Below are 113,592 nucleotides of genomic sequence, written 5' to 3'. Positions count from 1 at the left end.
GCGTCCCGCCTTCTTGCCACGAGGCAGCAACGGCGCCAACCGCGCCCATTGGGCATCGGTCAGATCCGCTCGCCCCGTCACCGCTACGCTGGCCACGAGGTCTCCGGCACTATTCAGGTTTGCTTGGTCGCTAACCCGAAATACCGGAGACCTCGCTCATATGCCAACGCGGGCAACAGCTTCCACCGAAAACGCTGGTGGTGGCGCCGCTACGCGCAGCCACCACCAGCGGACTTCGAAACACGCCCTAGCTGCAGCCCGTATCACGACCGCAGGCGTATCTATGGCCGGGCGCGAGCTAGACGCAGCCCGGACCGCGACCGCAGGCGTATCGCCTGTCGCGAGCTAGCCACAGGCCGTGACCGCCGAATGCGCTGAGACCCTTCGGAATAACTCTGACAGGACGAAACATTCGGTCCTGCAGCGCTGTTCGCCCGCTGATCCGGTCGCTATTCGTGACCCTCCAGCTCACCCGCGGGGATGTGCCGCAGCCGTACCGTCGCGATCACCGAAATGGCAACCGCTGCAACCGCGGTGATCCCGGCCGTCACATGCATGCCGTGCACGAATGCGGCGCGTGCCGCCGCCAACACCGCGTCACCGAGATGGGCGGGCAGCTCCGTACTGGTCTGGACCGCCGCACCCAGGGTGTCGCGCACCGACCGCCCTGCCTCCGCGGGCAGGTCCGCGGGCAGCGTGTCGGCCAAATCACCCCGGTACAGCGCGATGCTGATGCTGCCGAGGATCGAGATGCCCAGCGCACCACCGAGTTCCGCGCCGGTCTCGGACACCCCGGAGGCGGCCCCCGCCTGTTCCTCCGGCGCCGAGCCGACGATCAACTCCGTGGTGATGCCGAAAACCGGTGCCAGACCGAGCGAGAGGACCATCGAGGTGGCCAGCGCGAGCCAGAGGCTACCTGCGCCGACCTGCGTCATCATCAGCAGCCCGACGGCCGATGCCGCCATGCCCGCGCCGATCAGGTACGCGGGCCGGACAACTCGCACAATGCGCGGTGCCAGCTGGGAGCCGATGATGAAGCCGATGCCCGAGGGTGCCAGCGCCACGCCGGTCTCGAGCGGTGACAGCCCGAGCACCAGCTGGAAGTACTGCGCGATGAACAGGAAGTACCCGAAGACGACGAAGATCCCAACGATGTTGACCAGCAACGCGATCCGGAATGTGCCGAGCCGGAACAGCCGCAGGTCGAGCATCGGGTCCGGCCTGGTCAGTTGGCGATGGATGAACAGCGCGCCGAGCACGACACCGGCGACCAATGCCAGCAGCGCGGTGGCGCCGATACCGTCCTGCGCGATCTTCTTCATCCCGAACACCAGCGCGATCATCGTTGCCACGCAGAGCGCGGCGCTGACCGGATCGAGGGCGCCCGCGGCGGGATCACGGTACTCGGGCAGTACTTTCGGCCCGAGCACCAGCAGCAGCGCCATCACCGGCACCGCGAGCAGGAACACCGAGCCCCACCAGAAGTACTCCAGCAGCACCCCGCCGAACAACGGACCGACCGCACCGCCCGCGGAAAACGCGCCGACCCACACGCCGACGGCGATCGAACGCTGTCTGGCGTCGCGGAACATGGTGAAGAGCAAGGAAAGCGTGGCGGGCGCGAGCGTCGCCCCGGCGACGCCGAGCAGGGCCCGGCACAGGATGAGGATCTCCGCGGTGGGCGCGAAGGCCGCGATCACCGACACCACCGCGAATGCGGCGGCGCCACCGAGCAATACGCGTCGTCGCCCGATCCGATCGCCGAGCGTGCCCATGGTGATCAGCAGGCCAGCCACCATGAATCCGTACACGTCGATGATCCACAGCAGCTGTGCGCTGGTCGGATGGAGTTCCGCGCTGATCATCGGCACGGCGAGGTGCAGCACCGTGAGATCCATGGCGTAGACGAGGCAGGCGAGGGCGAGTACACCCAGCCCGATCCACTCACGGCGCCCGGCGTGCGCGGGCAGCGTGCTCTCGGTCGGATCGAGGGTGGTGTCCACGGGGCGGATTCCTTCGTCGGCGCGGTCCATGAGGGTCATACCAGTTCTGACGAACCGGACAACACCATCTCATCGGCCAACGACAAGAAATCGCAAACGATTTTCACTGGATTCGTGCGCGCCACCGCGGTTGGGCCGCGCACGGAGTTGACGCTCGGTCCGTGCGCGGCACCCCGGTGAAACGGCGTGCGTTGCGTGGAAAAGCGTGGAGCAGTGACTAGCGGAGCAGTGACTAGCGGGTCGTCATCGGCCAGGCGGGCCGATCGGCGCCGAAGTCGGGGGCGGGCGAGGTGTACGCGGGGTACTCGGCGATCGCGGGCGCGGCGGTGATGATGCCCGCATGCGAGATCACGTCGGCGGGGTCCGGCGCCGCGGCAGGCGGATGCCGTGGCGTGCGGTTCGGCGCGTAGAGCAACCAGGACGCGGTGCGCGCCAACGACACTCGCACGGTACGGCCGATCCCGTCGCGCGACCGGGCGGCGAGCGCGTCGATCACGCCAGCGGCAAGCAGGTAGCCGGACGCGTGGTCGAGCGCCTGCGCAGGCAGGTATCCGGGCACGGCGGGCGCGCCCTCAGCGGTCGAAATGCCCGTCGCCGCCTGCACGATGCTGTCGAAACCGCGACGCCCGCGCCACGGACCGCGCTCACCCCACGCACTGACCCGCCCGTGCACGATGCCGGGCCGGGTGGCCGCCCAGAGCCCCGCGTGTTCGAGCGAACCCGGCCGGTATCCGGTGACGAGCACATCGGCCGACCGCAGCAGGTCGTTGAGGATCGGCAGTTGCGTGCGCATGTCCAGCAGGGTGGAGCGCTTGCCCTGACTGGTGTCGGCGAACTGCCACGGGATCTCCGGCAACCACGGCGGATCCACCCGCAACACCTCCGCGCCGAGGAGTGCGAGCGATCTGGTGGCGACCGGTCCGGCGATCACCCTGGTCATGTCGAGGACCCGCAGCCCTCGCAGCGGCTGGAACGGCGCCGCACCCATCGGTAACCCTGGTTCGCCTCGGTCGGCCCGTTCGTCGATGGCGACGAGTGGCCCGCTCGCCGCGGCCCAGCCTTCGGGGCTCTCGACCCATTCCTGTTCGGTGCGCACGCGGACCGCGATCGCGCCGTTGGCGGCCGCGTGCTCTTCGATATCGGATGCGCGGCTCATCGCCATCTGTGCGACGGCCAGGTCGAGCGGCGCGTCGACCGGAAGGCCGAGCGCGGTGAGCAGACGATCGCGGTGGTGTGGGTAGTTGGCGTGGGTGCGGACCCAGCCGTCGTAGGTGGGGAAGAATCCGGAGAGTTCGGCGAACATGGTCGCGGGCCTGCCGTTGATGCGGAGCAGGCGCTCGCTACAGAAGGCCGCGGTGATGCGTCCCGGGTCGATGTGGTGCGCTACCGGGTCGAGGCCGCGGACGGATCTGATGCGGTTCGACGCAGCGGTGAGCGCCGCGACCGAGCCTGCGGCGAGCGCCCAGACCGGCAGTGTCGCAGCCAGATTGCTGCCCGGTTCGGGGGAAGGGGTAATGGCGGAGGCGGTTACACCGATTCCGGCTTCGTAGTCGTGTACCAGCCGTGTGTGCGCGTTCACGCGAACGAGCGTAATAGTTCCGTCTGAGAAGGAGATCGACATGGGCATAACCATCGGATCCAGTGCGTGGCTACGGATCCTGCGATCCGCCGCGACTCCCCGCCGCCACCTGCTGTGTTTCCCGCCGGGCGGTGGTGCGGCGACGGTGTATCGGGAGTTGGCGAAGCGGGTCGGCGGCGGCGTTGCCGTTGTCGCGGTGCAGTATCCGGGGCGCCAGGACCGGATGCGCGAGGCGCCGATCACAGAGCTCGGCTTGCTCGCCGATCGGATTGCCGAAGAGGTGCTGCGCGACGGAATCGTCGACGGGCTCGCGCTGTTCGGCCACAGCATGGGTGCGACGCTGGCCTTCGAGACGGCCTGCCGGCTCGAGCGGGCAGGCCAGCCGGTGACGACGTTGTTCGCGTCCGGCCGTCCCGCACCGTCTTTCGTGGAGACCCAGCGCATCCATCTCGGCACCGACGCGGATCTGATCGCGGACCTGGAGCGGTTGGCCGCCGACCCGGCGCCGATCCAAATGCTGCGTGACGAGCCGAGTCTCGCGGAACTGGTGCTGCCGCCCATGCGCGGCGACTATCAGGCGATCGAGACCTATCGGTACACCGAGGGCGACCCGCTCGCGGCCGATATCGTGGCCATGGTCAGCACCGCCGACCCGACCATGACGCCGGAGCAGGCCGACGAGTGGCGTGCCTTCACCAGCGGAAGCTTCGACCGTGCAACGTTTTCCGGCGGTCATTTCTTCATCGACGAACATCCTGCCGAGGTGGCGGCGACCGTCACGACACACCTCGCGTCGGATCGCTCGCGCGCGTGAGAGCTGTTTGCTATCCAGTGATCTCAGTCGCACTGAACTAGGCCGTCGCGTCCACACGGCTCGTGACGAGGTCTCCGGTCAGATCTCGGTCTGCCGGAGACCGCACGTCACCGGTTAACGGGTTACCTGCAGTCGCGGGCCGGAGCGGCGCGTGCGCAACCACCCATAGCCGATCCACGACACCGCAACAGCGACCGCGACGAGCACCCGCACGGTGCCGAGCGCACTCTCCGGATAGAGCACTCCCGTGATGTAGTGATCGATGAACCCGCTCGACGGCAACCCGGCTTCGCCCGCGCGATGCCGCGCCCAGTTCTCCACCTGCGTGAGCGGGCAGTCGATCCGGAACAAGACCGTCCCGAATCCCCAGCAGAACGCGAGCACGTGCAGCACGAAGGTACGTGGCCACCGCCACGCCAGGAATCCGCCGACCACCACGTACGCCACGAACGCGAAATGCACGGCGGCGGTGACATCGGCCAGCAGCCGATACAGCATGCCACCAGCCTAGCCGCGTCGAGTCAGCCCAGGTATTCCGATTCGAGCACAAGATCGGCGATCAGCGACTGGTACTCGACATACGTCTTGTGCTCGACGGTGCGCCAGGCGCGGCCTTCCTCTTCGCGCATGTAGCGGCGATAGTCGGGGGCGCCTGGAACTTTCACGTTGTCGGCGACCACGAGGGTGCCGGGATGCAACCAGCCCGCGGCCATGATCGACCGTAGATCCGGCAGATAGGCGGTCTTCAAGTGGTCGAGGAACACGAAATCGAGTGCGGCAGGGCCGAAGTCGTGTTCGATCGCCAGGTGCCGCATGGTGGCGCCGCCGTCGCCGATCATGCCGACCACCACGCTGACCCGATCGGCCAGACCCGCGTGTTCGATGACGGCGCGGGCAATTTCGGCATTGTTGGGGTTGGCCTCCACTGAGACCAGCCGTGCGCCGTCGGTCAACGCGCGCGCCGTCCGCACGGCGCTGTAGCCGCAGTAGGCGCCGAGTTCGAGCAGCAGCTTCGGCGCGGCCCGCCGGATGGCGGCGTCGAGGAGCAGCCCTTTGCGGTCGCCGACGTTCATCAAAACGCTGTGGTGGCGCGCGAAGTCGTCGATCGTGTCGACGACGCTGTTCGGATCATCGGCAGTGGCATGTGCGCGGACGTGGGCGAGCAGCGCCTGCTCGCGACCGTCGCCGACCTGTCCGGTGCGGACCATGGTGCGTACGCCGATCGCCATGCGCAGGATCGAGACAGGCCAGCGGATCATCGATATCGGCGAACGCATAAACGGCAGCGTACCTGGCATATTCGCCGTTGTCGCCGGTACGCCCGGCGACCCGATGACGGCGAATTACCAGGGTGACGGCTGGTAGTCCTTGAGGAAACAGCCGTAGAGGTCGGTGCCGTTCTCGCCCTGGACAATCGGGTCGTAGACGCGCGCGGCGCCGTCGACAAGGTCGAGGGGCGCGTGGAAACCTTCTTCGGCGAGACGGACTTTCGTGTAGTGCGGGCGCTCGTCGGTGATCCAGCCGGTGTCGACGGCGGTCATCAGGATGCCGTCGGCCTCGAGCATTTCGCGAGCGCTGGTGCGGGTCAACATGTTCAACGCGGCCTTGGCCATGTTGGTGTGCGGGTGGCCTGGCCCCTTGTAGGCGCGGGAGAACTGACCCTCCATCGCCGAGACGTTGACGATGTACTTGCGCCGCGCCGCCGCAGCGGCCAGCGCCGGCCGCAGCCGCGACACCAGGATGAACGGCGCGACCGAATTGCACAGCTGCACTTCGAGCAACTCGGTGGGATCGACCTCGGCAACGGTCTGCACCCAGCTGTTGGTGTGCGCGAGGTCCGGCACCAGGCCGCCTGCATCGATCGCGATGCCGCGCGAAATGCGTTCGGGGGTAGCCGATCCCGCGACCAGCGCGAGCTCGGCGACATCGGCAGCGGACAGCGTCGGGGTGAGCGAGGCGGTGAGCGCGGTGGGATGGGCCTGCATCGTCTTGCCGAACGTCACCACATCGGGCAGCGCGCCCGCGGGCAGCGGACCGGACTCGGCGTCGACCAACGCGCTGTAGGCGCCGGGGGAGCGGCGCACGGTCTGGGCGGCATTGTTGATCAGGATGTCGAGCGGGCCCTGCGCGGCCACATCGTCGGCGAGCGCGACCACTTGCGCGGGATCACGCAGGTCGATGCCGACAACGCGCAACCGGTGCAGCCACTGCGGGCTGTCGTCCATGGCGGTGAAGCGGCGGATGGCGTCGTTCGGGAACCGGGTGGTGATGGTGGTGTGCGCGCCGTCGCGCAGCAAACGCAGCGCAATGTACATGCCGATCTTGGCGCGCCCGCCGGTGAGCAGCGCGCGGCGGCCGGACAGATCGGTACGTGCGTCCCGCTTGCTGTGGCTGTCCGGGGCGCACTCCGGGCACAGCTGGTGGTAGAACGCGTCGACCTGGGTGTACTTCTGTTTGCAGATGTAGCAGGGCCGTGGCCGGATCAGGGTGCCCGCGCTGGCCCCTGAGGCGTTCGAGGCGAGCGGGATGCCCGCGGTCTCGTCGTCGATGCGCTGCGGCGAGCCGGTGGCCGTCGCCGCGACGACCTCGCGATCGGCCGCCGACACCGCGGCTCGTGCCTCGGTCCTGCGGCGCTGCTTGAGCTTCTTGAACATGTGGCCGACCGCGCGCTGCACCGCCACCGAGTCGGGATGCTCCTTCTCCAGCTGTCCGGCCTGGTCCAGCACCCGCAGACAGGTCGCGAGTTCGTCCGGATCAATCATGCTTTCGGCCATCGGAGGTACAGGCATCCTTCACTGAGCAGGGCAATCGACCCGCTCATTGTCGCAAACTCCCGGACCGGGTTGCCGCCCGGTTGCCCCTGTGCGGACGGGCACTCGTGACGCCGATGGGGCGGGTGAGCAACAGGTCGGCTGCTGAGGACGCGGGCGGGACGGGTCGGCTCAGGCCCGCAGCAGCGCCAAGGTGGTGGTCGCCGTGTGCTTCAACAGGTCGACGACCTCGGGGATCGTCGGCATCCGGACGGTGCTCGCCTCGCCCGCCGATCGGTGCAGCCAACTGATCTCGTAGGTGGTCCAGCCGTCCCGCACGCCGAGCGTGACACCGCTGATGTCGGCCTGCTCGGTGGCCCGCCGCACCAGATACGCCTCGTCGCCGAGTCCGATGACCGGCGTGACGCTGTCGTCCTTGGTGAGCTCGGACTGGGTCCATGCCTCGAAACGCGCGGCGAACTCGGGCCCGGGATCGGTCTGCTTGTGCACCTTGGCGTTCGCCGTGAGGGTGGTGAGGTCGGTCGAGCCGGTCGGCACCAGCTGGATGGTGCAGCGCATCGTGTCGACCGCGCGGTGCAGCATCGCCTCACGCAGTGGGTAGCGCGGATGTGCCGGACGAGAAGGGGCCAAGACGAATCCGGCGTGCATGTAGGGCATGGTGTCGGTGATCGCGCAGAGATTGTCGACGGCGTGATAGCCGCGCAGGTCAGCAGCGGGGTTGTCCCGCTCGCCATCGGAGGAGACGACGGCAACACCGGTGGCCCCGACCACCGCGACGCAGGCCGCGACCCCGAGCACCGTCCACCACCGACCACGACCCGGCTGCGGCCGCCGCACCAGCGTCCGCGGCGGCACCCGCCCATCCGGGTACGGCCGCATCGGGGTGGTCGGCGTCAACGGTTGATGCAGCCATCCGGCGTAGCTCAAACGCGGAGGCCGCTGATCCGACGACCCCATCATGGGCGGAAAAGTATCACCTCGGCGCCGAGATCGCTGGTCGATCGGGTCAGACCAGATCCGCACCCAACTGCGCAGCCGCGGCAGCACACCCGCACGCGTCCGCGCGTGCGGCGAGCCGACCGCGCAGCGCGACGGGGATTTCCGCGCGGACCTCGATCAGCCCGTCCCACACCACCTCCGGGGTTTCCGGCGTGAGCGCGGCGAGGAATTCGTCGAGATCGTCCATCCTGTCGATGATTTCGAGCACCCTGGCCCGGCCCGTGGCGTCCTGGGCGAGCGCGATATCGACGAGGGTGTCGATGTTGTCGCTGCGCGCGGCGGTGCGCAGCGCGGCGAGCAGCTGATCCCTGCTGAGCTCCCCGATGCACGAGGCCAGGATCGGGGTCGTGGTCTCGGGCAGCGCGTCGACCAAAGGCAGTGCCTGCGACCAGAGTTCGTGTGCGGCGGTGGTGGTGATCACCGTGCGCAGCACCGCGGGTTCCTGCAGGATCGGCAGGGCCGCCATCCGGCGGCGATCGGTGTCGGTCATGGCCAGCGCGATCGGCAACATGGCCTCCCACAGGTCGGCTTTGTCCGCCTGGGCGACCAGCTCGCCGAGCTCATCGTCGGATTTGTCGGCGAGCCGAGCGGCCAGGATCGACCGCTGGTCCTCGTTCAAATGCACGACCAGCGGCAGCAGTTCGAGCCAGAAACCCTTGTTCAACGCGGCATCCATGATCGAGGCGAGCACCGATTCCTCCTGTACCGCAGGCCGTTCGGCGAAGGCGCGCAAGCTGTCCGGGTTCATCGCGCTGGTCACCGGGAGCAGTGCCTCCCACGCGTCGAGCTCGCGCACCGCCGCCACCAGGCTGTCGAGCACCTCGCCGCCGAGTCCGGCGGCGAGATCGCCGAGCACGGCGCGGTTCTGCGGACCGACGCTGTCGAGCAGGTCGAGCCCCTCGACCCAGAGATCGTGTTCGTGCGCGGCCAGAATCACCCCGGCGAGCCGGTCGGTGACCAGGCCCATCAGCCGGTCGACCGCGGACTTGTCCTCCATGAGGAACCCGACGCGCAGCAGGTCCGCGTCGCCGAGCACCGGCACCGCGGCGCGCATCGACTCCTCGGGCACGACGCCGACGAACCGGCTCATCGTCACGTGGTCGCCGCGACCGCCCAACTCCTTCGCCACGGCCACAACGAGTTTCGCGGGCACGGCCGCGATGATGTCGGCGGTGCGGCGCGGGTCGAGCTGGATCGCGGTCTCGGCGAGAAAGCGGGCGGGCAGCGCCTTGGCGATATCGACCGCGCGGGACGGTTCGACCGACCCGGCGACCGCTGCGCACAGCACCGGCCCGAACGCGCGCTCCGCGGCCTTCGCGCTGATCACGGTCGGCACCAATTTCGCTGCGGCGGCAATGCGTTTCATCCGCGCCGCATCGCCGTCGAACAGCAGATCGGTGGCCCGCTCACGGAATTCCCTGATCGCATCCGGCGAGAGCCCGGTGAGGAAGTCCAGCGCCGCGGGATCCGAGAGTTCCAGCAGCCGAGCGAGTTTCGTGGCCTCGGCGCGAGCCATCAACTGGGTGCTCACAAGCCGAGCGCCTTCTTGACCGTCGGCCGCATCAGCCGGGGGATGAGCTGCAGCGAGGACTCGACCGCCGCGCCGAGGCGCTGGCCGCGCGCGGTCTGCGCGGCCCGAAGCAGTCGATCGAGTTGGGCGAGATCGGCGGCGCTGAGCCGGTCGAACTCGTCGGGTAATGGCGCGCCGAGGGTGCGGATCAGCGGAGCTGCTGCGTCCGGCATGGGATCTCCGTATCGGTGAGAGAGAGGATCGGGTCAGCTGCTGCGCGGGGTGATCGAGGCGAGGTCGGCGCGCATGTCGTCGACGAAGTTGGCGATCGCCTCGGCAACGAGCAGCGGCTCGGTGACCGGCAGCCAGTGATCGGCAGGAACGGCACACCGCCAGAGCCGGTCCACCCAGCGCGTCGAGGTGTCGTAGATGGCGGCGGGCACGAACGGATCGGTGCTGTCGACCAGCAACTGCACCGGCACCGCGGTGCGCCGCACCCGCGGCCGCCGCACGTGATGCAGGAGGTTGGCTTGCGCAATGCGCCCGCCCGCAACGAGATCCGTTGCCCAGGTGCGCGCGATCCTGGCAGGCACCGGCGAGACACCGCCGAGCCGTTCCACCAGCAGGGTGCGCACCCGCGGTGGATACAGCCTGCGCGCCACCGGCACTGGGTGCAGCGTCCAGCGCACGCTGCGCAGCCACCAGCCGACGTCGCCCGCGCGCAGCCGGACGTGCGGCGCGATGGCGCGTAGCCAGAGGCCGAAGTGATCGAGATTAGGTCCGGCGATGGCGGTGAACGACGCGATCGTGGTGTTCGCCCTCGGATCACACACCGCCTCCCACAGCTGCACCGCGCCCCAGCCGTGTCCGCAGGTGTGCACCGGACGATTCGGGCTCGCGGCCTCGATCACCGCGAAGAAGTCGTCGGCGAGCCGGTCGAGCCGGAAGCCCGACAGCAGTGCGGGACTGTCCGACCGTCCGTGGCCGCGCACGTCGTAGGTGATCACGCGAAAGCCGTCGGTCAGCAACGCGGCCACCGTTGCCCACACGCGGTGGGTGTCGGTGAGGCCGTGCACCAGGACCAGGGGTTCGGCGGCGGGGTCGCCCCATTCGAAGACGGCGAGATCGGTGCCGTCGGCGGTCACCGTCCACTGCCGGTCCGGGCGGGGCGTTTCGGTGTCGAGCTCGTTGGTCATGTCGTTGCCTCGTTCGGGGTGCGCTGCCTACCGGTGCCGCGATTGTCGGTCCGGCCGGAGGTCAGGTCGAGCCGTAACACCCAGGCGTACCGCCAGTACGTTTTCCGATACTGACAGTACGAAGTATTTGCTGGGAAGGGGAGGGGCAACGGCCACATTATGGCGTAGCTCACGCTGATAACCGTACCGGCGGTACGTGTATGCTGCGGACGTGGCCCGTCCAAGCACCCGTTCTTCGGCGACCTCCCGTGCGGAGATCGTCGATGCGGCGATCCGGGTGATCGACCGGGACGGCCCGCGGCCCAGCATGGACGACATCGCCCGCGAAGCGAACATCACCAAGCCGCGCCTGTACCGGCAGTTCGCCGACAAGGCCGATCTCTACACCGAGATCGGCCAGCGGATGGCCAAGTCCGCTGCGGCGGCGGCGGGCAACGACCTGACGCTCATGCTGCAACCGCCGCGCACCGCGTTGCGTCGTGTGCTCACCGGCTACGCCGACAGTATTCTGCAGCACCCCAACGTTTTTCGCTTCCTGGGTCAGGCGCAGGTGACGCAGCGCTCCGACGGAACGGTGCTGCAGTTCGACCTGGGCCGTGCCGCCTCGGATCGCTTCACCAGGCAGGCGCGCGAGATCGCCGAATCCATTCCGATCGACACCGCGGGCATCGACTATCTGTCCCGCGCGGTGGTCGGCGTCGTCGTCTCGATCACCGATCTGTGGCTTGCCGATTCGGCGGAATCTGCTGACCAGCCAACGCGCACCGCAGAATTCGTCGATCAGGCGACCGAGTTCGTCTGGGGTCTGATCGACGGATTCCTGCGCAGGCAGGGCATTTCCGCGGATCCGGAGACGCCGATCTTCACCTCGCTCGCCGCGGTCAACCAGACGCGCTGACCCGTACCGGCTTTCGTCGTCGTCGCCACGCCTGTGTCGCGCCGGCGCTCGCGTGCTTGCGCATGATGCGCAACTTCCTCTCCTGACCGCGCCGGTGCGCCTCGCCACGTGCCCGGGTTGTTGACACAGTGCCAATAGTGCGAGAATCTGGTGGCGAGCGGCCGTCTGCGACGCCGCCAGTAGCAACAGCGAGCAAAGGATCCGAAGATGGCACGCGCCGCATGGAGTGACGACGAGGTCGAGGCGGTACGCGATCTCGCGAAGGCGTTCTTCGAAAAGGACGTCGTCCCACACGAGGAGAAGTTCGTCGCCCAGGGACACCCCGACCGCGCGCTGTACAACCGGGCAGGCGAGCTCGGTCTGCTGTGCACCGCGATCCCCGCCGAATTCGGCGGTGGCGGCGGCACATTCGCGCACGAGGCGGCGATCATCGAGGAGCAGTCGCGCGCGGGCGACGGCTCGATGGGCATGCCCGTGCACAGCTCGATCATCGCGCCGTATCTCAAGGAATTCGGCTCCGCCGAGCTCAAGCAGCGGGTGCTGCCGAAGGCCGCCACCGGCGAGATCGTGCTCTCCATCGGCATGACCGAACCCGGCACCGGCTCCGACCTGCAGAACATCAAGACCCGCGCGGTGCGCGAAGGCGACGAGTACGTCATCACCGGCTCGAAGATCTTCATCACCAACGGCTGGCTCTGCGACGGCATCATCATCGCCGCCAAGACCGACCCGACCAAGGGCGCGTCCGGCGTCTCGCTGATCTACGCCGACGTCTCCGACGAGACGCCGGGCTTCAAGCGCGGCCGCATCCTGAACAAGATCGGCGGCAAGGCCCAGGACACCGCCGAGCTGTTCTTCGACGGACTGCGCGTGCCCGCGTCGAACCTGCTCGGCGAGGCCGAGGGCCTCGGCTTCTATCAGATGATGCAGATGCTGGCCCAGGAGCGGCTGGTCACCGGGATCATCGCGGTTGCCATGATGGAGAAGGCCGTTCAGCTGACCATCGACTACACCAAGGGTCGCGAGGCCTTCGGCAAGCCGTTGTTCGCGATGCAGAACACCAAATTCGAGCTCGCCGAATGCGCCACCCTCGCGAAGGTCAGCCGCACCTTCCTCGACGACTGCATCGTCAAGCATCTGCGCGGCGAGCTGGACATCCCCACGGCGGCGATGTCGAAGTACTGGCTCACCGACCAGCTGGGTATCGTGGTTGACCGCTGCCTGCAACTGTTCGGCGGCTACGGCTACATGACGGAGTATCCGATTTCGCAGCTCTACACCGGCGCCCGCGTCCTGCGCATCCTCGCGGGCAGCAACGAGGTAATGAAGGATCTCATTGCCCGGTCTCTCTGATACCTCGAGCGATCCCATCGCGCCTCGGGCCGACGCCGACGGTGCCGCGCCGCCGCGCCGCCGTCGGCTCGAACCCGATGAGCGGCGGGCCCAGATCCTGGCGTGCGCGATCGACATGTTCGGCGAACGGCCGTATGCGGCCGTGTCGACCGCCGAGCTGGCCCAGCGCGCCGGGGTGGCCCGCGGCCTGATCAACCACTACTTCGGCAACAAGCGTGACCTCTATCTGGCGGTCGTGCGCCGGATGGTGACGCTGCCCAAGCTCGACGACATGATCGTGCCGGTCGGCACCGAACGCGAACGCGTGGAAGCGAGCGTGCACTGGCTGCTCGACACCATCGCCGAGCACGGCAGCACCTGGGTGAAGGTGACCAGCCACGAGGGTGTCGGCGACGACCCCGAGGTGCAGCAGATCCTGGATCAGGCCGACGACGCGGCCGCCGAACGGCTGCTGCTCATGGTCGGGCTCGCCGATTCGGCGCGCAGTGCTGCATTGCGCGCGATGGTCCGCGCCTATGGCGGGCTCGTGAAAGTTGCGGGGCGGGAATGGATCACGCGCGGCACGCTGACCAGGCCACAGGTGCACGAGTTGCTCGCCGACATGCTGATGACGCTGGTCACCGAATCGCTGCCGAAGGTGGACCGCCGGCGCTGAGCGCGCCGACGGTCCCGGTTCTCAGGTGCGGGTTTCCGGCGCAAACTCGTTCGCGGGGACGCGGGCCGCGCTGTAGCGCACCGGACGCCGGTGCCCCGGCATATGTCCGTGCCTGCCGTGCGTCCGCTCGATCACTTCCTCGCGTCGATGTTCCACCACCAGTGCGCCGACGCCGAGGATCCACAGTGCGGCGGTCACGATCGCGCCGGTCTGTGTGTACTGGTCGAGGCCGTATCCGGCGGCGGTGAGCGTGCACGCCAATGCGACCATGCCCAATCCGCAGAGAATGAGGCCAGGAATATTGAAATTGTCGCCGAGCAGATCGCCGGCCTGCGCGTGCCACGGTCGATCGTCGCGGCCGTCGGGGGTGCTACCGAGCATGGATCCTCCTGGGAGTCATCTCGAGATCAGTCACACATTCCGATCAGCATGAACCGTGTACCAGCAAATATCCAGTAATTCGGAGAGGTCGAATGTCGCCGCCGGACGAACTGGGCGGTAATTAGACATTTGTGATGAGCACGCGCCGCGCTGCCCCTATTGTGGGTCGGGATATCGGGGCGGGTCCGGATAGTCCGAGGTTCCTGCACGGTGTGTGGTGTGGAGAGGGACCTGGCATGGCACGGGCAGAACGCCGTGAATCGGAACGCTGGCCTGCGGCGGCGCAGGACGATCGGTGGCCGGAAGCGGAGGAAGAGCAGCGCTGGGCCGAACCCGAGCCTGACGATCGCTGGCAGGAGGCGGCGCCGCGGCGCCGCACCGGACGACTACGGGTGGAGATTCCGCCCATCATCAACCCCTACGCGATCGTCGCGCTGGTGGCGGCGCTGCTCGGGTTGTTCCCGGTCGCCATCGTTTTCGGCTTCATCGCGTTCTCGCATCCGCGCGGCCGGGTGATGGCGATGTTCGCGCTGCTGATCGGTGTCGCGGAGGTGACGGCGCTGGCCGGGGTCGTTGTGCTGTCCGGCAAGATCGTGCCGGACGACCTGCTGCGCGCGAACAAGCCTGCGGCGACCGTGAATCTGTCGGCACAGTCGACCACCGAGCAAAAGGCGCCGCCCACAACGACAGTCGCGCTCAGTCCGGTCACGACGACGGTGGCGCCGACCGCGACGGCGGCGCCGAGCAACCTGAAGAAGGGCACGGCCTGCACCGAGGCGCAGGTCGGCCAGATCGGCAGTGCGGCTGACGGAAACACGCTGATCTGTTTGGGATCGGGGACCGCGTTCCAGTGGTCCGGTCCCTACAACGTGTCGACGGCGATTCAGCAGGCCGGTGCGAAATGTGATGGGAGCACGGGGAAGTCCGGGCGCACCGCGGACGGGCGCGCGCTGATCTGCGAGAACCCCGGCCGCAACGGCACATGGGCGCTGTGGACGTCTGAGTAGCGCCGTGCGCTACTCCTCTTTCTTGGCGCGGCTCGGCTGCACCCGGGGTGGTTCGTTGGGCATCTTCGGATACTGCGGCGGCCACGGCGCGTCCATCAGGCCGGACGCCATGTCCCGCTCCGACATCTCCAGCAGTGGCGCAATGGATTGCGGTGCGCGATCGGCCCACGGATCACCGAGCTCGGCCAAGCGCGCGGGCACGGTCGCGATGGTGAGCTCATCCGGCACGATGTCCGCCAACGCGGACCAGTCGATCGGCGTCGAGACCTGGGCGCCGACCTTCGGTCGCACACACCACGCGCCGAATACCGTTTTGTGCGGGGCGTTCTGGTTGAAATCGACGAACACGCGGTTGCCGCGCTCTTCCTTCCACCACTGCGCGGTGATCTCCTCGGGATGCCTGCGCTCCAGCTCCCTGGCGAGCGCGACGGCAGCCGCGCGAACCTGGTAGCCATCCCAATTCGGTTGCAGTGCAACGTAGATGTGCAACCCGCGCGATCCCGAGGTCTTGATCCGCGACTCGATCCCCAATTCGCTGAACAACTCTCGCGTGAGCACGGCGGCCCGCCGCAGGTCGTCGAATGTGATGCCCGGCGAGGGATCGAGGTCGATGCGCAGCTCGTCGGCGATCTTCAGATCGTCCGCGCGGTTGGGCCACACGTGAAAACCCAAGCAGCCCTGGTTGACTGCCCACAGGATGTGCGCGAGATCGTGCGCGACGAGCGCGTCGCTGGTGGTGCCGTTCGGCGTGGACACCTCGACGGTGTGCAGCCAGTCCGGCGCGGTCTTCGGCACCCGCTTCTGAAACCACGACTTGCCGGACGCGCCATCGGGATAACGCTCCAGCAGCAGCGGGCGGCCGCCCACCACATTCAGGAAGGGCTCGGCCACCGCCTGGTAGTAATGCACGAGATCGAGTTTCGTCTCGCCGCGCTTGGTGAAATACACCTTGCCCGGATTGCTGATGCTGACGGTCCGGCCGTCGACCTCGATATCGACGGACTCCGTTTTACTCATCGGGCCTCACTGAAGATCGCGCCGAGTTCGGCGGGCGGCGCCTCGTCGAGCTGGGCATAGGTGCAGGATTCGGGTGTCCGGTCGGCCCGGAAACGGACCAGCCTGCCGCCGTGCCGCAGCCTGCCGGATTGCACGTGTTCATAGCGCACCTCGGCCACCAGCTCGGGGCGCAGCGCCTCCCACGACAGGTCTTTGCCGCCGGTCCAGCGGCTCACTCCGCCGGGCATCTTGCCGTCGGCCTTGGCCTGCGCGACGGCGTCGGCCCACTTGGCCCACGGATGATTGTCCAGCGCGTGCTCGCGCAGCGGCGCGAGTTCCTCGACCAGTTCCTTGCGCCGGGCGGCGGTGAAGCTGCTCGCCACGCCGACGTGGTTGAGGTTTCCGTCCTCGTCGAACAGGCCGAGCAGCAGCGATCCGACGCCTTCGCCGTCCTTGTGCCACCGGAAGCCCGCCACCACGCAGTCGGCGGTGCGTTCGTGTTTGACCTTGAGCATCACCCGCTTGTCCTGCAGGTAGGTCAGGTCGTTGGCCTTGACCATGACGCCGTCGAAGCCCGCGCCCTCGAACCGGGTGAACCAGTCCTCGGCGACATCGGGATCCTGGGTGATCGGCGTCAGATGCACCCGGGAGAGTTCGGTGTCGAGAATCGTCTCGAGCAACCGCCTGCGTTCGGCGAACGGCTCCTCGGTGAGGTCCTTGTCACCGAGGGCGAGCAGATCGAACGCCACGAAACTGGCGGGCGTCTCGACCGCGAGCTTGTTGACGCGGGAGGCCGCCGGATGCAGGCGGTTCTGCAGGGTGTCGAAGTCGAGGCCCTGATCGGTGACCACGACGATCTCGCCGTCCACCACGCACTTGTCCGGCAGCGCCTGCTTCAGCAGTTCGGCAACCTCGGGAAAATACCTGGTCAGCGGGCGATCGTTGCGCGAACCGAGCTCGACCTCGTCGCCGTCACGGAACACGATGCAGCGGAAGCCGTCCCACTTGGGTTCATAGCTCAGTCCCGCCTCGCGCGGCACGCCGGGCGCGGTCTTGGCCAGCATCGGCCGGACGGGCGGCATGACGGGTAGATCCACGCGATCCTCCTCGGTGTCGTGTCCTCACCGATAGAGACGTCGCTGGCGACGGTGATTCATCGGTGCGGAAACACTCATCCCGATGATCGTATGCGCCGCGTCCGACAAGATCATGGACTTGCCGGACGCGACGGTCACGTCAGTTTTCCACCCAGCCGTGCTGTTCGGCGAAGACGGTGAGCCGGTCGCGGATGGTGATGATCTCACCCGCGGTGAGCGCCGGGCTCGCATCGAGGAGTAGCTCGGTGATGAGGCGCTTGTGTTCGGCGGCGGTCAGCTGGCCCGAGTTCGACCGATGCTTGGACTTGTGCGCGGCAGGTGGCGGGCTCGGCTGACCGCCGACCACCGTCAGATTGACCGCCTTCGGCCCTCGATCACCCTCTGTCATGTCGAATTCGAACACCCGCCCCTGGCGCAACTCGTCTTCATCCAGCCCTATGTCGTTGACATGGACGAACACGTCCGGCCCGCCGTCTTCCGGTCGAATGAATCCGAACCCCCGAGAGCTGTCGAACGACACCAATTTCCCGATGGACACCTACACCTGCTCCTCATCGCGCCGTCGCTTCCCGGTCACCTTAACCCGCGTTTTCTCCGTCGTTGGACGAAAGCGCCTTTTGTAATGAATTGAAAACAGTCAGTCCTTGACCGACCATTCCGTTCACCAGTTCGCTCACCCCGTCCGGACCGTTGAGTACGGTTAGATTCGCGTTCGCCAGCCCGTTGGACGCCTGCTTGACGATTTCCGGCAGTTGTTCGATCAACAACTGGTCCAACGCGATCCGGTTGTTCGACGCGGCCGCGGCGGCCTGGATCCTGGTCCGGTCGGCCTCCGCCTCGGCCAGGATGCGGACCCGATCCGCTTCGGCCTGAGCGGGTTTCACCACTTCGGTCTGCAGCTGCTGCTCGCGCAGCTCGGCTTCCTTGGTTGCCTGAATCGCCTGCGCGGTCAGCACCTCCTGCATCGCCTTGGCCTCGGCGAGCGGACCCGACTGTGCCGCTTCGGCATTCGCCTTGTCGATGTCGCGCTGATATTCCGCGCGCAGGATCGCGGTTTCCCGCTGATACTCGGCCTGCCTGCGCAGCGATTCCTGCTCGGCCTTGGCCGCGAGCTGCGCCGCCTCGGACTGGGCGATCTGCGCGTCGCGCTGCACGGAGGCATTGTGCGGCGCGGCCAGCGCTTGAATGTAGCCGAGGTTGCCGTCATCGATGGACTGGATCTGGAAGGAATCGACCCAGAGCCCGATATTGCCCATCTCCACTTTTGACGCGACAAGTACTTCGTCGGCCAGCTTCTGACGTTCCCTGATGATCTCCTCGACCGTCATCGAGCCGACGATCGAGCGCAGGTGACCGGAGAAAATGCGCCCGGTGAGGACCGACATCTCCTTTTCCTGTTCGGACAGGAAACGCTGCGCGGCATTGACAATCGACTGGGTGTCGTTGGCGACCTTGAACGCGATCACCGCGCGCACCTCGAGCTGGATCGCCTGCTTGGTGACGCAGCGCTCCTTGATCTCCGCCTCGAACATGGCCAGCGACAGGTAGCTGACCTTGCGGAACAGCGGAACCACCCAGCTACCGCGGCCGATCACCACCCTGAACGGCGCGTCGTCCTTGCTCTTGGCGCCGCTGATCAGCATCGCCTCATCCGGATTGGGTACGTGGTAGCCCAGCACCTCTGTCTCCCTTACTGTTTCAGATTCCTTCTGCGGGTTCCGGCGTCAGCGGAACCCACGGCACCACATCGACGATGCGGCCGGGGCTGACCGCGATGATCAAAACGGTCGCCCCCGCGGAAATGGCCTCGGCGGCACGGGCGATGTACAGCTCCGTTCCCCCTCGGATCGCCACCAGGACCTCGCCGAGCATCCCGGCACCCCGGATCGGCGAGGTGAGCGTACCCGTCATACCGACCACGGGGTCGCCCATCGCACCGATCTCCTCCCACTGGCACTCAGACCCGCCACACTACGTCTCGCGCAGCACCTTTCGGTATCAATATGGACACGGTGCGCGAATGCCCAGGTGGCGGGTGTGTCAGTGCGCGGCGAAGCGCGCGGGTATCTTGCTTGCATGGGAGGACGGCTCGCGCTGGTGGTCGGGTCCGAATGTGTGGCGCTGGGGGAACTGGGGTTCACCGGCGAACTTGCCTCGGGGTTGTACGGGAGTTTGACCGAGGTGGGCGGCTGGCGGTCCGCGATCGATGCCGACGGGCCGGTACTGGATCCGACGGCCGATCAGCTGGCCGAGGCGGTGGACGCGGCCTTCGCGGCGGCCAGCGCGCGGCAGGCGACGCTGCTGCTGGCGTTCATCGGGCACGGAGTGGCGACCAGCGCAGAGGACTTTTATCTGCTCGGCCATGATTCGCCCGCAGTACCCAACTCGCGCAACGCCTTTCATCTGACCCAGGAGATCAGGGAACGGTTGAACCAGTCCGCCGTCGACGGGCTGGTCGTGCTGGTCGACGCCTGCGAGACCGGGCAGGGCGTGCTCGGGGCCGCGCGCCGGTGGACCGACCTGCTTGCCCAGGGCGCAGGCCGGATGGAGATGCTCGTCGCCGCGGGGGAGGGGCCCGCGTTCTCCGGTTGCTTCACCCGAACCATGTTGGCCACCTTCACCGATGGGCTGCCGCTGCGCGGGGAGAACCTGCTGCCAGCTGATCTGGTCGATCCGATCGCAGGGCAGTGCACTCGTCAACAGCCCCAATATCTTTCGTTCACCTCGGGTTCGGTGTCGATGGCGCACACCGCGGATCCGGGACTGTGGCTGGTGCCCAACACGGCGCGGCACCGTGACGCCGTCAGCGGGCGCTCCGCCGCGGGCTTCGTCGACCAGCTCACCCGCGACCTGCTGGTCACCCCCGATGTGCGCGAGCACCTCGACGCGATCATCGATGCGGGCAGCAATCGCCTGCGCGTGGTGATCGGGCCGACCGGCGCGGGCAAATCCACCTTGCTCGCCATGCTGATTCGGCCGAGCCTGGTGGAAGGCTTGGCGATCACGCCCGAATACATCACTGCCGCAGTGTTTCTCACCGCCGCCAGTGCGATCGAGGCGGTCGCCGCCGAACTCGCCGCGCAGCTCAGCGTCCGGCTGCCCGGGTTCGCGGACGCGGCGCGCGCCGTGCGTACCCAGCGGGCCAGGAGCGAATACGACATCTTCGACATCATGGTGCGCCACCCACTGGCTAGGCTTTCCACCGCGGGCAGGCGGGTGACGCTGGTGTTCGACGGCCTCAACCAACCGCAGGAAGGCACGCGGAAGTTGCTGGTCGGCGCCATCGCCGATCTGTCGCGCCGCCACGACCTGCGGCATGTCCGGGTGATTCTCGGCATCAGGGACGGGACCGGTGTCGAGCATGATCCGGCGCTGGCGCACATGTATCGCATCGAGGTCGGCGAACCTGCCGCCGACGACATCGCCACGGTCGTCGGCTCCGCGCGTGGCGGCGTGCCCGCCTATCCGTCCCAGTGGATCGCCTGGATTCAGCGCTTGTTGTCCGAGGCGCCGACGGCGGAGGCAGACGGTGCGCACGTCGTCTCCGGCGGCTGGCTGCTGGCGCGCGTGCTGCAGGAGGTTGCGTCGAGCATCACCGACAATGCGGTCGCTGACGGTATCGGCCTCGACCGGATCGTCGTCATGCGGGTGGACAACGCGTTGAGCGGAATGGATCCCGAAACCACAAGCGCGACAGGGGCATTACTCAGCGTCCTGGTTGCTGCGGGCGTCGGTCCGGTGCTGCCGCTCGAACTGCTCGATGCCGCACTGACTTCGCTCGGAGTGGATCTGCACATCGCCAGGATCCGAGATATCACAGTGGCTTTAGGCGCGCTGGTGACGCGCAGCCACCCGGGAACGGCGCGCGAATCGCTCGGCGTGACGCACGGCGCGCTGCTGCCCAGTCTGCGGGCCGAAGGCAAACTGCTCGGCGTGGAACCCGAGGCCGCGCACCGTGCCATCGTCGCCGCCATCAAGGAAAGTCCCAGCGATCGGGCCGCCGACTACGCGCGCGGCTCGGCCGTGCGGCATTGCCTGGCGTACCGGGATTCCGCCAGCGCCATCCACTTCCTGGAGATGTTGCAGACACAGCGGGCCGCCGACAACCGTGACCTGTGGGCCGCCTGGATTCCCGCCTTCACCGAGGCGCTCGGCCCGGACAACCCCGACACACTGACCACCCGGAGCCGCGCGGCATACCATCGCGCCGAAAGCGGCGACTTGATCGGCGCCATCACCGAATTCGAGCTGCTGTTCATCGATCGCTTCCGGGTACTCGGCCCCGATCATCCGAAAACCCTTGGCACGCGCACCAATCTGGCCACCTATCGGGCCCGCTGCGGTGACTTCGCCGGTGCGCGCACCGACTACCAACGCCTCTACGCCGATCAGCTCCGGCTGCTCGGCCCCGACCATCCGGATACCCTCCGCACCCGAAACGATTTGGCGTCCAACCGCGCCGACCTCGGTGACCTCGGCGGCGCGATCGCCGACTTCGAGCAGCTCGCGCTCGACCGGGCCAGGATCATCGGCCCCGACGACCCGCAAACCCTGCGCACCCGAAACAGCCTCGCCTACTGGCGCGGGGCGAGCGGCGATATCGCAGGCGCCCGCACCGAATTCGAACAACTCCTCGCCGACTGCCTCCGCATCTACGGCCCCGACCACGTCGCAACCCTGAACGCGCGCAACAACCTCGCCGCCTTCCGCGACCGCAGCGGCGACCTGGTCGGCGCCCGCGCCGAATTCACCCGGCTGCTCGCCGACCGTCTCCGCGTCCTCGGCGCCGACCACCCCGACACCCTCACCACCCGAAGCGCCCTCGCCGGCTACCTAGCCGAGAGCGGCGACCTCGCCGCCGCCATCACCGATTTCGAAGACCTCCTAACCGACCGCCTCCGCGTCCTCGGCCCCGACCACCCCGGCACCTTCGCCACCCGCAACGACCTCGCCACCGCCCGCGCCGAATCCGGCGACATCCCTAGGGCCATAGCCGAATTAGAAGTCCTCCTCGTAGCCGAACTCCGCGCCCTAGGCCCCGCCCACCCCGCCACCATCCACACCCAATCCACCCTCGCCCACTGGCGAGCGGAGCTCGTCCAGTAATCCGCGGCGGCGCGGTAGACGTCATCGTTGGCTTACCCTCGGCGACGCGGTGCGCGCCGCTACCGCCGTGGTCGGAGACCTTCCGCCCGCCGCGTGAGGGGACTGCCTCTGCTGCGGGCGACTACCGAGACCGGAATATCGTTGCGGTGTCAGGACGTCCATTTTCCGCGCACACCGGCGAAGACTTGGGCGGCGGGGTCGGCGGTGATTTTGTCGGAGTCGGTGTCGTAGTCGTAGAGCTCGGCGTAGCGGCCCCAGTCGATGGCGATGTCTAGTTGGCGGCGGGCGTCGTCGGGGCCGAAACCGCGGCGGAGGAGGTCGAGGAAGAAGCCTGCGCGCAGGCTGCCGTCGGAGCTGCCGGTGAGGCCCTTGCAGATGGTGCGGACCAAGGGGGCGCGGTGGCGTGCCTGTTCGGCGAAGATGCGCTTGCTCTCTTGGATGTCGGCGGTGGTGAAGCGGGTGCCGATGTCGGTGAGCAGGACGTCACCGTCCTCGACGGTGCTGAAGCCGAGCATTTCGGCGGCGTCGACGAGGGGCAGCAGGTCGTCGATCTCGAAGTTGAGCTCGTCGGCGATATCGGGCAGATCGGCGCGGCCGCCGCCGGCGTAGACGAGCTCGACCAGACCTGCCAGGCCGCCGACCGAAGCGTCGGGCAGCGGCTGCGCAGTGGGCGTGGCCTTATCCGGTTCGGCGACAACGGGTTCGGTGTCGCGGCCGGTGAGCAGCCCGTAGATCTGATCGACCATGGCCTCGAACCACGGTGCGCGCCGGTCCCGCGGACGATGCTGCGCCACCGGGATTTCCGCGATGATCCGGCCGGGATTGGAGCCGAGCACGAGCACCCGGTCGGCCAGCTGCACCGCCTCCTCGATGTTGTGGGTGACCACGCAGATCGACTTGGTGGGGAAACCGTCGGTGGCCCACAGGTTCACCAGCTCGGTGCGCAGGTTCTCCGCGGTCAGCACGTCGAGCGCGGAGAACGGCTCGTCCATCAACAGCAGATCAGGTTCGAGCACCAGCGCGCGGGCGAAGCCGACGCGCTGGCGCATGCCGCCGGAAAGTTCTTTGGGATAGGCGGATTCGAAGCCGTCGAGGCCGATCATGTCGATAGCGGCGAGCGCACGCTGCTGCCGTTCGGCGGGCGGCACGTTGCGGGCGGCGAGGCCGAGCTCGACGTTGTCCTGCACGGTCAGCCACGGCATCAGCGCGAACGACTGGAACACCAGCGCCGCACCGGGATTGCTGCCGTTGAGCGGGGTGCCTCGGTAGCACACTTCGCCGTCCGACGGCGCGATGAGCCCGGCGATGATGCGCAGCAGGGTGGACTTGCCGGATCCTGAACGCCCGAGCAGCGCGACGATCTCGCCGCTGCGCAGTTGCAGATCGATACCGTCGAGCACCCGCAACTCGTCACCGGCGGCACCGGTGAATCGTTTGCCGACACCCGAGATGTCCAGCAGGACTTCGCTGGTGGTGTTGGTGGTCACGGTCATGATCGATCTCCTGTCGAACGGGTGGAGAAACAGCAGGCGGTCACAGCGAGTACCGCCGTTCGGCCAGTGCGTAGAGCCGCCGCCAGAACAGCCGGTTGATGCCGACCACGTAGACGCTCATGACCAGCACGCCGATCAGGATCCGTGGCGAGTCACCGACTTTGGTTGCCTCGTGGATGTAGGAGCCGAGTCCCGCGGCCACCAGCGTGGTCGAGCCGTAGTCGACCACCTCCGAGACGATGGACGCGTTCCACGCGCCGCCGGCCGCGGTGATCCCGCCGGTCACGTAGCTCGGGAAGATGGCGGGCAGAATCAGCCTGCGCCACCACAGTTTTCGCGGCAGTTGCAGGTTGGCGGCGGCTTCGCGCAAATCGGTCGGCACCGCGCTCGCGCCCGCGATGACGTTGAACAGGATGTACCACTGCGCACCGAGCGCCATCAGGATGGTGCCTGCCCAGTTCAGGCTGGCGCCGCTCCACACGAGCACGGCGGTGACGAACGGGAACAGGAAGTTCGCCGGGAAGCTGGCCAGCACCTGCACCACCGGCTGCGCGAGCCGGGACACCTTGGGGTTCAACCCGATCCACACCCCGATCGGCACCCATACCACGGTGGCGAACACGAGCAGCACCACCACCCGGAGCAGGGTGAGGAACCCGAGCCCGAACGCGTGCACCACCTCGCCGAACCCGGCGGTGGCGTCGATGTAGTCGACCACGCGATACCCGCCGTAGGCGACGGCGGCGGCCACCACCGCGGCGAACACGAGATCACCGGCGCGGCGGCGCAGCGGCGAGGCATGCAGCGGGTATTCGGCCAGCCCGAACACGCTCATCAGCCGATCCAGCGGCGCGATGAGCGGACCGAATATCTTGCCGAGCAGCAGCGGAATGTGCGAGCGCCGCAACAGATTCAGCATCACGCTGCGCGGCGCCTCGGCCGCGCCGGTGTCCTCCACCCGGAACCGCTCCGCCCAGGCGGTGAGCGGCCGCCAGAACAGGAAGTTCACCCCGACGACCATCACGATCATCACGCCGATCGCGATGAACACCTTGCCGAGGTCGCCGTCGCCGGTCGCGGTCGCGACATAGGATCCGATGCCGGGCAGCGCGTACTCGTGGTTGTTCACGCTGATCGCCTCGGACGCGACGAGGAAGAACCAGCCGCCGCCGAAGCTCATCATGCCGTTCCAGACCAGCGGGATCATCCCGCTGGGCACGTCGACGCGCCAAAACCGTTGCCACCGAGACAGTCTCAGGTTCCGTGCGGCCTCGTCCAGCTCGCGCGGCTGCGCGGCGAGGCTGTGGTAGAACGCGAACGCCATGTTCCACGCCTGCGAGGTGAAAATCGCGAAGATGGAGGCACTTTCGAGCCCGAGCTGGGAGCCGGGGAACAGCGCGATGAACCCGGCGACGGTGATCGACAGGAACCCGAGGATCGGCACCGACTGCAGGATGTCGAGCATCGGCAGCAGCACCGTGCGGGCCCGCCGCAGCCGGGCCGCCGCCGTCGCGTAGACGAAGGTGAACAGGATCGACAGCCCGAGCGCGGCGAACATCCGCAGCAGCGAGCGTGCCGCGTAGTAGGGCAGCTCGGCCGGATCGGTGGACACCGTCGCGGGCGCGGCGGCCTGGTCGAACGGCACGTTCGCACTGGCCGAGATCCGCACGACCAGCCAGATCAGCACCGCCGCTCCGACGAACACGATCACATCGGCGTACCGGTTGCGCGGACGGTCGATGGCGCTGCCCGCGGGGAAGGACCGCAAAAGAGTCATGCCTGTGGGCCTCTCACATCCGAGGTGGCGATGTGCCAGCCGACGCTGGTCACCGACGGTTCCAGGCTGAGCCTGCTGACCGCGGATTCCATCTGCCGGTCGTCGCGCTGGTCGCCGAACAGTTCCGCGCGCACCTCGACCCGGCCGGGCGTGCCGGTGTTGGCGCTGGAGATCGAGATGAGCTGAAAGTCGGTGCGCGTCAACGCTTGTACCAGCAGGGCGCGCACGTGCGCCTCGTTGTCGTCGTTGGTGACGGCGACGAACGCGTAGGACGTGGGCTGCTCGTGTCCGGCTTCTGGCTGCTTGTCGACGGCACGACCCGCGGCGCGCAGCGCGACGTTCACGCCGACCACCGCAACCGTGCCGGCGGCAGCCGTGCTGTACATACCCGCGCCGGCGAGCGCGCCGACCGCCGCCGCGCACCACAGCGTCGCGGCGGTGTTGAGGCCGCGCACGTTCAACCCGTCGCGGATGATCACGCCTGCGCCGAGGAAGCCGATGCCGGAGACGATCTGGGCCGCGACCCTGGTCGGGTCCGCGTCGTTGCCGGAGAAGCCGTTGGCCGACAACAGCACGAACAGTGTCGAGCCGGCAGCGACGAGCGCGTTGGTGCGCAGGCCCGCCATCCTGGCCCGGTATTGGCGCTCGAATCCGATGGCGGCGCCGAGGCCGACGCCGGCGAGCAGCCGGAGGATCATGTCGAGTGTTGTCATTGACCCGCACTTCCTGAGCTAGTCAGCGCACCGTCATAACTCAGCCGTCGGCTGGCTCGCTGACGCTCGCGCGCCGGATCCAGTCCAGATTACGGAGCGGTTGCCGTCCCGTACTTGGCTGAGGAGGTGTCGCCGGGTGAATTTTTGGCAAACGGGGAATTCGGACTATCGCCGCCGGGCATCCGGCTCACCTCCCTTTGTCTCTCCGCGCATGGCAAACCAAGCGTTGATCATCCTGATCGTTGCAGAGCGCAAGCTGAGGAACCCGACAAAACGCCGGTGGCACCCCATCCTCGTAAGACCTTTGGCACTTCACGGCGTGAACCCGGCGGGGCCGGGAGCCAATCGGGATCACCCCTTAATCCGGGGAGATCTGTCCTGACCCGGGGCGTCTCTCGACGTTCGGGGTCGCTGGCCTGTATCCGTGAAGGAGCCTCAGCGAACGATCGGCACCTTGCGGTTGGAAGTAAACACCCGAATGGAACAATTGGCAACCCGGGTGTGAGTGGGGTCGCAGTCGCGGCCGTGTTGCTGGGTCGCCAAACCCGTTGTGCCGCAGCCGGAGACCGTCAGGGCTGATACATCGAGCGGTACGCGGTGATCACCGCGACGCAATGCTCGACGATCTCCTCGCGGGTGGCGCGCAGCGACCCGTTGAGCCAGGCGGAGAACATGCCCGCGTTGCCGCTGGCCATGGTGAGCGCGGCGAGCCTGCGCTTGACCGGATCGTCGATGTGGGAGAAGAGGTGGTCCTGCATCAGCCGGGTGAAGACCGGCATCACCGAGATGGTGGTCTGGCCGAGGCCGGTGCTCGAGTACGGCTCGACAAGCAGCAGCCGCGACTTGCGCGGGTCGTCGAGGACCTTGTCGACCAGGATCTGCGCGAGTTCGCGATCGCGGGTCGGGTCGTCGGCCGCGGCGAAGGCCGTCATCGGCGGCAGGAATTCGTCGGCGACCTGGCGATAGAGCACGTCGAGCAGCTCGTCGCGGCTGGCGAAGCTCTCGTAGAAATACCGGTCGGTGAGGTTGGCTCTGCGGCACACGGCGCGCATGGTCACGCCGCTCGCGCCCGCCTCGCCGATCAGATCCAGCGCCGCCTCGAGCAGCGCGGTGCGGCGCGCCTCCCTGCGTTCGGTGAGGGTCGTGCCGCCCCAGATCCGCGGGCCTGCGTCGTCGTCTGATTCCTGGCCTGAGTGCACGCAACCACATTAGTGCCTGGTCGGCGGCGAGCCCGCCGACCGCACCAGGTTCGCAGGCTCAGGAGGTGACGAGGCAGACGACGCCGAGATTGAGTCCGGTGCCGACCGCTGCGCTGGTCTGGACGAATTCGCCGGAATTACGCACTGCGTAGATGGTGTGATTGCCGGGCAGTAGCGGCGTCCATTTCGCGGTGAGGGTGCCGGAGGCGGGCACGGTGATCCAGCCCCCCGGATCGAAAGTGCCGGTCAGATCGACGAAGGCGATGACGTCACCAGGGGTGGCGGTCACGGTCGCGATATAGGTGCAGCCGGTGCCATAGGCGGTGGAGCTGCCGAAGCTCAGGCCGGGTGCGACGCCGATGGCGTTGACGGTGGCAGGCGCGGCGGGCGCGGTGAGGACCAATGCGGCGGACATCGCCCCGAAGGAGGTCAGTGCGGCGGCGACGGATTTCTTCGACCGGAACATGATGGGTCATCTCTCTCGGGTGCGGATGTGCGGGCAGCGCCAGGTCGTGGCGCTTGGAGTAGTCTCGCCGCGAAGCCGGGGCGACACACGCGAAATGGCGTAGGTCGTCAGCCGCCCGATTCCAGTGGCAGGCCCGCGTCCCGCCATGCGACGACGCCGCCTGCGAGGCTGGCGGCGTCGAACCCGGCCTGCTCGGCGCGCAGGGCGAAGCGGCGCGACAGCTCGCCGACCGGGCAGACGAACACCAGCGGCCGGGATCGAGGGAACGGGATACCGCCGGCGAACATCTCGTCGAGCTGATCGTCGCGGATGTTGAGCGCGCCGGGCACATGCCCGATCCGGTAGGCCATCGCGCCGCGGGTGTCGACGATGAACGGTCTGCCGGTGCGGTCCAGCTCGGCCAGCTGGTCGGGCGTGATGGTGCGGGCGGTCGCCAATTCCGCTGCGGTGGGCACTGTTTGGCGATCCTGGCGGCCGAAGAGTTCCGGCTTGCGCTTCTTGATGTAGGACAGGTACGGCTCGAGCCGATCGCAGACGATGAACACCGCGACGATCGGGTCCGCCGATTCGTATCCCGCATCGTCCAGTGCCGCAAGGGTTTCCAGCGCCGCCGCATAGCTTGCCCCGCTGGTCGGCCCGGCGAGCACGCCGTACCCGGTGGCCAGGCTCAGGGTCGCGTCCACCGCGCGTGCCGCGTCGATGGTCACGATGCGGTCGTAGAAATCGGGCTGGAAGAGGCCGACCTCCCACATCTCGCTCTCCGAGCGGATACCGGGGATGAAGTCGGAGCGCTCGGAAACCACAGCAACGGTACGTAATTCGGGGTTGTGCTTGCGCAGATAGGTGGCCGCCCCTCTGGTCGACCCGGTGGTGCCGAGCCCGCCGATCAGATAGTCGACCCTGGTGATGCCGTCCGCGGCCAGGTCCTCGTGGATCTCCCGGCCGGTGCCGTGGTGATGCGCCTCGATGTTCTTCTCGTTGGTGTACTGGGACAGATGGCGGTAGGTGCCCGGCTGTTGCGCCATCGTCGCCTCGATCGCCGAGTACACGTTGTTCGGGGTGGTCGGATCGGGGCATTCGGACAGTCCAGGCAGCTCGACGATGTCGGTGTCGAAGAGCCGCAACAGGTCTCGCTGCTCGGTGACCCTGATGCGGTTGGTCACCGCACGCAGCCCGATCCCGTAGCGAATACCGAGGATGCGCAGCGCCTTGGCGGTATTGCCGCTCGATGCCTCGATGAGGGTCTGCCCGCCCGCGACGATGTCGTCGAGCTCGTCGCGGATCATGCCCCAGGCGACCCGGTCCTTGACCGAGCCGAAAGGGTTGTACGACTCCAGTTTCGCGTACAGCTCGACATTGCGCAGACCGTGCACGGCAGGGTCGAGGCGCAGCAGGGGAGTGTTGCCGATGAGTTCGGTGATGTGGTCGTAGCGCATCAGGGCGCCTCGGCGGTTCGGTGCGGCACCGGTTCACGCGGTGCGAGGTGGCGCTGCGGCGGGATCGCAGCCGGGACGGGTTCGTAGTCGCCATCGCGGCACACCTGGAAGCCGCCCGCACGGTGCGTGACGGCCAGCTTGATCGGCGGCGGCCGCATCGAGGCCGTGGCCGCGGACAGGTCCATGTGGTAGGCGCCGGTATTCGGGAACACCACCAGGTCGCCGGGGGACGGCCGCTGTGCGAGCCAGACCTTGTGATTGGTGATCAAGTCGCGCTCCAGGCACAGTCGGCCGGCGAAATACACACCGACCGGCGCACTTTCGGTACCCGGCGCCACTGCGTCATCCTCCGGTGCCGGGCGGCGCGCGGTGCCAGGCAGGATGAGCGGATCGACCATCACCTCCTGGTCGGCTGGTGTCACCGAATCCCGGCTCAGGTCGAGGTTGACCAGCACCGTGCCGTCGGCGATCTCCTTGACGAACTCCACCTTTGCCACCGTCACCCCCGCGTGATCGACGAGCCCCTTGCCCGGCTCGAGCCAGAAGTCGAGCAGATTGTCCGAGGCGACCTCGGCGACGGTACGACCCCCGTGCCGCTCGAGCGGTGCGGTGAGCACGTCGTCGAGCATCGTGGTCGCCGGAATCGTGTTGGCGTACTTGTGGAACACCGGGATGCCGTGCACCGCGCCGTCCGCGACGTGATAGCCGAAGGTGTTGCTGCCCCAGCTCATCGACGGACCGCGGCCGAGCAGCGACTCGCGCAGCGCGTGCACGTAGGCGTCGAACCGATCGGCATCGGCGGTGAACACCTGCCGGAACCCGCCGCCGATGTTCAGCACCGAAGGCGCCAGTCCGTGGCCATACGCCTGTTCGATCAGGGCGAGGCAGGCGTCGACGGCGCGGATCCGTTCCGCGGTGTCACCGGAGTCGAGATGAAAAGCGAACCCGAGGAACGTGATTCGGCGGCGATGTGCCGTCAGCACGTCGAAGGCCCGCTGAATGTGGTTCAGCGGCATGCCGAACCGGCTTACCTGTCCTGCCTCGAAACCGGAAACACGGAGCAGCACAGGAACTCCGGCATCGTCTCCGGCCAGTTCGGCGATGCGGTCCAACTCCCACAGGTTGTCCACGTTGATCGTGACGCCGCTGTCGATCAGCTCACGAACGAACGCTTCGCCTTTCGGCCCGGTGACCTCGATCCGCGTCGGCTCGAATCCCGCGCCCGTCGCGCACTCCAGTTCCTGCGGTGAGGCCACATCGATGGCGATCCCGGCGCGCTCGGCCGTTCTGACCAAGGCCCGCGACTGATTGGCCTTGTGCGCGTAGCAGATTCGATAGGACGACAGCCGACGATCGAGCACCTCGCGGAATGTGCCCAGGTTCTCCGCGTACACCTGCGGGAACACCAGGTGCGCCGGGGCGCCGAACCGCGTCAGCGCCTGCGCGACCGCGTCGGAGGAATCGAGAAACGTGCGAACCAGCGGATGGATCTTGGCTGGTAACGCCGGTGGCGGTGCGGTCATACCGCGGTTTCCGACGGAGCAGCCGCCACGGCGTCCTCGGCCACGCTCGCGGGCCGCTCGGCGACCGGGTTGTAGCCGCCATCGCGGATGGCCTCGAATGCCCTGGCCCGATTGCGCGGGCTGCGGAACTCGGCGACGACGCGCTTACTGATCAGATCGATCTCGATCACCCGGATGTCCATCGACTCCAGCACCCCGGTGATGGTCCGCACGCAGTGCTTGCAGGTCATGTCCGGCACGTAGAACACCTGGTCCTCGGCGGTGGCCGCGCGATCGGCGGTCGCCTCGTCGAGCGTGGCACTCACCTCGGCGAGCTCGCAGCGGCTCGCGACTTCGGTGAATACCGCGACGAACTGGTCGATCACCACCGGCAGAATGCTGTAGTGCCCGCCGCCGAGATGGTGTGGCATCGCGGCCAGGCACGCGGGCCTGGTCCCCGCGGGCAGCAGTGCGTACTGGCGCGAGATGAGGTCGAGATCGTCGTGGTACTTGGCGATTGCTTCCGCGATGCTCAGTCCCTCACTGTGCGTGGCGCGGCGCATCACCGTGTGCGCGTCGGAGATGGTGGCGTCCTTCATCGCACGCAGCGTGGCGACCGTCTCGGCCGAGTAGCGCACGGTGCCGTCGGGCTGCGCGATCAGGGTCACCGGGATCATGCCGCGCCGGTACGTGGAAGCCTGCAGCTCCCAATACCATCGGGTGGCGACCGCGGCGAAGAGCCCGGATTCGTGCATGCCGCGGGCGAATTCGGCCGCGCTGCGGTAGGGCGTCTGCCTGGCGAGCAGCGCGTGCTGGGCCAGTGCCCGCCCGGCCGCCTCGATGCCGACCCGGAAGATGTCCATCGGCTCGTGGTCGGTGGTGGTCCCGTCGAGCATGGCGTGCTCGCGCGGGCCGAGCGCCGAAATCCGTTCGGCGAAGGCGGTATTCGCCGCAAGCGCGTGCCACAGCGCCAGCACGGTCTCGCGCATGGCGATCGGCACGATCGGCCCGAGGCCGTCCGCGCGGTAGTGGCCGGTATTGGGGATGCCGTCACTGTCGGTCCAGGTGATCCGATGGGTGGCGCTGGTGACCTGATAGGCACGGCACGGCCGCATGAACCGCTCGAGATACAGCCGCTGCGAGTAGGTGAGATGACTGTTCGGCTCGGTGTGCAGTGTGGTGGAGGTGAATTCGAACCTGCGCCGGTCCGGGATCGCCACCGGCGCAGCGAAGAGGCCGGGCTGCGCCAGCCCGGCCAGCACCCGGGACGCGGCCCTTCGGTCATAGCGCGGGGTGTCCGTAGTCATGTGACCTCCTCGGCAATCGTCATGACGCACTGGGTGAATCGGTCGATCTCGTCGGCGGTGTTGTAGATGTGCGTGCTCACCCGGACCGAGTCGTCGTTGCCTGCGGCCGGGGTGCAATGCAAGCCCGTGCGAACCAAGAAGCCTAGTTCGCCGAGCACGAAACCGAGGTCGGTCGCGGTGATTCCGTCGAGCGTGAACGAGACGATGCCGTAGCCCGCCGCGCCGGGAACACGTGCCGGGCCGCGCAGGAATTCCAGGCCGTGGATCGGCCGCAGCCCGTCGATGAGGCGCTCGGTGAGCGCTCGGCTGTGCGCCGCGATGGCGGCGACATCGAAGGATTCGAGCACCTCCAGCGCGCTGCCCAGCGCGAGAATGCCGGGGATGTTGTGCGTGCCGCCCTCCAGCAACGCGGGCATCGCGTCCGGGACGAGCCCGGTGGCGTCGAGCCGCACCCCGGAATTCCCGCCGGGCAGGAACGGCACCAGTTGATCGTGAACACGTCTGCGGCAGTAGAGAATTCCGGTGCCAGGCGCACCGAACATCTTGTGCGCGGCGAAGATTGCGAAATCCGCGTTGAGCTCGGCCACGTCCACCGGCAGGTGCCCGCCGCTCTGGCTGCAGTCGAAGCACAGCAGGATTCGCGGATCCAGCTGGCCGCGCAGTTCTTCCAGCGTGGTCAGGCCGCCGTACACGTGGTGCAGATGGCTGGTGGTGAGCAACCGGGTACGCGGGCCGACCTTGGCCATGATGTCGGCGGTGTCGGCCTGGCCTGCCTCGGTCGTCCGGTAGGGGACCAGCGTGATCCGGCGGCCGAACCGGGCAAGCAGGCCGCGCAGATGATGCCACGGGTGCACATTCGACGCGTGATCGCTTGGGCTGTAGAGGATTTCGTCGCCGTCCTCCAGCACCGCCAGGCCCCAGGACAGTGCGACGGCATTGAGCGCCGCGGTGGCGCCGCCGGTGAAGACCACCTCGTCGGCATGCGCGGCGCCGATGAAGGTCGCGGTGCGCTCACGCACCCTGGCCAGTCGCGTGGTCAGGCTGGTCGCCCACGGGTAGGTGCCGCGTCCGGCGTTCGCGGTGCGTGAGCTGTGATAACGGTGGATGGTCTCGATGACCGGCAGCGGCTTCTGCGTGGTCGCGGCGCTGTCCAGGTACACATCGGTGGATTCCGCGAGTGCGGGGAAGAGCTTACGAATGGCGGCGGGCGGGGACAGCGCCGATAGTCGGGCGGCCGGTGGCCGCACGAAATGCGACCTCGGGGCGTGGGATCGCAACGTGACGCTCCCTCCATCGAAGCGCTCCGTCAGATGCGCTGGACGCCACCAACGATACGCACTTTCCATAAGCTGTTCGAAGGTTTCTCGCGGGCAACAGGTTTCAATATCGAACCGCCCGCTGCGGAGTGCGTCGTGCCATGTCGGAGCTGCGCGGTACCTTGGAGGTCATGGCATTGACCTTGGAAGAGCGTCAAGAGTTTCTCGCGCAGCCGCATATCGCGGCGTTGTCGGTGGCCGAGGGCACCGATCGAGCCCCGTTGACTCTGCCGATCTGGTACCAGTACAAGCCCGGCGCGGAGCCATGGGTGTTGACCGGTCCGGATTCTCGGAAGATGCGGCTGATCAACGAGACCGGTCGGTTCAGTCTGATGGTGCATCGAACAGAACCGACCGTTAGGTACGTGACAGTGGAGGGGCCGGTCACTCGCATCGAGCCGATGACCGAGGAATTGCACCTCGAGATGGTCACCCGCTACCTCAGCGGGGATAAGGTCGCGGCGTACTTGAAGGAGGCGGAGTCGTTCGGGCCGCAGGTGGCGGTGTACCTGAAGCCGGAGCACTGGGTGTCGGCCGACCTGGGCGCGGTGTAAGCGGAAACTCGGACAGCTCAGCGCACGGCACAAACCGGGACGGCGCCGTGTGCGGTGCAGCGCGGTGCGGGCACCGAATTCAGTACTTGCCCTGGAGGTACTCGACCAGGTGCTGGCGTTCGGTAGCCAGCTCTGAAATGGCGGTCTTCACAACGTCGCCGATGCTGACGATGCCGACCAGCCTGCCCTGATGGACCACGGGCAGGTGCCGAATTCGGTGCTCCGTCATGGTCTTTCGCAGCCCGTCGACAGGGTCGTCGGGCGCGCAGGTGCGCACGTTGGTGGTCATGATCTCGGCCACCGGGGCATCGAGCAGCTCCGCGCCGCGCGCGTGCAGGCTGCGCACCACGTCGCGCTCGGAGATGATGCCGACGATCCCGTCGCCGTCCGGCGAGACCACCACCGCGCCGATGTTGTGCTCGGCGAGGGTGCCTAGCAGGCTGCGTACCGTCGTGTCGGGCGCGATCGTCGCTACATCGCTGCCTTTTCTGCGCAAGATCTCGGCTATTCGCATATTCACCATCCAGACATTCGCGGCACTCTCAGGATCCCAAGTTCGTGTCCCGGTGACCAGCACGAATCCGTTACAAGGTCACGTGACGATCACAGCCAGCAGGGTGGGCGCTGTGCTTACCCACCCCGCAGGCTCCGCCTGCTGCAGTCCCCGAGTCCTAACCACTCCACCGGCTCCGTCGGCTGCCGTCACTCCTGCGGTCGAGATCCCGCGCGAGCAGGGCGATGGCCGCCTGCGAAATCCCCGCCGAGGTGGCCAGGTCGACGCCGGTGAGCTGCGCGATGCGGCGCAGCCGATAGTCGACGGTGTTCGGATGGACATAGAGCTGACGTGCGGTGAGCTGGCGGTTCATGTCGTTGCCGAGGTAGGCGCGCATGGTGTCGAACAGTTCGGGGTGGGCCTCGAGCGGGTCGAGGATAGTGGCGATGCGCCGGGTGGCCGGACCGCCGCGGGTCAGCTGGTATTCCACGGCTAGGTCCGTCATTTGATAAAGGCCGGGGGGCTTACCGCCGACCCGAACGAGATTGAGGAGTTCGTGCGCTTGGTCGGCGGATTCGGGTACCTCGTCGGTGTCGCTGGCGACCACCGTCGCGGTGAGCGGCACCTCGGCCGCCTCGGATAATCGGCAGAGCGTTTCGGTGTTCATGACGGTCTCGTCGCCGTCGCCGATCGGGACGAGCATGGTGCCGCCCTTGGTGCTGAGCAGTGCCAGCGCCCGTGATGCGAACACGGTGGCCAGCGCGGACTGCAGCCTGCGGAGTTTGCGGCGGGCGGCCACATTGCTGTCGACGCGCGGATCCCGCTCGTCGGCATGTTCCGAAAGAGATAGGGCGACAACCTGATACGAGTCGGCGATCGGTATGCCGGCCTGTCTGGCGAGCGCGGAGCTGCCCCGCCCGCTCAGCAGCGCGGACGCCAGCGTCTGCGTGGCGGTCTGATGTTCCTTGGCGACCAGGTGCTGTTCCTCGACATAGGAGTCGGCCACCGCGGCGGTGATCGCCTCCAGCAGTTCGAGCATGAGGTCGGTGGCGACGAGGAGTTCGCCGACGTCGTCGGCCCGCGCCGGCGCGGTGACGAGACCGAACGCGATGCGCACGCCCTCGTGGTAGCCGCGCAGAATGGTGCTGAGCGGCACGCCCTCTCGGGCCCATTGCGTGGCCGCTTCGCGTACCTCGCCGAACTGTTCGTCGCCGGGTACCGTTCTGCGGTCGAACATCTCGGCCACCAAACCGAGGCAGCTGCGGGTCAGTTTGGTGACGTCGCCGCGCAACTGCTCGCCGGGCAAGGAGCGGCACGGTGCCATAATGTTGGCGAAGTAGCCCACCATGCGTGAGGCGACTCGGTCGGTGTTCTGAAGTGGCATCGACGCTGGCTGCCCACCGATTTCGAGCGCCGTGTCGGACGAATTATCGGACAGATCCAGCGCGGAGAAGGTCATTCGGTTCGCTCCATTGCCACGTCGGGCCGTAATAGAACTGTGCCCGAATCGTTCGGCTCACTATACGAAAGGGTCGTGTGCGTGGGGAGTTATCGGCGAGATCTATTGGGAGCCTACGCCATTGTGTGATGACCCGGTTGTGACCTGGCAATCTGCGCTGAAGTCTGTTCGGTGTCGCGCTATGCTCGACGGAATCTTTGGGCACCATGAAGATCGATGTGTGCCAAAGGATTCGGGTGACTACTCGTCGTCGAGGCCGGCGGAGAGGTAGGCGGCGGCGGCGAGCCACTGCCTGCACTGCGGACCGTGGACCTCGTGGGCGGACAGGATGTCTCGCGCTTGCCGGTAGGTGAGGCCGGGGGGTTCGACACCGCAGTCGGACACCGCGTACTCCGGTGCGTGACATTGCCGCAAGGTCTCTACGCCGGTGCCGATGACGGCGACCCGGCGGGGAGTCCGGAATGGCTGGCTCATTCGACCGCCCCTCGCGTGTGGCGTGTGGGGAGGTTGCTGTGTAAGCGCCGCCGGCTCGAAGTGCCTGCGTACTTCCCCGATACGAGTCCGAGTCTATGCCGCTGTCGCTTACAGATGCAAGTACATCTGTAAGAGCGTCGTCGCGAAATTCGAGTCGAATTCGATCGTGGCGCCCGCTGTGATCGATGGCCGCTCAAAGCCCTTCGTCCAGACTACGGCTTCCGCGCCACCGCGCCATAGGCGGAGATCGGCCTGGTCAGGCTGGCCTCGGCGCCGTCGGATCGCCACTGGGTGATCGAAACGAAGCCGGGGTCGACGAGTTCCGTGCCGTCGAAATCGCCGCCAATCTGGTCCTTCGGCCGTGGAATGTACGGCGCGCCACCGGTTCCGGCGTACTTCGTGCAGGGCGTGCCGTACTCGCGGCTGTCGTCGGTGCCGTCCCGCAGGGCGAGATAGCTGCCCGATGGCGCGGCGTCCATGACGGTGCCGACGATGCGCATCGGCTCGGCCAAGGACTGGCATGGCCGAGTATGCCGAGGAAGAGAATGCCGAGCGGGTGCTCGAAGTCCAGCACGTCGCCCGCTTCAGTGACGATGCGCTCGGGGTCGTTGAAGTCGGCCTCTATATATGCAGACGCGCCTTGCGGTGCGGTGTTGCTGAGTAGGGCCCTTGACGGCATCGGCGCCATTGGGTCGTTATCGACGTAGACGACCTTCGATTCGGGTGCGACCGACTGGGCGACCTCGTGGGTGTTCTGCACTGTCGGCAGCCCGCTGCCGATGTCGAGAAACTGCCAGATCCCCGCTGCCCCAGTAAGATACCGAGCGGTCCGGATCAAATACTGTCGTGATTGCGCGGCCATGATAGCGATCTCCGGGTCGGCCTCGATGCCCGCGTCGTCGAGTGCGGGATATCGGTTCGGATGGCGGGTGAATTGTCCTTTTCGGGCATGCGGGGGGAGCCTCTCGGTGGCGCGGTGGCGACACTCTTGGTCGGCTGAACCCGGGACTGTCGCGAACGGTCGGTACCTCCGATCTGCAGTGTGACAGTAGAAGATTCGGGTCCGCGCAGCATCGGCGATCGGCCGTTGAACTGGGGGTTTCCTGGTCGAAACGTTGATGCGTCACATTGCGGACCGGGTGGTCCGAATTAGTAGGGGCGCAGGGGCGAACTTCGTGCTATCGTCCCAACTGTGGGTGCAAATGCAAGAACGTTTGAGCGTGCATCTGCACGAACCGATTCACCCAAACGGCGTAACCGAGGAGTGGGGAAACATGTCGGAGACATCCACCAACAAGGTCACTGGAGCATGGCGCAAGAGCACGTACAGCAACCCGAGTGGGAACTGCGTCGAAGTCGCGGAGGCGACCAACGGCCAGGTAGCGGTACGTAACTCGAGGTATCCGGAAGGCGGGGTGCTGTTCTACACCCGTCCCGAAATTGATGCATTCGTCCGCGGCGCGAAGGCCGGGGAGTTCGACTATCTGACGAGTTGAGCGGTAACATAAGCGATCGGTGCGGTGTGTTTCGCGACAGGTGGTTGTGACACACTGTGGGCAACCCCCGAGTATCGGAGACGAACTCAATGATCGCTGAACCGGATGACGAAGGTCAGGTGCATTCCGTTGTCGCGGAACGTGGCCCGACGGTGCTACGCATCGCGCTGGGCGGGCAGTTACGCCGACTTCGCGAAGGAACAGGTATCACCCGCGAGGCCGCGGGTGACGCCATCCGTGGTTCGCATGCCAAGATCAGTCGTCTCGAGTTGGGCCGCACCGGTTTCAAGGAACGTGACATCCGGGACCTGCTGACGCTGTACGGCGTCAACGACGTCGAAGAGCGTCAGCGTTTCCTGGAGCTGGCCAAGCAGGCGAACGAGCCAGGCTGGTGGCATCGCTACAGCGATCTGCTCCCGCAGTGGTTCGGCACCTACCTAGGCCTCGAACAAGCAGCGAGCAAGATCCGCACCTACGAGGCACATCTCGTGCCAGGCTTGCTGCAAACTCCCGAATATGCCAGGGCGGTCGTGTCCCTGGGATATGAGGACGCCGATACCGATCGACGGGTTCAGGTCCGGCAGCGCAGGCAAGAGATTCTGCACCGCTCCGACCCGCCGGTCGTGTGGGCAGTGATCGACGAGGCGGCGTTGCATCGCCCCGTCGGTGGGCCTCGGGTGCACCGCGCGCAGTTGGAGCACCTGATCGAGCTGGCCAAGCTGCCGAACGTGACTGTTCAGGTACTGCCGTACTCGGCGGGTGAGCATGCCGCCGCCGGAAGCTCGTTCAGCATTCTCCGTTTCACTGAGGCGGAGCTCCCGGACATCGTCTATCTCGAGCACCTGACGAGTGCGCTCTACTTGGATCGCAGGCAGGACCTGGCGCTGTATCTCTCGGTCATGGACCGACTCAGCGTGCAGGCCGAACGACCGGAGAAGTCGATGCAGATCCTCGCGGGATACGCTGCGGATCTCTGATCAGCACCCCCGTGAGGGGACATGTGGGCCCAGGTCTGTACCCATGAACACCTGAGAAGCCATGCGCCGCCCCGACATGCGCGGTGGTGGTACCTCGGCCCGAGGGATGTGCTCGTGGGTGCGATCGAAAGACGATGCGTGCCTCAGGCAAGCAATGTCACTGTGACGCAATGGGAACGTATCGCGCCGTGGAAGTTTGGCGCGGAACGACAAGGTGGTGCGCCGCCTGAGAGCGGTGCGCGATATGGGGTTGGTGCGCCGCACGATGGCGGTGCGTTATGTGAAGTCGATGCGCCACGCAACAAAGGCGCGCAATGTGCAGTCGATGCGCCGCATGGCTGCGGTGCGCGATACGAAGTTGGTGCGCCGCGCGACAGCGCCGCGCAGTGGAAAGTTGGTGCGCCGCTCGACAGCGGTGCGCAGTGGAAAGTTGGTGCGCCGCTCGACAGCGGTGCGCAATGGGTAGCTGATGCGCTGCATGACCGCGGTGCACGATACGAAGTCAGTACGCCGCGTGTTGGCGTGCAGCGTGCTGCGGCTGTGCCGCCCGAACCCTGGATCGTCCGGGCTGCAGAACGATCGATCACCGATATCGCACCGGGTCCACGAATCCGCACCCACGGTGGGCGCCCGGAACGGTGGTCGACGCTCAACGGCGGCGGTCCTGAACGCCAAACCGGCGCGTCCGCACCGGTTTTCGGAATCCGCACTCGTTCTGGGCGCCCAGAACGAGTGCGGTTCCACCGAAAGGGTGCGAATCTCGGTGTCGCACTGCGGGTGTGGCACCGGAGCCGGGGTGTGCGGGGCGCTGAGCGTCCCGTGGCCACGTTCGCACCCCTTGTGAGGATCCGCACCCTCTGCGGGCGGTCAGGGTGGGTGCGGATCCACACAAGGGGTGCGGATCGTGGTACTGCGCGCCGCGTATGGCGGGAAGCCGTTGGGCGGCGCGAGGTTTGGGATTTCCGGTGCGCAGCCGATGGATCCGTGGCAGTCCCTGGCGTTCGCACCTCAGGCATAGGTCTGAGGCAGGCGCGAACCCTCAGGGAGGGTACGGATTTCGGCGTGGCGCAGCCGGAGGAATTGGGAAGCGCCTGGGGCGCACGTCAATTCGGCAAGGGAGTGGCCGCTCGCCATCGGCATGGGCCGATGGCGGATCGTTGGCTGTTCGCCCGCGCCGAATCGCAACGGGGGACAGGCATCTCGATCCGGGCGGCTACGGGCAGCGCAATGTCGGCCATCGCCGCCGTGCCTTGTGCCGCAAACCCTGAGCCTGAGGGTAGATCATCGCCGGTGGAACAAGGTGGCTCAGAGCTTGCGGTACAAGGCAATTCGGCGCGAACGGGACACCGGGATGCCCGGTCCGGTCACTGCTTGATGAAGCTGGAGGCGATCCGCCAGAAAGTCGCCGGCTGCAGTGCCTGGATATCCCAGTCATCGACCACGTCGTGCGCGGTGGTGACGATCCGGTCGATATCGAAATCGTGCCGGGTGGCCGCACCGGTGGACTCGACGGCATCGATGACGAACGCGACGGCGGTTTCCCGCGAGTACGCGGTGTTCCTGTGGCCACTTCGGGCCGACTGTGTGCTCATTCTTGTACCGTTCGCTGGCTTCTCGACCAGTATGGCGTCGGCTATACCGAGCCGAGCGCCGGAGAGTGGTTGGTTCATCAGAACGCCCCTGACGTTTGGCGGCGGCGGACCCATGGTGACTGTGGCTTGCGGCCCGCCCATGTGGCCTCCCCTGGTTGTCCCCTGTAAAGCGTTGCGGGACTGAGTTTAGGACTCCGTCGCTTTCAGATGCAAGTGCATCTGCACGATCTATTTGCAAGCGCACGTGCGGGATTTGGCGTCTGCAGGTTTGCTGACGCCGACTTCTGCACCACGTTTCATTAGCCGCTGAAAAGGACGTCGGTGCTGTAATCGATGTGGGTGCCGGGCTCCACGTAACGCTCCGCGGCGGCACTCAGCGCGAGGAAGTGCTCGGTGAAGCGGTGCGCCTCGGCGGCCTCGTCGTCGATATACAGCTGGTAGAGGAAGAAACGGTACGGATCGACGCGGTCGGCGCAGATATCGAAACGCAGACAACCCGGCTCGTCGCGCAGCGAGGTGGCCGCGCTGCGGGCGACGGCGTCGAGGAAATCCGCGCGCGAACCCTCCCGGATCTTCATGGACACGATGCGGCTGAACACAGTTGCTCTCCCCTCGATGGCGGCTCGTCAATCCGTCTGGACAGCGCGCCCTTTCGCGACACCGAGCTGGGCTACCGCAGCGTCGATCGGCGTGTCGCCGGACACGAGGACGAGCGTGGCGCCGACGCTGGGTGTGGCGGGCAGCAGTTCGGCGACCACCGCGGCCACGTCGGCCCGGGGGATGTCGCCGCGAGCGACAGGCGGTGGCGCCAACGTGACGCGCCCGGTGCCCGCGCTGTCGAGCAGGCCGCCGGGCCGCACGATCGTCCAGTCCAGATCCCGTGCGCGCAGGTCGGTTTCGGCCTGGGTCTTGGCGTCGAGGTACGCGGCGAAGACGTCGTCGGCGCCCGGCGCGGGCGGCTCACCCGCGCCGATCGAGGAGATCTGGACGAAGCGCCGCACGCCTGTCCGTTCGGCGGCCTCGGCCAACCGGACCGAGCCGTCCCTGTCGACCGCGTACTTGCGGGCCGCGCCGCTGCCCGGACCCGCGCCCGCTGCGAAAACCGCTGCGTCCGAGCCCTTCACGACGGCAAGCAGCGCATCGTCGGCGGCGTGCTCGAGATCGAGCACGATCGGTTCGGCGCCTGCGGCGGTGACGTCGGCGGCGTGGTCCGGATTGCGGATCAGCGCCGCGACCTGCTCGCCGCGGCGGGTGAGCAGCTCGGCGAGCAGCAGGGCGATCTTCCCGTGTCCGCCTGCGATGACGGTGCGCATGATCGGTCCTCTCGGTTGGGGGCGGTGCCCGGCACTGTCGCTGTGGCACTCAGCGTTCGGGACCGCCCGGGTTGCAGCGTGCTTCGACGGTGGCCTGGTAGCCGACGGCGGGGCGCCACGGTTCCAGATTCCAGCTCGGTTTGTCCGGCTGAACCAGCCGCGCCCACGCCCAGTGACAGACGAACTGATCGCGCATCCCAGGGGTGTCCGCGTCGGCGGACTGTGCGATCACTTCTTGCCATGCCCGCTCATCGGCACCGGGAAACGTGGTCTGCCGCCCGGCCGGGGTGGGGTAGACGAGCAGCCGCGCCCCATCGATCGCCTCGACCCAGCTGACATGGTCGATGAGCGGCTGCCCGGCATAGGGATCGACGACGGGCACCGCGCTCGGGGCGGCTGGTGGGGTGGAAACGTTTGTGGTGGTTGGCGATACGGTGGTCGGCTCGGCCGCTGGGCTGCCGGATCCGCAGGCCGTGACGGCAGGCAGCACGAGGGCGCACAGCAACATCGTCGCTCGGACTCGGCGTCTCGTCTCGGTGGGCCGCCACCGGCGACTCGCCCGACCCGAGTACCCCACGCCAGCTCCCTCCGCGTCGTGCCACGGCGACGGTTCGCTGTGGCATCAGCGCTGTCCCACATGCCGTCTGCCAACTGTCCTTCGTCGAGCCTAGCGACCGCTCGGTACCTTCGACACCCGCCCCCGCCGCTTTTCACCGTAGTGGCGTGCTCGGTGAGCTTGCGTCATCGCAGTGCGGGCGGGCCTACTCGCGCCACGCTGCTGTTTGCCACCACTGGTTGTCGTGGCTTGCCGGGATGGCGCGCAGTGGGGATAGTCGGTCGATGATGTGTACACGATTCATCGCGGGGACGGCCGGGGTCGTGGTCTCGATGGCGCTCGCGCTGGCACCTCCGGCGTCGGCGCAGTCGGCAGACGGGCCGGGAACGGTGACGAATCTGGCCGAGCTGACCGGACGATTCCGGGTGGCGGGCGCGGCGACGGCGGAACGGATGACCTACTGGTCGCGGGGCCCGCGCGGACCGATGCTGAGCACCGGTGCGGTCTATCTGCCGCCGGGACCGCCGCCGCCGGGCGGCTGGCCGATGGTGGCATACGCGCACGGCACCACCGGGATCGCCGATCAATGCGCGTTCACCTCGGAACCTCGGACGTACTACCTGAATTCGCTGTACCCGCAGCTGCTCGAGGCCGGGTACGCGGTGGTGATCTCGGACTATGTCGGGCTCGGCACGCCGGGCACGCACCCGTATCTGGACGGACCTTCGCAGGCGCGCAGCCTGATCGACGGCGTGCGTGCGGCGAAGGCGATCGCGCCTGCGCTCGGCACCCGGTGGGCGGTGCTCGGCCAGTCGCAGGGCGCACACGCGGCGTTGTTCACGGCACATCTCGCGCCTGCCGATGCTCCTGAGCTCTCCTTGCGCGGTGCCGCGGCGACCGGCGCGCCGGCCAACCTCGATCTCGCCTTGCCGCTGGCCGGCCCGTGGATCCCACGACTTCCGCTGGACAGGACGACCGCCTATCTGGCGATGCTGCTTGCCGGATTGCGGGCCAGCGCACCGGAACTCGATGTCGACGGCTATCTCACACCGACCGGTCTGGATGCACTGCGGGTGGTCGAGTCGGAGTGCGTCGAGCAGGCCAACGCGCGGTTGGCCGACGTGTCGATCGGCGCCATGCTCGCCAAACCGCTCGACGACCCGGCACTGGTGGCGGCGGCCGCGGCGATGCTGCGGATCCCGACCGACGGATACACCGTTCCGCTCTTCATCGGTCAAGGGTTGGCGGACGCGCAGGTTCCTGCGCCGTTGACCGCCAAGCTGATCGCCGAGCTGCGCTTGTCGGGCACCGATCTCGAGGCGCACGTGTACCGCGGCGACCATATCGGCACCGTGGACGAGGCACAGCCGGACGTCATGACTTTTCTGCGTCGGGTGCTCGGTCCGGTGCAATAGCATTCACCGGAATGCACATGGTGCCGAATGGCATTCGATGCCACTGTGCAGAAAATGCTGAAAACAAGTGACTTTCGGTGTCCGGACGAAATCCATTCGGGCCGTAGCGCACTATCGCTCAGTGCCAGAGTGACCGGCACGGTAGCCTGCGCAAACCCGGGTGGATCTTGCCGTCGACCGTGACGGTGAGCCCCGCATGCACTGCCGCCGAGGTGAATTCCCACGCCTCGGTGCTGCTTGCGGCGTACTCGAGGACCATCGCGTCCTCCGGGGTCGGGCCGTCGAAGTAGACCGTGACCCGGCGCGTCGGCGGCTCCTCGACACGGTCGCGATCAGCGAGTTTGCGCGCAGTGCCAGCCATGCGACCGTCTCCCTTCCGCCCGGACACGCCGGTACCAGTGAAGGTAGAGCGCTTCGCATGGGGGCGAACATATTCCGTCCCATTGGCTGGACATCTCACAGCACATGACCGGTGCGGTGGGGGAGTGTCACGAGGCGGCGCGCTCATCGATCACAGACCGGACGCCCCAAACTTGTGAATTGTCAAAACGATTCCGGTCCGCCCTGCCGGTCCTCGGGAAAATTGTCAAAGATGATCACAACGTGGACCATTTTCGAGAGGTATCGATCGATGAGTGAGGCCCTACGTTCGATGGGCAGGGGTGTGTCCCGCAGGCGATCACTGCGCAGACTGGCCGCAATGGCCGCAGGCGTGCTGCTGGTAGCCACGATGGCCGGAGCCGCGCAAGGCGAGCCGTTGTATCCGACCCCCGATCCCGATCCCTTCTATTCGACGCCCGCGGACATCGCGGACCGGCAGCCGGGCGATGTCATCGCGACGCGGCCCATGCCGCCGTTGATGATCTTTCCCGACACTACGGTGACGGTCGTCCGATTCCGATCCACCAGTTCTGAGGGCAAGCCGATCGCGGCGACCACCACGGTGCTCACCCCCCGGGTGCACGCCAAGGACGGACCGCTGCTGTCGTTCCAGCACATCATCAACGGACTCGGCGCCGAATGCTCGGTGTCCCGCGTTCTCTACACCGGCGACCCGAACCTGATCGTCCGCGAGGCGCCCGGCTGGAACGTGCTGCTGCAGCGTGGCTGGAGCGTGGTGCTGCCCGATCATCTCGGACCGAACTTCGCCTACGGCGCGGCCAAACTCGGTGGGCAGATCACGCTGGACAGCATCCGCGCGGTCAAGCAGGTCGCCCAGTTCGACGTGCAGAAGAGTCCGGTCGCGATGGTCGGCTATTCCGGCGGCGGCATGGCCACCGCGTGGGCGGCCGCACTGCAGCCGACGTACGCGCCCGAACTGCAGATCGCCGGCGCGGCCATGGGCGGCGTGCCGATGAACCTGGTGAAGATGATGGAGGCGCTCGGTCTCAGCTCGCATCCGGTGTTCGGGCTCGCCTTGGCCGCAGGCCTCGGTCTGGAGCGGGAGTACCCGGACCGGTTCCCGCTCAGCGACCAGTTGAACGAGCGTGGCCTCGCGGCCAGGGCGCAGATGGCCAACAGCTGCACCAACGACATCCTGGCGGCGGGTGCGGGCCGTGGTGCGCTCGACTTCGCCAAGACCACCTCGATGATCAACGACGCGACCGCACGGCGCGTCGTCGAGGAGAACAGTCTCGAACTGTACGACGGTGTGCCGAAAATGCCGGTGTTCGAATGGCATTCGCCGATCGACGGGCTCATCCCCGTGGATGCGGTGGTGAACACCGACCGCCGCTGGTGTGCAGCGGGTGCAACGGTGCAGACCGAGCAAATTCCGGTGCCGGACCATCTCACCGCTGCGGTGCTCGGCATTCCGGCGGCGTTGACCTGGCTCGACGCCCGTTTCCGAGGGGAGAAGGCGCCGAGCAATTGCTGACCGTGTGACCGCAGCCGAGCCGAACTGATTCGCCACGAGCGACATTCGGCTCGGTTGTTGCGGTTCGGATACGTGTCATGCACGACTCGGCCGCTTCGGCGCGTCGCAGGGCATCGGCCGGTTAGCCTGACTGCCTGGCCTCGGTTCGGTAGGGGACATTTCGGGGGCCGAAGGCCGCATCTGCCCGGGGCCAGACGAACCTGACGTCCGCACCCAAAGGCGTGTGCCATGAGATGCTTGCCTGCCATTGCCGTGGCCTTACTGCTGCTGTGCCCGATTGCGACGGGACCGGCGGCCGCCGAGCCGCCGCCTGCGCCGCCCATTCCCGGGCTGCCGCCACTACCTCAATTGGCGGATCTACCAGGATTGTTGACGCCGCCACCGGCCGAGGCGCCGCCGCTGCCCACTCTGCAACAGTTCATCGATCAGGTGGTTCCGGCTCCGCCGCTCGCGCCGGTTCCACCCGAGTCGACGGTGATCCTCGACTCGAATCCGCAACCCTCCACGATCGCGCTGCACCGGGCTGTGCTGCCCGAGAACGTCGGCGACCCGATCTTCGACGCATGGCCCGCGAACCTGGCCGACCTCGCCGAGGGCCAGCTGATCGAGGTCAGGGACATCACCGCGACGACAGCCCCGCTGATGCTGCTGCCGATTCAGCGCGCGCAGCTCTTGAAATACCGGACCACCGACGCGAAGGGCGCGCCCTCGTACGCCACCGCGACGCTGGTGGTGCCCGCGGCCGCCTGGTCGGGACCCGGTCCGCGCCCGGTGGTGGTCAACAACCTGCCGATCGATGCGCTCGGACGGACCTGCACGCCCGGATACACGCTGGCGCACGGCTTCAACACCGACACGAGCGTCACCGACTTCATCCCGCCGACGACCTATATCGCCGCGTTGCGCGGCTACGCCGTGCTCATCCCCGACCACGAGGGTCCGTGGATGGCCTACGCCGAGCCGGTCACGGCAGGGCATGCGGTGCTCGACGGCATCCGCGCGGTCCGCGGGCAATTCCCGGTCGAGTTCGGCGCGAGCCGATTCGGCATGGCTGGTTACTCGGGCGGCGCCATCGCCACGCACGGTGCGGTGAAGCTGATCGAAGGCTACGCACCGGAATTGGCGGACGTCATCGTCGGCGCCGCGCTCGGCGGCGTCCCCGCGGACTATCAGATCCTCGCGCGCAGCATGAACGGCAACCTCGCGTCGGCGGTGTTCATGGCCGCGGTCTTCGGCATCGGCAGGGAGCGTCCGGAGATCCTGGCGCGGATGAACCATCTGGCGCAGTGGATCGCGACCTCGCCGGTGAAGAACTTCTGCGGCAGCACCTATGGGGCGATCGGTATCCTGATGCTGCCGATCGATGTCGCGGCCAACATCCCCGACCCGCTGAATTCCGAAGTGGCCGACCAGATTTACCGGGTCACCAGGATGGCGGACATGAAATCGGCGACGCCGCTGTACATCTACAACGGCGAGCAGGAGTTCTGGATCCCGGCCGAGGGCGCGCGCAACCTGTACCAGGAACAGTGCAGGCTCGGCGTGCCCGCGGTGTACCGCAGTGTGTTCGGTGAACACATCATCGCGGCCGGGCTCGGCTATCCCGAGGCGATGCTCTGGCTGGATCAGCGACTGCACGGGGTGCCTGCGCCGAACGAATGCTGAACGGTTGCCCAGCACCGGGTCGGCGTCAAGCCTCCTGAATTTTTGGTGTTGCACGCGGCGCCGATGCGGCGATCAATCACGGACGACGCTCCTTCGTTTCGGTGGAGCCCGGTCCGCACTTCCCGCCCACGGGAGGTGACCATGCCGCGTTTCGGTATTGTGTTGCGGTCCGGGCGAGCTCGACGCCGCGGATTCGCGAAAGAGGCACATGAACGACATCACGACGACTGCATCCGAACAGGCACAGGCCTTGGTGGGCCGCCACTACCGGATGACGGAGCACTACGAGGTAGGACGGGAGAAGATCCGCGAGTTCGCGCGCGCCCTGCAGGACAGGCATCCGGCGCACTGGCACGAATCGGCGGCCGCCGACCTCGGCTACGACGGCCTGATCGCGCCGCTCACCTTCACCTCGATCGTGCTGATGTTGATGCAGCGCAAGATGTTCGAGTCGGTGCTCACCGCCTACGACATCGGCCAGGTGCTGCAGACCGAGCAGTCGATCCAGGTGCACCGCCCGGTGCTCGCGGGCGATCAGCTGCACTGCGTCTCGTATGTCGAGTCGTTCCGCCAATTCGGCGACAAAGACTTCATGGTGACCAAGAACGTGCTCACCAACCAGCACAAGGAGCTGCTGCAGACCGCGACCTCCACCGCGGTCGCCCAGACCGGTGTCGAGATCGCCACCGAGCTGCGGACGGCGGTCGACGGCGTCATCATGTCCGGGCAATCGGGCGCCGACCGGCACGAGGCCGCGGTGCAGCGGGCCGCCCTCGGCGAAGAGGCCGGTGTGGTCGAATGTTTCGATGAACCGCCTGCCGCCGACCCGAAGGATCGGCAACGGACGCCGCGGACGGTGCCGAGCTTCGACGAGTTGTCGGTCGGCATGGAACTGCCGTCGCGTTCGTTCGTGCTCTCCCGCGGTGATCTGGTGAATTACGCAGGGGTGTCCGGTGATTCGAATCCGATCCACTTCAGCGACGTGGTCGCGCGCAGCGCGGGCCTTCCGGATGTCGTCTCGCACGGCCTGCTCACCATGGGCCTCGGCGCCGGTTACCTCACCGAGTGGCTCGGTGATCCCGCCGCCGTCACCGGGTACGGCGTGCGCTTCGCCGGGTTCGCGCCGGTGGCGGCGACCACGGCGAGCGTCATCGAATTCCGCGGCAAGATCAAGGATCTCGACCCGGAACAGCGGACGGCAACCCTCGCGCTTACCGCGACCTGTGACGGCAGAAAGCTGTTCGGACGGGCGATCGCGGACGTCGCGCTGGGCTGAAAGCACAGCGCCTTTGGGCAGCGGCACAGGGTCTTTGGATAGTAGAAACGGACAGCCGTCGCGTGGCAAACTCGGGGAATGCGTGCTTCGGAGGTGCGGCAGTCTGCTGAACCCCTCCGTGTCGGGATGAATCCGGCCGGTGGTGGCCCCACCGTGCTCCGGATGGTGCTCGGCGGCAGGCTGCGCAGGCTCCGGGAGGCGGCCGAGATCAGCAGGGAGGAGGCGGGCGACGCGATCCGCGGCTCGCACTCCAAGATCAGCCGACTCGAGCTGGGCCGCACCGGTTTCCGGGAACGTGACCTCGAGGATCTGCTGGATCTGTATCGCATCACCGACCCGACGGAGCGCGAGGAGTACCTGGAGCTGGCGCGGCAGGCCAACGCGTCGGGCTGGTGGCATCGCGACAGCGATTGGCTGCCCAAGTGGTACGACACCTACCTCGGCTTGGAGCAGGCGGCGACGCTGGTCCGTGCCTACGAGCCGAGGGCGGTGCCCGAGCTGCTGCAGACCCCCGAATACGCGCGGGTGCTGCTGTCGCTGGCCCATTCGAACGAGCCGCAGTCCGCGATCGAACGCCGGGTGGCGCTGCGCATGCGCCGGCAGAACATTCTCGACCGGCTCGACCCGCCGCAATTGTGGGTGATCGTCGAGGAGGCCGCGCTGCGTCGCCCGATCGGCGGATCCGCGGTGTGGCGCGCCCAGATCGAGCACCTGCTGCGTGCGGTGGCGAAGCCGAACGTCACCGTCCAGGTGCTCGCCGACCATGTCGGCGGGCCCGCCCTGGCCGACGGGGCCTTCACCATCCTGCGTTTCGCCGAGGCCGACCTGCCCGACATCGTCTACCTGCAGCAGCTGACCAGCGCGCTGTACCTGGACAAGCAGGCCGACCTGGACGCGTATCGCGCTGTGGCGAACCAGCTTTCGGTGCACGCCGCGCCGCCGGAATACACCGTCGGGCTGCTCGAAGCGCTGCGCAGGCGCCAGCCTGCGATCCTCGATGAGCCCGCGGGACCCACCAGCTGACCTTGCTCTCGCACGCCGGAACGGTACGGCGTGATTCGGTGCCGTCGAAATGGGCATCTGATAGTCGTGACGAATTGCCGACCCTCGACGGGGTGTGCCGTGCCGATGTGCGGCCCCCGAGGCGCGTCGACACGGGCGGCGAGGTATTGTCCCATTGGGACAATAAGGTGGTAGAGTGAAGCTATGAGCGACACCGGTGTCGATCTGGATGGCCGTCGGCTGCGGACCGTACGCAGCAGGGAGGCGCTGACGCGCGCGGCCTTCGATCTGCTCACCGAACGCGGTTTCGACGCCGTCGGCGTCGAGGACATCGCGGTGCGCGCGGGAGTCACCCGGCGCACCTTCAGTCGCCACTTCACGTCCATCGTCGATGCCGTCCTCGGTGATGTCGACCAAGACGTGCACGCGTTCAACGACGCGCTGTGCCGTCGGCCCGTGACCGAACCCCCACTGCTGGCCTATCGCAACGCCATTCACGACTGGTTCGAAGCGGCACACGGCGGCGAGCGCGCCGAGCTGCTGGCCAGGCGGTGGGCGCTGTTCCAACGATTCGACGACGAACCGCAGTTGTTCGCCGGATATCAGCGCATTCGCGTCGAAGGTCAGCGAGAATCGGTGCGGATCATCGCCGCTCGCCTCGGCGTCGACCCGGAGCGGGACGCGCGCCCGGCCGCCGCGGTGGCCGCGGGCGCCGGGCTGCTCATCGCAGCGCTGCAGGCCTGGGCCGCAGGCGACGATCCGAACGGCCTACCCGAACTCATCGAGGAATACTTCGACACTCTCGTCGCACTCACCAAAGAATTCCGGAACGAGGAGTCACCGTCATGACCACTGAGTCGGTGAGCATGTACCGCCGGACCTGCCGCCGCGTCGGGCTGGATCGTAATCCGATGCGCCGCAAGGAAGATCGGGTGCAAACCCTGGTCTCCGTCGTGCTGGCGCTGCTGTTCCTGATAATCCTGCCGGTGCTGATCATGTCGGTCGGCACCAGGGTCTACCGCACGGAATCGGCTGCGGTGCAGGCCGAAACGGCGCAGCTGCGGCAGATCGAGGCGACCGTGACCGCGACCGGGAAGGCGCCGCTGTACGCGCCGATCATGCCTGCCACCGTGCAGTGGAAGGACGCCGACGGCACGCTGCACACCGACGACTACCAGTCGCCCACCGTGGTGGAACCCGGTGCGACCGTGACTCTTTGGCTCAACGGCGCAGGAAGGATCGTCGAACCACCGTCGCAGTCTCAGGCCCTCAGCAAGGCCCTGCTGCTCACCACGGGCGCGGTGTTCGGGGCGACGGTTCTACTTGCCGGTTGCTACGTCGGGCTGCGGCACACCCTCGATCGGCGACGGCTGCGGATGTGGGAAATGGAGTGGGCCACCGCGGATCTGCGCTGGGGCAGCCACAGCTGAGCAGGTGTGCGACGTGCCCGCCGGCGAGGGTAGGGAACAGGCGGCGGGCACGTCGCGTGCCCGGCCCCATCGCGGCGAACGACGGCCGGGCACACTGTCGAAGCTAGGTCATCGGCGCGTTGCGCGTCCGGTCGGTGGCACGGCACCGGACAACCCATGATCATTCGCCCGGTTATGTTGTGACACAACACAACCGGGCAGCACCGTCTATACGGGCATCAGGCTGTGCTTGCGCGGGTTCGGCTTCGTCGCCGACTTGTCGCGCAGCAGTCGCAGCGCCTTGCGGATCTCCAGCCGAGTCTGCGCAGGCTCGATGACGGCGTCGACGTACCCGCGTTCCGCGGCGATCCACGGCGTAGCCATGGTGGCGTTGTAGAAGTCGATCATCTGCTGGCGCACCGCGGCGCGCTGCTCGACCGGGGTGGCCTCCAGCTGCTTGCGGCCGATGATGCCGACCATGCTCTCGGCGCCCATCACCGCGATCCGCGCGGTCGGCCAGGCCAGGCTGATGTCGGCGCCGAGCTGCTTGCAGCCCATCACCGCGTAGCCGCCGCCGTAGGCCTTGCGGGTCACGATCGTCACGATCGGCACGGTCGCCTCGATGACCGCGCGAAAGAAGCGCCCGCCGCGCTTGATCACGCCGTTGCGCTCCTCCTCGACGCCGGGCAGCACGCCGGGGGTGTCGACGACGAAGACGAGCGGCAGCCCGAAGGCGTTGCAGAGCCGGATGAAATGCGTTGCCTTGTCCGAGCATTGCGCGTCGAGCGCGCCGCCGAGCACCTGCGGTTGGTTGGCGACCACGCCGACGCTGCGGCCGTCGACCCTGGCGAAACCGGTGATCAGGTTCTGCGCGGTGTCGGCGCCCATCTCGTGGAAGTCGCCGTCGTCGAAGATCCGCAGCAGGATCTCGTGCATGTCGTAGCCGACCTTGTCGGCGTCCGGAATGATCGAATTGAGTTCCAGGTCATGGCTGGTCAACTCGGGCTCGAGCCCAGGATTGACCACCGGCGGCTGCTCCAGGCAGCTGGTCGGCAGGTAGCTGAGGTAGTTGCGCACCCAGTCGAACGCGGCCTGCTCGTCCGGGGCGACATGGTGGATGGTGCCGTTGCGGGCCTGGACGGCGGCGCCGCCGAGTTCCTCCGCGGTGACCTGCTCGCCGGTTACCGCCTTGATGACCTCGGGGCCGGTGACGAACATGTACGACTTGTCCGTCGCGACCAGCACATCCATGTTGACCGGGCCGTACACCGAGCCCGCCGCGCACTTGCCGAGCATGACCGCCACCTGCGGCACGTACCCGGAGAGGTCCTCTTGGCGGCGGCACATCAGCGCATACCAGGCCAGCGAGGTCACCGCGTCCTGGATGCGGGCGCCGCCGGAGTCGTTGATCGCCACGACCGGGCAGGCCTTCTCGTAGGCGAATTCCATGGCGGCGGCGACCTTGCGGCCGAACATCTCGCCGACCGAACCGCCGTGCACGGTCTGGTCGTGCGCGATCACGACGATCGGCCTGCCGTCGATGCGGCCGCGACCGGTGACAACGCCGTCGCCGTACATGGCGTTCTTGCCGCCGCCGGGCGCGCGCATCAGCGCGCCCATCTCGACAAAGCTGCCTGGATCGAGCAGTGCGCGTACCCGTTCCCGTGCGCTGGGTATGCCTTTGGCCTTGCGCTTCGCGATGCCGGTTTCTCCGGCGGGCTCTTCGGCTAGCTCCAGGATCCCTCGGAGCTCTTCAAGCTTCTCTCGCGTACCGCTCATCTGTGGTAGTGCCTGCCCTTCGAACTCTGCTCTGTCGCCGTAGGTGCGCGCAGCGCTCGATGCTATCGGGGGTCCGAGCGGCTGCACAGTTGTTCTTCGTATCCCATGGGACAGCTCACAGGTTCGCCCAGCGCTCCGTTGATCCATGCAACACTCCGCGCTGCCAGCGTAAGGGCGCGGTGTTTGTGCAAGGTACCAGTCATCGGGCGTCGCGGCGATGAGAGTTCCCGACAGCCGGGCGTAGGTCTGGGCACGGGTGCCTGACCGGGCTTAATGTTGAAATGAGCGACGCAGCGCCGGTTTGCGCGGTCGGCGCTGCGTCGCTCATTTCTTTCGGCGACCTCATGGCCTGGCCGCAGATTTTATGCGGGCGGCACACTTTCAGCGATCGAAAAGCGCGTTCAGCCAGCGCGTGCGGGGTCGTGAAAATGTTTCTGATTCTTGTGAATTCGCCCAACAAGCCGGGTTGGCACTGATGACTTCCCCGATTCCGGCGGCGTATCCCGTTGGCGGCCGAAAATCGTGGCTAGCCTTCATTAGTCATGACGGCACAGCGAGTGAGATCGAATTCCGATAATCTGGCATCGAAGCTGCTCGATTACTTGGCAAGACCGCCGGGTGACCCCTCGTCCGGTGAAGTCGCCGCCGCCACCAGAAACTGTGTGGCGGCGGCGGTCGAGCGGCTCGGTCCGCGCCGGGCCTCGATCGCTGAACCGCCCGAAATCGCAGGCAGCGCAACACGATGGGCGCGTGAGGGCGTGGCGCTGGAGACCGTGCTCGGCGCCTATCACGACGAGCTTCGTTCGGGTCTGGCGTTCATTGCGGCCGAGACCGAGGACGACAAAGTGGTCGCGGGCGCGCAGCTGATGCTGCGGGTGCTGGAGATGGTCACGGTCACCACCTCGACGGCCTACGTGGACGAACATCGCGTGGTAGCAAGAGAACATCAGACCGCGGCGCAAACTCTGGTGTCCGCGCTGCTCGGCGGGCACGGCGTCGCCGAGCTGGCCAAACAGACCGGTATCGCGGTGGCGCCCGCCTATCAGGTTGTGGCGCTGAGCATTCCGGCGCATCCGGAGGAGCGAAGACCCGGTGTGAGCGCCGCGGCGGCCCGGCACCGACTACGCAGGGTGCAGGCCGCGCTTGCCGATCCGCTCGGCTCACGTGCGTTGTCGCTGTTGTCGGTCGCGGGTGGCACGGTGCTCGTGCCGATCGAGGACCGGTCGGCGCGCGTCGGCGTTCCCGCGGTGACCGCGGACGTGCTCGGCGTGCTGAGCGAAGCCGCGGAGGTGCCATTGACCGCGACCACGGCCAGCGGCCCGACCGCCCGCATCCCCGAACTGGCCGCTCGCACACACGATGTGCTGGACAGCGTGCGCGCCGCCGCGCGGCCGCCCGGCCTGTATCGGGTTGCTGAGCCCGAAACGGACAACGATTGTGATACTGCCCAGTCCGATCAGCCGCCATCCGTCAATGCGACTAATGAACACGAATTCGGCTGGTCGGCTTGATATTTCACACTATCGTCGATCGTGCCGTGCCGGGTCGCGCCGAGAACAGAGGAGTGTGGGTGACCACCGCGCCGACCGATCGCGATGTGCTCCGCACACCGGAATTCGTCGCCGGAAGTTCACTCGTTCGCCCGGCGTCCGCCACCGGGAATTGTCATAAGAACTCCGGAACAGTGTGCGCCGCGCCCATCGCCGGGCGTAGGCTCCGACCCGAAGCCACCGACGAAAACCTGTGCATGACCGATGACCGCACCACCTGCTCTCGCGCACTGCGCCGCGCCATCGTGGCCGCGGCCGCGCGTGGCCGAATGCCTGGATCGCCCGCCGACCAGGCCGCGCGAGGTGTCGTAGCGCGATGAGTCTGCGAGGGCCGATCAGCACGGCGGCGATGGCCATCGTTCTCGCGGCAGTCGCCGCGCCCGCAGTCGCCGACGACGTCCCCGGGGTGCCGAGCGGCCCACCGCCCGCCATCGATCCGTCGATGACCAGGACCGGACTGCTCGCCGTCGACAACGTCGGACCGCAGCACGATCGTCTGAAAATCGCCTCCGCCGCCATGCGGCGCGTCATCGAGGTCGACGTGCTGCGCGGTGCGGGCGCCGCGCCACGGCCGACCCTGTACCTGCTCGACGGCGTCGACGGCGACGCCACCTCGGGCTGGCTGAGCAAGGGCGGCGCCGCGAAATACTTCGCGGACAAGCCGGTAGACGTGGTGGTGCCCGGCGGCGGCACCGGCAGCATGTACAGCGACTGGGAGCGCCACGACACCGCGCTCGGCCTGAATCGCTGGGAAACGTTCCTCACCGGCGAGCTGCCGCCGATCGTCGAGTCGCTGCTGAAGTCCGACGGGCGTCGCGCGATCGCCGGGGTCTCCATGGGTGCGCAGGCCGCGATGATGCTGGCCCAGCGCCACCCCGGCCGCTACCGCGCCGTTGCCGGCATGAGCGGATGTTATTCCACCGCAGACCCTTTGGGTCACGCCGTCACCACCATCACGGTCGCATCGCGCGGCGGCAACGTGGAAAACCTGTGGGGCCCACCGTCTTCGCCGGAATGGGCCGCCCACGACAGTGTGCTCGGCGCGGAGGCGTTGCGCGGCACCGCGATCTACCTCTCCGCCGCGACCGGTGCACCGACCGACGCCGACTTGGTCGCGATCGCGCAGTCGCCGTCGGTCGCCGACGCCCTGCGGTTGGCAGGCGGCGGTACCGCATTGGAGGCAGGCGCCCGCTCGTGCACGGAGCGCTTCGCCGCCAGACTCGGCGAACTGAACATCCCAGCCACCATCGACTACAGCCCGACAGGCATGCATTCCTGGCCGGACTTCGAGGCAGGCCTGCCGCGCGCCTGGCAGGCGCTGGCACCGGCGTTGGGCCTGCCGATCCCGCAATGAAGTGCTAGTTCCCTTGGCGGTGACTTGGCTCCGGTTGCGCCGAAAGTGGACAACGGTCCACCGCTAACTCGTATCTTTGCCGTAGGCGTGCAGATCGGAGTGGGACAGTGCAACCAGATGGGCTTACTGCGGACTACGTGATTGTCGGCTCCGGATCGGCGGGGGCGGTGCTGGCGAATCGGCTCAGCGCGGACCCGGGGACCACGGTGGTGCTGCTGGAAGCGGGGCCGCCGGACAAGAACAAGTTTGCCCATATTCCCGCAGGGTTCGCGAAACTGTTTCGCTCCGAAGTCGATTGGGACTATCTCACCGAACCGCAGCCGGAGCTGAAGAATCGGCAGATCTACTGGCCGCGCGGCAAGATGTTCGGCGGCTCGTCGTCGATGAACGCGATGATGTGGGTCCGCGGATTCCGCGCCGACTACGACGAGTGGGCGCTGCTCGCGGGGCCGGAGTGGGGGTTCGCGGCCGCGGTCGACCAGTTCCGGCGGATCGAAAATGTCGAGGACGCGCAGTATCCGGACGAGGGCGCCACCGGTCCGCTGCACATCTCGCGGCAGCGCAGTCCCCGCGCCTCGACCGCCGCATACCTGCGTGCGGTGCAGGAGGCGGGTTTCGAGCTGGAGCCACCGAATCGGCCGGAGCCGGAGGGGTTCTGCCAGACGATGGTGACCCAGCAGGGCGGCAGGCGCTGGAGCACCGCGGACGGTTACCTGAAACCCGCTATGCGCCGCCCGAACCTGACGGTCCGTACCGAGGCGCTGGCCACCAGGGTGCTCTTCGAGGGAACCCGCGCCGCCGGTGTCGAATACCACCAGGGTGGCGGGCCGCATCGGGTCGCGGCGCGGCGCGAGGTCATCCTCTGCGGTGGCGCGATCAACAGTCCGCAGCTGCTGATGCTTTCGGGCATCGGCGATCGGGACGAGTTGGCACGCCAGGGCATTCGGGCGCTGCGCCACGCGCCCGAAGTGGGGGCGAACCTGCAGGACCATCTCGTCGCCGGCATCGGCTACACCGTCGCCGATTCGCTGTTCGCCGCCGAGAAGCCGCGCCAGCTGCTCGATTACCTGATCCGGCACCGCGGCATGCTGACCTCCAATGTCGGCGAGGCGTACGGATTCGTGCGCAGCACACCGGAACTCGATCTGCCTGATCTCGAGCTCATCTATGCCCCCGCCCCGTTCTACTACGAGGGTCTGCTCGATCCGACCGAGCACGGCAACATCCTCGCCGCGGTCCTGCTGCGCCCGCACAGCCGCGGCCGGATCACCCTCACCTCGCCCGATCCCGCCGCCAAGCCGATGATCGACCCGCGCTACCTGTCCGACAGTGCGGGCGCGGATCGCGCCGCGTTGATGGCGGGCCTGCGGATCTGCGCCGACATCGCCGACGCGCCCGCGATGAAGGCCGTGCTCGGCCCGATGATCTACCCGCCGCAGGCGCCGCAGCATCGGGAAGCCGCGCTCGAGCTCGCGCTGAACGGCTACTCGCACACCCTGTATCACCCGGTCGGCACCTGCCGGATGGGCACCGACGTGGCCAGCGTCGTCAACCCGCGCCTGGAAGTCCGTGGCGTCCAAGGCCTTCGGGTCGCCGACGCGTCGGTCATGCCGATGCTGATCCGTGGCCACACGCATGCCCCCGCGGTGTTCATCGGTGAGCAGGCGGCGCAGTTCATCCTGAAGGGCTGACTCAGGAGGCGACGAACAAGCCGAGCGAGCCGGCCGCCAGCGCCAGATAGGGCATCGGGTAGGCGAGGTCGCCGTAGCCGCGGGCGCGCAGGATGGTGAGAATCGCGCCGAGGAAATAGAGGACAAGGCAAATCGCGGCGGCCAGGCCGAGCGCCGGGATGGCAAGGCCGACAAGGAGTCCGAACGCGCCTGCGGCCTTGATGACGGCCAATGGATAGAGCGTCCATTCGGGGAGCCCGTAGCTCTTCATGTTGTCGCGCACCCATTGAGCGCGGAAGACGTCGATGCCCGTCGCGATCAGCATGGCGATCGCGGCGACGACGGTGACGATGACGTAGGCAGTGGACATTGGGGGAGACCCTCCTGTTTCGTGGTGCGATCGGTCTGCGATCGTTGCGCTGTCTTCCGTGTGACGGACGGCGGAACGGAAAGGTGACCGATGCCCGCGCAGGACCTGCTCGCACAGCGTTTCGAGACGCAGCGCGGCCAGTTGCGCGCGGTGGCGTACCGGATGCTCGGATCGCTGAGCGAGGCCGAGGACGCGGTGCAGGAGACCTGGCTGCGACTGGCGACGCACGACACCAGCGAGGTGGCGAACCTGCCGGGCTGGCTGACCACGGTGGTGTCCCGGATCTGCCTGGACATGCTGCGGGCACGGGCGACGCGGCGGGAGGATCCACTCGACCTGCTCGCCGAACTCGGCGACACCGCCTACGACAGCGATCCGGAACAGGAAGCGGTGCTGATCGATTCGGTCGGTCGCGCGCTGCTCGTGGTGCTCGACCGACTCGGACCCGACGAGCGAGTGGCGTTCGTGCTGCACGACCTGTTCGCGCTGCCGTTCGATCAGATCGCGCCGATCGTCGGGCGTACTTCGGCGACCACGAAGAAGCTGGCGAGCCGCGCGCGGCAGCGCGTGCGCGGGGAAACCGCGCCGGGACTCGCCGCACAGCGGCCGGTGGTCGAGGCGTTCTTGACCGCGGCCCGCGGCGGCGATCTGGCGGCACTGCTGGCGGTGCTCGCGCCCGATGTGGTGCGGATCGCCGATCCTGCCGCGCTGCCCGCCGGAATGGCCGCGGTGGTCGCCGGCGCGACCGAGGTGGCGAAGGAAACCGTGCTGCTGCAACGCCGTTCGCGGGTGGCCGCGCTCGCCGTCGTCGACGGCGCGATCGGCATCCTCGTCGCGCCGCGCGGGCGACTGCTGCTCGCGCTCGTTGTCACCGTGCGCGACAACCGGATCGCGGCCTATGAGGTGATCGCCGAGCCTGCCCGTCTGCGCACGCTTGATATCGCGGTACCCGCGTGATCGCCAGGGCAGCAACGTAATCGTGCCCGCAGGGCGGGCGGGCACGGAGAGCGACGGTCTACAGCGCGGGTACCCTGGCGAAGCCGATCGGCGGGGTCCGGTTCGGTCCGGACGGCAGCGCGGGCCGGAAGTCCGGCAGCACCGGAAGCACGTCGACATTGCGGGCGGCATAGCAGCGCACCTTGGGCAGCGCGCGGGTCACTTCGGCGCGTTCGACCGGCTCGTCATCGATGAAGCCGATGGTGTCCAAGGTGAGCCCGAGCGTGGCGCCGATCCGGATGATCGCCGAAGACTTCGGGCCCCAGCCGATTTCGACGGCCGAGAACATTTCGTAGACGCCGCGCCGGTACAGGGTGGCCATGGTCAGGTCGTGATCACCCCGGCTGGCCACCGCGTGCCAGATTCCTCGCTCGCTGAGCAGCCGCAGCGTGCGCAGCGCCGCCGGACGTAGTGCGCCACTGGACGCCTCGCTGACCGCGCCGTCCCACAATGTGTTGTCCAGTTCCCAGACAAGACATCTCAGAGCCGGTCTCACCGCAAGCCCCTATCGGTTCGTCTTCCCTGCCATCCTGCCGCGCACCCTTGCCGGTACTGCACACCCTCTCCGGCACGGCATATCTCCGGCAAGCCCCTGGTTCGGTGGGGTTTGGCCCAGCGCGAGCGATACTACCGCCAGGGCGGTCCGCGCTCGGGGCAACCGACAGAACCGCTGGTACCGGATTTCGCCGCCGAAGGATCCGCTGGTCGCGGCCCCCCGCCGCCGTTGTGACAGACCACCAACACCAACCGACCAGTCTGCACCTAGACCACAGAACCCGGCGAATCGGTCCGCGCCGAAGACCGAACGATTAGTGTGAATGCGCCGCACAGCTACATCCCCGGGGGCGGGTTACATCGAGATCCGGGGGCGGAAGGAGTGGTCAATGTCGATCGACAACTCGGCGAGGCAGATTCTGACCCTTGCAGGTAAGCCGATGTCGCAGCCACTCAAGGACGTTCGTGCTTTATCGCGTCAGATGGTCGGGCACTTCGTCGAGAACGTCATCCCCTGCGGCACGTTGCCGTCCGACGCGATCTCCGGTGACGTCACCACCATCACCAGGGTCTGCCTCGAATTCGCGGTCAGCATGCTCGACGGCCAGGACATCCCGGGGAAGCTGCAGCGCCTGCAGGAGGCTGCCGCGGGCTGGGCGCGCGAGGGCGTGCCGATCGACACCATCCACCACTCGATCCACGAGGGCTTCAAGATCGGCCTGGACCTGGTGGTGTCCGACGCGTCCATCAAGGACTACGACAGCCTGGTCGACGGCGCCAAGATGGTGCTGGAAATGCTGGACATGATCAGCTCGGCGATCTCGGTCGCCTACATCAGGGAACTGCGCTCCGTGGTCAGCGAACACCACACCGCGGTGCACACACTCACCTCGGCGCTGCTCGGCGGCCACAGCACCTCCACCATGGCCCGCGAATGCGGCATTGCCATCGCCACCTCGTATGCCGTTCTCGCCGTGGCGATTCCGCCGCACCGCGAGGAGAACAACCCGATGATCGACAGCCAGGTCGTCGCGCGCCGCAAGCTGCGCCGGGTGCAGGCCGAGCTCGCGACGCGCTGCGGCGACAGCGCGTTGTCGCTGCTCAGCGTCGACGGTGGCACCGTGCTGATTCCGTCGCACGGGTTCGACAACGAGGGCTTCGACGGACTGGTGACGCAGTTGTCGACCGCCGCTCAGGTCGGCATCACCGCGACCATGATCGAGGCCACCCCGGAACAGATTCCCAACGCCGCCGACCAGGCCCACGAACTGCTCGACATGGTGCAGCGCCTGGAAGCGGTGGCCGGGCTGTACCGGTTCGACGAGCTCGCGCTCGAATACCAGCTGACCAGGCCGGGTCCTGGCCGGGAGTACCTCGGCCAGTTGCTCGACCCGCTGGACGAGCATCCCGAACTGCTGGAAACCCTGCAGCGCCACATCGGCAACAACCTCAACCGCCAGCGGACCGCGCGAGTCCTGCACGTGCACACCAACACCGTCGACTATCGCCTCAAGCGGATCGGCCAGCTCACCGGTTTCGATCCGTCGCAGCCGTCGGGCCTGTGGTACTTGCGCTCGGCATTGGTCGCGCGGTCCTACCGCACCGCCTGAGCGGTGCCGCGGGGCTAGAGCTTGCCGCCACCGCCGAGCAACCACGGGTTGGCCGTGCAAACCAGGTCGGGGTGGCCTGCCTGGTCGAGCGCGCGCAGCGCGATGGACAGCGCGCGTGGCGAGTACATGATCGTCAGGTGGTCGGAAACGTCCTGCTCGCAACCGTCTTGGAGGGTGATGTTCTGCACCGTCGCACCGGCGACGGGCCGCAGGAAGGTCAGCTCGTATGGCGTGGTCACTTCGTCGTAGCGGGAGCCGACGACGGTGTAGTCGACGCCTGCGACGGTGTCACCGTTCGCGTTGAGCCGGTTGACGAAATCCGAGCCGACGGTCTGCTGGATGCCGGCGTGGCCGACGAAGAGCTCGACGAAACCGAGGATGTCGATGCCGAAGTTGTTGATCGCGCGGCCGAGCGCGCCGATGCCGATCAGGGTGGTGCCGTGGTGGGTCGCGCCGAAGGTGACGAGGTGGCGCACCTTGTCCGCGCCGCCGTGGAACTTGGTGTACCAGTTGGCCATCGCGCCGCCCTGCGAGTGCGCGACGATGTCGACCTCGGCGGCGCCGGTGGCGGCGAGCACCCGGTCGACGAACGTGGCCAGCTGCGCGGCGGAGTCCTGGATGTAGCCGGTGCCCATCACGCCGGGCAGCACCGCACCGAGCCCGCCGCCCTGGATCGGGGTGGACCGGCCGTAGTTGACGGTGAACGTGCACAACCCCGCGTCCTTGATCGGCTGCCCCATGAACGCGAAGCCGTTGTAGGCGTTCATCCAGGTGCCGTGCAGCAGGATCACCGGGCGCGGATGCTCGGCGGTCGGCTTGCATGCCCAGTCGTTGGCGCCCGGCGGCGCGACATCCGGATTGAGCAGGCCGTAGCCGAAGGCGGCCAGCCAGGAGGTCATCGGCGGGCCGTATCCGACTGTGTCGCTGGCATATCCACCGGACAGTCCTGCGCTGCTGCCCGAGCCGCCGTAGCAGTTGCCTGAGCCGTTGCCCGAGCCTGCCCCGCTGCCGGAGGTACAGGCCGAGCCGGAGCCGCTGCCGGATTCGGCGACCGGCGCGGCCTTCCGGCCCGCGGCGATGTAGTCGGCGAGCGTCTGGTCCGTCGGTTCGGCGGGTGGCGCGGCGCCGGCGCCGACCCCGGAGATGCCGAACACGAGCGCCGAGACCCCGACGAACACCGCTGCCGTGAGCGTGGACGAATTCCGTTTCATTGCATGCCTTCCCGTTTTGCGCAAAATGCGAGCCGCAGTGCCCGATAATTCGTTCGACGGCACTGAAACTGCGCCAACGCTAGAGCCGGTTGTGCGAGTGACCCAGCGGGCGAATCGGGATCTGGACAGTTCACCAAAGGTGTTGCCATGGTTAGGTAATCGGCACAGCCCCCCGCATTTCACATTAGACGTGGCTCGACGTCACGCAGGTGTTCGTCACCAAACATGCCCCCGGAGAACCGTGAGATGTACAGGGAAGCAGCCGACTACCGAGCAGCTGGCCTCCGATGTTCGACGATGGTTGCCATGACACCGTCCGAGCAGGCCAGGGTCCTGATCGAGCATCGAGACGGCGCGACGGCGCCGTATGTCGTTCGCCGGTCCCGGATTCGTGAATTCGCCCGCGCCATCCAGGATTTTCACCCGGCGCACTGGAGCGCGGACGCGGCTGTCGAGCTCGGTTTCGACGGGCTGCTCGCGCCGTCGACATTCGCTTCCGCGGTTCTTGTCGGGTTGCAGCGCGATATTCTCGGTGCGCTGGTCGACAACTATGGCCCGTCTCGAATTCTGCACGTGGATCACATATTCGACTTCGGCAGACCGCTGGTCGCGGGCGATCAATTGACCTGTGCCGTCCGAGTGGAGTCCGGCCACCATTTCGCCGACTATCACGTGCTGACGGTCAAAGGCGCGCTCCTCGATCAGCACGGCATGGTGGTGCACACCGGGACGACCGCATTGCTGACCAGAACCGCCGACGACTGTGTACCCGGCCGACTTGGTCGCGCACGGTCATGCGACGAACTCACCGTCGTCGCGGACGACGAACCTGCCCGGACAGCCTGTCCCGCCCTAGCTTTCGCCGACCTGACGGTCGGCGCCGAGCTACCTGCGCGCACCATGCGCTTGTCCCACGACGACCTGCGGGACTTCGCCAGGGTGGTCGGCGAGCACGACGCGACCGATCCCGCGGTCGCCGCCGAGTCGTTGAAACTCGGCCTGGCCACGACGTTCTTGAGTTCCTGGCTGGGTGATCCCGTGGCGGTCACCCGGTTTCGTGCGCAGTTCGCGCCCTACACGCACTACGTGCGCATCCCGGCGTTCACCGCGAAGGCGATCGAGTTCCGCGGTCGCGTCACCGGGGTGGATCGACGCCGTCGACGAGCCACGATAGCGATCGACGCGACATCGGGCAGGCGCGCACTGTTCGGCTATGCCGCCGCGGAAGTGTGCTTCCCACAGGCCGATTGACCGCGGCTACACCGCCGCCCCGCTCCTGTCCGCGTCGGACGCGAGCAGTCCGGTCAGCCGCGCCAGCCTGCGATGCGACTCCAGGCGCGCGGCACGATCGTAAGTGCTTGTGTGCACCAGGATTTCGTCGGCGCCGGTGCGGGTGACGAGGTGCTCGAGCTGATCGGCGACCTCGTCCTCGGTGCCGTGGATGTGCCCGAGCAGCGATTCCTCGAAGATCCGGCGCTCCCGATCGGTCATGTCCAACGCCTCGATCTCCGCGGGCGGGATCAAGGTCGGGAACTCACCGCGGGTCCGCGAGTACGCGTTCGACCATGCCTCCGGCAGCAGCAGTCGGTGCGCCTGCTCGGTCGTGTCGGCGATGACGACCGAACCCGAAACGACCACATACGGTTCTGCGCCCCACACCGTCGCCTGGAACCCGGCGCGGTAGCGCTCGATCGCCTCGACCATCCGGTCTTCGCCACCCACCGCGGCGATCACCAGCGGCAGCCCGAACGCGGCGGCCCGGTCGGCGCCCGATCCGGTCGCCAGCAGAAACGCGGGCACCCGCAGACCCTCGGCGGGCCAGCCGTGCACCCCGTTGCGCCCGTGCTCGAAGTAGTCGAGCAGCTCGGCGAGCTGGGCATCGAAGTCCTCGGCATCGCGTTTGTCGTGGCCGAGCGCGCGGCGGACACCGTCGGTGAAGCCGACCGACCGGCCGAGACCCATGTCGATCCGTCCCGGATACAGCGACTCCAGCACGCCGAACTGCTCAGCGACGATCAGCGGCTGATGGTTGGGCAGCATCACCCCGCCGGTGCCGATCCGGATGCGGGTGGTCGCCGCCGCGGCGGCCGCCGCGAGTACTGTCGGCGCCGAGCCGGCCACGCCGGGCACGCTGTGGTGTTCGGACACCCAAAACCGGTGGTAGCCCCACTCTTCGGCGAGCCTGGCGAATTCGACGGTGTCGCGCAGCGCCGCGGAATGGGTCTGCTCGCGGCGGACGCGAGAGCGGTCCAGGATCGAGAACCGGACGGTGGGAAGTGCCGAGGTCATATTCCTGTCAACACGGCGCTCGGCTGGTGATTCCGCACTGCGTCCGAAGCCACACAGAAGGAGTAGTCAGGAGTGGATGTGGGAACAGTGATCGTCACCGGCGGCAGTCGCGGCATCGGCGCGGCGACCGCGCGCCTGCTCGGCACGGCGGGGCATCGCGTCTGCCTGACCTATCGCGCGGATGCCGCTGCGGCCGAGCGGGTGGTCGGCGACATCGTCGCGGCAGGCGGAGCCGCTGTCGCGGTGCGGGTCGACATGAGCGACCCCGCCGATATCGAGGCGCTCTTCGGCACCGCCGAACTCGGCACCGTCACCGGTCTGGTCAATAATGCCGCGACGCTCGAAACCCAGTGCCGGGTAGACGAACTCGCCGCCGATCGGCTGCACCGGATCATGACCGTCAACGTCGTCGCCCCGATGCTGTGCGCCAAGCACGCGATTCGGCGCATGTCGACCGCGCACGGCGGCGCGGGTGGCGCGATCGTCAATGTCTCGTCGGCGGCGGCCCGGCTCGGTGCGCCGGGGGAGTACGTCGACTATGCGGCCAGTAAGGGCGCGCTCGACACGTTCACCCGCGGTCTCGCGGTCGAAGTCGCGGCGGAGGGCATCCGGGTCAACGCGGTGCGGCCGGGTTTCATTCACACCGACATGCACGCCGACGGCGGCGAGCCGGGCCGCGTCGATCGTCTCGCGCCGAGTCTGCCGATGCGTCGCGGTGGGCGGCCGGAGGAGGTGGCCGAAGCTATTGTTTGGCTACTATCGGAACGGGCCTCGTACGTCACCGGCACCTTCGTCGATCTGGCGGGCGGAAGGTGAGGCCAGTCACTAAACGAACGATCGGTCGTAAATTCTGGCTAGCCTGACAGCAGACCCATACGGTTCCACTTCTTGGAAAGGCGTGATGGCGATGGCAGACGACGACCGTGAGCAGAAGATGGCGACGATCGAGAAGTTCTACCAGCTCAGCTCGGTGAAGGATTTCGAAGGCTTCCTGGCGCTGTGCACCGACGACGTGCACATGTCGATCCCGTACCAGCTGCCCGGCTTCCCGAGCAGCGCCGACGGCAAGGATCAGATTCGCCAGACCAGTTCGGCAGTCGACCGGTACCAGCCCTATGCGATGTGGGCGACCAAGATCGAGCCGATGCTCGACCCCGACAGCTTCCTGGTCGAATCGAAGGGCGACATGGTGGTCGAGGCTACCGGAAGGCCCTACCGCAACGACTACCTCAACATCTTCCGGTTCCGCGACGGCAAGATCTGCGAGTGGGTCAGCTACCACGACCCGGTCAGGCAGCTCGTCGCGTTCGGCTACACCGAAGTTCCGGTGCCTGCCGAATCCTGATCGGCTGCGGGATCGCTGTCCGCGTAGGCGGCTCGGAACCGCGACGGCGAGGTGCCGTACCGGTCGATGAACGCCTGGCGCAGGGTTTCGGCCGAACCGAATCCGCACCGGGTGGCGATCCCGGCGACCGGCAGGCGGGTGCCTGCCAGGAGTTGTGCGGCGGCCTCGGTCCGGGAGCGGCGCACGAAACGGCCGGGCGCCCGGCCCAGCTCGGCGACGAACAATCGAGTGAGATGTCGTTCGCTGACACCGATTTCGGCCGCAACGCGCTTCGCGGAGAGGTCTTCGTCGAGGTGGCTGTTGATATAGCCGACGGCTCGGCGCACCAGGTCGTGATCGGCAGGTGGTGCGGCGACGAACATGCTCATCTGTGCCTGATTGCCCGGTCGGTGCAGGTAGGTCACCTGCGCCCGGGCCACCTCGCGGGCGACCGCTGCGCCGTGATCGTCCTCGATGAAGGCCAACGCCAGATCGAAGGCACTGGTGACACCGGCGGCCGTGGTCACGTTGTGCTCGCGGATGTAGATCGGGCCTGCGTCCATGGTGACATTCGGATACTGTGCGGCGATCCGATCGGCGAAGAGCCAGTGCGTGGTGATCCGCTTCCCGTCGAGTAACCCTGCGGCGGCGAGGATTTCGGCGCCGGTGCACACCGAGGCGACCCGCCTGCTCTCGGCGGCGAGCCTGCGCACGTGGCCCGTCACGCGCGCGTTGTCCGCAGCGGCGCGACTGCCGAAGCCGCCGCTGACGATCAGGGTGTCGAGCGGTCCGGTGAGCCGTTCGAGGCTGTGCTCGCCGCGCAGCACCAGGCCGGACTGGCAGGCGATGTCGTTGCCGCCCGGCGTCGCGAGCCGCACCCGGTACTGCGGCGCGACACCGATCCGGTTCGCCACATACAGGCTGCTGGAGACGCCGGAAATCTCGACGAGCTCGCTGTCGTGGTATCCGACGATGACGACTTCACGCACCCATCGAGGGTACGTCGAATGACAGGGATCCCAAGTTTTCGGACATCCCTGATGGCAGTGATTGTGCGGTCGCGGGCGTGGCGGGCACGGTGACGTCATGGTCTCTGAAACAACGCGGGTGGTCCCGCCGCCGGACAACGCTCTGGTCGCTGTCGTGAAACGCCGATGGCCGACGCTGCTCGGCATCGGCGTGGTGCTCGCCGCCGCGGCGGTGCGGCCCGAGGGCTCGCGGTTCGCCATCGTTGCGCTCATCGCCGCGGCCGTCGCCTACCCGCTCTTCGGCATCTACCGGCGTCATCTGCACGGCCGAAATGTGTTGCTGGCGCAGGCGGTAGCGCTGCTCGCCTTCGTCGGTCTCGCCGCGGTCGTGCTGTTCGTCGACGACCCGCTCGGCCGCGTTCTGCTCGCCGTCGGATTCCTCGCGCACGGTGCGTGGGATGTCTGGCACCATCGCGCGGACCGGATGGTGCCGCGCTGGTACGCGGAGCTCTGCGCCGTCGTCGATGTCCTCGCCGCCGTCGCGCTGGTGCTCGTCCCGCTGGTGTGAGCTAGCGGAGCAGGAGCAACGCGGACTTTTCGATGCGGTCGGCGATCTCCGAGTACGACGCGTACCCCATCCCGGCCCGCACGAGCGCGCCCGCGTACAGCAGCTCCAGCGATTCGACGATATCGAGGTCCGGATCGGGCCCGAGCGCCTGGATGATCCGCTTCCGGATCTCTGTCCCGATACGGCCGCGCAGGTGCACCACATCGGGATCGCGGCCGAGCAGTGCGCTGTTGACCGCGCCGGACAGCTCCTGCTCGTCGGCCACCAGCAGCGCGATGGTGCGCAGCTCGGCGACGACGCGGACGGTCGGATCCGCGTCCTCGCTCGCCGGCGACGGCGCGGAAATCAAACGCCGCCAGAAGATCTCGGCGACCAGATGCTCCTTCGAGGAGAAGTAGGTGTACGCGGTCGCCGTGCCGACCCCCGCCGCCGCAGCGACCATGCGGATGGTCATCCCCGCGAATCCTTCGCGGGCAAGCACTTCCACCGCCGCCCTGGTGAGCTTGTCGACGGTGTCGGCCTGCTTGCCGGACAGCCTGCGGCGGGTCGCCTCGACGATGACGGACTCGGGTTCGGACATGTGTCTGGATGCTACTCGGGCCGGTCAGTTCTTCGCCGCGGCGATACCGGCCCGACGGCCGTAGAAACTGCCGTCGCCCAGCGACGCTCCGCTCACGTAGCCGCCCGCGCACAACCCGGAGGTACAGCGCCCCGCGGCGAACAAGCCGGCGATCGGCGCGCCGGAGACGTGCAGCACCCGGGAATCGAGATCGGTGCGCAGCCCGCCGAGCGTGAAACCCGCAGTGAACCCGCGCATGTCGAACGCGGCGAGCGGACCACGCAGTGGCCGAACCCATTCCGGCTTCTTGCCGAGCAGCGGATCGATGCCGTCGCCCGCGTGCAGGTTGTAGCAGTCGACGGTCGCTTGCAGCGCGAGCGTCGGCAGGCCCATGTCGTGTTCCAGTTCCGCCACCGTCTCGGCCGCCCAGGTCGGCGGCTGCCGGAAGAACGGCGTTGCCGTTTCGGTGGCGAGCCCCGCCTCGTAGGAGGCCTCATCGATGACCAGGAATGCCTGGTTTTCCTGCTGGATCAGCGCCGCCTGCCCGATCCGGCCCGGATAGGTGTCCTCGGCGATGAACCGCTGGCCGCGGCCGTTGACCAGGATGCCGCGGGCCATCAGCTGCGGGTCGCCGAAGAACGCCACCTCGGTCGCGTCCATGTGCGCGAGATCGGCGCCGAGCGCCTGGGCGACCCGGATGCCGATGCCGTCGTGTTCCTCGATGGCCGCGGCAGGACGACCGATCAGCCGTGGTGCGTAACCCTCGATCATCTGCTGGTGGTAGGCGAAACTGCCGGTGGCCAAGACGATGCCGCGTTCGGCCCGGATCGCGACCTCGGTGCCGTAGCGGCGGGCGAGCACGCCGACGACGCGCTCGTCGTCGTCGACGACCAGCCGGGTGATCCGCAGGTCGTATTCGACACGGACGCCCAGCGATTCGGCGGTCTCGGCCAGCGGCTTCATCAGCATGTAGCCGCCGCTCTTGCGCCCGATCTTCTTGTCGGCGAACTGCGGAACATGCCCGCGCGGCGCCGGTTTCGCGATCGCGTTGAACGGCGCGGCGTTCTCGCCGCCGGAATACATCAGCCCCTCGTCGTGCGGCGGCTCCCAGCCGGGCTCGCCCCAAAAGGCCTCGCGGAACGGCACACCGCAGGCGACCAACCAGTTGTAGTGCTCGACGCTGCCCCGGCAGTAGTCGGCGATCTTGGCCTTGTCCACGCCGGGGCCGAGGGCGGCCAGCAGGAACGTCTCCATGTTCTCCGGGGTGTCCTCGAAGCCGAGCGCCCGCTGCAGCGGCGTCCCGCCGCCCAGATAGATGAAGCCGCCCGCCATCGCGGCGGCGCCGCCCCAGCCGCCGGTGCGTTCGAGGATCAGCACCTCGGCGCCCGTGCGCGCCGCTTCGATCGCGGCGCACACTCCGGCGATACCGTAGCCGGCAACAACGACATCGGCCTGGTGGTCCCACTGTGCGATGGTGCTCGCGCGTACCGGGCGAAGGGTGCTGGCATCAGACATGTTTCGGGTCCTTCACTCGGTCGGTGCGGTCTGCTGGCGGGCTTGCTTCTTCTGCTGCGCGACAATCGTGCCGACGAGCAGGTCGAGTTTGGTGCCGTTCGGCCACCCGACGTAGTGGCAGAGGAACACCGCGATCTCGTGCAATTGCTCCTCGGTGAGTTCTTCGTTGCGCAGCGCGGCGCCGATCTGGATGCCCGCGGTGTCGATGGCGCCCTGCGCGGTGAGCGCCCCGAGCAGTAGCAGCCGTCGATCGCGGATGGACAGCGCGGTTCGTGACCAGATGTCAGCGAAGAGATGATCGGCGGTGACGGCGAAGTGGCTGCCGGGGTAGTCCTGGAACTCGGTGCCGTACACCTCGGCCATCTTGGCCAGTCCGCGTTCGCGCACGGAATCGCCGGAACCGTTGTCACTCATGGGGATTGCCTTTCCGAGAGCGGTACGCCGAGGCCGGGCCCGAGGTGGTGCAATGCGAGTTCGGCGAGGGGGAGGGGGACGTCGAGGCGGGCGCCGAGTTCGAGCGCGAGGGCGAGGTCTTTCTCACCGAGGTCGCGGACGTGGCGCAGGATCGGCAGCCAGAAGTCGCCCTGCTCGATGGGCGCGGTGCGGTCGCGCAGCATGATCGCGCCAGGCCCGCCGGTGACGGCATCGGAGTGCCGCACCACCTTGCCCAGCGTGGTGATGTCGAGTCCGGCTGCCTCGGCCAGCCGCTGTGCCTCGGTGGCCGCGGTGAAGGCGATGAAGTGGAGGAGGTTGCGCGCCAACTTCATTCGGGTGCCCGCGCCGACCGGCCCCGCGTGCACGATCAGGTCGGCGAAGCAGCCGAACGGCGGTCGCACCCGCTCGAACGCCGCGTCGCTGCCGCCGACCAGCACGGCGAGCGCACCCCGTTGCGCGCCCGGCGCGCCGCCGCTGACCGGAGCGTCGACGAATTCGACGCCGTGCGTGGCACATTCGGCGCCGAGCTGCTCGGCGGTGCGGTCGCTGATGGTGGAGTGCACCGCGACAACGGTTTCCGGTGCGGCACTGCGCAAGACGCCGTCCGGGCCGGTGAGCACGTCGCGCACCTGGGCGTCGTCCACCACCGCCACCGAGACGACCGCGGCCTGCGCGGCCACCTCGGCAGGCGATCGGACGGCGGTGGCGCCTGCCTCGGTGTAGGGCTGCACCGCTTCGGGCCGGACGTCGCAGACCGTCAGGCCACCGGGCCATGTCAACAAGCGGGTGGCCATGGGCGCGCCCATGGCGCCGAGCCCGATGAAGCCGATTCGTGCGTCGCCCGTCACCGGAACACCTGTCCGCCATCGACATTGACGATCTGCCCGGTGACCCAGCTCGCCTCGTCGGACAGCAGATACAGGCATGCGCCGACCAGATCCTCCGGTGTCCCCATGCGTTTGAGCGGCAGCCGTTTGATCATGTCGTCCACGATGACGTCGGGGGTGACCGTCTTGGTGGCGTCGGTATCGATCGGACCCGGCGCGATGGCGTTGATCCGGATGTTCGAGCCGCCGAGCTCGAACGCCAGCTGCTGGGTCAGGCCGTTGATGCCGACCTTCGCGAGGCCGTAGAAACTGGCGTACATCCATGCTGCGGTGGAGGATTGGTTGACGATGGAGCCGCCGTTCTTACGCATGTGCGGCCATACGGCGCGGGTCATGTTCAGAGCGCCGTCCATGTTCACGCTCATGAACTTCTTGTAGTAATCCCACGGCACGGTGAGCAGCAGGTTGACTTTCATCTCGCCGTAGATCGCGGCGTTGTTGACCAGGTGGTCGATGCCGCCGAACTCGGCGACCGTGAATGCGGCGAGGGCGGCGGCCGATTCGGGATCGGCGACGTCGACAGCGCCGAACACCGCGGTGCCGCCGTCGGCGCCGATCTTCGCGACGACCTCCTGTCCGCGCTCGGCATTCTTGTCCGCGACAACGACATTCGCGCCCTCGGCGGCAAGGGCCGCGGCGTAGACGGCGCCGATGCCCTGTGCCGCGCCGGTGACGATGACGGATCTTCCTGCGAATCGGGCCATGTCAGTGCTCCTCTTGTCCCGCGGTCGCGATCAGCTTGGTTTCCAGGTATTCCTCGAACCCGGCCACGCCCATCTCCCTGCCGATGCCGGACTGCTTGTAGCCGCCGAACGGGGCGTCGGCGGAGTACCAGACGCCGCCGTTCACGCTGAGCGTCCCGGTGCGGACACCGTTGGTGACCCGGCGGATCCGTTCAGGGTCGGTGCCCCACACCGAGCCGGACAGGCCGTAGGGGGAGTCGTTGGCCAGCCGGATCGCGTCCTCGTCGCCGTCGTACGGAATAACGACCAGCACCGGTCCGAAGATCTCTTCCCTGGCGACGGTCGCGCTGTTCGAAACGCCCGCAATGAGTGTCGGCTCGACGAAGAAGCCGCGCTCGAGGTGCGCGGGCCTGCCGCCGCCGACCACGATGCGGCCGCCTTCGGATCGCGCGATCTCGAGATAACGCTCCACCCTGGCGCGCTGCCGTGCGGAGATGAGCGGCCCGCACACCGTGCGCGGGTCGGTGGGATCGCCGGGCCGGATGCCCGCGAGGGTGGCCGCGGCCGCCTGCACCGCCTCGTCGTACCCGCTGCGGGACACCAGGAGCCGAGTGGTGATCGCGCAACCCTGTCCGGCGTGCACGCACACCGAGAACGCCGCCACCCCGCAGGCTGCGGCGATATTCGCGTCGTCGAGCACGATGAACGCCGACTTGCCGCCGAGCTCGAGGAAGGCCTTCTTGAGTGTTGTTGCCGCGCTGCGCATCACGGCACGACCGGTCTGGGTCGAGCCGGTGAAGCTGATCAGGTCGACCCGCGGATCCTCGGTGAGCTGAGCGCCGAGCCCGTGGTCGGAGGAGGTCACGATGTTCACCACGCCTGCCGGAATATCGGTTTCCTCGGCGATGATCGCGCCGACCGCCGCCGCGCAGCCCGGGGTATCGGGAGCGGGCTTGAGCACCACGGTATTTCCGGCGGCGAGCGCGGGACCGAGCTTGGCGAAGGTGATTTGATGCGGGAAGTTCCACGGCGTGATCGCGCCGACAACGCCGACGGGTTCGCGACGAAGCACCCGTCGAGTCTTGATGCCCATCGGCTGCGCCACACCGAGATCGGTTTCCCAGCAGTAGGTTTGGGCAAGCTCGGCCGAGTAGGCGAGGTCGGCCACCGGGCCGTCCAGCTGCGGTCCGCGGGTGAGCATCGCCGGTGCGCCCGCTTCGGCGATGGTGAGCGCGCGCAGGTCTTCGAGGTGCGCGCCGAGCGCGGTGCGCAGTTGTTCGAGGCAGTGGGCGCGGAAGGCGTGCTCGCGCGACCAGTCCGTGTCGTCGAAGGCGGCGCGGGCTGCGGTGATCGCCGCGTCCATATCGGCCGCGTCGGCGTTCGCCGCGTGTCCGATGACCGCTTCGGTCGCCGGGTTCACCGTGGCGAAGACGCCGTCCGCCCCCTCGACCAGCTTGCCGCCGATCAACAGCCGGGTGCTGGGCAGCAGGCTGGTCATGCGTTGCTCCGATGCTGTCTGGACACGTGTACGGAATATAGTCTCGGCCCGTGATCTGGCGCAAGAACGCGTTCTAACACAGCCATTCTCGACGACGCGGGTGCTCGCTGGGTGGAAAATCTCGGCGGTTTCCGTGCGAGCTGGCCGCGTAGTGCGCAATGGTGTTGGTAATCCAGCGGAACCATTGTCGGAGGTGTGGGCCGATGGTACCGTCCAGACACATGTCCAGTTATGTGTCTCCCATGGTGATCGCCCCCGGTCGTTGCCTGGAGAACGTGTTCTCGATTGTGGGGTGTGAGTGGTGACAGCCGCAGTGGAACCCTTGGTGTTCGATCCCTACGACTACCGGTGCCACGAGGACCCGTACCCGATCTATCGCCGGTTGCGCACCGAGGCGCCGCTCTACTACAACGCCGATCGGGATTTCTGGGCCCTGTCCCGGCACGCCGACGTCACCGCGGGATTCCGGGACAGCGCCCGGCTGTCCAGCGCCAACGGCGTCTCGCTCGATCCGGCCGCCTGGGGCCCGCACGCGCACCGGGTGATGTCGTTTCTGGCCATGGACGATCCGCGGCACCTGCGGCTGCGGCGGCTGGTCTACAAGGGCTTCACGCCTAAGCGCGTGGCCGAAATGCAGGACCGGATCAAGGAATTGACCATGTCCTACCTCGAACCGGCACTGGCCGAAGGGACTTTCGACTGGATCGAGACGGTCGCGGGCAAGCTGCCGATGGACGTCATCTCCGAGCTGATGGGCGTGCCCGCTGCCGATCGCGTCGAAATCCGTAGGCTGGCCGATCTGGTGGTGCATCGCGAGGACGGCGCGCTCGATATTCCTGCTGCCGCCGTCGAAGCCTCGATCACACTGCTCGGCTACTACACGGAGATGCTGGCCGAGCGCAGGCGGCGACCGACCGCCGACCTCACCTCGGCGCTGCTCGACGCCGAAATCTCCGGTGACACACTGACCGACGAGGAGATCATCGGCTTCCTGTTCCTGATGGTCGTGGCGGGCAACGAGACCACGACCAAGCTGCTCGGCAACGCGCTGTACTGGGCGGCGAAGAACCCGGGGGAGTACGCCAAGGTCGCGGCGGAACCGACCGCTGTGCCGGACTGGGTCGAGGAGACCCTGCGCTACGACACCTCGACGCAGGTGCTCGCGCGCTCGGCAACCGTCGACCTGGACTATCACGGCGGCACCATCCCCGCGGGGGCGAGGGTGCTGCTGCTGATCGGCTCGGCCAACCGTGACCCCGCCGTGTTCGCCGACGGCGACACCTATCGGATCGACCGCGCCGACACCGCCGGGCTCGCGAGTTTCGGTGCGGGCGTGCACTACTGCCTCGGCGCGCATCTCGCCCGGCTGGAAGCCGGTGTCGCGCTGCGTGAGTTCGCGGCGCGGGTGCGCGGGTACGACGTCGTCGACGCGGGGATCGTGCGCGTGCATTCCTCGAATGTGCGTGGCTTCGCGAAACTTCCGGTCACGGTGGAGGTGCGCTGATGCCCCGGTTCCCCGCCCACCCGCCGCGCAGGCCGGTACTGGTGTCGGGCGCTTCGTCCGGCATCGGTGCCGCCACCGCCGTTGCGCTCGCCGAGCTCGGGCATCCGGTCGCGCTCGGCGCGCGCCGCGTCGAGCAGTGCGAGGAGCTCGCCGAGAAGATTCGGGCCGACGGCGGCGAAGCCTTCGCGCAGCGACTGGACGTCACCGACGCCGGATCGATCGAGGCATTCGTCGTTGCCGCCGAAAACACGCTCGGCCCCCTCGAGATTCTCGTCTCGAGCGCGGGGGACATCGAGTTCGCGCCGGTGCACGAGATGGACCCGGAGCAATTCGCGCAGCAGGTCCAGGTGCACCTGCTCGGTGCGCACCGGCTGGTACACCGCCTGCTCCCCGGGATGCTCGAGCGGCGTCGCGGCGATGTCGTGCTGATCAGCTCCGACTGCGCGGTCGAGCCGCGGCCGCGCACGGGTGCCTACAGCGCGGCTAAAGCAGGCCTGGAGGCGATGGCGATGCAAATGCGAATGGAACTGGAGGGCACCGGTATTCGCGCCTCGCTGGTGCGTCCCGGACCGACACTCACCGGCATGGGCATGAACTCGACCCCCGAGGTCGTCGGGCCACTGCTCGGTGCCTGGCGGGACTGGGGATTCGTGCGGCACTCCAACATGCTGCGCGCCCGCGACCTAGCGGCGGCGGTGGTCGCGGTGGTGTCCACGCCACGTGGCGCCCATCTGGTGCTCGTCGAGGTGCAACCGGAGGCACCGCTGCGGGAGCCGGAGGAGCCGAAAGACGAAGGCGGGAGCGCACAGTGAGAATCGTCGCCGATCTGGACCTGTGTCAGGGCCACGCCGTGTGCCAGGACGAGGCGCCGGGCGCGTTCCACGTGCCCAAGCGGGGAAAGGTCGAAATCCTCGTGACGGCACCGGATCCGGCCGCCCGCGCGGACATCGAGCGCGCCGTCGAATACTGCCCGACCAGGGCGCTGTCGATCGAGCCGACGGAAGGGGCACGGTGATGGCCGGATTCGACCGCGCGGAGCTGGACGAGATGATCCGGCGCTGGGTGCTGGAGAACCAGCGCTGCGAGGCACAGGGCGACTGGAAGCCGCTGGCCGAGATGTACACCGAGGACGCCAGCTACGGCTGGAACTACGGGCCGACCCAGGAATTCATGGCGCTCGGCCGCGACGAGATCCGCGAACTCGCGCTCGGGCAGGAGATGCAGGGCCTCGACGGGTGGACCTACCCGTACCAGGAGTTCGTCATCGACGACCGCAGCGGCACCGTCATCGGCTTCTGGAAGCAGGTGTCGGAGGTCAAACGCCCGGACGGGCAACCCTATTCGCCCGAGGGTATCGGTGGCAGCTGGTTCCGGTACGGCGGCGAGTTCCAATGGTCTTGGCAGCGTGACTTTTTCGACTTCGGCAACGTTTCGCACATGTTCATGGCGATGATCAGCGCGCAGGCGCTGTCCGAGGGCATGCGGCGGCGGATGGAACGCGCGGTCGCGGGCCCGCTGCCCGGGTGGTATCCGATCGGCCAGGCACCGGCCACGCTGTGGTGACACCGATGGCGGACAGCGGTTTCGGGCAGTTGTCGCGGGCCGAGCTCGCGGTCTTGCTGCCCGAGCTGCTGTTGTGCGGCCACCTGATCGACAGGTCTGGCATGGCACACACCATCGCGGCCTTCGGCAGGGCGGGCATGACCGCCGTCGCGATCGAGGAATGGCAGCTGGCGAGTCCGGTCTACACCCGGCGCATGCAGCGCGCGTTCGGCTTCACCGGTGACGACGTGGTCACCATTTTCAAGGGGTTGCAGCTCGACATCGGCGCACCGCCGCAGTTCATGGACTTCCGGTTCCGGGTGGACGACCGCGCGCACGGCGAGTTCTGGCTCGCGCACTGTGGCGCGCTGCTCGATGTGGAGCCGCTCGGCGACGATTTCGTGGTCGCCATGTGCCACGACATCGAGGACCCGACCTTCGACGCCACCGCGCTGGCCACCAACCCGCACGCGCAGGTCCGGCCGATCCATCGACCGCCGCGCCGACCGGCCGATCGGAAACCGATGTGCGCGTGGACCGTCACCATCGATCCCGCCCATGTCCCGCCGCCGCTGCCGCCGCATGCGGACCTGGTGGCGAATTCCGCCGCCGCCCGGCTCACGTTGTCCGCCATCGACATTCACGAGGAAGGGCAGTCGGACTACGCGGGCCCACTGCTGAGCGATCTGCGCTTCGCGGACTTCTCCAGGTCCGCCCTCGTGCGCATGGCCGAGGAGGTGTGCCTGCAACATCACCTGCTGACGCTCGGCTTTCGGGTCGCGGTGCGGACCCGGCTCGACTCGACCGGTGCCCGTGAGCTGGTGCGTAAGCAGTTCACCGGCATCGCCGGCCTCACCGCCGAACGGTTGCGCCAAGCGCTCGGCCTCGGCGACGACCTCGCCGCCCTCGCGACCGTGCTTCGCCTGCATCCGGCCTGGAACCCACTGCCGTACACGAGGGTTCGGCTGGAGGAAGCCGACGACGTAGTGCGGTTGACGGTGCCACAGAACAGCGCCGCAGTGGCCGACGGCGCGTGGCCCGCACTGGTCGACGCCGACCACCTCGCCCCGATCGCGGCGATGGCTCGCGCGGTGAATCCCCGATGTGCCGTGTCCGCCACCGTGTCCGGTGACGAGCTGCGCGTCGACCTCACTCTCGGAGACGAATCGCGGCCCGAATCTACCGAAGTGGCGCTCACTCGGTTCAGCACCGGCGCAGACTTCACGTTCAGTGACCGCGGCGTCCCGTTGCCGCTCACGGTGGTGCGACAAGGATCGAGAGAGTGAATTCCCATGGCCCGCAATTTCGCCGACCTGTTCGAGCATGCCGTCGACGCGATGCCCGACCGGGTCGCGCTGCGCGAAGGTGACCGCAGCCTGACCTTCGCCGAGGTCGACGCGCGGGCTAATCAGCTGGCCGCACATCTGAGCGATGTCGGCATCCGCGCGGGTGCGCACATCGGATTCCAGATGCACAACGGCATCGAAACCGTCGAAACGCTGCTGGCCTGCTTCAAGACTCGCGCCGTGCCGATCAACATCAACTATCGCTACGGCGTCGAAGAGTTGCGCTATGTCTACGGCAACGCCGACCTCGCCGCTCTTGTCTACCACGCGTCCTATGCGGCGGCCGTGCACGAAGCCGCCGCGTCCGTGCCCTCGGTGCACCACAGGATCGTGGTGGACGACGACACGGCCCGCACCGAACCGCCGGTCGACGCCGTGCATTACGAGGACGCCGTCGCCGCGGGCGCGCCCGAACGCCGCAGCACCGAACGCAGCGCCGACGACCTGTTCATGATGTACACCGGCGGCACCACCGGCATGCCGAAGGGCGTCATGTGGCGCCAGGAGGACATGTGGCGGGTGCTCGGCGGCGGCATCGACTTCTACACCGGTGAACCGGTCGCCGACGAATATCAGCAGTCCAGGGTCGGCGCGCAAGGGGACCAGGTCACCTGGTTCGTGCTGCCGCCGCTGATTCACGCGGCCGCCATGATGCCGACCTTCGCCGCGCTGTGGGCGGGCAATGCGGTGCTGTTCGAGCCGCGCTTCGATCCGGATCGGGTGTGGCAGGCCGTGGCACGGCATCGACCGCAGGTCATGGTCATCACCGGCGACGCGATGGCGCGCCCGCTGCTCGAGTCCTATCGCGCGACGCCGGTCGACGCGTCGGGACTGTTCGCCATCGGCTCCGGCGCGGCGCTGCTGTCGCAGTCGGTGAAGAACGAACTGCTGGAACTGTTTCCGTCGCTGGTGATCACCGATTCGATCGGTTCGTCCGAAACCGGCTTCGGCGGCATGGGTTTCGCGCAGAAGGACGACCATCCCGGCCGCGGGCCCCGGGTGCAGACCGGGCGCGGCTCGCTCGTTGTCGACGACGAGGGGCGTCGCGTCGAACCGGGCGAGGAGGGCTGGCTGGCGAAGACCGGCTCGGTGCCGATCGGCTATTACAAGGACCCGGCCAAGACCGAACGGCTGTTCAAGACGGTCGACGGCGTGCGGATGGTGGTCACCGACGATCGGGCCAAGGTCGAGGCGGACGGGTCGGTCACCCTGCTCGGCCGCGGCAACATGGTGATCAACACCGGCGGCGAGAAGGTCTTCGTCGAAGAGGTGGAGGGCGTGCTGAAGGCGCACGACGGGATCTACGACGCGGTGGTGATCGGCGTGCCGCACGAGCGGTGGGGATCGCAGGTGGCGGCCGTGGTCTCGGTCTCCGCACCGCTCGACGGCACCGCGCTCGACCGCCATGTGCGCGCGCATCTGGCCGGTTACAAAGCGCCGAAACAGATCTGGTTGACCGACGCGGTCAGCAGGGCGCCCAGCGGCAAGCCGGACTACCGCTGGGCCAAGGAGTATGCGGCGAACCGGCCGCCGGACTATCAGGCGGAGTGACCGTGGACCTTCGCGAATCGCCACGCCAATCAATGAGAACGTGTTCTAATTCGAAGGCAATGTCCGGCCCGATACCTGCGGTGATTCCGCACGTGATGGAGAAGTCTCGATGAGTACCGACACCACGCAGAGCCCGACCGTGCCCGGCCGGATCACCGGCGCCGTGATCGAGCGGCTGACCGGTCTGGTCGCCGCCGACGGCACCGCGGCGCCGTACGCGATGACGGAGGTCTACACCGGCTCGGTTGTCGGCGAGCTGCCCCAGTCGACGCCGGACGACGTGCGCGCCGCCGCCGTGACCGCCCGTGCGGCGCAACGGGAATGGGCCGCGCAGCCGCTGCGGAGCAGGCTGCGGGTGTTCGAGCGGATGCACGAGTCGATCCTCGCCGAGATCGACACCATCGCCGATCTCATCCAGATCGGCTGCGGCAAGACCCGCCGGATGGCCGTCGAGGAATCCTGCGACGTGCCGATGGTCATCAGTCACTACCTGAAAACCGCACGCCGCGTGCTGCGTCCGACGCGGCGCGGCGGCCCACTGCCGATCCTGACCACCTCGACCGAGGAGCACCGGCCGAAGGGTCTGGTCGCGGTCATCGCGCCGTGGAACTTCCCGTTCGCCATCGCGCTCTCCGACGCCATGCCCGCGTTGATGGCGGGCAACGGCGTAATCCTGAAGCCGGACAACAAGACCGCGCTGTGCGTGCTCTACGGCGTCGAGCTGCTGCACCGGGCGGGGCTGCCGCGCGGGCTGGTCCAGGTGGTCTGCGGCGAGGGGCCCGACATCGGTCCGAGCCTGATCGATGCGGTGGACTTCGTGATGTTCACCGGCTCGACCGCCACCGGCCGGGTGGTCGGCGCACAGGCCGGGCGCAACCTGATCGGCTGCAGCCTCGAGCTCGGCGGCAAGAACCCGATGATCGTGCTCGACGACGCGAACCTCGACGAGGTGATCCCCGGCGCGGCGTTCTCGGTGTTCGCCAACTCGGGCCAGGCGTGCATGCACATCGAGCGGATCTACGTGCACCGCAGCCGATATGACGAGTTCGTTCGCCGATTGGTCGACGCCGCAGCCGCATTGAACGCAGGCATCGGCGCGGCCTACGACTACCGTCCCGAATTCGGTTCGCTGGTCTCGGTGCAGCACCGGGACCGGGTGGCGGCACATGTCGACGATGCCCGCGCCAAAGGGGCGACGGTGTTGACCGGCGGCAAGGCACGCCCCGACATCGGCCCGGCGTTCTACGAGGCGACCGTGCTCACCGGCGTCACTCCGGAGATGACGCACGCGAAGCTGGAAACCTTCGGCCCGGTGGTGAGCGTGTACCCGTTCGACGACGACGCCGAGGCCATCCGGCTCGCCAACGACACCGACTACGGCTTGAACGCGAGCGTGTGGAGCCGAGACCTGGCCCGCGCCGGACGGATCGGCGCGCAACTGCAAGCGGGCAACATCAACATCAACGACGGTTTCGTGGCGACCTACGCCGCCAAGGGCACGCCGTCCGGCGGGGTGAAGCAGTCGGGGGTCGGGACGCGGCACGGCGATCAGGGCCTGCTCAAGTACACCGACACGGTGAACGTCGGTGTCCTCAAGCGGCAGGTGCTCGCCGCCCGCGCAGGCCAGCCGTACGAGAAACAACTGAAGACGACGCTGATGTCCTTGCGGCTGATGCGTCGCACCAGGCTGCGCTGACGCGCAAAGGCTGCGCCGGACGGCGCGGTTCGCAGTACCCGAGGAGGTTGCCGTGGTGGCACCGTCGTTGCCTGCCGGATTCGATTTCACCGATCCTGCGCTGTGGGAATCGCGAAGGCCGGTCGAGGAATTCGCGATGCTCCGCAGAACCGCACCGGTCTGGTGGAATCCGCAGCAGGACGAATACTCGGGTGGTTACCGGGACGGCGGCTACTGGGTGGTGAGCACCCTCGCCGACGTCAAGGAGATCTCCCGCAATGCGGAACTGTTCTCCTCCGAACAAAAGGGCAGCATCATCCGGCCCGCCGATGCGACAACGCCGGAACAGCGGGCGGCCTCCAGCGTGCTGCTTGTCAATATGGATCCACCGAAACACACGAAGTTCCGGCGCATCATCACCAAGGGATTCACGCCGCGTGCCGTCGAAGGATTGCGCGCCGCATTGACCGAGCGGGCGCATGCCATTGTGCACGAGGCGAAGAAAACAGGCGGCGGCGACTTCGTCGAACAGGTGGCCTGCGAACTCCCGCTGCAGGCGATCGCGGAACTGATCGGCATCCCACAGCAGGACCGACGTAAGCTGTTCGACTGGTCGAATCAGATGCTCAGTTACGACGACCCGGATTACGGTGATCCCGCGGTCGCGTCGGCCGAAATCCTCAGCTATGCCTGGAACCTGGCCGAACAGCGGCGCGGTCAACCCGCGGGCGATATCGTCTCCGAGCTGGTGCACGCCGATGTCGACGGCGAATCCCTCGGCTCCGACGAATTCGGCTTCTTCGTGATCCTGCTTTCGGTGGCGGGCAACGAAACCACACGCAATGCCATTACGCACGGGATGAAGGCATTCGTGGACAATCCGGAACAGTGGGAGCTCTACCAGCAGCGGCGCCCGCGCACCGCGCCCGACGAAATCGTCAGGTGGGCAACGCCGGTGACCGCCTTTCAGCGCACGGCGACCCGCGACACCGAGCTCGGCGGACAACAGATCCGGCGTGGCGATCGGCTCGGGCTGTTCTACGGTTCGGCCAACTTCGACGAGTCGGCGTTCACCGATCCGTTCACCTTCGACGTGCTCCGCGATCCCAATCCGCATGTCGGTTTCGGCGGCACCGGCGCGCACTTCTGTGTGGGCGCCAACCTGGCCAGACTGGAAATCGACCTCATGTTCAACGCCATCGCCGACGCCATGCCCAAGATCACCCAGGTCGCCGATCCGGTACGGTTGCGGTCGGGGTGGATCAACGGAATCAAGAATTGGCAGGTCCGATACGAATGAATCTTCGAGACGTACCGCTAGAGACGCTGAGCGGCGAACCCGCGACGCTGTCCGAGCTGGTTGGCGACAAGGTGGTGCTGCTGGTCAACGTGGCATCGAAATGCGGGCTGACGCCCCAGTACACCGGTCTGGTCGAACTGCAGAAGTCGCTCGGGCCGCGCGGATTCAGCGTGGTCGGGGTGCCGTGTAACCAGTTCATGGGTCAGGAACCGGGCACGGCCGAGGAGATCCAGGAATTCTGCTCGACCACCTACGGGGTCGACTTTCCGCTGCTGGCAAAGGCCGACGTCAAGGGCGACGATCAGCATCCGCTGTACGCGGAGCTGGTCGACACCGCCGATGCCGACGGCACGGCGGGCGAGGTGCAGTGGAACTTCGAGAAGTTCCTGATCGACCGGGACGGCAAGGTGGCGGGGCGGTTCCGGCCGACCGTGACGCCGGACGCGCCGGCGCTCGTCACCGCGGTGGAATCGCTGCTCTGAGTGCAACAGTCGAGGCCCGTCCGCGTCGTCAGCGCGGACGGGCCTCGAATCATGTTCGGGGGAGCGGTTCTTCAGCGACGCCTGCGATAGCGCACCGCGCAAGGTTGCAGCAACTGCACCACCATCTTGCTGTGGTCGTTGCGGTAGCTCGGTGCAGGCTGTGCCATCTCGAACTCCCAATCCCGCAGCAGTATCGAGAAGATCGCCTTCAGCTGCATCAGCGCGAACGCCGCGCCGACACAGCGATGCCTGCCCGCGCCGAACGGAATCCAGGTCCATCGATTGACGATGTCCTCCTGCTTCGGATCCAAATAGCGGCCAGGATCGAACCTCTCGGGATCCGGGAAGTCCTCGGCGATCCGGTTGGAGACGGCGGGCGTTGCGGCGACGAGATCGCCGGACGCGATGCGGTGCCCGCACACCTGGTAGTCGCCGCGCGCCACCCGCATCAGCACGATCAGCGGCGGATGCAGTCGCAGGGTCTCCTTGACCACCGCCTCCAGCTGCGGGATCTGGCGTAGCGCAGCGAAACTGATGTCGGCGCCGTCGGCGTACAGCGCATCGAGTTCCGTGACCACCTGCCGCATCCGGTCCGGGTGGCGCAGCAGTTCGATCACCGTCCATGCCGCAGTGCCCGAAGTGGTGTGGTGCCCAGCGAACATCATCGAGATGAACATCCCGGTGATCTCACTGGCGCCGAATCGCGGCGCACCGTGCTCGTCCTTGATCGAGATCAGGACATCGAGCATGTCCCGATCATCCTTGCCTGCGGGCGGATTCGCGGCTCGCCGATCCATGATCCCCTGCACGAGGTCGACCAGTTCCGCTCGTGCGGCATCTCGGCGTCGGAAGCTCTCGATCGGCGCGTACGGATCGACGTAAGCCAGCGCATCGGTGCCACGCTCCAGATCGTGGTAGAGCCTGGCGAATCGTTCATCGAGTTCGTCGCGGAACTTCGCCCCGATCAAGCAGGCCGACGACGTGTAAATCGTCAGCTCCGCAAAGAAATCCAGCAGATCGATCTCACCGGCGTCGCCCCATCGCGCCAGCATCCGCGCCACCTCGCGGCCGATCGTCTCCGCATGCCCGCGCATGTGCTCGCCGCGCAACGCCTGGTTGTGCAGCATCTCCTTCCGGCGCTCGGGTGGTGCGTCGAAAACAACACCTTCCCCGAAAATCGGCTTCATGAACGGATATGCCGCCGCCTGATCGAGCTCGTCATCACCTGCGCGGAAGAAGAACTCGTTGGCCTCGGCTCCCGACAGCAGAATCACCTGCCGCCCCGCCAGTTCGAAGGCCCCCACCTCCCCGCACTCCGCCCGCACTCGCTGCATCAATCCGATGGGGTCGCTGCGGAACTCTTCGAGATGCCCGTGCTCCTGGTGCCCACCCGAAACCCGTTGCGGAGTAACCAGAGTCATCGAGAGACCTCCCGGGATCACGGTCCAGAACAGACATGGACACCTGTCTGGACAGTACTACGGGGCCAGGGCTCGAACAACCCTTCAGTTCGTCTTCGACTGCATCGCGCTGCCCGCACTGCGCGGTCCGGGCGCGCTACTCGGCCCCGCTACACCACCTGCCGCACTGGCCACCAGCATGCACCGGGGCATGGGTGCGTTTCGCGCAGACCGGCGACCCCGGCTGGAACCCGTCGCAGACACACCGCTTCGGTCATGAATCGTCATGACATTGCGAGTCATGCCTCGATTCCCTTCTTGGTGACACGAACAACGAGCAGGGACAGCGCGGCAACGAGGCCGGCAACGAGAAAGCCGGTGGCGAAGGCGGATTCGGTCGGTTGGTGCGTCGTCGGGTCGGCCCCCGCGGCCAGGATCGCACCGCCGACCTGGACGCCGATGGCGATACCGATCACCCGGGTCACCACGAGCAGGCTGGTGGCGATGCCGGTGTCCTCGGCCGCGACGGCGGTGGCGGTGCCTGCGAGCAACGCCGTGGTGCCGACGCCTGCGGCGAACGCGGTGAGCACCTTCGCGAGGGCGAGTTGCCATGCGGCGGTGTGCATCGCGGCAAGGGCGAGCATCGTGGCCGCCGTGACGACCGCACCGACGAGGACGACGGCACGCGGACCGAACCGCCGCGCCGCGATCCCGCCGACCGAATCGCTCAGCGCCCCAACGATAGCGCCGGGCAGCAGAAGCAGCCCGATGTCGGTGGTGTCCGCACCGAAGCCGTGCCCGTCGGCCGACGCCGCGAACAGCTGCGGGAGGAGAAAGACGACCATCCCGAAACTGGCGGTGATGACGAAGGTGAGCATGAACGCATTCCGCATGGCAGGCAGTGCCAGCATTCGTAGATCGACCATCGGCGCGGCCGCCTGGCGCTCGACGGCGACCCATCCGGTGGCGAGGGCTGCCACGAGCATCGCGATGGCACCGATCGCGAGTGGCGGCACGCTGCCGCCGGTCACCGAGACCAGCCCGATCATCAACGCGAGCAATGTGGCGCTGAGCAGAATCACGCCGGGCCAGTCGATACTGCTGTCCGATCGGATCGGCGGATCCTGCGGCAACAACTGAGCGACGACCACCGTCGTCACGATGATCGCGATCGTCGGCAGCGCGAACATCCACTGCCACGACAGCGCATCCGCGATCGGCCCGGCACTCGCCGTTCCCACCATGCCGCCGCCGGTGAACAACGCGACGACGATGCCGATCGCCACCTGTGACTCCCCGGCGGAGAGGTGCTTGCGCACCAGGATGAAGGACAGGGGTAGCACGCCAACCATGGCGCCCTGTAGCACCTGGCCGAGCAACAACACCGGAAAGTTCGGGGCCGTGCCTGCCAACAGGCCGCCGACCGAGACCACCGCCATCAGCCAGATCAAGACCCGCTTTCCGCCATAGCGGTCGCCGAGTTTTCCGACGACGGGTGTGAGAACCGCGCCGGTGATGAGCACGGTGTTGCCGACCAATGCGCCTTCAGCAGGACTGACCCCCAACGCGCGTTGTAGTAGGGGGAGCGCAGGCTCCACCACCGACTGCAGACTGCCGAGCGCAAGTGCCAGGACGCCGAGCGCACCTATCGCGAGCTTGCTGATGGGGACGGGAGAAGCCAGTGTTCCGGACATGGGTGTGGTGGACATAGGCGTCCTCTTCATTGTGAGCGGGGTGCCGGCCAGTCTTGATGTGCGCCAGGCTCTTTGGGGAGCCGCATGACGTCTCTATCGCCTTCGCTACACTACACCGTGCAGTGTAGTTCTGCTACGATCCGTGCATGCCAGACGCGAAGACGCTGCGTGCGGGGTCCACCCAGAAGCGGGCAGCCATCCTGTCGGCGGCCCGAGAGTTGTTCGTAGCCGACGGTTTCGACCGAACAAGCGTCGACGCGGTCGCCGCCCGTGCCGGGGTGTCCAAGCGGACGGTCTACGACTACTTCGGCGACAAGCAGACCCTGTTGCACGCAGTGTTCGACGGAGTCGGCCAGTCCCTGCTCGACACGATTCGGCGCACACTCGACGACACGCTCGACGGTCTGACCGACGCCGCCGAGCTGGAGCAGGCCCTGGTCACGTTCTCGATGCAGATCGCTGCCGACATGCTCGACTCGGCGGAATACGCCACGCTGCAGCGACTTGTCCGGACCGGATCCGATCACCTGCCACACCGCGACGACCACGCACTGACCGACGCGCCCGAGGAGGCGATGGGCGAACGGTTCGCCGCCCTCGCCCGCGCCGGACTGCTCGATGTCCCTGATCCGCGACTCGCTGCCGACCACTTCATCGCGCTGACCTTCGGGGTCGCGCTGGGCAGATTCGGTTCCGCCAACGCCGTGCAGGACGCCAGGATCAGGCCGCTCATCGTCGAAGGCGTGCGGGCGTTTCTCCGGGCATACCGGGTGGGATGAGGGCGCTCAGCGCCAGCTGGGGAGCCAGAGTTCGTGATGCCAGGTGGACATCGTGATCGGAATGGCGGTGAGGATCGGGTAGATCCAGGCGAAGTTGGCGATGACCATCCCGAGGTAGAGGCACACGAGGAGTAGTCCGGTCCCACGCCGTTCATGGGAATCGACTGTGCGGCCGAGGAACTGGCCCAGAATCAGGGCGAGCAGCATGGCGAGGAAGGGAGCCATTGCGGTCGCGTAGAAGAAGTACATCTGCCGGTCCAACGAGGCGAACCAGGGTAGCCAGGCCGCGCCGTATCCGGTGAGGACCGCGGCGTAGCGCCAATCCCTGGCCGTGACGCTGCGCCACAGTCCCCAGGCGAGCGCGGGGACGGCGAGCCACCAGATCGCGGGGGTGCCGAGCAGCATGATCGCGCGCACACAGGTCGATTGCCCGCAGCCGGTGGTGTGTTCGGGGTCGGTGAGGTGATAGAGCATGGGACGCAAGCCCATTGGCCAGGTCCACGGCTTGGATTCCCACGGGTGGTGGTTTCCCGCGGAATTGGTCAGGTGGGTATGGAAATTCAGGATCCTGCTGTGGTTGAACCACAGCGAGCGCAAGGCATCGGGCAGGAACGAGAAGGGTCCGTCCGACCCGACCTGGACACCGACGGCGTAGCGGTTGATGCCGGTTTCGCTCGCGTACCAGTTTGCGTAGGACGCCAGATATACGACCGTCGGAATCAGCACCAGCGCGTACGCCGCGGGGAGCACGTCACGCACCAGGGTGCCGAGGAACGGCCGCGGCACCCCGTATCGGCGGCGGGCGGCGGCATCGAAGGCGACCGACAGCACGCCGAAGAAGACGACGAAATAGATCCCCGACCACTTTGTCGCACAGGCGAGCCCGACCAGCACGCCCGCGCCGAATCGCCACCACCGCACGCCCAATCGGGGTCCGAACCAGGTCGTCGCGATGCGTCCCGCACGCGCGGCGTTCGCCATTCGCGCCCGCACGTCGTCACGGTCGACGATCAGACATCCGAAGGCCGCGGTGACGAACACCGCCAGGAAGATGTCGAGCATGCCGATGCGCGCGGACACGAAGCTCACGCCGTCGGCGATCACCAGGATCCCCGCGATGGCACCGATCAACGTCGAGCGGGCCATCCTGCGCACGATCCGGACGACGAGCAGCACCAGCACCGTGCCCGCGACGGCCGCCGAGAACCGCCACCCCAGCGGCGTGAAGCCGAACATCGCCTCGCCGACCGCGATCAGCAGTTTGCCGAGCGGAGGATGCACGACCACCGGATACGCAGCGTTGTCCTCGATGCCGATCCCGTTGGACAGCATCTCCCACGCTTGCAGGGCGTAGTACTTCTCGTCGAAGACGGGCGTGCCCCCGTCGGTCACCGCCCCCAACCCGCCGAACCGCGTCAGCGCGGCGATCAGAGTCAGGAAGATCGATACCCACCAGCCGCGGGCGGTATCGGTCGGCCCGGCGTTGTGATCGGGCCACAGCACCGCCACGCTGACCGACGGTTTCGACTCCGACCGCACACCCCCCAACCCGACCACGCCACCACTTTATGCAAGGTTGCACCGCGCGCAAGTCGCGTGACGGTGTTTACTGCGGCCGCAGCCGATGAACCTCGAATCAGCTTCGGCGCGTGAGCGGCTCGCGGAGCCCGAGGTGCGCGCGGAGCGTGGTGCCGGTGTATTCGGTGCGGTAGACGCCCCGTTCCTGGAGTTCGGGGACGAGCCAATCGACGATCTCGTCGAGGCCGCTCGGGACGAGGTAGGGCGAGATGTTGAACCCGTCCACGGCGCCGTGCCGCACCCAGCGCGCCAGTTCGTCGGCCACCTGGGCGGGAGTGCCCGCGAACCCGGACCGCTCGGTGGTGGCGATGACGACCTCGCGCAGCGAGAGATTCTCGGCCTCCGCGCGGGCTCGCCACGCGCGGGCGATGCTTTGCGGATCCTGACCGTGGCGCGGTGAACCACGCGTCTCGGAGATCGGCTTGGCTACCGGATCCTCTTTCGGCAGTGGGCCGTCCGGGTCGAGATGGGACAGGTCGCGGCCCCACACCTGACCGGCCAGCGACAGCGCGGTCTGGCCGGTGTACTGGCCGTCCTTGACCCAGCGCACCTTCTCCTCGACCTCGGATTCCTTCTCCGCCAACACGATCTGGGTGCCGGGCAGGATCTTGATGTCGTCGTCGGGTCGGCCCGCGGCACGCAGGCGGGCGCGGATGTCGTCGGCGAAGGCGAGCGCGTCGTCGAAATGTGTTCCGTGCCTGGAGAAGATGACGTCGGCGTGCGCGGCGGCGAAGTCGCGGCCGGTGGGGGAGTCGCCCGCCTGGAAGATCACGGGGTGGCCCTGCGGGCTGCGCGGCAGCGTGGGCGTGATGGCCACGTCGAAGTGCGCGTTCGACCGTTCGACCGGGCGCACCGCGTCCTCGGCCGCCCACGACGGACTCTGCTGCGAGGTGGCGATGGCGCCGTCGCGCCACGAATCCCAGATCGCTCGCGCGGTGGCCAGGAACTCCCCTGCCCGCTCGTAGCGCAGCGCATGATCGAGATAGCCGCCGCGCCGGAAGTTTTCACCGGTCCACGCGTTGTCGGTGGTGACGGCGTTCCAGCCGGCGCGACCGCCGGAGAGCAGGTCGAGCCCGCTGAGTCGGCGGGCCAGATCGGCGGGTTCGTTGTAGGTGGTGTTCTGGGTGGCGACCAGGCCGATGTGTCTGGTGATGCCCGCCAGCGCGGCGAGTTGGGCGATCGCGTCGGGCCTGCCCGCGATGTCCTGTTCGAGGATCTTGCCGTCCTGTTCGCGCAGCCGCAGTCCCTCGCCGAGGAAGAACGCGTCGAACAGCCCGCGCTCGGCGGTCTGCACAAGGCGGCGGAAGGTCTCGAAGTCGATCTGCGAGCCGCTGGCCGGGTCGGACCAGACGGTGGTGTGGTTGACGCCCTGGAAAAACACGCCGAAATGCACGTGGGCATCCGGCCGCTCGGGGACTGTCATCGTGGTGCTCCTGTCAGTGCGTCGCGGCGTAACGGTTGGCGGGGCGAGCGAGGCCGAGGTTCGCGCGCAGTGTCGAGCCGGGCACCGGGCGATGGGCAACGCCCGAGCGCAGCAATGCGGGCAGCACCTCGCGGGCGAGCACGGGCAGGTCCTCGTCGATGACCGCTGGGTGCAGCCGGACGCCGTCCAGATGCGCGCTGAGGTGGGTCAAGAGGTCGACCAGTGCCGCCGCGGAACCGGAAAAGGCAAGCCGGGCCGGGGAATTGGAGGGCGCGGCGCCGAGACGCTCGGCGGCGGTTGCGCCGGGCGTGTCGAGCGTGACATCGATTTCGGCGAAAGCCAGCGGAGCCCCGACGGAGCGGGCTCGCTCCGCCTGTTCGATGGCCGCGGCGACCGAATCGGCCGCGACGAGCCGGACGTCGACACCGCCGTCCACGCCGAACACCACCGGCTGGCCCTGCGGCGGACGCGGCACGATGGCAGGACCCTTCACAGAGAAGCTCTCGCCACGAAAGTCGATGTAGTGCAGCTTGTTCCGATCCAGGAAACGCCCGTTGGGGTAGTCGCGGATCACCGCGTCGTCCTCCCACGAGTCCCAGAGGCGGCGAGCCACCTCGAGCGAATCACGCTGTTCCCTGGTGAGTTCGACCGCGCCGGTGACGGGTTCGCGCCCCCAGGCGGCCGCCGCGCGCGGGTCATCGATGCGTTCGGCGATCCACCCGGCCCTGCCGCGTGACGTGTAGTCCAACGTCGCGATCTGTGACGAGGTGTGGAACGGTTCGGCGTAGGTGGTGGCGACCGTCGGGACCAGGCCGATGGTGCTTGTCGTCGCGGCGACGAACGAGGCCCTGGTCACCGCGTCGATCCGGCCGGCAACCTGCTCCGGCGGCAGGATCGAGTCGGCGAAGGTGACCAGCGTGAACCCCGCGTTCTCCGCGGCCGCGACCCTGGTGCGCAGCGTGTCGCCGGTGAGCAGCCGGTCCGGCGCGTGCGCGGCGCGCCGCCAGGCCTCGGGGTGGAAGCCTTCGCCGTCGAGTTCGATACCGAGCGCGAAAACGCCCATCCGACACCTTCTTCCGTGCTGCGATCGAGACCTGTTCGCCCGACTGACTTTTGGGCACCTCGCTGTGCGAACTGTCGAAGCAGTCCTCCTCGAGCATGCTGCGCGGCGCGGCGCAGCGCGATGGTTTGCGTCGGCGTGATTCGAAGCCCGGAATGCACGAATCCCGGGTCGGCGCAGTGCGCGAACCCGGGATCGACGTCCGAACCGCTAGCGTGCGGCGCGGACCGAGAGCGCCGCGGCGACCAGGAGGGTCACGCCTTCCGCGATGCCGGTGACGCCGAGCGCGTTGGCCGCCGACAGCGTCGTCGCGCCTGCCAGCCCGAGGAACAGCGCCCCGAACGCGGCGATGCCGACCACGATGCCGAGCTGCACGTTGGTCACCATGATGCCGCTGGCATCCGCGGCAAGCTGGGACGGCACCTTCGCCAATGTCCGGGTCATCAACGGACTGAACGCGAGTCCGTTGCCGACACCGCAGACGCCGAGGAGCACCAGCACCACCGGTCCGACATCGGCGCCATCGCGCAGCAGCGCGCCTGCCGAAGCCATGCCCGCGGCGCCGAGCACCAACCCGAGCGGAATCATGCTGGGGTGCCACCGATTCGGGATGCGCTCCCAGTTGAGGCTGGCGAGCGCGAACATCGTGCCCATCGGGAGGAAGACCAGTCCCGCACGGATGGCGCTGTAGCCGAGCGTGCTCTGCAGGTGGATGGCCATCACGAACATCCAGCCGCCGAACGTCGACATGGTCACGAACAGCGTCGCCGCCGCGAGCAGCAGCCCCGGCGCCGCGAGCACCCGGTGCGAGAACAGGGGTTCGCCCTCGCGTGCTGCCACCGCCCGCTCGATCACCACGAACGCCGCGAACGCAACCACGCAGGCGCCCAACGAGATCCAGGACCACAGCGGCCAGCTCATCTCGCGGCCGAGCACCAGCGGCAGGACCAGCGTCAGCACCGCCACGGTCAGTACGGCGAGCCCGGCCAGGTCGAGCTTGCGATCGAAACGCTGGGTCGCCGTCGGCAGGATGCGTGGCGCAAGCACAAGCAGCACCAGTCCGATCGGCACGTTCACCAGGAACACCCCGCGCCAGCTGCTGCCCCACAGGTCGGCGTTGACGATGAGCCCGCCGAGCACCTGGCCCGCGACTATGCCGCCGGACAGGATCGCGGAGTACACGCTGAGCGCCTTGGCGCGCGCGTTGCCGGTGAAGTTCCGCTGGATCAGCGTCATGACCTGCGGCACCATCGCCGCGGCTCCGACACCCTGGGCAAACCGAAACACGATGAGCGACACTTCATTCCACGCCAGCCCGCAGGCCAGCGAGGCGATGGTGAACAGCGCGAGCCCGGCGATGAACATCCGCCGCTGGGTGAATCGATCGCCCAGCCGGGCGCCGGTGACCAGCAGGACGGCGTAGGCGATGACATAGCCGGCGACGATCAGCTGCAAGCCTGCGCCGGAGGTATGCAAGGACTGGCGAATGGACGGAATCGCGACATTGACAATGGAGGCATCCAGCACCGACATGAATTGTCCGGTCAGGATGACCGCGAGGATGGCCAGCGTGCGCCGCGCACCGTACGCGGCGGGTGGAGCTGCCGGTGGCGCGGCAACCGTCGGGGCGGCGGCCGAATCCGGCGACAAGATCTGCGTCATGGAGTTGATCGTGCGCGCACGGCGACACCGGTAACAGGAGCCCAATAAAACTGGTACCGACAGCACCCGGATAGGCGCAATTGTCCGCATTATTGCCTGAGAATGTGGCGGAGACCACTGATTTTGCCGCTCGTCCAGCATCTTTCCGGAAATGTTTAGGTAGGCTAATCTGTTTTACGAGCTGCAGGGCTTTTCTACTTTGCAGACCAAAGGGAGTTTTGCGATGGCGCTCGAATCGAGGGACGAACGGCAAAGGCTGCGCCTCACGCGCCTGCTGACGGACGACGGGCAAATCAGAGCAGCGAAGCCGCTCGACTCCGTCGCCGCGGCGATGCGGGAGCCGGGCCTGCGACTGGCGCAGGTCGTGTCCACCGTGCTGGAGGGCTACGCCGATCGCCCGGCTGTGGGACAGCGCGCCTTCGACGTGGTCGCCGACGATACGACGGGACGCAAGTCCGTGCGCCTGTTGCCCGAGTACGAGACCGTGAGCTACGGCGAACTGTGGCAGCGGGTCGGCGCGCTCGCCTCGGCATGGCATTATGATGCCGAAAAGCCTTTGCGCGCAGGCGAGTTCGTCGCCATTCTCGGGTTCACCAGCGTCGACTACGCCACAGTTGACCTGGCCGACATGGTGCTCGGCCTGGTCACCGTGCCGCTGCAGGCCAGTGCGTCGGTGCCGCAGCTGAGCGCGATCGTCGCCGAGACGGCGCCACGCGTGCTCGCCACGACACCGGAGCATCTGACGACCGCCGTCGACATGCTGCTGGCGGGAGCCTCGCCCGACCGCCTGGTGGTGTTCGACTACCACCCCGAGGACGACGATCAGCGCGAAACCTTCGAAGCTGCGGGGCGACGCCTTGCCGACGAGGGTAGTTCGGTGACCATCGAAACCCTCGACGCGGTGCGCGAGCGGGGTAGCACGCTGGCCCCCGCGCCGCTGTTCGTTCCCGAACCCGACGATGACCCGCTCGCGCTGCTTATCTACACCTCGGGCAGTACGGGCACGCCCAAGGGCGCCATGTACACCGAGCGCCTGGTGGTTTCGATGTGGCTCAACGCGCCGCTGCAGACCGTCGCCATCAATGTCAACTACATGCCGATGAGCCACATCGCCGGACGCGTCTCGCTGTTGGGCGTGCTCGCTCGCGGCGGCACGTCGTATTTCGCGGCCAAGAGCGACATGTCGACGCTGTTCCAAGACATCGCCCTCGTGCGGCCGACCGAACTGTTCTTCGTTCCGCGCGTGTGCGACATGATCTTTCAGCGCTACCAGAGTGAGATGACCCGGCGCTCCGGTGCCGGCGTAGACCGGGACGCACTCGACGAAGAAGTGAAAGCCGAACTGCGGGAACACCTCTTGGGTGGCCGCTTCCTCGGCGTGCTCGTCGGCAGCGCGCCGATTGCCGCCGAGATGAAGACCTTCATCGAGTCCGTCGTCGACATGACGCTGCACGACGGCTACGGCTCGACCGAGGCGGGACCCGGCATCGTGCTCGACAACCGGATGCAGCGGCCGCCGGTCATCGACTACAAGCTGGTCGATGTCCCTGAGCTCGGCTACTTCCGCACCGACAAGCCGTACCCGCGCGGTGAGCTGCTGGTGAAGTCGTCCACCATGATTCCCGGGTATTACCGGCGCCCGGAGGTGACCGCCGAGGTATTCGACGCGGACGGCTTCTACAAGACTGGCGATATCGTCGCCGAGCTCGGGCCCGATGAGGTGCAGTACGTCGACCGGCGCAACAACGTCGTGAAACTGTCGCAAGGTGAGTTCGTCACCGTCGCGCATCTGGAGGCGGTGTTCGCCAGTAGCCCGCTGGTCCGGCAGATCTACCTCTATGGCAACAGCGCGCGTTCCTACCTGCTCGCGGTGATCGTGCCGACCGAGGACGCACTACGCGGCGGCAACCTGGTTGCGTTGAAAACGGCGCTGTCGGAATCCATTCAGCAAATTGCCAAGGATGCCGAGCTGCATCCGTACGAGATTCCGCGCGACTTCGTGATCGAGACCGAGCCGTTCACCGTCGAGAACGGGCTGCTGTCCGGTATCGCGAAGCTGTTGCGGCCCAAGCTGAAGGAACGCTACGGCGACCGCCTGGAACTGATGTACGCCGAGCACGCCAGCAGTCAAGCCGACGGCATGCTGGCTTTGTACAAGGAAGCTGCCGAGCGGCCGGTCCTCGAAACGGTCTGTCGCGCAGCACGAGCGATGCTCGGGCTCGCGGCGGACGAGCTGCGCCCCGATATGCAGTTCACCGACCTCGGCGGCGACTCCTTGTCCGCGCTGGCATATTCGAATCTGCTGCACGAGCTCTTCGGCGTCGAGGTGCCGGTCGGTGTGGTCATCAGCCCGGCAAACGACCTGCGCGATCTCGCGAATTACATCGAGGCGGAACGGAATTCGGGCTCGAAACGGCCGAGCTTCACCTCGGTACACGGCACGGGAGCCGAGGTGAGGGCGGCAGACCTCACGCTTGACAAGTTCATCGATGCGCAGACGCTTGCGGCTGCGCCCGGCATTCCGCACGCGCCTGCTCGCGCACAGACGGTGCTGCTGACCGGCGCCAACGGCTACCTCGGACGCTTCCTGTGCCTGGAATGGCTGGAACGCCTTGCCGATTCGGGTGGCACAGTGATCTGTCTCGTGCGCGGCAGCGACGCGGCCGCGGCCCGTAAACGGCTCGATGCCGCGTTCGACAGTGGCGATCCGGCACTGGTCGAGCACTATCAGGAGCTGGCGGCCGATCACCTCGAGGTGCTGGCAGGCGATATCGGTGACCCGGATCTCGGGCTGGACGAGCGCACATGGCGGCGGCTCGCCGACACCGTCGACCTGATCGTGCATCCTGCGGCGTTGGTCAATCACCTGCTGCCGTACAGCCAGCTGTTCGGCCCGAATGTCGTTGGTACCGCGGAAATCATCCGCCTGGCCATCACCGGGCAGCGTAAGCCGGTCACCTACCTGTCCACGGTTGCCGTCGCGGCGCAGATCGACCCGGCGCGCTTCGAAGAGAACGCCGATGTCCGAGTGATGAGCGCGGTGCGCGTCGTCGGAGACAGCTATGCGAACGGCTACGGCAACAGCAAGTGGGCGGGGGAGGTGCTGCTCCGCGAGGCCAACGACCTGTGCGGCCTGCCGGTGGCGGTGTTCCGTTCGGACATGATCCTGGCGCACAGCAGGTACGCGGGTCAGCTCAATGTCCCCGACGTGTTCACCCGCCTGGTGCTGAGCCTGGTCGCCACCGGCATCGCGCCGTACTCCTTCTACCAAACCGACCCGGACGGAACTCGTCAGCGGGCCCATTACGACGGGCTCCCCGTGGATTTCGTCGCCGAATCGATCGCCACCCTCGGCGCGCAAGCCACGGAGGGCTTCCGGACCTACGACGTGCTGAACCCGCACGACGACGACATCTCGCTCGACACCTTCGTCGACTGGCTCATCGAGTCCGGGCATCCGATCCAGCGGATCGCCGACTACGCCGAGTGGTTCCGTCGTTTCGAGACTGCGATCCGCGCGCTTCCGGAAAAGCAACGCCAGGCCTCGGTGCTGCCGTTGCTGGATGCCTACCGCTACGTGCGCCCGGCCGTCGCGGGCGCACTGATGCCTGCCGAAAAGTACGCGGCGGCGGTGCGGGACGCGAATATCGGCCCCGAGCACGACATTCCGCACCTGACTGCGGCGCTGATCGACAAGTACGTGAGTGATCTGCAACTGCTGCAACTGCTCTGAGTAATCGTCAGGGAGTGGCCACGGTCTTCGCGCCGTGGCCACTCTGTCACGCCGCCGCTGGCACGTCCTCGGGGACCTCGCGACAGTCGCTGCGGAGCCGCATCAGCAGCGCGCTCGCCACGGCGAGCACCACGGCATAGATAATGACGAAGCTGTTGATCAGCACCTGGGCGAACGGCCACCACGGTGGAAACAGGAACAGCCCGACGACAACGTAATTCGGGTCGTACTCCCACGTCCACGCGCCGATGGCGGCCCAGAGCACTGCGGCGACGAGCCACCACTGCCACCGCGTCTGCGCGTGATGTACCAGGTAGACGAGCAGCGGGACGAACCACACCCAGTGGTGATCCCAGGAGAACGGCGACACCGCGCAGGCGGTGAGACCGGCGAGCGTCACGGCAAGCAGCCGTTCGCCCCGCTGGTACAGCCCCGAGGCGACCCACAGGCCTGCGACGGCGACCAGGCCCGCGATGAGCAGCCACAGCCACACGGGCGCGGGTTTGTGCGTCAGGTGCGCGATCGCGCCCCGCAGCGACTGGTTCGACGGATGCGTATCGTCGCCGATCCGAGTGGACTGGAAGAACGTCGAAGTCCAGTACTTGCGCGAGTCCACGGGCAGCACGAGCCAGGCGAGGACGACGGACGCGACGAAGACCACCGCGGCCGTGCACGCCGCCCGCCATTGCCGCAGGAAGACGAACTGCGCGATGAAGAAGGCGGGAACGAGCTTGATGCCTGCGCCGAGGCCGACGCCGATGCCGCGGAGCGTGCTCCGGTCGGCGCGGGCGAAGTCCCACAGCACGAGCAGCATCAGCACCAGGTTGATCTGCCCGTAGAAGAGCGTGGTGCGGACCGGCTCGATGAACGCGCAGGTGCTCGCCAGCAGCGCGCTGACGACGGCGAGTCTGACGTTGACCCGGTAGCCGAGCAGTCGAAAGCTCAACAGGACGCACGCGAACAGCACCGTCAGGTTGAACACCATCCAGGTGTTGGTGACGTATGCCCATGGGATCAGGACGATCGGCAGGAACGCGATCGTCGAGAACGGTGTGTAGGTGTATAGCAGGCCCAATACGGTCGGTTCGTTGTAGAGCGGTTCACCGTGCAGGATGCGCCAGGCGCCATCGCGATACACGTGCACGTCGAGCCCGCCTGCCAGGAACCCGGCGCGGTCCAACCACGGGTCGACCGTGGTGAACAGCAGGATCACTGCCAGTACAGCGCTTGCGGTCAAGATGAAAAGCGTTGGGCCCGTGCGTGGAAAGTCCAGCTGCCGGGATTTGCGCACAAGTGATCAACATACCGAATAACTGGTTCGGAGCATGCCCCGAGGGTTGGGGGCACCAGGCGCGGTCCCTGAATCATGGCCGCTATCAGGCGTTTTTCAGTCCGAGCGCACTGTCGCGACCCGGCGCGTCGGCCCAGGGCCAGTCGAGTCGGTGCGCCGGGTACAGACCTAAAACGGGTAGTGGCAGTACCTGGATACCGCTAGCGGTATCGGGCACGATCATGAGATGACCGATGTGCTGGATGTGCGGGCGGTGCGCAAGGCGCGCCGCGCGGAGTTGGGGGCCTTCCTGAAATCGCGGCGGGCGAAGATCTCGCCGGACGATGTCGGGCTGCCGCCGGGCCCACGGCGGCGTACGCCCGGCTTGCGGCGCGAGGAAGTCGCACAGCTGTCCGGTATCGGGATCACCTGGTACACCTGGCTCGAGCAGGGCCGCCCGATCAATGTCAGCGTCCAGGTGCTCGACGCGGTGGCACGGACGCTCGCGTTGGACGAGGCCGAGCGTGGGCATCTCTACCGGCTCGCCGAGGTGCCGACAGTGCCTGCGCCGCACGCGAACAGCGCGCTGCCCGAAGAGTTGCAGATCATCCTCGATCACCTGGAACCGCTGCCCGCGGCGGTGCTGAGCGCGCGATACGACGTGCTGGCGTACAACGTGCCGTATCAGTCGCTGTGCCCGGCGTTCCTGGCCGACGAGCGCAATGTGGCGCGACGGGTGTTCCTCATGCCGGAGTGCTGCAACACCTACAAGCACAGCTGGGACGACCTGCGCCGGATGGTCGCCTACCTGCGCGGGGCGTACGCGAAGAACCTCGACGATCCGAGCTGGCAGCAGTTCATCGACGAATTGTGTTCCGAGAGTGCGGACTTCGCCGCGCTGTGGGCGCGCAACGATGTCGCGGTGCCTGCCAGCCGGGTGAAGACCCTGCGCCATCTCGCCATCGGTGACTTGGAAATGTACGTCACCAGCATGTCGCTGCCCGTCGTCGCGGGTGCGTGGGTGCAGATCTACACGCCGACCGACGAAACCCAATGGGCCAAGCTCAGGGAACTCCTCTCCATGAGCCGCGAACAACGGCAGGCGGCCTGGATCGATCACCGGGAAACGCACCACCCGGAGGCCGCGGCGGTGTGACGGTGCTCAGCCCGCAGCGGGCGTCTCCCTGATCTCCACGATCGGAAGCACGAGCGCCGCAGGCGAACTCGCGGGCACCATCGGCTCGGCCGGTGCCACCGGCGCGATCCGCTGATAGCTCGCGCCGAGCTCGGGCCTGGTATCCACCTCGCCTTTGTTCGGCCAGAACGCGGCGGCGCGCTCGGCCTGGGCGGTGATGGTCAGCGACGGGTTCACGCCGAGGTTCGCCGACACCGCCGCACCGTCGACGACGCTGAGTGTGGGATAGCCGAAAACGCGGTGGTAGCCATCGATTACGCCGTGCTCTGGGTCGGCGCCGATCACTGCGCCACCGAGGAAGTGCGCGGTGAGCGGGATATTGAAGATCTCACCCCAGCTGCCGCCCGCGATACCGCCGATCTTGGTGGCCACCCGCCGCGTCACGTCGTTGCCGACCGGGATCCAGGTCGGATTCGGTTCGCCGTGGCCCTGTTTGGAGGTCAGCTTGCGGCCGAAGACCCCACGCTTGGTGTAGGTGGTGATCGAATTGTCGAGGTGCTGCATGACCAGCGAGATGATGGTGCGCTCGCTCCAGTCCTTGGTGCTCATGAAGCGGAACAGATCCATCGGGCGGCGCAGCACGAGGCCGAGGAACCGCAGCCAGCGCGGAATCCGTCCGCCGCCGTCCACCATCAGCGTCTGCAGCAGGCCCATGGCGTTGGAGCCCTTGCCGTAGCGGACCGGCTCGATGTGGGTGTCCGGGGTGGGGTGGATGGACGAGGTGATCGCGACGCCCTTGGTGAAATCGACACCGGGCGTGACCTTTTGGGTTGCCGCGCCGACGATCGATTCGGAGTTGGTTCGGGTCAGCTGGCCGAGCTTGGGCGAAAGGTTCGGCAGTGCGCCCTTGTCGCGCATGGCGAACAACAGCTGCTGGGTGCCCCGGGTGCCTGCGGCGAGCACGACATGCGCGGCGGTGTACGTCTGCGGACGCTTGCGCACCCACGCACCGGTGCGCGCGGTGGACACGTCCCATGTGCCGTCCGGGTGTGGCCGGAAGTCGGTCACCGTCGTCATCGGAATGACCTGTGCGCCTGCCTTTTCCGCGAGGTAGAGGTAGTTCTTCACCAGCGTGTTCTTGGCGCCGAACTTGCAGCCGACCATGCAGTCGCCGCATTCGAGGCAGCCGGTGCGCTCGGGACCGACACCGCCGAAGTAGGGGTCTGGCACGGTCTTTCCCGGTTCGCCGAAGAACACGCCGACCGGTGTCTGGACGAACGTGTCGCCGACGCCGAGGTCGTCGGCGACCTGCTTGAACACCTCGTCGGCGGGCGTCATGTGCGGGTTGCGCACCACGCCCAGCATCCGTTGCGCGCGTTCGTAATACGGCGCGAGCTCGGCCTGCCAGTCGGTGATGTCGCGCCACTGCGCGTCGCGGAAGAACGGCTCCGGCGGCACGTACAGCGTGTTGGCGTAGTTCAGCGAGCCGCCGCCGACTCCGGCGCCGCCGAGGATGAGGACGTCGCGCAGCAAGTGGATGCGTTGGATGCCGTAGCAACCGAGCTTGGGCGCCCAGAGGAACTTCTTCAATTCCCAGCTGGTCTTGGGCAGCTCGTCGTCGGCGAATCGTTGACCGGCCTCGAGCACGCCGACCTTGTAGCCCTTCTCCACCAGCCGGAGGGCGCTCACGCTGCCGCCGAAGCCGGAGCCGACGATGAGTACGTCGAAATCGGTCGCCCGCTGGTCCATAGGGAACTCCTCGATTGCGTCGCCAGTGACTCCGCCAACACTACTACCGAGTAGGTTGTGCGCTGAACGAGGGCAACGCGGCGTGGTTTGTGCCCGCCGCCAACGTCGCCGTCAAGCCTGCGTGCGCCACCAAGCGGCAGTCGTCGCGACCGCTTCGTCGATCGGTGTCGGGTGCAGGCCGAGCTTGCGCTCGCTGTCGGTGGAGTCGAGCACGAGCGGCTGCGCGAGCTGGTGGCCGAGTTCGGCAAGCTCGCCGACGAGCTCGCTGGTCAGGCCGATGAGGCGCATCATCCAGATCGGAATCGCCGTGACCTTGGGCGTGGGCGCGCCTGCGGCCTGCGCGATGGCCGTCATCAGCCGGCGCTGGGTGAGCGCGGGCGCGGTCGGTGCGTGCAGCACGCTGTTCCATACGGACTTGTCGGCGGCCGCGCGGATCATCGCGGCGGCGAGGTCGGGGACGTAGGTGAACGCATGCGGGAGGTCGATCTTGCCGAAGGCGGTGACCCGCTTACCCGCGAGGATCGGCCTGATCGTCTGTTCACCCACGAGCGACGATCGGACGTAGGGCCCGAAGAAGTCGGCGGCGACCACGCTGACCGTCGGGGTTGCGTGTGCGGCACGGGCCTGCAGCAGTTGTTCGCGTACCGCGCCTTTGCCCGAACGGCCGGTGCGGGGCGAGGTTTCGGTCAGCGGGCCGTCGGTCGGGCCGTAGGAATACAGGCTCTCGGGGAAAACCACTACGGCGCCTGCCTTTCCGGCCTCGTCCATGACGGCCTGCTCGGCGCCGGGGAGTTCGGCGGCCCAGACTTTCGCCGAGTACTTGGAGCCGTGGATGCAGTGGAAGACCGCGACCGCACCGTCGAACTGGCCCGAAAGCTTTTCGGGCTGAGCGACATCCACGCTGCGCAGCGCGATGAGCGGGTGCGCGGGGCCGCGGCCGGAGCGGGTGAGGACCCGCACCTGCTTGCCCGATGCCGCCAACTGTTCGGCGATCGTGGTGCCGGCCGGTCCGGCGCCGGTGACGATGTACAGCTCAGACATGAGGGTCCTTCCGAAAGGGCGGGTTGTCGCCCGAGGTGAGAGGAAGCTTTCGCTTTGAGAGAGCAATGCTCTCTAATGTGTATGAGCATGGGGCACGGCCGGCCCGCGTGTCAAGAGCAGTGCTCACTGTTGTTGACAATGCTCTCTGGATATTGCACGGTAGGGCTATGCCGACGACTCCACGCGCCCGAGCGCGGGCCCAGACGATGAACGACATAGTCCGCATCGGCCGCGAGCATCTGGCCACCCAAGGCGCCGCGTCGTTGTCGCTGCGCGCGGTCGCGCGTGACCTCGGTGTGGTCTCGTCAGCGGTCTATCGATACGTCAGCAGCCGCGACGAACTGCTCACCCTGCTGGTGGTGGACGGATACAACGCGCTCGGCGACGAAGTCGATGCCGCACTCGCGACGGCACCCGACGATCCGATCGAGCAGTTGCGGGTGTTGTGCCGCACCGTGCGGCGCTGGGCGCATGCTGAGCCTTCGCGATATGGGTTGCTTTACGGCACACCGGTACCCGGCTACGACGCACCCGCCGACGAGACCACGACGGCGGGTATCAGGGTGATCGTCGCCATGCAGAACCTGTTCGCTCGCGCGTATGCGGCGGGTCAACTTGCGGCCCCGTCGCCTGAGCCGCACGTAACAGGTACTCTCGCAGCAGATTTCGCCCGGATCCGGGAGGAATTCCAGCTGGAACTGCCGGATTGGCTGTATGTCCGCGGGGTGACGTTCTGGGTCAGCGTGTTCGGCGCGGTGAGTGCGGATCTCTTCGACGTGTACGGTCCCGGCACGTTCAACGATCGCGATGAGTTGTTCGAGCATCAGCTCGACGGATTGCTGGAGATGCTGGGCTATCGGCGTTGAGTGCGCACCGCGCTTGGGGGTTCAGCAGGAGTCTTCGCTGCTCGATCGGTCGCCGAGGAAAGGCAGGAGGGCCGGGTCTGTTGACGTGAGGCGGTCGACCTCCTGGCCGCCGGTGCACTCATAGAGCCCGATCGTCACCCCGCCGGGACCGCGCGACAGGACCCGCCAGATCGCGCCCGAGTCCTGCCAACGCTGCAGAATCTCTGCGGTGCTGGGTGTTTCGCGCGGAGTGCCGGACATGATCGTGTCAGCGAGGGACGGCGACCGGGTCGGTGCAGCTGGCTGCCGCGTCGACGAGTGAGCACCATGCTGGTGCGCGGGTCGGCCGGTAACCGGGGGCGACGCCGCCGGCTCCGGTGATCGCGGTGTATGCGGCGACCGCGTCCGTCGGCTTGCGGGTCAGCGTGGGATCGGTCAGCGCGTCGACCGTGTAGAGACCGAAACGGGGTGCGTAGGAACCCCATTCGTAGTTGTCGGTGAGGCTCCAGTAGTTGTAGCCGATGACGTTCATCCCGTCGGCCTTGGCTCGTTGCAGCCAGTAGATCGTGTCGCGCAAGTTGTCGGCGCGGGAGTAGCCGTCCGCGCGCGGCAATCCGTTCTCCGTCGGCATGCCGTTCTCGACGATGTAGAGCGGGAGGGCGGGGTAGCGGCGGGCGTAGTTCTGCAGCGCGTAGTAAATGCCCTCCGGTTGCAGTGGTTGCCGCCAGAGTCGCTCGAAGTCCGGAAGCCCGCCGGTCAGCAGGGATTCGGGGGAGAGGCCGTAGTAGTAGTCGATGCCGATGTAGTCCAGCTTGCCTGCGAGCTTGTCGAGGAACGGCTTGTCGATCTGGTCGTCGCCCGCGGGGAGAAAGGCGACGTTGCTCGTGATCATCGCGCCGGGTTGCACGCCGTGGATGTAGTCGTAGATGCTGTTGTGCGCCTGCGCGATTCGATCCTGCATGGTGGGCGCCATGGCGGGGGAGAGGCCACCCTTGCGCAGTTCGTTCACGATGTAGAACAACGGCTCGTTGAAGGTGACCCACAACGGGTTTCGGGCGGCGTATCGATCCACTACCACGCGCGCATTGGCCAGCCAGTCTTCGACGATGCCCGGATTGGCCCAGCCGCCGCGATCGACCTCCCAGCCCGGATACACCCAGTGGTCGAGGGTCAGCATCGGGCGCATGCCCGCCGCGGTGATCGCGTCGATGACGTCGTCGTAGAACCGCAGGCCGGTCTCGTCCCACCCGCCGGGACTCCGCTGCAGCCGGGCCCATTCGATGCCGATGCGATAGACCTTGACCCCGAGCTGCGCCGCGAGTGCAATATCCGAGCGGTACCGGGCATGGAAGTCGATCGAATTGTCGTACGGTTCAGGGGTTTTCCCGCTCGCGGCGTAGCGCGACCAGTTGCTGTCCGGCGCGTCGCCCTCCGACTGGAATCCCGATGCGGCGACGCCCCAGAGGAAGTCCGGCCCCAGCGGCGCCACCTGCGCGGGCGGTTCCGGACGGGCCGCGGTGGTTGCCGTGGCGCCGAGGGTGCAGGCCGCAGAGGTCGCGGCCAGCATGGCGAGGAAGCGGTAGCGGCGGTGTGATCGCACAGAACGTGATCGCATCGAACTCCTGTCCACGGTGACCATCGGGCTCGTCAGGACGCGTACTGGGCTGTTGTCCCGGGTCAGCGTAGCTGGTCGAGTGCCCGACTCAGTCGACATTCGTTGGCGATCCGCCCAACCGCGTCCGGTTGTGGGGGAGCGGCTGTCTGGCGTGGGCGCCAAAGGATTTGGGGGAGAGGAGAAGTAGGGCCGGGTAGTTCGGGGGTAGCGGCGAGCGATGAACTGGTCCTTGCGTCATTCGATGACGTCAGAAGCAGGACGTATCACTCGAGAAAATACATTTGGATACGTAGATATGCGCATCTATATATGTAGTCACTTCACATTGAACCACCTCACCAATCACCTCACATGACAACCTCACGCCACAGCCCACCCACTAGCACAGAGGAGAGGGGTGGGCTGGGCGCTCGGTATCAAGACTCAGAGAGGGCGGCGAGGAGTTGAGCACCTGCCGCGCGGAATGGTGCGCGCATGACGAACCGGTCGAAGCCCCAGCGCTTTTGGTGCCCCCGCAGTTCGTCGACCAGTTCGTCGACGGTTCCGATCAACACGTACGGCGCCGCGAGCAACTCGGCGACGCCGGTGGTCGGGATGTCCTCGGCGAACCTGGCACACGCGGCTTCGGCATCGTCGGTGATCTCCACGTGCTGGACGAGCGCCTCGAAGGTGGGTGTCCGTCCGGCCTGTGCCGCGGCGGCGCGGACCAGCTCGACCTGCGCATCGACGTCCGCACGGCGCCAGCGGGTTTCGTGCTGGTGTCCGTCGGGCAGCGTCCGGCCGAGCCCGGAGAACCCGACGATGTCCGCGTTCGCCGCGGCATACCGGAGGACTCGGTTTCCGCTGCCGCCCACCAAGAGTGGGATCGGGTCCTGTACCGGGCGCGGTTTCGCCAGGAACGCGTCCTGCAGTCGCACATGCTCGCCGGCATAGGTCACGGTGTCGCCTGCGAGCAACCGCCGGGTGGTGTCGGCGACCTCGACCATCCGGTCCACCCGGGCCGCCGCCGACGGGTGCGCGCGGCCCTGCATGGTCCATTCGGCAGGGGTGTGACCCGCGCCGATTCCGAACACGGCGCGCCCGTGCGAGACGAGATCGAGGGTGGCCACCTCGCCGGCGAGCAGGAACGGTTCCCACATTCCGGCATTCACCACGTTGGTGCCGAGCCGGAGGGTTTCGGTGGCTGTCGCGGCGGCGGCGAGCGCGACGAACGGGGAGACGAACGACCCGGGATGGTCCGGGACCATCAGCGCATCGAACCCGTCTGCCTCGCAGCGGCGGGCGAACTCGGCCCAGGCATCCACCGCGACCACATCGGCGGCCATCGAGAACTTGATCGAATCGTTCATGTTCGACCTCCCTTCGAGCCGCCAACGCTAGTTCGCGCGGCCTAGCGGCGTAAGGGAGTCCGCTACAAGCAGATTCGGGTCACCGGTTGGCCTGTTCGGCGGTGATGATGGGGAGTTTGACGGTGACCGGATCGGTGATCGGCGTGGTCTCGACGAGGTCGGCCATGTTGAGTGTGGCGGGGTGTTCGTCGGCGAGGATGGGTTCGCTCATGCCGACCCGCTCGTGCAGGCGCTTCATCCACGCGGGCGCCCACCAGGAGTCGTCGCCGAGCAGCTTCATCACGGCGGGGACCAGGAGCATGCGCAGGATGGTGGCGTCGATGAACAGCGCGGCGATCATGCCGTAGGCGACGTACTGCATCATCACCAGGTCGGAGAAGGCGAACGCGCCGGTGACGACGAGCAGGATGAGCGCGGCCGCGGTGATGATGCGCCCGGTGTGCGCGGTGCCGATCCGGATGGCCTCGGTGGTTGTTGCGCCCTTGGCTCTGGCTTCGACCATGCGGGAGAGCAGGAAGACCTCGTAGTCGGTGGACAGGCCGTAGATGATCGCGATGATCAACACGAGGACCGGCGCCGAGATCGGTTGCGGGGTGAAGTTGAGCAGCCCGGCTCCGTGACCGTCGACGAAGATCCAGGTGAGGATGCCGAGCGTGGAGCCGAGCCCGAGTGCGCTCATCAACGCGGCCTTGATCGGCAGGACCAGGGACCCGAAGGTGAGGAACATCAGCAGGGTGGTGAGCAGGAGAACCACCACGACCATGAACGGAATGCGGCCCAGAAGTCCGTCGATGGAATCCTTTTGGATCGCGGGTTGGCCACCGACGAGCATCGTGACGTCGTCGGGGATGTCGATCGAGCGGAGGTAGTCGATGGTCAGGTTGGGGTTCTGGTCTTTGACGAGGGTGGCTTCCGAGCGGTAGACGCCTGCGATGTTCGGTGCCGGCTTCGGGATGGTGAACTCGCCCGGTTTGCCTTTGATCGCGCTGGCGAGTCCGGGTGCTTGATTCGCCTGTTTGAGAATGGCGCCGATGGCGGCGGTGTTCTCGGTGCGGAAGACCAATTGCACGGGATCGGATTTGCGCAACGGGAAGGTTTCGTCGAATTCCTGTTGGGCGTGCCTGGTTTCGTTGTCGGGCGGGAGGTAGGTCTCGCTGAAGCCGCCGAAGGCGATGTTCTTGATCGGAATGATCAACAGCAGCAGCAGGATGCAGATCGGGACGGCGATCCGCATCGGGTACTTCATCACCCAGCGGGTGGAGCGGCCCCAGAACCCTTCCTCGACTTGTTCGGCGGTCTTGGTTTTCCGGAATCGGGTGATGCCGAGCATGTCTACCCGCGGGCCGAGGATGCTCAGGATCGCGGGCAGGACGGTGATCGCGGTGAGTGCCGCGAGGGTGACGGTCGCGATGGAGCCGTATGCCATGGATCGCAGAAAGCCCTGCGGGAACAGGAGCATGCCGCCGAGGCTGGCGATGATCATGGCTGCCGAGAAGACGACGGTGCGGCCTGCGGTCATCACGGTGCGGCGCACGGCTGTTCTGGTGTCGTAGCCTTCGGCGAGTTCTTCGCGGAATCGGCTGACGATGAACAGGCCGTAGTCGATGGCGAGCCCTAGGCCGATCAGCGTGACGACGCTGGAGACGAACGAATTGACCTCGGTGAATTCGGTGATCGTTCGGACGATTCCGTTGGCGCCCAGAATGGTGAGTCCGCCCATCAACAGCGGTAGCGCCGCGGCGACGAGGCCGCCGAAGATGAAGAACAGCAGCACCGCGACGGCGGGCAGGGCCAGGATTTCCATCCGGTGCAGGTCGTCGTCGAGGGTGTCGTTGAGGGTGCCTGCGACGGGTTGGAGTCCGGCGACCTGGACATCGACGCCGAGTTCGGCGAGGCCGGGAACGGCGAAGACGCCCTTGACCTTCCGATAGTTGTTCACCATCTCGGTGTCGGTGTTGCCGCGGATGGCGATGGAGGCGAAGGCGCGGTTCTTGTCCGGCTTGCCGAAGACGCTCGGGTTCGATTGGCCGGTCTTTGTCGGCCAGAATGCCCCGTTGATCTTCTCGATGTGGTCCGGGTACTGCTCGGGCAGGCGGTTGAGGCTTTCGACGATCTTGGTGCTGCGCTCCGGGTCGTCGAGTTTCACGCCGGCGGGAAAGGTGTACAGCACGATGACGTCGGCGCTGTGTTCGCGGCCGAACGCCGCGTCTGCCAACCGTGCGGCCTTCGCCGATTCCGAGGTCGGATCGTCGAGACCGCTCGAGCTGAGGTGATCTTTCAGGTCGGCGCCGTACGCGCCGAGCGCCAGGAGCGCGGCCCCGAGAAGAGCGATGACCAGAAAGCGGAATCGATGGACCAGGTCTCCCCAACGCGCGAACATCAGGCGGCCCTTTGTAAGTGTCGGCTGCACGGTCGGTTGGGGAGCGGCCTGGCGGCACCGTTCAACAAGAGGCTGCATCCTTCCGGTTTGTCGCGCCGATCTGCGCGCTCTCCAACCTACCGGTGCAGCTGAGGAACTCCTGTGAATGCGGCTGCCGGAAAAAGTCGGGGCAGGGGGCGACGCCTCAGTGCGTCGCGAGTTCGATGACTATCGGATGTCCGGTGTCGAACCAATAGCGGTGCAGGTGTTGAATCTTGGCTCGGGTCGGGCGGCCGCGCAGATGGACCGCGCATTCGCCGTAGTCGAGCGGGACAACCGTTTCGCAGAGGATCGTACGCGCGATCACGAGTTCGGTCGAGTTGGTGATTTCGCGAGCAACGCCGTCGAATGTGCCGTCGGACAACCGGATTCGGATGTTGGGGTCGGCGAGGATGTTGAGTAGCCAGCCGGTGCGTGCGCCGGGACGTTTCATCGCGACGTGCGGCGGGAGCAGTTGGACGAGATAGGCCCGGTCGCCGCGGCGGATGGCGCGGACACATTTGGGTCGCGGCTTGCCCGTCTTGCGTCCGGTGGTGGTGATGATGCCGTAGCCCCTCGGCGTCTTGGCCAGGAATGCGGGGCGCATGAGGGCGCTGAGGATGCCGCCGGAGCGCACGGTGCGGATCAGCAGCGTGTGCGTGCGGGCTTCGGTTTCGGCGGCGAGACGGAGGTCGCGCCGTCGGGCGCTGTCCGGTGGCTCGGGTGCGGGTGGGCCGGTTGTCGAATCCCCCATGGGGCCATCATCCGGCACCTGCCTCGGGTTCGGGTCGATTTCGGCGGTGTGCACGGCGGTCTGGACGCCGGATCGTTGTGTGCGACAGCGTCGTAGATGTGAGATCGCCCTCTGTGCGGCTTGTCGATTCGGGAGGTGGAAAGAGGACGTGTCAGGATTTCCTGATGGTCTCGAATCCGCTGCCGCCGCTGGCTCGACGGCTCGCGCAACAGCGCTGGGTGATGCGAACGGCGCCGGTCGTGCTGCCGGTGGAGCGGACGATTCGGCGGTGGACCGGCGGCCGGATGGGGGTGCTCGATCTGGCCGGGCTGCCCTCGATCGAGATCACCGTCGCGGGCCGCAAGAGCGGGATTCCGCGGACGACGTCGCTGCTGTATGTGCCGCGCGGCGCGGATTTCCTGGTGATCGGCTCCAATTGGGGCAGTCCGAAGCATCCGGTGTGGTCGGCGAATCTGCGTGCCGCGAGCACCGCGACCGTTCGGCACAAGGGCGAGCAGTTCGAGGTGAGCGTCACCGAGGTGACCGGTGTCGATCGCAAGCGGGTGTGGGATCTGGCCGTGGAATTCTGGCCGGGCTACGAGATGGAGTACGAGCTGTCGGGTGGTCGGCAGTTCCGGATGTTCGAGCTGCGTCGCCGCTGAACAGACTGGGCGGATGGATCCTGACTCGCCGCAGGGGCGGTGGGCGGAGTTACGGTGGGTAGATGACCACGCATCTGACGCATTGGGGTGCCTTCGAGGCTGACAGCGATGGTGACCGGCTGACCGCGGTGCGGCCATGGCGCGACGATCCGGAACCGATGCGGTTGATCGAGAATGTGGCGTCGGCACAACATCATCCGACGCGCGTCGATCAACCGTATGTGCGGCGAGGGTGGTTGGAAGATGGGCCGGGGGCCGCGCGGCGTGGCAACGATCCGTTCGTGCCGGTGTCGTGGGAGAAGGCGCTCGATCTGCTGGCCGGTGAGCTGGGGCGGGTGTATCGCGAGCACGGTGCGGAGGCGGTGTACGGCGGGTCCTACGGCTGGGCGAGCGCGGGCCGGTTCCATCACGCGCAGAGTCAGCTGCATCGGTTCCTGAACTGTCTCGGCGGGTATGTGCACCACGTCAACAGCTACAGCCTCGGGGTTTCGCAGGTGCTGTTGCCGCATGTGATCGGCGAGCTCGGCTGGGTCATGCAGGCGGCGACGTCGAAGTCGGTGCTTGCCGAGCATGCGGAGCTGGTGGTGGCGTTCGGCGGGTTGTCGCCGAAGAATGCGGCGGTGTCGCCGGGTGGGGTGTCGCGGCACAACGTGCGCGGGTGGATCGGGGCCGCGCGGGCGCGGGGGTGCCGATTCGTGTCGGTGACGCCGTTGCGCGACGACAGTCCGGCGGAGGCGCAGGCCGAGTGGCTTGCGCCGCGGCCGGGCAGTGATTCGGCGTTGATGCTGGCGCTGGCGCAGGTGTTGGACGCGGAAGGGTTGGCGGACACCGGTTTTCTGGACAAGTACACGGTGGGCTACGACCGTTTCATCGAGTATGTGCGTGGCACGACCGACGGCATCGTCAAGTCGCCGGAGTGGGCCGCGACGATCACCGGCCTTGCCGCCGAACGGATCCGGACGCTGGCGCGCGAAATGGCGGCGGCGCGAACGATGGTGACCGTCAGTTGGTCGTTGCAGCGCGCGCAGTACGGTGAGCAGCCGTTGTGGCTCGGTGTGGTGCTCGCGGCGATGCTCGGTCAAATCGGTTTGCCCGGTGGGGGATTCGGGCACGGCTACGGATCGGCGGCGAGTCTCGGCGAACCCGCGCGGCTGTTCTCGCCGCCGCGACTTCCGCAGGGGCTCAACGGGGTCGACAAATTCATTCCGGTTGCCAGGATCGCTGACATGCTGCTGAATCCAGGGCAGCCGTTCGAATACAACGGGCAGCACTTGGTCTACCCCGATATCAAGCTGGTGTATTGGGCAGGCGGAAATCCCTTCCACCACCACCAGGATTTGGCCAGGTTGCGTGCGGCATTCGCGCGCCCCGACACGGTGGTGGTGCACGACCCGTTCTGGTCGGCGACCGCCAGGCACGCGGACATCGTGCTGCCGTCGACGATGTCGATCGAGCGCGACGACTTCGGTGCGGGGGAGAACGATCGGGTGTTCTTCGCGATGAAGGCGATCACTCGCCCGCACGGTCAGGCGCGCGACGATTACGCCATCCTCGGCGACCTGGCCGACCGTCTGGGCATCGGCAAGGATTTCACCGAGGGCCGCACCGTCGACGAGTGGTTGCGGCACCTGTACGAGGAGTGGCGGCTGCATCACTCCGGTCACGACCTGCCCGATTTCGACACGTTCTGGGCGAGCGAGCACATCGAACTTCCGGTGCCCGACCCCGATCAGGTGCTGGGCGCGGAGTTCCGTGCCGATCCCGACCAACACCCGCTCACCACCCCCAGCGGCAAGATCGAGATCTTTTCCCAAACCATCGACAGCTTCGGCTACGCCGAATGCCCGGGTCACCCGGTGTGGTTGGAGCCGGAAGAGTGGTTGGGCGGACCGGCCGCCGCCGAATTCCCGCTGCAGTTGGTCGCCAACCAGCCCCGCACCAAACTGCACAGCCAGCTCGATGTCGGCACCCACAGTCAATCGGCGAAAGTTGCTGGGCGCGAACCGGTTCGGTTGCACCCCGAGGATGCGGCGGCGCGCGGCCTGCGCGACGGCGACGTGGTGCGCATCGTCAGCCGCCGCGGCAGCTGCCTGGCAGGCCTGATCGTCGACGACGGACTGCGCCAGGGAATCGCCCAACTCTCCACCGGAGCCTGGTACGACCCCGACCCCGCCAACCCAGCATTCTGCCGCCACGGCAACCCGAACGTGCTGACCCCGGACCGCCCATCCTCACGACTGGCCCAGGGCTGCACGGGCCAGCTGTCACTGGTGGATGTCGAACGGTACGAGGGTGTGGTGCCGGAACTGGCGGTCAACCGCCCGCCCGCCACGGCTTTGTAAGGGGCGCAACGGGTTACGTGCGACGAGGGACGGTTGCGGACCCCATCGACGGGAGTGGTTGTTGCGGCATCGGCGTGAGTGAAATGGTTGCTCGCCCTCATTGGCGTGAGAGAAGTGGTTGCTGGGCTTCGTCGGCGTGAGAGAAGTGGTTGCGAGCCTCATCGACGGGAGTGAAATGGTTGCTGGCCCATCGACGGGAGTGAAATGGTTGATCAACTTCATCGACGGGAGTCCTATGGTTGCCACCCGCCCGAAAACAGCCACCATACGACTCCCGCCAACCTCCCTCGAGATCACTTCCCCGAAAAGATCTTTGAACCGGACCACAGCCAAGCAACCCGGTCGGGGACGAGAGAACCCGCACCTGACAGCGGAGGTCAGCCGGGTACGGCACACGACGCCACCACGCTATCCAGTGCAAACCCCGAAACCGTCCCGCTCGCCAGGAAACCGTTCAACCCGCGGATAAACCACCACCCCAAACGCAACACGCCCCACGAAACAGTTCAACCTACGGATTAGACCACCACCCAAACGCAACACGCTCCACGAAACCCACACCAACCCCCAAAGCCGCGCACGCCCAAAGCCGCGCCCGTCCGAGACCGCGCCCGCCCGAGACCGCGCCCGCCCGAGACCGCGCCCGCCCGAGACCGCGCCCCACGGGTCGGGTTGGTCTGCGCCCGTGCCGCTTTGGGCTCGGCGAAGGCAGAGCTCCTTCGGGTATACGGTCTCCTGTGAATTCGGCAGCCAAGGGTTTGCACCGGATAGCGTGGTGGCGTCGTCTGCCGTACCCGGCTGACCTCCGCTGTCAGTCACGGGTTCTCTCGTTCCAGCCGGGTCACTTGGCTGTGCTCTCGTTTCGAGAACTTCAAGATCAAAGACAGAGATTCAAGATCAAAGACTCTCAGCCGCACACTTTCTGTCTTCCCGCACACGATATTGCATGCCAGATCGTGTGCGGGAAGACGAAAGGTGTGCGGCTGCGGAGGTTCGCGATCAGAGACTTCGGATTCGCACTCGTTCTGGGGATTCGCACTCGTTCTGGGCTGCTGGAAAGCGTGCGGATGCACGGAAGGGGTGCGGATTTCGGTATTGGGTGGGGCAGGCCGCGGTTGCCCGCCTCAGGGAGGTCTGCGATCCCGGCATGTGGGATCGCAGAGGTGGTTTCGTGCCGAGGGGGAACTGGTGCAGGTGGCCTCTCGGGCGATGCCTACACCAGTACCCCATGATCAACCGACCAACTCCGGAAGGGGTGTGGTGGCCCCGCCTCGGGGTCTTCGAGACCGAAGACGCTGAGCCGCATAGGGTTTGGTTTCCCGCATACCGAATCGCTGGTGAAGTCGTGTGCGCGAAAGCAAAGGGTGTGCGGTTCCGCCGGGGTAGTCCCGGGTGCCGGTCTCGGAGAGGCCTGCGATCCCGGAATCTGGGCGCACCGGGGTGGCTGATGGTCGAGGGGGCACTGGTGGCGGGGGCTTCTCGGGCGATGCCGCCACCAGTGCCTCGTGATCAATTGACCAACTCCAGAACGGGCGCGGATGCGTGGGAGGGGCGGGTTTGGGGGTTCCGGGGTGAATTGGTTGCTCGGGTGGACTGATTCGGTTCCGACGGGTGCTGCCCCGACAGGCCGAGGGTGCGGCAGGCGATTATGGGCTGCTGGATCTGCTGGGTGCCTTTGAAGATGACGAGGGTCTTGCTAGTGCTGGGTCCAGGCGGGTTGGTCGAAGTGGGCGACGCGGGCGGCGGTGGGGGTGCTGCCGAGGAGGATGACTTCGCGGAATTGCCAGAGCATGGCGCCGGTGGGGGCGTGGATGGTCATTGCGGGGCCGAGTCGCATTTGGAGTAGGCCGAATTCGGGGGTGGCGGGTGCTGGGTTGTTGCGTAGTTCGGGTTGCCGGACCGCGTCGTGGGCGGCGACCCAGTGTGGGGTGTCGTCGGCGGCGAGTCGGGCCAGGTCGACGTGGTGCACAGAGTGGACTTCGTCGGGGCTGGGGTGCAGCGCGGTGGTGTCGCGGAGTGCGGCGACGAACGGGGTGATCGCGAATCCGGATGCGGCGGGGAAGTCGTCGAGACAGCCGATCAGGTCTGTCGGCGCCAGGGTCAGCCCGAGTTCTTCGTGGAGCTCGCGTATCGCGGCCTGCTCTGCGGTTTCTCGCGGATCGAGCCGCCCACCCGGCAGTCCCCACTGGCCGGCGTTGCGCCCGCGATAGGCGCGCCGAATCACGATCACCGCCAACGGCCCGCCGGACTGCTCGACGACGCACAGCACGACCGCCGCGCGCCGCATGCCCGGCGCATCAGGAACCGCGATGCGGGGAAACGTGCTCAACCGCGTCTCCGCGAGCACACGAAACTCGTCGATAGTCCCCGGAATATGCGGCCTTGCGATCGAGCTCATACCCCGATCTTGCCTCAGCGAGCTCCGATATCGGCCGCGCACCTCGTGGAGGCAGCGAGCGTCGGACCATTGTGCGGTCGAGACAGCCAGCGTCGAACCATGGTGCGATTGACTGCCGGCGGGCAGAAGGGCGCGGATTTCGCCAACTCGGTCGCCGAGCAGATTCAGACCAATAGGTCCGAACATCTCGGGGCGGGCCGGATATTGGTCCGAACATCTCGGGGCAGGCCGGATGCGGAAGGCGTTGACCCGATTGCGCGAGATCACCGACCCGTACGCCTGAGGTAGGCGTCGATCGAATTGCGGTGCGCCGGTCCTCGGATCACCGATACGCTCAGGTGCATGATTTTGCGCCACGTTGCTGTCGATTGCGCTGAACCGCGCAAGCTCGCGATGTTCTGGAGTTCGGTCACCGGGTGGCCGGTGGCCGAGGA

Annotated in this window: 102 protein-coding genes, 2 pseudogenes and 1 riboswitch (1 of these 105 cut by a window edge); of the genes and pseudogenes, 42 read left to right on the top strand and 62 right to left on the bottom strand. The window is 67.2% G+C overall.

Features of this window, described 5'->3' with window-relative positions:
• Window positions 1-449 precede the first annotated feature (449 nt).
• Together ACGFNJ_RS20170 and ACGFNJ_RS20165 are read right to left on the bottom strand one after the other, a co-directional pair.
• Entirely contained in the window at window positions 450-2,033 is a 1,584-nt protein-coding gene (locus tag ACGFNJ_RS20170) for an MFS transporter (RefSeq protein ID WP_393450063.1), read from the bottom strand.
• A gap of 202 nt (window positions 2,034-2,235) precedes the next feature.
• Entirely contained in the window at window positions 2,236-3,582 is a 1,347-nt protein-coding gene (locus tag ACGFNJ_RS20165) for a CoA transferase (RefSeq protein ID WP_393449968.1), read from the bottom strand.
• 40 nt (window positions 3,583-3,622) lie between these two features.
• Here ACGFNJ_RS20165 and ACGFNJ_RS20160 point away from each other — a divergent pair, with 40 nt between their 5' ends.
• Window positions 3,623-4,396: a thioesterase II family protein gene (locus ACGFNJ_RS20160; protein WP_393449965.1), complete on the top strand. Its 774-nt coding sequence runs from the start codon at window positions 3,623-3,625 to the stop codon at window positions 4,394-4,396.
• Window positions 4,397-4,510: 114 nt separating this feature from the next.
• Here the strand turns inward: ACGFNJ_RS20160 and ACGFNJ_RS20155 are convergent, their stop codons facing one another.
• The 7 genes from ACGFNJ_RS20155 to ACGFNJ_RS20125 all read right to left on the bottom strand — a co-directional run bounded on the left by ACGFNJ_RS20155 (window position 4,511) and on the right by ACGFNJ_RS20125 (window position 10,872).
• The gene (locus ACGFNJ_RS20155) at window positions 4,511-4,894 is read right to left on the bottom strand and encodes a DUF2784 domain-containing protein (RefSeq protein ID WP_393449962.1); all 384 of its coding nucleotides are present in this window, start codon (window positions 4,892-4,894) and stop codon (window positions 4,511-4,513) included.
• Window positions 4,895-4,917: 23 nt separating this feature from the next.
• The gene (locus ACGFNJ_RS20150) at window positions 4,918-5,673 is read right to left on the bottom strand and encodes an O-methyltransferase (RefSeq protein WP_393449959.1); all 756 of its coding nucleotides are present in this window, start codon (window positions 5,671-5,673) and stop codon (window positions 4,918-4,920) included.
• 66 nt (window positions 5,674-5,739) lie between these two features.
• Window positions 5,740-7,170, bottom strand: a complete 1,431-nt coding sequence (locus ACGFNJ_RS20145; protein WP_393449956.1) for an SDR family NAD(P)-dependent oxidoreductase — start codon at window positions 7,168-7,170, stop codon at window positions 5,740-5,742.
• Window positions 7,171-7,338: 168 nt separating this feature from the next.
• Window positions 7,339-8,127 carry a hypothetical protein gene (locus ACGFNJ_RS20140; RefSeq protein ID WP_393449953.1) on the bottom strand — a complete coding sequence of 263 codons (789 nt, stop codon included), beginning with the start codon at window positions 8,125-8,127 and terminating at the stop codon, window positions 7,339-7,341.
• 46 nt (window positions 8,128-8,173) lie between these two features.
• A complete protein-coding gene (locus ACGFNJ_RS20135; protein WP_393449950.1) occupies window positions 8,174-9,697 on the bottom strand; it encodes a hypothetical protein in 1,524 nt (507 codons plus the stop codon).
• Entirely contained in the window at window positions 9,694-9,909 is a 216-nt protein-coding gene (locus ACGFNJ_RS20130; RefSeq protein WP_393449947.1) for a hypothetical protein, read from the bottom strand. Before ACGFNJ_RS20130 ends, ACGFNJ_RS20135 begins: the two co-directional genes overlap by 4 nt.
• A gap of 33 nt (window positions 9,910-9,942) precedes the next feature.
• Window positions 9,943-10,872, bottom strand: coding sequence for an alpha/beta fold hydrolase (locus tag ACGFNJ_RS20125; RefSeq protein WP_393449944.1), 930 nt, complete (start codon window positions 10,870-10,872; stop codon window positions 9,943-9,945).
• A gap of 211 nt (window positions 10,873-11,083) precedes the next feature.
• Here ACGFNJ_RS20125 and ACGFNJ_RS20120 point away from each other — a divergent pair, with 211 nt between their 5' ends.
• The 3 genes from ACGFNJ_RS20120 to ACGFNJ_RS20110 all read left to right on the top strand — a co-directional run bounded on the left by ACGFNJ_RS20120 (window position 11,084) and on the right by ACGFNJ_RS20110 (window position 13,778).
• Window positions 11,084-11,770: a TetR/AcrR family transcriptional regulator gene (locus tag ACGFNJ_RS20120; RefSeq protein WP_393449941.1), complete on the top strand. Its 687-nt coding sequence runs from the start codon at window positions 11,084-11,086 to the stop codon at window positions 11,768-11,770.
• Window positions 11,771-11,977: 207 nt separating this feature from the next.
• Complete coding sequence (locus ACGFNJ_RS20115; protein ID WP_393449938.1) at window positions 11,978-13,123, top strand: acyl-CoA dehydrogenase family protein; 1,146 nt, start codon at window positions 11,978-11,980, stop codon at window positions 13,121-13,123.
• Complete coding sequence (locus ACGFNJ_RS20110) at window positions 13,107-13,778, top strand: TetR/AcrR family transcriptional regulator (protein WP_393449935.1); 672 nt, start codon at window positions 13,107-13,109, stop codon at window positions 13,776-13,778. The genes ACGFNJ_RS20115 and ACGFNJ_RS20110 overlap by 17 nt, the downstream gene beginning before the upstream one ends.
• Window positions 13,779-13,799: 21 nt before the next feature.
• On the opposite strand, the gene ACGFNJ_RS20105 is transcribed toward ACGFNJ_RS20110, so the two are convergent.
• The gene (locus tag ACGFNJ_RS20105; RefSeq protein ID WP_393449932.1) at window positions 13,800-14,159 is read right to left on the bottom strand and encodes a hypothetical protein; all 360 of its coding nucleotides are present in this window, start codon (window positions 14,157-14,159) and stop codon (window positions 13,800-13,802) included.
• Window positions 14,160-14,395: 236 nt separating this feature from the next.
• On the opposite strand from ACGFNJ_RS20105, the gene ACGFNJ_RS20100 reads away from it, so the two are divergent.
• Window positions 14,396-15,166, top strand: a complete 771-nt coding sequence (locus ACGFNJ_RS20100) for a DUF4190 domain-containing protein (RefSeq protein ID WP_393449929.1) — start codon at window positions 14,396-14,398, stop codon at window positions 15,164-15,166.
• 9 nt (window positions 15,167-15,175) lie between these two features.
• Here the strand turns inward: ACGFNJ_RS20100 and ligD are convergent, their stop codons facing one another.
• From ligD to ACGFNJ_RS20075, 5 genes are all read right to left on the bottom strand, one after another.
• Entirely contained in the window at window positions 15,176-16,183 is a 1,008-nt protein-coding gene (gene ligD, locus ACGFNJ_RS20095; RefSeq protein WP_393449926.1) for a non-homologous end-joining DNA ligase, read from the bottom strand.
• Window positions 16,180-17,259 (bottom strand): ATP-dependent DNA ligase, encoded by a 1,080-nt coding sequence (locus ACGFNJ_RS20090; protein WP_393449923.1) that lies wholly within the window; start codon window positions 17,257-17,259, stop codon window positions 16,180-16,182. The genes ligD and ACGFNJ_RS20090 overlap by 4 nt, the downstream gene beginning before the upstream one ends.
• 139 nt (window positions 17,260-17,398) lie before the next feature.
• Window positions 17,399-17,797 carry a cold-shock protein gene (locus ACGFNJ_RS20085; RefSeq protein ID WP_069160879.1) on the bottom strand — a complete coding sequence of 133 codons (399 nt, stop codon included), beginning with the start codon at window positions 17,795-17,797 and terminating at the stop codon, window positions 17,399-17,401.
• A gap of 40 nt (window positions 17,798-17,837) precedes the next feature.
• Window positions 17,838-18,938: an SPFH domain-containing protein gene (locus ACGFNJ_RS20080; protein WP_393449920.1), complete on the bottom strand. Its 1,101-nt coding sequence runs from the start codon at window positions 18,936-18,938 to the stop codon at window positions 17,838-17,840.
• A 19-nt stretch (window positions 18,939-18,957) separates the two neighbouring features.
• Window positions 18,958-19,191: a hypothetical protein gene (locus tag ACGFNJ_RS20075; RefSeq protein ID WP_393449917.1), complete on the bottom strand. Its 234-nt coding sequence runs from the start codon at window positions 19,189-19,191 to the stop codon at window positions 18,958-18,960.
• Between the two features lie 144 nt (window positions 19,192-19,335).
• Here ACGFNJ_RS20075 and ACGFNJ_RS20070 point away from each other — a divergent pair, with 144 nt between their 5' ends.
• Entirely contained in the window at window positions 19,336-22,365 is a 3,030-nt protein-coding gene (locus ACGFNJ_RS20070; RefSeq protein WP_393449914.1) for a tetratricopeptide repeat protein, read from the top strand.
• Between the two features lie 149 nt (window positions 22,366-22,514).
• On the opposite strand, the gene ACGFNJ_RS20065 is transcribed toward ACGFNJ_RS20070, so the two are convergent.
• The 9 genes from ACGFNJ_RS20065 to ACGFNJ_RS20025 all read right to left on the bottom strand — a co-directional run bounded on the left by ACGFNJ_RS20065 (window position 22,515) and on the right by ACGFNJ_RS20025 (window position 33,505).
• Window positions 22,515-23,858, bottom strand: coding sequence for an AAA-associated domain-containing protein (locus tag ACGFNJ_RS20065; protein WP_393449911.1), 1,344 nt, complete (start codon window positions 23,856-23,858; stop codon window positions 22,515-22,517).
• Between the two features lie 40 nt (window positions 23,859-23,898).
• Window positions 23,899-25,635 (bottom strand): ABC transporter permease, encoded by a 1,737-nt coding sequence (locus ACGFNJ_RS20060; RefSeq protein ID WP_393449908.1) that lies wholly within the window; start codon window positions 25,633-25,635, stop codon window positions 23,899-23,901.
• Window positions 25,632-26,348, bottom strand: coding sequence for an MgtC/SapB family protein (locus ACGFNJ_RS20055; RefSeq protein ID WP_393449905.1), 717 nt, complete (start codon window positions 26,346-26,348; stop codon window positions 25,632-25,634). Before ACGFNJ_RS20055 ends, ACGFNJ_RS20060 begins: the two co-directional genes overlap by 4 nt.
• Window positions 26,349-26,630: 282 nt before the next feature.
• A riboswitch (M-box (ykoK) riboswitch) is annotated at window positions 26,631-26,802 on the bottom strand.
• Between the two features lie 115 nt (window positions 26,803-26,917).
• Window positions 26,918-27,547 carry a TetR/AcrR family transcriptional regulator gene (locus tag ACGFNJ_RS20050; RefSeq protein ID WP_393449902.1) on the bottom strand — a complete coding sequence of 210 codons (630 nt, stop codon included), beginning with the start codon at window positions 27,545-27,547 and terminating at the stop codon, window positions 26,918-26,920.
• 58 nt (window positions 27,548-27,605) lie between these two features.
• A complete protein-coding gene (locus ACGFNJ_RS20045; protein ID WP_393449899.1) occupies window positions 27,606-28,013 on the bottom strand; it encodes a hypothetical protein in 408 nt (135 codons plus the stop codon).
• A gap of 107 nt (window positions 28,014-28,120) precedes the next feature.
• On the bottom strand, window positions 28,121-29,449 hold the full coding sequence (locus tag ACGFNJ_RS20040) for a pyridoxal-phosphate dependent enzyme (protein ID WP_393449896.1): 1,329 nt from the start codon (window positions 29,447-29,449) through the stop codon (window positions 28,121-28,123).
• Window positions 29,449-30,972, bottom strand: a complete 1,524-nt coding sequence (locus ACGFNJ_RS20035) for an alanine racemase (protein ID WP_393449893.1) — start codon at window positions 30,970-30,972, stop codon at window positions 29,449-29,451. The genes ACGFNJ_RS20040 and ACGFNJ_RS20035 overlap by 1 nt, the downstream gene beginning before the upstream one ends.
• Window positions 30,969-32,258: a heavy-metal-associated domain-containing protein gene (locus tag ACGFNJ_RS20030; protein WP_393449890.1), complete on the bottom strand. Its 1,290-nt coding sequence runs from the start codon at window positions 32,256-32,258 to the stop codon at window positions 30,969-30,971. The genes ACGFNJ_RS20035 and ACGFNJ_RS20030 overlap by 4 nt, the downstream gene beginning before the upstream one ends.
• The gene (locus tag ACGFNJ_RS20025; RefSeq protein ID WP_393449887.1) at window positions 32,255-33,505 is read right to left on the bottom strand and encodes an aminotransferase class V-fold PLP-dependent enzyme; all 1,251 of its coding nucleotides are present in this window, start codon (window positions 33,503-33,505) and stop codon (window positions 32,255-32,257) included. Before ACGFNJ_RS20025 ends, ACGFNJ_RS20030 begins: the two co-directional genes overlap by 4 nt.
• 200 nt (window positions 33,506-33,705) lie before the next feature.
• Between ACGFNJ_RS20025 and ACGFNJ_RS20020 the strand changes: the two genes are divergently transcribed.
• The gene (locus ACGFNJ_RS20020; protein ID WP_393449884.1) at window positions 33,706-34,128 is read left to right on the top strand and encodes a pyridoxamine 5'-phosphate oxidase family protein; all 423 of its coding nucleotides are present in this window, start codon (window positions 33,706-33,708) and stop codon (window positions 34,126-34,128) included.
• Between the two features lie 79 nt (window positions 34,129-34,207).
• On the opposite strand, the gene ACGFNJ_RS20015 is transcribed toward ACGFNJ_RS20020, so the two are convergent.
• The 5 genes and pseudogenes from ACGFNJ_RS20015 to ACGFNJ_RS19995 all read right to left on the bottom strand — a co-directional run.
• Complete coding sequence (locus ACGFNJ_RS20015; protein ID WP_393450060.1) at window positions 34,208-34,642, bottom strand: CBS domain-containing protein; 435 nt, start codon at window positions 34,640-34,642, stop codon at window positions 34,208-34,210.
• A gap of 157 nt (window positions 34,643-34,799) precedes the next feature.
• Entirely contained in the window at window positions 34,800-36,080 is a 1,281-nt protein-coding gene (locus tag ACGFNJ_RS20010) for a PucR family transcriptional regulator (RefSeq protein WP_393449881.1), read from the bottom strand.
• Window positions 36,081-36,320: 240 nt separating this feature from the next.
• Window positions 36,321-36,554, bottom strand: a complete 234-nt coding sequence (locus ACGFNJ_RS20005; RefSeq protein ID WP_069160861.1) for a hypothetical protein — start codon at window positions 36,552-36,554, stop codon at window positions 36,321-36,323.
• A gap of 212 nt (window positions 36,555-36,766) precedes the next feature.
• Window positions 36,767-37,066 (bottom strand): SAM-dependent methyltransferase, encoded by a 300-nt coding sequence (locus ACGFNJ_RS20000; RefSeq protein ID WP_393449878.1) that lies wholly within the window; start codon window positions 37,064-37,066, stop codon window positions 36,767-36,769.
• 68 nt (window positions 37,067-37,134) lie between these two features.
• A pseudogene (locus tag ACGFNJ_RS19995) lies at window positions 37,135-37,416 on the bottom strand (SAM-dependent methyltransferase); the annotation flags it as partial.
• Window positions 37,417-37,828: 412 nt separating this feature from the next.
• Here ACGFNJ_RS19995 and ACGFNJ_RS19990 point away from each other — a divergent pair.
• The gene (locus ACGFNJ_RS19990) at window positions 37,829-38,050 is read left to right on the top strand and encodes a DUF397 domain-containing protein (RefSeq protein WP_393449875.1); all 222 of its coding nucleotides are present in this window, start codon (window positions 37,829-37,831) and stop codon (window positions 38,048-38,050) included.
• An 89-nt stretch (window positions 38,051-38,139) separates the two neighbouring features.
• Entirely contained in the window at window positions 38,140-39,027 is an 888-nt protein-coding gene (locus tag ACGFNJ_RS19985; protein WP_393449872.1) for a helix-turn-helix domain-containing protein, read from the top strand.
• Window positions 39,028-39,303: 276 nt separating this feature from the next.
• Here the strand turns inward: ACGFNJ_RS19985 and ACGFNJ_RS19980 are convergent, their stop codons facing one another.
• From ACGFNJ_RS19980 to ACGFNJ_RS19960, 5 genes are all read right to left on the bottom strand, one after another.
• Window positions 39,304-39,507 carry a hypothetical protein gene (locus ACGFNJ_RS19980; protein ID WP_393449869.1) on the bottom strand — a complete coding sequence of 68 codons (204 nt, stop codon included), beginning with the start codon at window positions 39,505-39,507 and terminating at the stop codon, window positions 39,304-39,306.
• 884 nt (window positions 39,508-40,391) lie between these two features.
• Complete coding sequence (locus tag ACGFNJ_RS19975) at window positions 40,392-40,619, bottom strand: hypothetical protein (RefSeq protein ID WP_393449866.1); 228 nt, start codon at window positions 40,617-40,619, stop codon at window positions 40,392-40,394.
• Between the two features lie 299 nt (window positions 40,620-40,918).
• Complete coding sequence (locus ACGFNJ_RS19970; RefSeq protein ID WP_393449863.1) at window positions 40,919-41,218, bottom strand: putative quinol monooxygenase; 300 nt, start codon at window positions 41,216-41,218, stop codon at window positions 40,919-40,921.
• A 27-nt stretch (window positions 41,219-41,245) separates the two neighbouring features.
• On the bottom strand, window positions 41,246-41,932 hold the full coding sequence (locus ACGFNJ_RS19965) for an SDR family oxidoreductase (RefSeq protein WP_393449860.1): 687 nt from the start codon (window positions 41,930-41,932) through the stop codon (window positions 41,246-41,248).
• Window positions 41,933-41,981: 49 nt separating this feature from the next.
• The gene (locus tag ACGFNJ_RS19960; protein ID WP_393449857.1) at window positions 41,982-42,440 is read right to left on the bottom strand and encodes a DUF2599 domain-containing protein; all 459 of its coding nucleotides are present in this window, start codon (window positions 42,438-42,440) and stop codon (window positions 41,982-41,984) included.
• A 332-nt stretch (window positions 42,441-42,772) separates the two neighbouring features.
• Between ACGFNJ_RS19960 and ACGFNJ_RS19955 the strand changes: the two genes are divergently transcribed.
• On the top strand, window positions 42,773-43,903 hold the full coding sequence (locus tag ACGFNJ_RS19955) for a lipase family protein (protein ID WP_393449854.1): 1,131 nt from the start codon (window positions 42,773-42,775) through the stop codon (window positions 43,901-43,903).
• 118 nt (window positions 43,904-44,021) lie between these two features.
• Here ACGFNJ_RS19955 and ACGFNJ_RS19950 read toward each other — a convergent pair whose 3' ends face one another.
• On the bottom strand, window positions 44,022-44,264 hold the full coding sequence (locus ACGFNJ_RS19950; protein ID WP_393449851.1) for a hypothetical protein: 243 nt from the start codon (window positions 44,262-44,264) through the stop codon (window positions 44,022-44,024).
• 339 nt (window positions 44,265-44,603) lie between these two features.
• On the opposite strand from ACGFNJ_RS19950, the gene ACGFNJ_RS19945 reads away from it, so the two are divergent.
• The 6 genes from ACGFNJ_RS19945 (at window position 44,604) to ACGFNJ_RS19920 (ending at window position 51,152) form a co-directional block, all read left to right on the top strand.
• Entirely contained in the window at window positions 44,604-45,779 is a 1,176-nt protein-coding gene (locus ACGFNJ_RS19945) for a lipase family protein (RefSeq protein ID WP_393450057.1), read from the top strand.
• 228 nt (window positions 45,780-46,007) lie between these two features.
• Entirely contained in the window at window positions 46,008-47,444 is a 1,437-nt protein-coding gene (locus ACGFNJ_RS19940; RefSeq protein WP_393449848.1) for a lipase family protein, read from the top strand.
• A gap of 208 nt (window positions 47,445-47,652) precedes the next feature.
• Window positions 47,653-48,720 (top strand): fused (3R)-hydroxyacyl-ACP dehydratase subunits HadA/HadB, encoded by a 1,068-nt coding sequence (locus tag ACGFNJ_RS19935; protein WP_393449845.1) that lies wholly within the window; start codon window positions 47,653-47,655, stop codon window positions 48,718-48,720.
• 78 nt (window positions 48,721-48,798) lie between these two features.
• Window positions 48,799-49,743 carry a helix-turn-helix domain-containing protein gene (locus ACGFNJ_RS19930; protein ID WP_393449842.1) on the top strand — a complete coding sequence of 315 codons (945 nt, stop codon included), beginning with the start codon at window positions 48,799-48,801 and terminating at the stop codon, window positions 49,741-49,743.
• Window positions 49,744-49,926: 183 nt separating this feature from the next.
• A complete protein-coding gene (locus ACGFNJ_RS19925; protein ID WP_393449839.1) occupies window positions 49,927-50,571 on the top strand; it encodes a TetR family transcriptional regulator in 645 nt (214 codons plus the stop codon).
• The gene (locus ACGFNJ_RS19920; RefSeq protein ID WP_393449836.1) at window positions 50,568-51,152 is read left to right on the top strand and encodes a hypothetical protein; all 585 of its coding nucleotides are present in this window, start codon (window positions 50,568-50,570) and stop codon (window positions 51,150-51,152) included. Before ACGFNJ_RS19925 ends, ACGFNJ_RS19920 begins: the two co-directional genes overlap by 4 nt.
• A gap of 207 nt (window positions 51,153-51,359) precedes the next feature.
• Here ACGFNJ_RS19920 and ACGFNJ_RS19915 read toward each other — a convergent pair whose 3' ends face one another.
• Window positions 51,360-52,910 (bottom strand): acyl-CoA carboxylase subunit beta, encoded by a 1,551-nt coding sequence (locus ACGFNJ_RS19915; RefSeq protein ID WP_393449833.1) that lies wholly within the window; start codon window positions 52,908-52,910, stop codon window positions 51,360-51,362.
• Window positions 52,911-53,512: 602 nt separating this feature from the next.
• Here ACGFNJ_RS19915 and ACGFNJ_RS19910 point away from each other — a divergent pair.
• From ACGFNJ_RS19910 to ACGFNJ_RS19895, 4 genes are all read left to right on the top strand, one after another.
• Window positions 53,513-54,421: a transcriptional regulator gene (locus tag ACGFNJ_RS19910; RefSeq protein WP_393449830.1), complete on the top strand. Its 909-nt coding sequence runs from the start codon at window positions 53,513-53,515 to the stop codon at window positions 54,419-54,421.
• 59 nt (window positions 54,422-54,480) lie between these two features.
• Complete coding sequence (locus tag ACGFNJ_RS19905; protein WP_393449827.1) at window positions 54,481-54,780, top strand: hypothetical protein; 300 nt, start codon at window positions 54,481-54,483, stop codon at window positions 54,778-54,780.
• Window positions 54,777-55,814: an alpha/beta hydrolase gene (locus tag ACGFNJ_RS19900; protein ID WP_393449824.1), complete on the top strand. Its 1,038-nt coding sequence runs from the start codon at window positions 54,777-54,779 to the stop codon at window positions 55,812-55,814. The genes ACGFNJ_RS19905 and ACGFNJ_RS19900 overlap by 4 nt, the downstream gene beginning before the upstream one ends.
• Before the next feature lie 107 nt (window positions 55,815-55,921).
• The gene (locus ACGFNJ_RS19895) at window positions 55,922-57,505 is read left to right on the top strand and encodes a GMC family oxidoreductase (protein ID WP_393449821.1); all 1,584 of its coding nucleotides are present in this window, start codon (window positions 55,922-55,924) and stop codon (window positions 57,503-57,505) included.
• A 1-nt stretch (window position 57,506) separates the two neighbouring features.
• Here the strand turns inward: ACGFNJ_RS19895 and ACGFNJ_RS19890 are convergent, their stop codons facing one another.
• Window positions 57,507-57,854 (bottom strand): DoxX family protein, encoded by a 348-nt coding sequence (locus ACGFNJ_RS19890; RefSeq protein ID WP_393449818.1) that lies wholly within the window; start codon window positions 57,852-57,854, stop codon window positions 57,507-57,509.
• A gap of 90 nt (window positions 57,855-57,944) precedes the next feature.
• Between ACGFNJ_RS19890 and ACGFNJ_RS19885 the strand changes: the two genes are divergently transcribed.
• A complete protein-coding gene (locus ACGFNJ_RS19885) occupies window positions 57,945-58,811 on the top strand; it encodes a sigma-70 family RNA polymerase sigma factor (protein ID WP_393449815.1) in 867 nt (288 codons plus the stop codon).
• 58 nt (window positions 58,812-58,869) lie between these two features.
• Here the strand turns inward: ACGFNJ_RS19885 and ACGFNJ_RS19880 are convergent, their stop codons facing one another.
• Window positions 58,870-59,346, bottom strand: coding sequence for an HAD-IIIC family phosphatase (locus tag ACGFNJ_RS19880; RefSeq protein WP_393449812.1), 477 nt, complete (start codon window positions 59,344-59,346; stop codon window positions 58,870-58,872).
• Between the two features lie 388 nt (window positions 59,347-59,734).
• Here ACGFNJ_RS19880 and ACGFNJ_RS19875 point away from each other — a divergent pair, with 388 nt between their 5' ends.
• Window positions 59,735-60,955 (top strand): PucR family transcriptional regulator, encoded by a 1,221-nt coding sequence (locus ACGFNJ_RS19875; RefSeq protein ID WP_393449809.1) that lies wholly within the window; start codon window positions 59,735-59,737, stop codon window positions 60,953-60,955.
• 14 nt (window positions 60,956-60,969) lie between these two features.
• Here ACGFNJ_RS19875 and ACGFNJ_RS19870 read toward each other — a convergent pair whose 3' ends face one another.
• The gene (locus tag ACGFNJ_RS19870; RefSeq protein ID WP_393449806.1) at window positions 60,970-62,166 is read right to left on the bottom strand and encodes an esterase/lipase family protein; all 1,197 of its coding nucleotides are present in this window, start codon (window positions 62,164-62,166) and stop codon (window positions 60,970-60,972) included.
• A gap of 306 nt (window positions 62,167-62,472) precedes the next feature.
• On the opposite strand from ACGFNJ_RS19870, the gene ACGFNJ_RS19865 reads away from it, so the two are divergent.
• Complete coding sequence (locus ACGFNJ_RS19865; protein WP_393449803.1) at window positions 62,473-63,417, top strand: MaoC family dehydratase N-terminal domain-containing protein; 945 nt, start codon at window positions 62,473-62,475, stop codon at window positions 63,415-63,417.
• 6 nt (window positions 63,418-63,423) lie between these two features.
• Here the strand turns inward: ACGFNJ_RS19865 and ACGFNJ_RS19860 are convergent, their stop codons facing one another.
• Window positions 63,424-64,455, bottom strand: coding sequence for an LLM class flavin-dependent oxidoreductase (locus tag ACGFNJ_RS19860; RefSeq protein WP_393449800.1), 1,032 nt, complete (start codon window positions 64,453-64,455; stop codon window positions 63,424-63,426).
• Between the two features lie 72 nt (window positions 64,456-64,527).
• Here ACGFNJ_RS19860 and ACGFNJ_RS19855 point away from each other — a divergent pair, with 72 nt between their 5' ends.
• Both ACGFNJ_RS19855 and ACGFNJ_RS19850 read left to right on the top strand, forming a co-directional pair.
• Entirely contained in the window at window positions 64,528-65,271 is a 744-nt protein-coding gene (locus ACGFNJ_RS19855) for an SDR family oxidoreductase (protein WP_393449797.1), read from the top strand.
• Window positions 65,272-65,362: 91 nt separating this feature from the next.
• Complete coding sequence (locus tag ACGFNJ_RS19850) at window positions 65,363-65,800, top strand: nuclear transport factor 2 family protein (protein WP_393449794.1); 438 nt, start codon at window positions 65,363-65,365, stop codon at window positions 65,798-65,800.
• On the opposite strand, the gene ACGFNJ_RS19845 is transcribed toward ACGFNJ_RS19850, so the two are convergent.
• Complete coding sequence (locus ACGFNJ_RS19845; protein ID WP_393449791.1) at window positions 65,767-66,768, bottom strand: GlxA family transcriptional regulator; 1,002 nt, start codon at window positions 66,766-66,768, stop codon at window positions 65,767-65,769. The genes ACGFNJ_RS19850 and ACGFNJ_RS19845 overlap by 34 nt on opposite strands.
• Window positions 66,769-66,865: 97 nt before the next feature.
• Between ACGFNJ_RS19845 and ACGFNJ_RS19840 the strand changes: the two genes are divergently transcribed.
• A complete protein-coding gene (locus ACGFNJ_RS19840; protein ID WP_393449788.1) occupies window positions 66,866-67,315 on the top strand; it encodes a hypothetical protein in 450 nt (149 codons plus the stop codon).
• 1 nt (window position 67,316) lies between these two features.
• On the opposite strand, the gene ACGFNJ_RS19835 is transcribed toward ACGFNJ_RS19840, so the two are convergent.
• The 6 genes from ACGFNJ_RS19835 to ACGFNJ_RS19810 are packed head-to-tail and all read right to left on the bottom strand — an operon-like array spanning window position 67,317 to window position 72,892.
• Window positions 67,317-67,895, bottom strand: coding sequence for a TetR/AcrR family transcriptional regulator (locus ACGFNJ_RS19835; RefSeq protein WP_393449785.1), 579 nt, complete (start codon window positions 67,893-67,895; stop codon window positions 67,317-67,319).
• Between the two features lie 24 nt (window positions 67,896-67,919).
• Window positions 67,920-69,389: an FAD-dependent oxidoreductase gene (locus ACGFNJ_RS19830; protein ID WP_393449782.1), complete on the bottom strand. Its 1,470-nt coding sequence runs from the start codon at window positions 69,387-69,389 to the stop codon at window positions 67,920-67,922.
• Between the two features lie 12 nt (window positions 69,390-69,401).
• The gene (locus ACGFNJ_RS19825; protein WP_069160834.1) at window positions 69,402-69,803 is read right to left on the bottom strand and encodes a carboxymuconolactone decarboxylase family protein; all 402 of its coding nucleotides are present in this window, start codon (window positions 69,801-69,803) and stop codon (window positions 69,402-69,404) included.
• Window positions 69,800-70,672: an NAD(P)-dependent oxidoreductase gene (locus tag ACGFNJ_RS19820; RefSeq protein ID WP_393449779.1), complete on the bottom strand. Its 873-nt coding sequence runs from the start codon at window positions 70,670-70,672 to the stop codon at window positions 69,800-69,802. The genes ACGFNJ_RS19825 and ACGFNJ_RS19820 overlap by 4 nt, the downstream gene beginning before the upstream one ends.
• On the bottom strand, window positions 70,669-71,415 hold the full coding sequence (locus ACGFNJ_RS19815) for an SDR family oxidoreductase (RefSeq protein ID WP_393449776.1): 747 nt from the start codon (window positions 71,413-71,415) through the stop codon (window positions 70,669-70,671). Before ACGFNJ_RS19815 ends, ACGFNJ_RS19820 begins: the two co-directional genes overlap by 4 nt.
• Window position 71,416: 1 nt before the next feature.
• Entirely contained in the window at window positions 71,417-72,892 is a 1,476-nt protein-coding gene (locus ACGFNJ_RS19810) for an aldehyde dehydrogenase (protein WP_393449773.1), read from the bottom strand.
• A 298-nt stretch (window positions 72,893-73,190) separates the two neighbouring features.
• Here ACGFNJ_RS19810 and ACGFNJ_RS19805 point away from each other — a divergent pair, with 298 nt between their 5' ends.
• The 9 genes from ACGFNJ_RS19805 (at window position 73,191) to ACGFNJ_RS19765 (ending at window position 82,292) form a co-directional block, all read left to right on the top strand.
• On the top strand, window positions 73,191-74,396 hold the full coding sequence (locus ACGFNJ_RS19805) for a cytochrome P450 (protein ID WP_393449770.1): 1,206 nt from the start codon (window positions 73,191-73,193) through the stop codon (window positions 74,394-74,396).
• Window positions 74,396-75,208, top strand: coding sequence for an SDR family oxidoreductase (locus ACGFNJ_RS19800; protein WP_393449767.1), 813 nt, complete (start codon window positions 74,396-74,398; stop codon window positions 75,206-75,208). Before ACGFNJ_RS19805 ends, ACGFNJ_RS19800 begins: the two co-directional genes overlap by 1 nt.
• Window positions 75,205-75,411, top strand: coding sequence for a ferredoxin (locus ACGFNJ_RS19795; protein WP_393449764.1), 207 nt, complete (start codon window positions 75,205-75,207; stop codon window positions 75,409-75,411). Before ACGFNJ_RS19800 ends, ACGFNJ_RS19795 begins: the two co-directional genes overlap by 4 nt.
• Window positions 75,411-75,959 carry a nuclear transport factor 2 family protein gene (locus ACGFNJ_RS19790; protein ID WP_393449759.1) on the top strand — a complete coding sequence of 183 codons (549 nt, stop codon included), beginning with the start codon at window positions 75,411-75,413 and terminating at the stop codon, window positions 75,957-75,959. The genes ACGFNJ_RS19795 and ACGFNJ_RS19790 overlap by 1 nt, the downstream gene beginning before the upstream one ends.
• A gap of 5 nt (window positions 75,960-75,964) precedes the next feature.
• Window positions 75,965-77,224 (top strand): hypothetical protein, encoded by a 1,260-nt coding sequence (locus ACGFNJ_RS19785; protein ID WP_393449756.1) that lies wholly within the window; start codon window positions 75,965-75,967, stop codon window positions 77,222-77,224.
• 6 nt (window positions 77,225-77,230) lie between these two features.
• Entirely contained in the window at window positions 77,231-78,835 is a 1,605-nt protein-coding gene (locus tag ACGFNJ_RS19780) for an acyl-CoA synthetase (protein WP_393449753.1), read from the top strand.
• 109 nt (window positions 78,836-78,944) lie between these two features.
• The gene (locus ACGFNJ_RS19775) at window positions 78,945-80,531 is read left to right on the top strand and encodes a succinic semialdehyde dehydrogenase (protein WP_393449750.1); all 1,587 of its coding nucleotides are present in this window, start codon (window positions 78,945-78,947) and stop codon (window positions 80,529-80,531) included.
• Between the two features lie 52 nt (window positions 80,532-80,583).
• On the top strand, window positions 80,584-81,810 hold the full coding sequence (locus ACGFNJ_RS19770) for a cytochrome P450 (protein ID WP_393449747.1): 1,227 nt from the start codon (window positions 80,584-80,586) through the stop codon (window positions 81,808-81,810).
• Window positions 81,807-82,292 (top strand): glutathione peroxidase, encoded by a 486-nt coding sequence (locus tag ACGFNJ_RS19765; protein ID WP_393449744.1) that lies wholly within the window; start codon window positions 81,807-81,809, stop codon window positions 82,290-82,292. The genes ACGFNJ_RS19770 and ACGFNJ_RS19765 overlap by 4 nt, the downstream gene beginning before the upstream one ends.
• A gap of 71 nt (window positions 82,293-82,363) precedes the next feature.
• On the opposite strand, the gene ACGFNJ_RS19760 is transcribed toward ACGFNJ_RS19765, so the two are convergent.
• Both ACGFNJ_RS19760 and ACGFNJ_RS19755 read right to left on the bottom strand, forming a co-directional pair.
• Window positions 82,364-83,713: a cytochrome P450 gene (locus ACGFNJ_RS19760; protein WP_393449741.1), complete on the bottom strand. Its 1,350-nt coding sequence runs from the start codon at window positions 83,711-83,713 to the stop codon at window positions 82,364-82,366.
• A gap of 278 nt (window positions 83,714-83,991) precedes the next feature.
• The gene (locus ACGFNJ_RS19755) at window positions 83,992-85,401 is read right to left on the bottom strand and encodes an MFS transporter (RefSeq protein ID WP_393449738.1); all 1,410 of its coding nucleotides are present in this window, start codon (window positions 85,399-85,401) and stop codon (window positions 83,992-83,994) included.
• A gap of 131 nt (window positions 85,402-85,532) precedes the next feature.
• Between ACGFNJ_RS19755 and ACGFNJ_RS19750 the strand changes: the two genes are divergently transcribed.
• Window positions 85,533-86,165 (top strand): TetR/AcrR family transcriptional regulator, encoded by a 633-nt coding sequence (locus ACGFNJ_RS19750; protein ID WP_393449735.1) that lies wholly within the window; start codon window positions 85,533-85,535, stop codon window positions 86,163-86,165.
• 6 nt (window positions 86,166-86,171) lie between these two features.
• On the opposite strand, the gene ACGFNJ_RS19745 is transcribed toward ACGFNJ_RS19750, so the two are convergent.
• The 4 genes from ACGFNJ_RS19745 to ACGFNJ_RS19730 form a co-directional block, all read right to left on the bottom strand.
• Window positions 86,172-87,674 carry a dolichyl-phosphate-mannose--protein mannosyltransferase gene (locus ACGFNJ_RS19745; RefSeq protein ID WP_393450054.1) on the bottom strand — a complete coding sequence of 501 codons (1,503 nt, stop codon included), beginning with the start codon at window positions 87,672-87,674 and terminating at the stop codon, window positions 86,172-86,174.
• Window positions 87,675-87,801: 127 nt separating this feature from the next.
• A complete protein-coding gene (locus ACGFNJ_RS19740) occupies window positions 87,802-89,166 on the bottom strand; it encodes an NtaA/DmoA family FMN-dependent monooxygenase (RefSeq protein WP_393449732.1) in 1,365 nt (454 codons plus the stop codon).
• A gap of 13 nt (window positions 89,167-89,179) precedes the next feature.
• Window positions 89,180-90,229 (bottom strand): LLM class flavin-dependent oxidoreductase, encoded by a 1,050-nt coding sequence (locus ACGFNJ_RS19735; protein WP_393449729.1) that lies wholly within the window; start codon window positions 90,227-90,229, stop codon window positions 89,180-89,182.
• A 207-nt stretch (window positions 90,230-90,436) separates the two neighbouring features.
• Window positions 90,437-91,888: an MFS transporter gene (locus ACGFNJ_RS19730; RefSeq protein WP_393449726.1), complete on the bottom strand. Its 1,452-nt coding sequence runs from the start codon at window positions 91,886-91,888 to the stop codon at window positions 90,437-90,439.
• A 223-nt stretch (window positions 91,889-92,111) separates the two neighbouring features.
• Between ACGFNJ_RS19730 and car the strand changes: the two genes are divergently transcribed.
• The gene (gene car / locus ACGFNJ_RS19725; RefSeq protein ID WP_393449723.1) at window positions 92,112-95,621 is read left to right on the top strand and encodes a carboxylic acid reductase; all 3,510 of its coding nucleotides are present in this window, start codon (window positions 92,112-92,114) and stop codon (window positions 95,619-95,621) included.
• 46 nt (window positions 95,622-95,667) lie between these two features.
• Here the strand turns inward: car and ACGFNJ_RS19720 are convergent, their stop codons facing one another.
• Window positions 95,668-96,858, bottom strand: a complete 1,191-nt coding sequence (locus tag ACGFNJ_RS19720) for a glycosyltransferase 87 family protein (protein ID WP_393449720.1) — start codon at window positions 96,856-96,858, stop codon at window positions 95,668-95,670.
• 280 nt (window positions 96,859-97,138) lie between these two features.
• Here ACGFNJ_RS19720 and ACGFNJ_RS19715 point away from each other — a divergent pair, with 280 nt between their 5' ends.
• A complete protein-coding gene (locus tag ACGFNJ_RS19715) occupies window positions 97,139-98,047 on the top strand; it encodes a helix-turn-helix transcriptional regulator (RefSeq protein WP_393449717.1) in 909 nt (302 codons plus the stop codon).
• Between the two features lie 6 nt (window positions 98,048-98,053).
• Here ACGFNJ_RS19715 and ACGFNJ_RS19710 read toward each other — a convergent pair whose 3' ends face one another.
• Both ACGFNJ_RS19710 and ACGFNJ_RS19705 read right to left on the bottom strand, forming a co-directional pair.
• Window positions 98,054-99,775, bottom strand: coding sequence for an FAD-dependent oxidoreductase (locus ACGFNJ_RS19710; RefSeq protein WP_393449714.1), 1,722 nt, complete (start codon window positions 99,773-99,775; stop codon window positions 98,054-98,056).
• 111 nt (window positions 99,776-99,886) lie between these two features.
• Window positions 99,887-100,816: an NAD-dependent epimerase/dehydratase family protein gene (locus tag ACGFNJ_RS19705; RefSeq protein ID WP_393449711.1), complete on the bottom strand. Its 930-nt coding sequence runs from the start codon at window positions 100,814-100,816 to the stop codon at window positions 99,887-99,889.
• A gap of 167 nt (window positions 100,817-100,983) precedes the next feature.
• Between ACGFNJ_RS19705 and ACGFNJ_RS19700 the strand changes: the two genes are divergently transcribed.
• Entirely contained in the window at window positions 100,984-101,682 is a 699-nt protein-coding gene (locus tag ACGFNJ_RS19700) for a TetR/AcrR family transcriptional regulator (RefSeq protein ID WP_393449708.1), read from the top strand.
• Window positions 101,683-101,703: 21 nt separating this feature from the next.
• On the opposite strand, the gene ACGFNJ_RS19695 is transcribed toward ACGFNJ_RS19700, so the two are convergent.
• From ACGFNJ_RS19695 to ACGFNJ_RS19675, 5 genes and pseudogenes are all read right to left on the bottom strand, one after another.
• Complete coding sequence (locus ACGFNJ_RS19695) at window positions 101,704-101,922, bottom strand: hypothetical protein (RefSeq protein WP_393449705.1); 219 nt, start codon at window positions 101,920-101,922, stop codon at window positions 101,704-101,706.
• A gap of 7 nt (window positions 101,923-101,929) precedes the next feature.
• The gene (locus ACGFNJ_RS19690) at window positions 101,930-103,276 is read right to left on the bottom strand and encodes a family 1 glycosylhydrolase (protein ID WP_393449702.1); all 1,347 of its coding nucleotides are present in this window, start codon (window positions 103,274-103,276) and stop codon (window positions 101,930-101,932) included.
• Window positions 103,277-103,692: 416 nt separating this feature from the next.
• Window positions 103,693-104,625 (bottom strand): TIGR03621 family F420-dependent LLM class oxidoreductase, encoded by a 933-nt coding sequence (locus ACGFNJ_RS19685; RefSeq protein ID WP_393449699.1) that lies wholly within the window; start codon window positions 104,623-104,625, stop codon window positions 103,693-103,695.
• 97 nt (window positions 104,626-104,722) lie between these two features.
• Window positions 104,723-107,005: pseudogene (locus tag ACGFNJ_RS19680) on the bottom strand (MMPL family transporter); the annotation flags it as partial.
• 184 nt (window positions 107,006-107,189) lie between these two features.
• On the bottom strand, window positions 107,190-107,777 hold the full coding sequence (locus tag ACGFNJ_RS19675) for a nitroreductase/quinone reductase family protein (protein ID WP_393449696.1): 588 nt from the start codon (window positions 107,775-107,777) through the stop codon (window positions 107,190-107,192).
• 164 nt (window positions 107,778-107,941) lie between these two features.
• Here ACGFNJ_RS19675 and ACGFNJ_RS19670 point away from each other — a divergent pair, with 164 nt between their 5' ends.
• Together ACGFNJ_RS19670 and ACGFNJ_RS19665 are read left to right on the top strand one after the other, a co-directional pair.
• Window positions 107,942-108,418 (top strand): nitroreductase family deazaflavin-dependent oxidoreductase, encoded by a 477-nt coding sequence (locus ACGFNJ_RS19670; RefSeq protein ID WP_393449693.1) that lies wholly within the window; start codon window positions 107,942-107,944, stop codon window positions 108,416-108,418.
• A gap of 62 nt (window positions 108,419-108,480) precedes the next feature.
• On the top strand, window positions 108,481-110,760 hold the full coding sequence (locus tag ACGFNJ_RS19665; RefSeq protein ID WP_393449690.1) for a molybdopterin guanine dinucleotide-containing S/N-oxide reductase: 2,280 nt from the start codon (window positions 108,481-108,483) through the stop codon (window positions 110,758-110,760).
• Window positions 110,761-112,456: 1,696 nt separating this feature from the next.
• Here the strand turns inward: ACGFNJ_RS19665 and ACGFNJ_RS19660 are convergent.
• Window positions 112,457-113,158 (bottom strand): NUDIX hydrolase, encoded by a 702-nt coding sequence (locus tag ACGFNJ_RS19660; RefSeq protein WP_393449687.1) that lies wholly within the window; start codon window positions 113,156-113,158, stop codon window positions 112,457-112,459.
• A gap of 342 nt (window positions 113,159-113,500) precedes the next feature.
• Between ACGFNJ_RS19660 and ACGFNJ_RS19655 the strand changes: the two genes are divergently transcribed.
• Window positions 113,501-113,592, top strand: partial view of a VOC family protein gene (locus ACGFNJ_RS19655; protein ID WP_393449684.1) — the beginning only. Its footprint extends 292 nt past the window's final position; only the first 92 of its 384 coding nucleotides appear in the window; the start codon lies at window positions 113,501-113,503; the stop codon falls past the right edge of the window.

Origin of the sequence: Nocardia sp. NPDC049149 (assembly GCF_043197455.1) — a bacterium.
GTDB lineage: Bacteria > Actinomycetota > Actinomycetes > Mycobacteriales > Mycobacteriaceae > Nocardia.
The sequence above is the reverse complement of the archived record's forward strand: the minus strand, read 5'-3'. Positions and strand labels throughout refer to the sequence as shown.

Coding starts and splice junctions, on each gene's coding strand:
- ACGFNJ_RS19780 (WP_393449753.1), top strand. CDS start 77,231: ATGGCCCGCAATTTCGCCGACCTGTTCGAGCATGCCGTCGACGCGATG.
- ACGFNJ_RS20075 (WP_393449917.1), bottom strand. CDS start 19,191: ATGGGCGACCCCGTGGTCGGTATGACGGGTACGCTCACCTCGCCGATC.
- ACGFNJ_RS19835 (WP_393449785.1), bottom strand. CDS start 67,895: ATGTCCGAACCCGAGTCCGTCATCGTCGAGGCGACCCGCCGCAGGCTG.
- ACGFNJ_RS19660 (WP_393449687.1), bottom strand. CDS start 113,158: ATGAGCTCGATCGCAAGGCCGCATATTCCGGGGACTATCGACGAGTTT.
- ACGFNJ_RS20130 (WP_393449947.1), bottom strand. CDS start 9,909: ATGCCGGACGCAGCAGCTCCGCTGATCCGCACCCTCGGCGCGCCATTA.
- ACGFNJ_RS19775 (WP_393449750.1), top strand. CDS start 78,945: ATGAGTACCGACACCACGCAGAGCCCGACCGTGCCCGGCCGGATCACC.
- ACGFNJ_RS19665 (WP_393449690.1), top strand. CDS start 108,481: ATGACCACGCATCTGACGCATTGGGGTGCCTTCGAGGCTGACAGCGAT.
- ACGFNJ_RS19690 (WP_393449702.1), bottom strand. CDS start 103,276: ATGCGATCACGTTCTGTGCGATCACACCGCCGCTACCGCTTCCTCGCC.
- ACGFNJ_RS19710 (WP_393449714.1), bottom strand. CDS start 99,775: ATGGACCAGCGGGCGACCGATTTCGACGTACTCATCGTCGGCTCCGGC.
- ACGFNJ_RS19810 (WP_393449773.1), bottom strand. CDS start 72,892: ATGACCAGCCTGCTGCCCAGCACCCGGCTGTTGATCGGCGGCAAGCTG.
- ACGFNJ_RS19790 (WP_393449759.1), top strand. CDS start 75,411: ATGGCCGGATTCGACCGCGCGGAGCTGGACGAGATGATCCGGCGCTGG.
- ACGFNJ_RS20060 (WP_393449908.1), bottom strand. CDS start 25,635: ATGACTCTTTTGCGGTCCTTCCCCGCGGGCAGCGCCATCGACCGTCCG.
- ACGFNJ_RS19860 (WP_393449800.1), bottom strand. CDS start 64,455: ATGACCTCGGCACTTCCCACCGTCCGGTTCTCGATCCTGGACCGCTCT.
- ACGFNJ_RS19885 (WP_393449815.1), top strand. CDS start 57,945: ATGCCCGCGCAGGACCTGCTCGCACAGCGTTTCGAGACGCAGCGCGGC.
- ACGFNJ_RS20100 (WP_393449929.1), top strand. CDS start 14,396: ATGGCACGGGCAGAACGCCGTGAATCGGAACGCTGGCCTGCGGCGGCG.
- ACGFNJ_RS19920 (WP_393449836.1), top strand. CDS start 50,568: ATGACCACTGAGTCGGTGAGCATGTACCGCCGGACCTGCCGCCGCGTC.
- ACGFNJ_RS20070 (WP_393449914.1), top strand. CDS start 19,336: ATGGGAGGACGGCTCGCGCTGGTGGTCGGGTCCGAATGTGTGGCGCTG.
- ACGFNJ_RS20040 (WP_393449896.1), bottom strand. CDS start 29,449: ATGCGCTACGACCACATCACCGAACTCATCGGCAACACTCCCCTGCTG.
- ACGFNJ_RS19940 (WP_393449848.1), top strand. CDS start 46,008: ATGAGATGCTTGCCTGCCATTGCCGTGGCCTTACTGCTGCTGTGCCCG.
- ACGFNJ_RS20160 (WP_393449965.1), top strand. CDS start 3,623: ATGGGCATAACCATCGGATCCAGTGCGTGGCTACGGATCCTGCGATCC.
- ACGFNJ_RS20035 (WP_393449893.1), bottom strand. CDS start 30,972: ATGACCGCACCGCCACCGGCGTTACCAGCCAAGATCCATCCGCTGGTT.
- ACGFNJ_RS20145 (WP_393449956.1), bottom strand. CDS start 7,170: ATGGCCGAAAGCATGATTGATCCGGACGAACTCGCGACCTGTCTGCGG.
- ACGFNJ_RS20055 (WP_393449905.1), bottom strand. CDS start 26,348: ATGACAACACTCGACATGATCCTCCGGCTGCTCGCCGGCGTCGGCCTC.
- ACGFNJ_RS20115 (WP_393449938.1), top strand. CDS start 11,978: ATGGCACGCGCCGCATGGAGTGACGACGAGGTCGAGGCGGTACGCGAT.
- ACGFNJ_RS19930 (WP_393449842.1), top strand. CDS start 48,799: ATGCGTGCTTCGGAGGTGCGGCAGTCTGCTGAACCCCTCCGTGTCGGG.
- ACGFNJ_RS19850 (WP_393449794.1), top strand. CDS start 65,363: ATGGCAGACGACGACCGTGAGCAGAAGATGGCGACGATCGAGAAGTTC.
- ACGFNJ_RS19925 (WP_393449839.1), top strand. CDS start 49,927: ATGAGCGACACCGGTGTCGATCTGGATGGCCGTCGGCTGCGGACCGTA.
- ACGFNJ_RS19965 (WP_393449860.1), bottom strand. CDS start 41,932: ATGCGCACCGTCATCGCAGGCGGACACGGGAAGATCGCCCTGCTGCTC.
- ACGFNJ_RS19960 (WP_393449857.1), bottom strand. CDS start 42,440: ATGTTGCTGTGCGCCCTCGTGCTGCCTGCCGTCACGGCCTGCGGATCC.
- ACGFNJ_RS19870 (WP_393449806.1), bottom strand. CDS start 62,166: ATGAAACGGAATTCGTCCACGCTCACGGCAGCGGTGTTCGTCGGGGTC.
- ACGFNJ_RS20140 (WP_393449953.1), bottom strand. CDS start 8,127: ATGATGGGGTCGTCGGATCAGCGGCCTCCGCGTTTGAGCTACGCCGGA.
- ACGFNJ_RS20150 (WP_393449959.1), bottom strand. CDS start 5,673: ATGCGTTCGCCGATATCGATGATCCGCTGGCCTGTCTCGATCCTGCGC.
- ACGFNJ_RS19825 (WP_069160834.1), bottom strand. CDS start 69,803: ATGAGTGACAACGGTTCCGGCGATTCCGTGCGCGAACGCGGACTGGCC.
- ACGFNJ_RS19900 (WP_393449824.1), top strand. CDS start 54,777: ATGAGTCTGCGAGGGCCGATCAGCACGGCGGCGATGGCCATCGTTCTC.
- ACGFNJ_RS19735 (WP_393449729.1), bottom strand. CDS start 90,229: ATGGGCGTTTTCGCGCTCGGTATCGAACTCGACGGCGAAGGCTTCCAC.
- ACGFNJ_RS20010 (WP_393449881.1), bottom strand. CDS start 36,080: ATGACCTTCTCCGCGCTGGATCTGTCCGATAATTCGTCCGACACGGCG.
- ACGFNJ_RS19980 (WP_393449869.1), bottom strand. CDS start 39,507: ATGCAGCGCATCAGCTACCCATTGCGCACCGCTGTCGAGCGGCGCACC.
- ACGFNJ_RS19990 (WP_393449875.1), top strand. CDS start 37,829: ATGTCGGAGACATCCACCAACAAGGTCACTGGAGCATGGCGCAAGAGC.
- ACGFNJ_RS19865 (WP_393449803.1), top strand. CDS start 62,473: ATGACACCGTCCGAGCAGGCCAGGGTCCTGATCGAGCATCGAGACGGC.
- ACGFNJ_RS20015 (WP_393450060.1), bottom strand. CDS start 34,642: ATGCGAATAGCCGAGATCTTGCGCAGAAAAGGCAGCGATGTAGCGACG.
- ACGFNJ_RS19800 (WP_393449767.1), top strand. CDS start 74,396: ATGCCCCGGTTCCCCGCCCACCCGCCGCGCAGGCCGGTACTGGTGTCG.
- ACGFNJ_RS19915 (WP_393449833.1), bottom strand. CDS start 52,910: ATGAGCGGTACGCGAGAGAAGCTTGAAGAGCTCCGAGGGATCCTGGAG.
- ACGFNJ_RS20045 (WP_393449899.1), bottom strand. CDS start 28,013: ATGTTCCGGTCGAAGAAATCCGTCGCCGCCGCACTGACCTCCTTCGGG.
- ACGFNJ_RS19750 (WP_393449735.1), top strand. CDS start 85,533: ATGCCAGACGCGAAGACGCTGCGTGCGGGGTCCACCCAGAAGCGGGCA.
- ACGFNJ_RS19890 (WP_393449818.1), bottom strand. CDS start 57,854: ATGTCCACTGCCTACGTCATCGTCACCGTCGTCGCCGCGATCGCCATG.
- ACGFNJ_RS20030 (WP_393449890.1), bottom strand. CDS start 32,258: ATGACTACGGACACCCCGCGCTATGACCGAAGGGCCGCGTCCCGGGTG.
- ACGFNJ_RS19785 (WP_393449756.1), top strand. CDS start 75,965: ATGGCGGACAGCGGTTTCGGGCAGTTGTCGCGGGCCGAGCTCGCGGTC.
- ACGFNJ_RS20125 (WP_393449944.1), bottom strand. CDS start 10,872: ATGACCAACGAGCTCGACACCGAAACGCCCCGCCCGGACCGGCAGTGG.
- car (WP_393449723.1), top strand. CDS start 92,112: ATGGCGCTCGAATCGAGGGACGAACGGCAAAGGCTGCGCCTCACGCGC.
- ACGFNJ_RS19730 (WP_393449726.1), bottom strand. CDS start 91,888: ATGACGCAGATCTTGTCGCCGGATTCGGCCGCCGCCCCGACGGTTGCC.
- ACGFNJ_RS19985 (WP_393449872.1), top strand. CDS start 38,140: ATGATCGCTGAACCGGATGACGAAGGTCAGGTGCATTCCGTTGTCGCG.
- ACGFNJ_RS19830 (WP_393449782.1), bottom strand. CDS start 69,389: ATGTCTGATGCCAGCACCCTTCGCCCGGTACGCGCGAGCACCATCGCA.
- ACGFNJ_RS19715 (WP_393449717.1), top strand. CDS start 97,139: ATGACCGATGTGCTGGATGTGCGGGCGGTGCGCAAGGCGCGCCGCGCG.
- ACGFNJ_RS19955 (WP_393449854.1), top strand. CDS start 42,773: ATGATGTGTACACGATTCATCGCGGGGACGGCCGGGGTCGTGGTCTCG.
- ACGFNJ_RS20105 (WP_393449932.1), bottom strand. CDS start 14,159: ATGCTCGGTAGCACCCCCGACGGCCGCGACGATCGACCGTGGCACGCG.
- ACGFNJ_RS19695 (WP_393449705.1), bottom strand. CDS start 101,922: ATGTCCGGCACTCCGCGCGAAACACCCAGCACCGCAGAGATTCTGCAG.
- ACGFNJ_RS19670 (WP_393449693.1), top strand. CDS start 107,942: ATGGTCTCGAATCCGCTGCCGCCGCTGGCTCGACGGCTCGCGCAACAG.
- ACGFNJ_RS19675 (WP_393449696.1), bottom strand. CDS start 107,777: ATGGGGGATTCGACAACCGGCCCACCCGCACCCGAGCCACCGGACAGC.
- ACGFNJ_RS20155 (WP_393449962.1), bottom strand. CDS start 4,894: ATGCTGTATCGGCTGCTGGCCGATGTCACCGCCGCCGTGCATTTCGCG.
- ACGFNJ_RS19740 (WP_393449732.1), bottom strand. CDS start 89,166: ATGACAGTCCCCGAGCGGCCGGATGCCCACGTGCATTTCGGCGTGTTT.
- ACGFNJ_RS19705 (WP_393449711.1), bottom strand. CDS start 100,816: ATGTCTGAGCTGTACATCGTCACCGGCGCCGGACCGGCCGGCACCACG.
- ACGFNJ_RS19875 (WP_393449809.1), top strand. CDS start 59,735: ATGTCGATCGACAACTCGGCGAGGCAGATTCTGACCCTTGCAGGTAAG.
- ACGFNJ_RS20020 (WP_393449884.1), top strand. CDS start 33,706: ATGGCATTGACCTTGGAAGAGCGTCAAGAGTTTCTCGCGCAGCCGCAT.
- ACGFNJ_RS20065 (WP_393449911.1), bottom strand. CDS start 23,858: ATGACCGTGACCACCAACACCACCAGCGAAGTCCTGCTGGACATCTCG.
- ACGFNJ_RS19700 (WP_393449708.1), top strand. CDS start 100,984: ATGCCGACGACTCCACGCGCCCGAGCGCGGGCCCAGACGATGAACGAC.
- ACGFNJ_RS19815 (WP_393449776.1), bottom strand. CDS start 71,415: ATGGCCCGATTCGCAGGAAGATCCGTCATCGTCACCGGCGCGGCACAG.
- ACGFNJ_RS20005 (WP_069160861.1), bottom strand. CDS start 36,554: ATGAGCCAGCCATTCCGGACTCCCCGCCGGGTCGCCGTCATCGGCACC.
- ACGFNJ_RS20170 (WP_393450063.1), bottom strand. CDS start 2,033: ATGGACCGCGCCGACGAAGGAATCCGCCCCGTGGACACCACCCTCGAT.
- ACGFNJ_RS19685 (WP_393449699.1), bottom strand. CDS start 104,625: ATGAACGATTCGATCAAGTTCTCGATGGCCGCCGATGTGGTCGCGGTG.
- ACGFNJ_RS19760 (WP_393449741.1), bottom strand. CDS start 83,713: ATGACTCTGGTTACTCCGCAACGGGTTTCGGGTGGGCACCAGGAGCAC.
- ACGFNJ_RS19765 (WP_393449744.1), top strand. CDS start 81,807: ATGAATCTTCGAGACGTACCGCTAGAGACGCTGAGCGGCGAACCCGCG.
- ACGFNJ_RS19950 (WP_393449851.1), bottom strand. CDS start 44,264: ATGGCTGGCACTGCGCGCAAACTCGCTGATCGCGACCGTGTCGAGGAG.
- ACGFNJ_RS19755 (WP_393449738.1), bottom strand. CDS start 85,401: ATGTCCACCACACCCATGTCCGGAACACTGGCTTCTCCCGTCCCCATC.
- ligD (WP_393449926.1), bottom strand. CDS start 16,183: ATGAGTAAAACGGAGTCCGTCGATATCGAGGTCGACGGCCGGACCGTC.
- ACGFNJ_RS19975 (WP_393449866.1), bottom strand. CDS start 40,619: ATGAGCACACAGTCGGCCCGAAGTGGCCACAGGAACACCGCGTACTCG.
- ACGFNJ_RS19945 (WP_393450057.1), top strand. CDS start 44,604: ATGGCCGCAGGCGTGCTGCTGGTAGCCACGATGGCCGGAGCCGCGCAA.
- ACGFNJ_RS19935 (WP_393449845.1), top strand. CDS start 47,653: ATGAACGACATCACGACGACTGCATCCGAACAGGCACAGGCCTTGGTG.
- ACGFNJ_RS19840 (WP_393449788.1), top strand. CDS start 66,866: ATGGTCTCTGAAACAACGCGGGTGGTCCCGCCGCCGGACAACGCTCTG.